The following is a 108546-nucleotide window of genomic DNA, read 5'->3' as shown; positions in this document are numbered from 1 at the left end:
ATACCTTCTGGAAATCGCCAGCCAGGTGGACCGTGAAAACGCGGTGTTCCTGTTCAACTCCAGCGGCGATCCGACGCTGATGCGCGAGGGCAATGATACCTCGGCGGTCTATGTCGTGATGCCGATGCGCGTGTAACACGCGGGCAAGCGGGGGTTTCACACCCCCGCACCCCCGTGGGATATTTTTACCAGCAAGAAGGGGGCAGGGGTGGCCGGGCTTTACCTGACCGAGCTGCTGCTGTCGCATTTCCGTTCGCATCGCCGGGCGGCTTTGGTGCTGGACGGGCGGCCTGTCGCGCTCTGGGGGCCCAATGGGGCCGGCAAGACCAATGTGCTGGAGGCGGTGTCGCTGCTCTCGCCGGGCCGCGGGCTACGGAGGGCGGGGGCGGAGGAGCTGGCGCGGCGGCCCGAGGCGATTGGCTGGAAGGTCTCGGCTTTGTTGCAGGCCGGGGCGGCGATCCATGAGCTGGAGACCACCGCAGAAGGTGGGCAACCGCGCGCCGTGCGCATCGACGGCAAGGCCGCGCCGCAAGCGGCGCTGGCGCGCATCTGCCGCATCGTCTGGCTGGTGCCGAGCATGGACCGGCTGTGGATCGAGGCGGCCGAGGGGCGGCGGCGGTTTCTGGACCGGCTGACGCTGAGTTTTGCCCCCCATCATGCCGAAGCCGTGCTGGCCTATGAAAAGGCGATGCGGGAACGCAACCGCCTGCTGAAGGACATGGTGCGCGATACCGGCTGGTATGCGGCGCTGGAGGCACAGATGGCCGAGCAGGGCGCGCAGATCCAGATCAACCGCGCCGCCGCGCTGGCCCGGATCGCCGCCGCACAGGCCGCCAGCGATACCGCCTTTCCCGTTGCCGATCTGGCGCTGACCGGCCCCGAGGATGCGGGCGACCCCCAGGGCGCCGAGGCGCTGGCCGAGGCCTTTGCCCGGGGCCGCAGCCGCGACATGGCGGCCGGTCGCACGCTGATCGGCCCGCACCGCGCCGACCTCGCCGCTACCTATGCCGCCAAGGGCGTGCCCGCCGCGCAATGTTCGACCGGTGAGCAGAAGGCGCTGCTGATCTCGCTGATCCTCGCCAATGCCCGCGCGCTTGCCGAGGATGTCGGGGCGCCGCCGATCCTGCTGCTGGACGAGGTGGCGGCGCATCTTGACGCCGCCCGCCGCGCCGCGCTCTATGACGAAATCTGCGCGCTTGGGGCGCAGGCCTTCCTGACCGGCACCGGGGCTGAGCTGTTCGATACGCTCGGCCCCCGCGCGCAGGGCTTCGAGGTGACGGAAACCGGCGGCCTGTCCGCCTTGAGCGAGAGGCCGCTGCCATGACCCCCCAGCGTGTGACCCTGATCACCCTCGGCGTCGCCGATCTGGACCGCGCCGCCGCCTTCTACGCCGCGCTTGGCTGGCAGCCGGCGGAAGTGGCCGAGGGCGCGCGCTTCTACCAGATGCATGGCGCGGCACTGGCCCTGTTCGGGCTCGCGGACCTCGCCGCGGATCAGGGCCGCCCCGGCGCCGCGCTTGGGACCGGGGCCGCGACGCTGGCGCAGAACTTCGAGACGCAGGCGCAGGTCGATGCCGCCTATGCCGAGGCGCTGGCCGCCGGGGCGGTGCCGCTGAAGGCGCCGGAGGAGGTGTTCTGGGGTGGCTACTCCGGGTACTACGCTGATCCGGATGGGCATGTCTGGGAGGTGGCGATGAACCCGTTCTGGCCGTTGGCGGCTGATGGCTCGCTGACCTTGCCGAAGCCGGCCGAGTAGGACGATGCGGACAATCGTATGTATGGTTTCTGCATGCCTTCCATATCCTTTCCACATCGCCTCGCGGCCCGCTGAATGACCCTCAGCGGCGACGGTCTGCTGCTCTACGCCGGCGCACTGGCAATCCTCTGGGTAACCCCCGGCCCGGTCTTCGTGGCTCTCTCTGCCCGCGCGCTGACCGGCGGGTTCCGCTCTGCCTGGCCGCTGGCGGTGGGGGTGACGGTCGGCGATGTCGTCTGGCCGCTGTTCGCCATCTTCGGCCTTTCCTGGATTGCCGACCAGCAGGCGGCGCTAATGGATGCGCTCCGCTGGGTCGCCGCCGCGATCTTCGCGGCGATGGGGATCGGCCTCATCGCTCATGCCGCCCGACCGCTGACCACCGATGGCCGGATGACCCGCCCCGGCCTCTGGGCGGGCTTCTCGGCGGGCGTCGCAGCGATCCTCGGCAACCCCAAGGCGATCCTCTTCTACATGGGCGTTTTGCCCGGATTCTTCGACCTCACCCGCGTCGGTCCTGCCGATATTGCCGTGATTCTGGCCATTTCGGCCGCGATCCCGCTGACCGGCAACCTCTTCACCGCCTTCGCCGTCTCGCGCGCCCGGCAGCTGCTGTCGAGCCCCGGCGCGCTGGTCTGGACCAACCGGATTGCCGGCGCCCTGCTGATCGTGGTCGGCCTCGCCATCGCCCTGCTCTGACCGCTAAATCTTGTGTCATCGGCGTGACATTCCCGCCCGTTGCCCGTATAAATCGGCAACCAAGAAGCAGGACGCTCAGAATGACCGACGACATCCGCGTGCCAGAAGAATATGGCGCCGATTCCATCAAGGTTCTCAAGGGCTTGGACGCTGTTCGCAAACGTCCTGGCATGTATATCGGCGATACCGATGACGGGTCCGGCCTGCACCATATGGTCTATGAAGTCGTGGACAATGGCATTGACGAGGCGCTGGCCGGCCATGCCGATCATGTGCATGTCAAGATCCATGCCGATTCCAGCGTTTCCGTGCGTGACAACGGCCGCGGCATCCCGGTCGACATCCACACCGAAGAGGGCGTTTCGGCGGCCGAGGTCATCATGACCCAGCTGCATGCGGGCGGCAAATTCGACCAGAACAGCTACAAGGTCTCGGGCGGGCTGCACGGCGTCGGCGTGTCCGTGGTGAACGCGCTCAGCGACTGGCTGGAGCTGCGGGTCTGGCGCAACGGCAAGGAACACTATGCGCGGTTCGAGCGCGGCGACACGGTCGAGCACCTGCGCGTGGTGGGCGATGCCCTGCCGGGCGAGAAGGGCACCGAGGTGCGCTTCCTCGCCTCCACCACGACCTTCTCGAACCTCGATTACGTGTTCAAGACGCTGGAGAACCGCTTGCGGGAACTGGCATTTCTGAACTCCGGCGTCCGCATCATCATCGAGGATGAACGCCCCGCCGAGCCGCTGCGCACCGAGTTCATGTATGAGGGCGGGGTTCGGGAATATGTCCGCTACCTCGACCGATCCAAGACCCCGGCGATGCCCGACCCGATCCATATCATCGGCGAGCGGGCGGGGATCACCGTCGAAGTGGCGATGTGGTGGAATGACAGCTACCACGAGACTGTTCTGCCCTTCACCAACAACATCCCGCAGCGCGACGGCGGCACCCATATGGCCGGTTTTCGCGGCGCGCTGACCCGCACCATTAACGCCTATGCGCAATCCTCGGGCATCGCCAAGCGCGAGAAGGTGGATTTCACCGGCGATGACGCGCGCGAGGGGCTGACTTGCGTGCTGTCCGTCAAGGTGCCGGACCCGAAATTCTCCAGCCAGACCAAGGACAAGCTGGTTTCCTCCGAGGTGCGCCCCGCCGTCGAGAACCTCGTGGGCGAGAAGCTGAGCGAATGGTTTGAGGAGAACCCCGCGCAGGCCAAGATCATCGTCGGCAAGATCATCGAGGCGGCACTGGCCCGCGAAGCTGCCCGCAAGGCGCGCGAGCTGACGCGCCGCAAGACCGCCATGGACGTCGCCAGCCTGCCCGGCAAACTGGCCGATTGCCAAGAGAAGGATCCGGCGCTGAGCGAGCTGTTCCTGGTGGAAGGGGACTCCGCCGGCGGATCGGCCAAGCAGGGGCGCGAGCGCAAGAACCAGGCCGTGCTGCCGCTGCGCGGCAAGATCCTGAACGTGGAGAGGGCGCGGTTCGACCGGATGCTGGGATCGGACCAGATCGGCACGCTGATCACCGCGCTTGGCACCGGCATTGGCCGCGACGAGTTCAACCTCGGCAAGCTGCGCTACCACAAGATCGTCATCATGACCGATGCCGACGTTGACGGCGCCCATATCCGCACCCTGCTGCTGACCTTCTTCTTCCGGCAGATGCCCTCGCTGATCGAGGCGGGGCACCTCTATATCGCGCAGCCGCCGCTGTACAAGGTGGCGCGCGGCAAGTCCGAGGTTTACCTCAAGGATCAGGTCGCCTTCGATGAATTCCTGATCCAGCAAGGGGTTGAGGGCGCGATGCTGCGCCTTGGCACCGGCGAGGAGATCACGGGGCAGGACCTTGGCCGCGTGGTCGAGGAAGCGCGCGTCGTGCGCCGGATCCTGCAGGCCTTCCCGACGCATTACCCGCAGCGGATCATCGAGCAGGCGGCGATTGCCGGCGCACTGATGCCCGGGCTGGTGGATGCCGATGCGCAGGGCATGGCCGATGCGGTCTCGCGGCGGCTCGATATCGTGGCGCTGGAATATGAACGTGGCTGGCAGGGCCGCCCGACGCAGGACCACGGGCTGCGCTTCACCCGCAGCCTGCGCGGCGTGGAAGAGGTTCGCACGCTCGACGGAGCCGTCCTGCGCTCGGGCGAGGCGCGGCGGCTGTCGGCCCATACCCAGGCGCTGCAGGATGTCTATACCGTCCCGGCCAAGCTGGTCCGCAAGGACCGCGAGCAGCTGATCCACGGCCCGATCGAGCTGCTGGCGGCGATCCTGGCCGAGGGCGAAAAGGGCCTCAGCCTGCAGCGCTACAAGGGTCTGGGCGAGATGAACCCCGAACAGCTGTGGGAAACCACGCTGGACCCGTCGGCGCGCACGCTGCTGCAGGTGAAGGTCGACGATCTGGCCGAGGCCGATGACATCTTCACCAAGCTGATGGGCGATGTGGTCGAACCGCGGCGCGAGTTCATTCAGCAAAACGCGCTGAACGTGGAAAACCTGGACTTCTGATCCGGCGGGGCAGGGGGCTTGGCCCTCTGCCCTACCAGCGGGTCAGCGCATCCTCGTCGCTGTCCTTGGCCGCGACCCAGGCCGCCCCGTCTGCCCCGAACTCCTTCTTCCAGAATGGCGCGCGGGATTTGAGATAATCCATCAGGAACTCTGCCGCGGCAAAGGCTTCGGCCCGGTGCCGCGCGGCGGTGGCGACCATCATGATGGCCTCGCCGGGAAGCAGCGCGCCGTGGCGGTGGATCACCAGCGCGTCCAGCAGGCGCCAGCGGGCCGTGGCCTCGGCAGCGATGGTGGCAAGGGCGCGCTCGGTCATGCCCGGATAATGCTCGATCTCCATCCGCGCGAGGGTGCCGCTGTCGTCGCGCACCACGCCGAGGAAGGTGACGACCGCGCCGGCACTGGTCGCTTCGCTGGCAAAGGCCGCCGCCTCGGCGCCAAAGTCGAAGGGCTCTGGCTGCACGCGGACCGCCATCTCAGCCCCCGGTCATCGGCGGGAAGAAGGCCACTTCACGCACACCCGCGAGCGGTGCCGAAAACTCCGCCAGCTCCTGATCCAGCGCCACCCGCAGGGCGGTGATGTCGGCAAAGGCGGCGGCATAGCGCTCCTCGCGCAGCATCAGTTCGGCGACCAGATCGGCGACGGTTACGGCCTCGGTCTCCACCTGTTCCTTCGGCAGCCCGATCCGCTCACGCACCCAGGCGAAATAGAGCACGTCCAGCCTCATTTTGGCGGATCCTTGAGATAGGGCAGCGCCTTACGGAAATAGTCCCAGCCGGTGACCAGCGTCAGTGCCGCCGCGACCCAGATGAGCACCAGCCCGCCCACCGTGGCCCATCCCGCTGCGCCCTCGGCCCACCGGATCGCGCCGCCCGCCTCTGGCCCGCGGCCATGGGCGACATAAGTCAGGCCGGTGCCAAGGAACATCACGCCGATGGCGACCATCTGTGCCGTGGTTTTCCACTTGGCCAGCTTGGTCACCTGCAGCAAGCCTGCCTGTGCCCCCAGAAATTCGCGCAACCCGGCCACGAAGACCTCGCGGAACAGGATCACGGTGGCGGGCAGGATCAGCCAGGGGTTCATCCCGGAATAGCCGGTGATGACCACCAGCGCGATGATGACCATCGCCTTGTCGGCAATCGGGTCCAGCATCGCGCCAAAGCGGGTCTGCTGGTTCCACAGCCGCGCGAGGTAGCCATCCGCCCAGTCGGTAATGGATGCGCCCAGGAACAACGCCAGCGCCGCCCAGTCGGCCCAGGGGCGGGTGAAATACAGGAACATGATCGGCACGCCGGGGGCGGCCAGCAGGCGAAGCACCGTCAGGGTGTTGGGAATATTCCATCTCATGTGCCTAGTCCTACCCGTTCAGCCCTTGGCATGGAAGAAGTCATGGATCGCCTGCGCCATCGCCTCGGAAATACCCGGCGCGGCCTTGAGGTCATGCAAGCCAGCGCGCGCCACGGCCTTGGCGCTGCCGAAATGTTGCAGAAGTGCTCTTTTCCGCGTCGCACCCACGCCCGGTATCTCGTCCAGCGGCGTTGCCCCCACCGCCTTTGACCGCTTGGCCCGGTGCGCGCCAATGGCCCAACGGTGCGCCTCATCCCGCAGGCGCTGCACGAAATACAGCACGGGGTCGTTGTGCTGCAGCGCGAAGGGGCGCTGGCCGGTGCGGTGGAACTCTTCCTTGCCGGCATCGCGGTCCACGCCTTTTGCCACGCCGATCATGGGGATATCCTCCACCCCCATCTCGCGCATGATCTGCGCCACGGCGGAAACCTGCCCCGCGCCGCCGTCGATCAGCAAGAGGTCGGGCCAGGCCTCGGACTCGCGGCCCGGGTCTTCCTTGATCAGTCGGGTGAAGCGGCGGGTCAGCACCTCCTTCATCATGCCGAAGTCATCCCCCGGCGTCAGGTCTTCGCCGCGGATGTTGAATTTTCGATACTGGCTTTTCAGGAAGCCCTCGGCCCCGGCAACGATCATCCCGCCCACGGCATCGGTGCCCTGGTTGTGCGAGTTGTCATAGACCTCGATGCGCTTGGGCGGCCCCTCAAGCCCGAAGGCCTCGGCCAGCCCGTCCAGAAGCCTTGTCTGGGTCGCGCTCTCGCTCATCCGCCGGGCGAGGCTTTCGCGGGCGTTGCGGGCGGCGTTCTCGACAAGTTCGGCCTTTTCTCCGCGCCTTGGCACGCCAAGCGTCACCTTGCGACCGGCCCTGTCAGACAGCAGCTGCGTCATCAGGTCGGGATCGTCGATGGCGTGGGACAGCAAGATCAGCCGCGGCGGTTCCTTGTCATCGTAAAACTGCGCGAGGAAGGCCTGCAGCACCTCCGGCTCCTCGGCGCCCGAGGGTGTGCGCGGGTAGAAGTCGCGGTTGCCCCAGTTTTGGTGGCCACGGATGAAGAACACCTGCACGCAGGCCTGCCCACCCTCCATATGCAGCGCCACCACATCCGCCTCGGCCACACCGCGCGGGTTGACGCCCTGCGCCTGCTGCACATTGGTCAGGGCGCGGATCCGGTCGCGCAGCGCCCCCGCCCGCTCGAACTCCATCGCCTCCGACGCCTCTGCCATCGCCTTGGCCAGCGTCGCTTGCACATTGGTAGAGCGGCCCTGCAAGAAGCGCTCGGCATCGTTCACCAGCCCGGCGTAATACTCCTCGGTCACATAGCCCACACACGGCGCGGCGCAGCGCTTGATCTGGTAGAGCAGGCAGGGCCGGGTGCGGCTCTCGAACATCGCGTCTGAGCAGTTGCGCAGCAGGAACACCTTCTGCAGCTGGTTCAGCGTGCGGTTCACCGCCCCCGCGCTGGCGAAGGGCCCGTAATAGGCGCCCGCTTCGCTGCGCTTGCCGCGGTGCTTCTTGATCTGTGCGAAGCGGTGGGTCTTGCTGACCAGAATGTTCGGAAAGGACTTGTCGTCGCGCAGAAGCACATTGTAGCGCGGCTTCAGCTGCTTGATCAGGTTCTGTTCCAGCAGCAGCGCCTCGGTCTCGGTGCGCGTGGTCAGGAACATCATCTGCGCCGTCTCGCGGATCATCCGCGTGATGCGCCCCGAATGGCCCGAGGGGCGGGCATAGTTCGACACCCGCGCCTTCAGGTTGCGCGCCTTGCCGACATAGAGCACCTGCGCCTGCGCATCGAGCATCCGGTAGACGCCGGGCGAGTTGTCGAGCGAGCGCAGCTGCGCTGCGATCAGGGCATGGCCGGTCAATGCCGGGACCGCGGCAGCACCCTTCGCGGGGGCCTCAGCCTCCGCGGGAAGGGGCTGATCTACCCCCTGATCGGTCATATCATTCGGGTCTGGCTGGTCCATGTCCTGCGGGCTCTGATTCCCCCCTTGGCTGCCTCTATCCGGGGGCGGGGGCAAGGAAAAACATCTCCACCGTTTCTGTGGATAACTCTGGGGAACAGTTTTCCGGGACTGCGAATTTCCGTTGTTTTTGGCCGGTCTGAAGGCTTTGCTTGTTTTTTAGGCAAATTGCCAAGCCATTGATGTAGCTAGTTTTTATTTTCCGTAACGGCCAAACGCCTGATAAGGTTAAAGGATTCATAACGGATTTGTGACCGTTGTCGCCGGGGTGCACAACTAGCCGGTGCGCGGTAACGAAGGTTAACACAAGGGGCCGATCCGGCCACTGTGGCAGAGCCCCGGAACCCCTCAATATCTAGGGGGCAGCGGATCATTCGACCCCCAGAACATCCGGGGTCTGCCATCCCAGATGCTGCCCGCCATCGGTACAGATCAACTGCCCCGTCACCGATGGCGCATCAAGAAAATAGCCAAGCGCGGCGGCTACATCCTCCGGCCCCGCGCCGCGCCTCAGAATCGTCGCGGCGCGCTGGCGACCGAAGTGATCCTCGGTCTGCCGCGTGCCCTGCATCGTCGGCCCCGGCCCGATGGCGTTGACGCGGATGTCCGGCGCCAGCGCCTGCGCGGCGGTGCGGGTCAGCGACCAGAGGCCGGCCTTGGCCAGCGAATAGGTCATGAACTCCGGCGTCGGTTTCAGCACCCGCTGGTCGCACATATTCACCACCAGCGCCTGCGCCAACGGCTCGCCATCCTTCGTCCCGGCCCTCGGCGCCTGCGCAGCAAAGGCCTGGATCAGCACGAAGGGCGCGCGCAGGTTCGATCCGATATGCCGGTCCCAGCTTTCGCGGGTGGCGCTGCGGATCGTGTCGTACTCGAAGATCGAGGCGTTGTTGACCAGCAACGTCAGCGGCCCGCCAAGCGCCTGCGCCGCAGCGGGCACGAGGGACGCAGTCGCCTCCTCGTTCAGCAGATCGGCCGCCAGCGTCACCGCCCGCACGCCAAGGGCGCGGGCCTCATCGGCCGTCGCCTCCGCCTCATCGGCCGAGCCGCGATAGTGGATCGCCACATCATGCCCGCGCCCGGCCAGATACAGCACCATCGCCCGCCCCAGCCGCCGCGCGCCACCGGTGACCAGCGCCTTGCCCTGCCAGCGTTCGGTCATGGCTATCTCCGCCCCTTGCCGCAGCCGCAGGGCCCTGGCCCGATGCGAGAGCGCCCGCAGGCCGGGCAGCGGCGCACCCCGCGCTTCAGGCGGAAGGCGCCGAACATGGCCAGCACGACCATGACGATCAGGAACAGCGTGACGATCTTGACCATCATCTTACAGCCCGAACCGGGCCCAATGGCCCCGATCCTCGACCGCCGTCATCGCCTGCGCGGCCGCCTCGGCCCCCATCCGGCGCAGGAACGACCGCTTCTGCTCATGCAGGACCATCTGCACCTTGTCGCCGTAAAGCTCTTTAATCTTTGGCACGACATGGCCGATGCCATCCGCCAGCCCCACAGCCACCGCCTGCCGGCCCACGAATACCTCGCCGGTGAAAAGGTCCGCCCCCTCTGCCAGCCGGGCGCCGCGCCGCGCCTTGACCTGCGCGATGAAGGCCTGATGGATCGGCTCCTGCAGTGCGATCAGGCGGGCCACATCCTCGGGTTTTTCGGGGCGGAAGGGGTCGAGGAAGCTCTTCGACCCTCCGGCGGTATGCACCCGCCGTTCGATCCCGTGGCGGCTGAGGAACTCGGGGAAGCCGAAGCCTGCCGAGATCACCCCGATGGAGCCGAGGATCGAGCTGTCATCGGTCCAGATGTCATCGGCGGCGCAAGCCAGCCAGTAGCCGCCCGAGGCCGCTACATCCTCGACAAAGGCGTGGACCGGCAGTTTGCACTCGTCCGCCAGCCGCCGCACCCGGGCCGCGATCAGCGAGGACTGCACCGGCGAGCCGCCGGGCGAGTTGACGATCAGCGCCACCGCCAGCGGCTTGCCACGGCGGAAGGCGCGTTCGATCAGCGCGGCGGTGCTTGCATCGGACAGGCCGCTGCCGACACGGCCCGCGCCGCCGATGACGCCGGTCAGCCGGATCACCGACACGCGCGGCGGTTTGGTCACGAAGGGGATGTGGATTTTCATGCATCCGATCTAGTCCGCCGGGTGCCCTCAAACAAGGCTGCGATGGGACCTCGTTTTCTTCTGCCGCCCCGCGCGCGGATCGCATAGGCTGCGGCCATGATCGACAAGCTGGAAATGTTCATCGCCCTCGCCAAGGAACGCCACTTCGGCCGCGCCGCCGAGGCGGTGGGGGTGACGCAGCCCACGCTCTCGTCGGCGATCCGCCAGCTGGAGGATACGCTCGGTGTGCAGCTGGTATTCCGCGGCTCGCGCTTTCAGGGCCTGACGCCGGAAGGCGAGCGGGTGCTGGACCGGGCGCAGCGGCTGGTCGCCGATGCCCGCGCGCTGCGCGAGGAGATGCGGGCGGTGCGGCATGGCCTCGTCGGCACGCTGCGGCTGGGGGTGATCCCGACCGCGCTGCCGCGGGTGGCAGAGCTGACGGTGCCCTTCCTGGCGCGCAACCCCGATGTGCGGGTCACGATCCTGTCGCGCACTTCTTCGGCCATTCTCGCGGGGATCGGCAGCCTCGATCTGGATGCGGGCATCACCTATCTGGACAACGAACCCCTTGGCCGGGTCACGCAGGTGCCGCTGTTCCGCGAAAGCTATCGCCTGCTGGTCGCGGCGGGGGCACCGTTGGCCGCCCGCGCCAGTGTCAGCTGGGCCGAGGTCGCGGCAGAGCCGCTCTGCCTGCTGACCGGCGACATGCAGAACCGGCGGATCGTGAATGAGCTGCTGACGGCCGCTGGCGTGGTGGCCGCCCCGCAGGTGGAAAGCAACTCCACCATCGCGCTGGCCGCCCATGTGGCGACCGGGCGGTGGGCCTCGGTGGTGCCAGAGGCGCTGGCGGCGATGTTTTCGCGTGGGGCGGATCTGGCCTCGGTGCCGATCTCGGCGCCCGCCGTCAGCCATTCTGTCGGCCTCGTCGCGCCGCTGCGCGAGCCCTATCCGCCGATGCTGGCTGCGTTGCTGGATGAGGCGCAGCGGCTGGCGTCTTGATAGGTTTTTCCTATCGTATGACGGGTCATCCATATTGATTTTCCCATCAAGCCCTGCTTTGCCAGAAGAAGACGCAACCGGGAGGGAGGCCACCTTGGCGCCACAGGCAGCACAGCAGAGCCGCATCGCCGAACTCATCGCGGAACACTCCGCGCTGGAGGGGCCGATGCTGCCGATCTTGCACGCGGTTCAGGCCGAATTCGGCCATGTCCCGGCCGAGGCGCTGCCGCAGATCGCGGACGCGCTGAACATCAGCAGGGCCGAGGCGCAGGGGGTGATGTCCTTCTACCACGACTTCCGCGACCACCCTGCCGGGCGCCATGTGCTGAAGATCTGCCGGGCCGAGGCCTGTCAGGCGATGGGATCGGAGGCGCTGGCCGCCGCCGCCAAGGTGCGGTTCGGTATCGACTGGCACGGCACCACCGCCAATGGCGCGCTGACGCTGGAGCCGGTGTTCTGCCTTGGCCTTTGTGCCTGCGCCCCCGCCGCGATGCTGGACGGGCAGGTGATCGGCCGCGTGGATGCCGCCCGGCTGGACCAGATTGCCACGGAGGCGGGCGCATGAGGATCTATGTCCCCCGCGACGCCGCCGCCAAGGCCCTGGGCGCCGAGGCCGTCGCCGCCGCCGTCAGCGCCGAGGCCGCCGCCCGCGGCCTGCCGGTGGAACTGGTGCGCAATGGCAGCCGCGGCATGGTCTGGCTGGAGCCGCTGCTGGAGGTGGAAACCCCCGAGGGGCGCATCGCCTTTGGCCCGGTGACCGCCGCCGATGTGGCGGCGCTCTTCGACACCGGCTTTGGCGCGCACCCGAAGGCGCTTGGCCTGACCGCCGAGATCCCGTTCCTGAAAAAGCAGACCCGCCTGACCTTCGCCCGCGTCGGCGTGATCGACCCGCTGAGCCTGAGCGAATACGAAGCCCATGGCGGCCTCGCTGGCCTGCGCAAGGCGCTGACCCTTGCGCCCGAGGCAATCGTGGCCGAGGTCACCGACAGCGGCCTGCGTGGTCGCGGCGGCGCGGGCTTTCCCACCGGCATCAAGTGGAAGACGGTGCTGGGGGCTCAGGCGCCGCAGAAATACGTCGTCTGCAACGCCGATGAGGGCGACAGCGGCACCTTTGCCGACCGGATGCTTATGGAGGGCGACCCCTTCACGCTGATCGAGGGCATGGTGATCGCCGGGCTCGCGGTGGGGGCGACGCGGGGCTACATCTACTCGCGCTCGGAATATCCCGATGCGAATGACGTGATGGGGCAGGCCATCGCCATCGGCCGCGCCGCCGGGATGCTCGGCCCGGATGTACTGGGGTCGGGCCGCGCGTTCGAGCTGGAGCTGCGGGTGGGCGCGGGGGCCTATGTCTGCGGCGAGGAAACGGCGCTGCTGAACAGCCTGGAAGGCAAGCGCGGCATCGTGCGGGCCAAACCGCCGATCCCGGCGCTGCAGGGGCTGTTCGGGCAGCCCACCGTGGTGAACAACGTGCTGTCGCTGGCCGCGGTGCCGGCGATCCTGGCCGAGGGTGGCGCGGCCTATGCGGCGCATGGCATCGGGCGCTCGCGCGGCACGATCCCGCTGCAAATCGCCGGCAACGTGCGCTTCGGCGGGTTGTTCGAAACCGGCTTCGGGATCACGCTGGGAGAGATCGTCAACGACATCGCCGGCGGCACGGCCAGCGGTCGCCCGGTCAAGGCGGTGCAGGTCGGCGGGCCGCTGGGAGCCTATCACCCGGTGTCGGATTTCGACCTGCCCTTCGCCTATGAGGAGTTCGCCGGGCGCGGCGGCCTCGTCGGCCATGCCGGGCTGGTGGTGCATGATGACAGCGTCGACATGCTGAAGATGGCCCGCTTCGCGCTGGAGTTCTGCGCCATCGAGAGCTGCGGCAAATGCACCCCCTGCCGCATCGGCGCGGTGCGCGGGGTCGAGGTGGTGGACCGCATCGCCGGCGGCGACGCCGCGGCAATCCCGTTGCTGACCGACCTGTGCCAAACCATGAAGCTGGGATCCCTTTGTGCCCTTGGCGGGTTTACCCCCTATCCGGTGCTGTCCGCGCTGACCCATTTCCCCGACGACTTCGCCACCCTTCAGGAGGCCGCCGAATGAAAGACTTCATCCTCCCCGACCGCGATTTCGGTACCCCCGCCGCCAAGGCCAAGACGCTTGTCACCCTGACGGTGGACGGCTTCGCCGTGACGGTCCCTGAAGGCACCAGCATCATGCGCGCCGCCGCCGAGGCCGGGATCCCGGTCCCGAAGTTGTGTGCGACCGACAGCCTTGATGCCTTCGGCTCCTGCCGCCTGTGCCTCGTGGAAATCGAGGGCCGCAACGGCACCCCCGCCAGCTGCACCACGCCGGTGGCGCCCGGGATGGTCGTGCATACCCAGACCGAGACGGTGAAGAAGCTGCGCAAGGGGGTGATGGAGCTTTATATCTCCGACCACCCGCTCGATTGCCTCACCTGCGCCGCCAATGGCGATTGTGAGCTGCAGGACATGGCCGGCGCGGTCGGCCTGCGCGATGTGCGCTATGATGCGAAGGACACGCACTTCCGGGCGAAGGACAGCAGCGGGGCGGCCAATCCGCAATGGCTGCCGAAGGATGACAGCAACCCCTATTTCACCTATGACCCCGCCAAATGCATCGTCTGCTCGCGCTGCGTGCGGGCCTGCGAAGAGGTGCAGGGCACCTTCGCGCTGACCATTGCCGGGCGTGGCTTCGACAGCCGGGTGGCCGCAGGGGCCGCGGGCGACAGCTTCCTGACCTCGGATTGCGTCTCCTGCGGCGCCTGCGTGCAGGCCTGCCCGACCGCGACGCTGACCGAGAAATCGGTGATCGACATCGGCACGCCCGACCGCAGCATCGTCACCACCTGCGCCTATTGCGGCGTCGGCTGCAGCTTTGAAGCGCAGATGCGCGGGGATGAGCTGGTGCGGATGGTGCCGTGGAAGCATGGCAAGGCCAATCGCGGCCACAGCTGCGTCAAGGGCCGCTTCGCCTATGGCTATGCCGCGCATAGCGACCGCATCCTGAAGCCGATGATCCGGGACAGCATCAATGACCCCTGGCAGGAAGTCAGCTGGGAAGAGGCGCTTGGCTTCGCCGCCAGCCGCTTCCGCGACATTCAGGCCAAGCATGGCCGCGACAGCATCGGCGGCATCACCTCCAGCCGCTGCACCAATGAAGAAACCTATCTGGTGCAAAAGCTGATCCGCAGCGTCTTCGGCACCAACAATGTCGATACCTGCGCCCGGGTCTGCCACTCGCCCACCGGCTATGGCCTCGGCCAGGCCTTCGGCACCAGCGCCGGCACGCAGGACTTCGACTCTGTCGAGCAGACCGATGTGGTGATCGTCATCGGCGCCAACCCGACCGATGGCCACCCGGTCTTCGCCAGCCGCCTGAAGAAGCGCCTGCGGCAGGGCGCGCAGCTGATCGTCATCGACCCGCGCCGCATCGACCTGGTGAAATCCCCCCATATCCGCGCCGCGCATCACCTGCCGTTGAAGCCCGGCACCAATGTCGCCGTGGTCTCTGCGCTGGCGCATGTGATCGTGACCGAGGGGCTGTTCGACGAGGGCTTCATCCGCAGCCGCTGCGACTGGGACGAGTTTCAGGACTACGCCGCCTTCATCAGCGACCCCCGCCACGCCCCCGAGGCGACCGCGCTGCTGACCGGCGTTCCGGCGGCGGAATTGCGCGCCGCGGCCCGCCTCTTCGCCACCGGCGGCAACGGCGCGATCTACTACGGGCTTGGCGTGACGGAGCACAGCCAGGGCTCCACCACCGTCATGGCCATCGCCAACCTTGCGATGCTCACCGGCAATATCGGCCGTCCCGGCGTGGGGGTGAACCCGCTGCGCGGCCAGAACAACGTGCAGGGCGCCTGTGACATGGGGTCCTTCCCGCACGAACTCCCCGGCTATCGCCATGTCGCGGGGGCCGAGGTGCGCGAGGTGTTCGAGCAGCTCTGGGGCACCCCGATCAGCCCCGAGCCGGGCCTGCGCATCCCCAACATGCTGGACGCCGCCGTCGATGGCAGCTTCCGCGGCATCTACATCCAGGGCGAGGATATCCTGCAATCCGACCCCGACACCCACCACGTCTCTGCTGGCCTTGCGGCGATGGAATGTGTCGTCGTCCATGACCTGTTCCTGAACGAGACGGCGAATTACGCCCATGTGTTCCTGCCCGGCTCCACCTTCCTCGAAAAGGACGGCACCTTCACCAATGCCGAGCGGCGCATCAACCGGGTGCGCAAGGTGATGGCCCCGCGCAACGGCCTTGCCGACTGGGAAGTGACCATGGCGCTGGCCAATGTCATGGGCGCTGGCTGGACCTATACCCACCCCGCGCAGATCATGGACGAAGTGGCGATCACCACCCCAAGCTTTGCCGGCGTCAGCTATGAACGGCTGGAGGAACTGGGGTCCGTGCAATGGCCCTGCAATGCGGCGCACCCGGAAGGCACGCCCGTGATGCATGTCGATGGCTTCGTGCGCGGCAAGGGGCGGTTCATCGTCACCGAGTATGTGGCGACGGATGAGCGGACCGGTCCGCGCTTCCCGCTGCTGCTGACCACCGGGCGGATCCTGTCGCAATACAATGTCGGCGCGCAGACTCGCCGCACCGCCAACGTCGTCTGGCACGATCAGGACGTGCTGGAGATCCATCCCCATGACGCCGAAACCCGCGGCGTGAAGGAGGGCGACTGGGTCCGCCTTGCCTCGCGCGCCGGCGAGACGACGCTGCGCGCCAGCCTGACCGATCGCGTCTCGCCCGGCGTCGTCTACACCACCTTCCACCACCCCGGCACGCAGGCCAATGTCATCACCACCGACCATTCCGACTGGGCGACCAATTGCCCGGAATACAAGGTGACGGCGGTTCAGGTTGCGCCGTCGAACGGCCCCTCCGACTGGCAGGCGGATTATGCCGCGCTGAGCGAGCGGGCGCGGCGCATCCTTCCGGCGGCCGAGTGATGGACGGCAAGGAGGCCCGCGGCCGCGCCTATCGCGCCGGGCAGTGGCTAGTGGCCGACCGCCCTCTGGCCGAAGAGGTGCCGGTGGCGATCACCGTCAATGGCACCACGCAGGCGGTGATGATGGCGACCCCGGCCGACCTTGCCGACTTCGCCCGCGGCTTCGCGCTGACCGAGGGGCTGGCGCAGACGCTGGCCGAGATCGAGGAGGTCGAGCTGCTGGCCGAGCCGCAGGGCATCGAGGCGCGGCTCTGGCTGACCGAAGCCGCCGCGGGCCGCATCGAGGCGCGGCGTCGGCACAGCGTCGGCCCCGTTGGCTGCGGCCTCTGCGGCATCGAGAGCCTGGCCGAGGCGCTGCGCCCCTTGCCGCGCCTGACCGGCGGGCTGACCCTGACCCCCGACGATGTGGCCGCGGCGATGGCGGCCCTGGCGGGCGCGCAAAGCCTGCATGACCTGACCCGCGCCGTGCATGGCGCCGGCTTCTGGCGCCCCGGTCTGCCGCTGATCGCGCGCGAGGATGTCGGCCGCCACAACGCGCTCGACAAGTTGGCGGGGGCGCTGGCGCTGGCGGGGATCGACCCGGCCAGTGGCGCCGTGGTGCTGACGAGTCGGCTGTCGGTGGACATGGTGCAGAAGGCGGCCATGATCGGCGCGCCGCTGGTCATCGCCGCTTCGGCGCCCACAACGCTCGCCGTCGATCAAGCCGCCGCCGCCGGCATCACCCTGATCGCCCGCACCCGCGGCGGCGAGTTCGAGGTGCATTCCCATCCCGGCCGCGTTGCGGCTGAACTTATAGATACGGGCCGCGTGGCCGAACCATCTGAGGACAGCGATGCAGCCTGACCGACTGATCCGCATGGCGAACCAGATCGCCACCTTCTTCGCCACCCAGCCCGGCAACGCCGGGGCAGAGGGGGTCGCGGGCCATCTCAACGCCTACTGGGATCCGCGGATGCGCCGCGCCTTCCTAGACCATGTGGCAGCGGGCGGCACCGGCCTCGACCCGCTGGTTCTGGCCGCTGCGCCTTTGGTGCGCCGCCCGGCCGAGGCCGCCTGACTACTCGCCGTAAGGCACCCAGATCGTCTTGACCTGCGTCGCGCGCTGCAGGAAGGTGCGCCCCTGACCCTGCGGCCCGGTCCAGTCGAGGTTCGCCGTCGCCCAGACCGGCTTGAGGTTGCCGGTGCTCTCGGCCTCGACCATGGCCCGCCCCTCGGCCCCGCCCGCATACCATAGCGCCGCCACCTCATCATGCCGGGCCAGCACCGCCGCCAGTTCTTCCTTCGGGCCGGTGACGATGTTCACCACCCCGTCTGGCACGTCGGAGCAATCCAGCACCTGGCTCAGGTCCGTCGCCGAGAACGGGCGCGAGGCGGCGGGCACCGCCACCACCCGGTTGCCCATCGCAATCGCCGGCAGCACGAGACTCACGAACCCCAGCAGTGGCGCGGCATCGGGGCAGACGATACCCATGATCCCGAACGGCTCCGGCATCTGCAGCGTCACATGCGCGGTCCTGGTCGCCGTCACCGCGCCGTCGAACTTGTCAGCCTGCGCTGCGTAATAGAAGGCGCGGCGGATCGACAGGTCCACCTCCAGCGCGGCGGCATCGGGGAAATGCCCGCCCTCCACCAGCCGCGCCGCGAACTCGGCAGCGCGGGCCGACAGGTTTTCGCCCAGATAATACAGCACCTGCGCCCGGTTATGTGCGGTCGCCCGGCCCCAGCCGCCCGCCTTCGCCGCCGCCTCCACCGCGTTGCGAATGTCCTTGCGACTGCCGAGCCCGGCAAGCCCCAGCACCCGGCCCCCCTGCGTCACCGCATAGGACTGGCCGCTATCCGGCCGCGCCTGCTTTCCGCCGACATACATCTTTGCCGTGCGGTCGATGCCGCTGGCCTGGCCCACAGCTTCCGCCATTGGAGAGGTGTCGAACGCCGCCGTGGCCTCCGGCACCTCCTCCGGCTCCGGCGAGCGCAGATAATCCCGCAGCCCCGCCCGCCCGCCCTCGCGGCCAAAGCCGCTTTCGCGCATCCCGCCGAACGCCGCTCCGGCGTCGAAGATATTGGCGGAGTTCACCCAGACCACGCCCGCCTTCACCTTCGCCGCCAGATCCATCGCCAGATTGACGTTCTCTGTCCAGACCGAGGCCGCGAGCCCATAGCGCGTGGCATTCGCCAGTTCCACCGCCTCATCGGGCGTGCGGAAGCTGGTCACCGTGGCGACCGGCCCGAAAATCTCGGCATCGGCCACCGGGTTCGCGGGGTTCACGCCGGTCAGGAAACCCGGAGCGTAGAAGCAGCCCTTGCCGGGCAGCGCGCATTCGGCCTGCACCAGCCGCGCCCCCGCCGCCGTGCCTGCCGCCACCATCTCCTGCACGCGGGCGAGTTGCACCGGATGCACCAGCGCGCCCATGTCCACCGACTTGTCCAAGGGGTCGCCGACGCGAAGCTTGGCCAGCCGGTCGGTCAGGTGGCGGGTGAAGGACGCTTCCACCGCCTCGGCCACCAGAATCCGGCTGCCCGCGCAGCAGACCTGACCCTGGTTGAACCAGATCGAATCCACCACGCCCTCGACCGCGGCATCCAGATCGGCATCGGCGCAGACGATGAAGGGCGACTTGCCGCCAAGCTCCAGCGTCAGCGACTTGCCCGTTCCCGCCGTCGCCTTGCGGATCGCCCGGCCCACCTCGGTGGAGCCGGTGAAGGCGATCTTGTCGACATCCGCCGCGACCAGCGCCGCCCCGGTCTCGCCATCCCCGGTGACGATGTTCACCACGCCCGCCGGCAGCCCGATCTCGGCGCAGATCTCGGCAAAGGCCAGCGCGGTGAGGGGGGTGTATTCGGCCGGCTTCAGCACCACGGTATTGCCCGCCGCCAGCGCCGGCGCGATCTTCCAGGCCAGCATCAGCAGCGGGAAGTTCCAGGGGATGATCTGGCCGCAGACGCCCAAGGGCGCCGCGCCCGGAAACTCCTCGGCCAGCAACTCCGCCCATCCGGCATGGTGGTAGAAGTGCCGGGCGACCAGCGGAATGTCGATGTCGCGCGTCTCGCGGATCGGCTTGCCGTTGTCGAGCACCTCCAGCACTGCCAGGAACCGCTCGCGCTTCTGCACATGGCGGGCAATCGCATAGAGCCACTTCGCCCGCTCATGCCCCGGCAGCGCCGCCCATCCGGGCTGCGCCTTGCGTGCGGCGGCCACGGCGGCGGCAATGTCGGCCTCGGTGCCCTGCGTCACCAGCGCCAGATCCTCGCCCGTCGCCGGGTTGGTGGTGGCAAAGGTCTCGCCCGGCGCGGTGAAGGCGCCGCCGATGAAATGCCCGAACGCCCCCCGCGCGGCCAGCCACTTGCCCACCTCCGCCGCCGATTCCGGCGCGGGCCCATAGTCCATGCTCATCAGGATATCCTTCACACTCGGCATATCAGCCCCCTCAGGCCAGCGCGTGGCGGTGCGAGGCGGCATAGCGCCCGGTGACATGGTGATCGAGCTGCCGCTCGATATCGCCCAGCATCGACGAGGCGCCAAGCCGGAACAGCTCCGGCTGCAGCCAGTCGTTGCCCATCTCTTCCTTCATCAGGATCTGCCAGGCGATGGCGTCCTTGGCGGTGCGCATCCCGCCCGCCGGCTTGAAGCCCACCCGAGCCCCCGTCCGCGCGCCATAATCGCGCAGCGCCCGCACCATCACCAGGCTGACCGGCAGCGTCGCGTTCACCGGCTCTTTCCCGGTCGAAGTCTTGATGAAATCCACCCCCGCCTGCATCGCCACCATGCTGGCCTTGTAGACGTTGCGCAGGGTCTTCAGCTCGCCCGTCGCCAGGATCGCTTTCACGTGGGCGTCGCCGCAGACCTCTCGCATCGCCGCGATCTCGTCATGAAGGGCCTGCCAGTCGCCCGACAGCACATGCGCGCGGGTGATGACGATGTCGATCTCTGCCGCGCCCTGATCCACCGCATAGCGGATCTCGGCCAGTCGCAGCGGCAGTGGCATCAGCCCCGCCGGAAAGCCGGTGGCGACCGAGGCGACGGGGATGCCCGACCCCTCCAGCGCCTTCACCGCCGGGGCAACCATCGTCGGATAAACGCAGACCGCGCCGGTGCTGAGCGCCTCCAGCCCCAGCCCCTCCAGGATATGCGGTGCCAGCGGCTGGCGGGCCTTGGCGCAGAGCCGTTGGACGCGGGCAGGGGTGTCATCCCCCGACAGCGTGGTCAGGTCGATGCAGCGGATGGCATTGACCAGCCAGGCCGCCTGCCACTCCTTCTTGACCGTGCGCCGCGCCGTCAAGCTGGCCGCCCGCCGCTCTGCCGCGGGTGTGTTCACGGCGATGGTGTCGAACCAGTCGGTTGCCAAGGCCATGCCGGGGTTGCGACCGGTGTCAGTCATCGCACATCTCCAGCGCATGAAGGGCCGTCGCCTCATCGGTGATCAGCACGTTGACATACTGCGCCCGAAGCGCCGCCAGCGCGACGGCATGTTTCGCCGCGCCCGCGACGACGCCGATGCTGCGGTCACGCCCGGGCAGAGAGCCGAGGCCGAGCCCGAGCGTCCGGTCATCCAGATCCGGGTCGGCGATGCGGCCCTCTGCGTTGATGAAGCGCCCCATCAGGTCGCCCACCGCGCCCTTCGCTTGCAGCGCGGTCATCTCGTCGGCGCCCAGATAGCCCGAGGTGACATGCACCGAATCCGCCCCCGCCGCCCCCAGCGAGAAGACCAGCACCGGCGCGCTTTGGGCCAGTCCTAGCACATCGGCCACCACCCGGTCCTGCTGCAGCACCGCGCGGCTGGTGGCGCTGCCGAGGATCGCGGGCGCGGGCAGCATCGTCGCCGTGCCGGGGGCGGCGCGGGCAAAGGCCTCGGCCACCGCATGGGTGCCGGGCATCCCCAGCCGCAGCGAGACCGCGCCGTTGACCTGTACCACATGCGCGCCGGGTGCCCATCCCTGCGGCAGATGCCGCGCCACCGCAGCCATGGTCCGGCCCCAACTGATGCCGATCAGGCCCGGTTTGGGCTGCAGCCCCGCCAGATACTCCGCCGCCGCCCGCGCCACGGAATCGGTCCCTTGCGCCTCTGTCTCGGCCGATTGCACCACGATGGCGTCGCGCAGGCCAAAGGCCGATTGCAGCCGCGCCTCGAGGTCCGGCAGGCGCTGCCGCCGCGGGCTGATCTCGATCCGCACGATGCCTAAGGTGCGCGCCTCGGTCAGCAGCCGACTGACCTGCCAGCGGGTCAGGCCGAGCTCGGCGGCAATCTCGGTCTGGCTGCGGTCCAGCCGGAAGAACAGCTTCGCCGCCTGCACCATCAGCGCCTCGCGCTGCGCATCGGTGGGCAGGCGGGGGCCGCGGTCGTCTGCAGATGTGATGGCTTGTCCCATATGTGAGATTAGGCTTGTGGGGGAGGCGGCGTCAAGTCTTGGGCTGAGGGCGGCCCGCGCTTCCCGATTTCTTTGGCGAAGGCCATCGCCTTCGCCATGCGGTGCCTTTGCCCTCTGCACCGGACGGGCCCCCAAAGGGCCCGGCCAGCGCCCGCCCCGCCCCCGGCGGGCGCTTCTCGCCCGCCAGGTCGGGCGCTGGCCTCCCCCGGTCTTGTGTTGCCGATGGCTCCGGGTGCATCCGTCTCGCACGGGCGGGGCGAGGCAGTGCCTCGCCTGTTCCCGCCCGAACCGAGCGATCCAAGGGCCGCAATGGAACTCCATGCAAACCGACGCCCGACCCACACCCGCTAATTCTTGACAAAAAAACTCGGAGCCTTTACCCGGACCGAAATGCCCCGCACCTGAAAGGCCGCGCCATGGATGAAACGGCACTCATCGAGACGCCGACCAACGCCCTCCAGCGCATGATCGCCTTCATCGACATGGGCGGCGCGGCGATGTGGGTGATCGCCATCCTGTCGATGCTCACGGTCGCGCTGATCCTCTGGAAGGTGTTGCGCCTCCTGTCCCACGGCGCATGGTCGGGGGGCCGCCGGTCCGAGCGCGCCATCGCGCTCTGGTCCGAGGGCCGCATCGACGCCGCGCAGGCCGAGATCGCCGGGCGCAACTCGCTGCGCGCCCGCCTCGTGCGTGCCGCCATGCAGGCCGCCTCGGATCCGACGCTGGACGAGACCGCCGCCAAGGCCGAAACCGCCCGCGTCGCCCGCCACCTGCTGCTGCAGGCCCGCAGCGGGCTGCGCGCGCTGGAACTGGCCTCGACCATCGGCCCGCTGCTTGGCCTCCTCGGCACCGTCACCGGCATGATCGCGGCGTTTCAGGCCCTGCAAGAGGCCGGTGCCCGCGCCGACCCCGCCACGCTTGCGGGGGGTATCTGGGAGGCACTGCTGACCACCGCCGCGGGCATGGCGGTGGCGATCCCGGCGCAGATCGCGCTGACATGGTTCGAAAGCGTCGTCGACCGCCTGCGCCATGACATGGAGGACGCCGCGACGCGGATCTTCCAGCGCGCCCCCCGCGCCGCGCCGCGCCGTCCCGTCCCGCTTTCCGCAGCGGCCGAGTGATGTTCAGCTTCGGCGCAGACCGCCCGCGCCGGCGGCCGAACCTGACGCCGATGATCGACGTGGTGTTCCTGCTGCTGGTGTTCTTCATGCTCGCCTCGCGCTTTGGCACCGACATGACCCTGCCGCTGACGGTGGCGGGGCAGGGGACCGGCTATTCCGGCCCGCCGCGGCTGGTGGACATCTCGCCCGAAACCCTGTCGCTGAACGGCTCCCCGATTGCGCCCGAAGCTCTGGCCGAAGCACTGGCCGCGCTGACCGAAGACCCGGCCGATGCCATCGTGCTGCGCGCCCGGGACGAAGCCACCCTGCAGCAGGTGATCGCGGTGATGGATGTGCTGAAGGCCGCCGGCTTCACCCGGCTGGTGCTGGTGGAGTAGCCGATGGATTTCTCCGACCCGCCGCGCAAGGCCCCGGCTGAAAACCTGCTGCCGATGATCAATGTGGTCTTCCTGCTGCTGGTGTTCTTCCTGATCTCGGCGCAGCTGACCCCGCCCGAGCCCTTCCCTGTGACCCCGCCCGAAGCCGAGACCGAGGCCGAGGCGGAGGGCGATTTCACCCTGCATCTCGATGCGGCGGGCGAGGTCGGCTACCGCGATGCCATCGGCGAGGATCTGGCGCTGGCTGCGCTGACTGCCGCGCGCGATGAGTATTGCGCGGCCAGCGATTGCGACGCCGCGCCCCCCGCGCTGCTGCTCCGCGCCGATGGCGCCGTGCCCGCGGCGCGGCTGGCGGCGCTGATGCCCGCGCTCGGCCAGCTTGGCTTCGCCCGCGTCGATCTCGTCACGGCCCTGCCATGACCAAGCTCCACGCCCTCGTCGCGCTCATCCTCGCCGTCGCCCTGCACCTCGCCGCCTTCGCCTGGCGTCCGACCGAAGCCGGTGCTGCCGCCTCCGGCGCGGGCGGCGATGAGTTGGTCTCGCTCGAGGCCTCCAGCGGTTCCATCGCCGAGATGGTCGAGGAATGGGAGCGCCCGCCCGAGCCGGTGGCAGAGCCGGTGCCGCAATCGGCGCCCGAGATGGCACAGCCCGAGACGCCGCCGCAGCTGACCACGCCCGATGTGCCCGAGACGCCGCTGCCGGTGCCCGCCCCGCTGATGGCACTGCCCGAGGCACCGGACCTGCCAAGCATGGACATTGCGGAGCTGCCCCCGCCGCCGCCGGAGGCGGAACCCGAGCCAGAGCCGGAACCGCTGCCCGACATCCGTCCCGAACCGCGCCCCGACCCGCAGCCCGACCCCGAACCCGAACCGAAGCCGCGGGCCGAGCCCCAACCCAAGCGCCAGCCCGCGCCGCCCGCGGACAGCGTCGCCGCGCAGCGCGCCGCGGGCAGTGGCGGCGGGGCCAATGCCGGTGCCTCCAACACCCAAAGCTCCGCCGCCTCGGCGGCCCGCGCCGAGGATCTGCGGGCCAGCTGGCGCGCCGCGGTTCAGGCGAAGGTGGCCCGCAGCGTCAGCTATCCCCGTGAGGCAGGCCGCGTCGAATTCACCGTCAACGTCACCTTCTCGGTGGCACTGAACGGCCGCGTCTCCGGGGTGGCGCTGACACGCTCTTCCGGCAATGCCGCGCTGGATGCCGCCGCGCTGCGCATGGCGCGCTCGGTCCGCCGCCTCCCCGCGGCCCCGGCCGGGCTCAGCGACGGAACCTATCCCTTCGAGGTGAAGCTAATTTTCGAGCCGCCCCCCTGAGACTCTGCGCCGTGGCAGGCTCGGGCTCCGCTAACATGGAGCCCCCTCTTCCCATTCGTTTTGGTCCAAATATCCCGGGGGTCCGGGGGCAGGGCCCCCGGCATCGGCCACGGCGCAAGCCCCCGCAGGCCTTTGCACCCGTTCTCCCCCATGCTATGCCGCCCCCATGCGCGCGCCGCCGTTCCATCGCCTCCCGGGCCTCATGCTTACCCTCCTGCTGCTGGTCGCCTCGGCCACGGGCGGGCTGGCGCATCGCGCGCCGCTGACACCGGACGATGTGGCGCTCCAGGCCCATGCGCAGGTCTGGGGCCTGGCCGATCCCGCGCTCTGCGCCGATGCCGGGGACAGCGAGCTTGCCGGGCCCACCCGCTGCGACGCCTGCCGCCTCGTCGCTGCCGCCCTGCTGCCGGACCCGGCGCTGCCCCTGCTGCTGCGCGGCCAGGCGCTGCCGTTGGCTTGGGCTGCACCGGAACCTCTGCGTACCTCCTTCGCCGCCCGCCCGGCGCATCCGGCCCGCGCCCCGCCGAGGGGCTGACCCTTCCCGCAGTCCCGGCCTGCCCCGATGGCGGGCCCTATCCGCTGGTCCACCGGACCGGCCCCGAACAATTTCAGGATACTCCAATGAAACGCGCGCTTTCCCTCCTCGCCGCCGCCCTTCTGGCCGGCACTTCCGCATTCGCCCATGGCGTCACAGCCGGTGACCTCGAGATCATCCACCCCGCCATCCCGGCCCCCAGCCAAGCCGCGAAATCCGCCGCCGGCTACCTGGCGATCAGCAATGGCGGCAGCGAGCCCGACCGCCTTCTGGCCGTCGAGGGCGAGTTTGCCGACAAGATCATGCTGCACACCACCGAGTTTTCGGCCGATGGCGTCGCCCGGATGATGCATCTGGAGGCCATCGACATCCCCGCGGGCGACACCGTTGTGCTGGAACCCGGCGGCATGCATGTGATGCTGATGGGCCTGACCGGCCCGCTGGCCGAGGGCGACCATCTCCCCGCCACGCTGGTGTTCGAGCGGGCCGGGCGGGTGGATGTTGAGTTTTCCGTCGATCCGGCCGCTGCAGGCGGGGCGGCCGAAGACCACTCCGGCCACTGACCTGTCAGGCCTGACCGGTCCCCACCCGGTCGGGCCTACTCGGCGGCCTCCAGCGGGAACAGCAGCCGCGACACGGTGCCCCCCGCGGCATCTGCCGCCATCGTCAGCTCTGCCCCGATCTGCTGGGCGAACTGGCGCGCAATCTGCAGGCCGAGGCTGCCCGTCGCCTCGATATCAAACCCCTCCGGCAACCCGACGCCATCGTCCCGCACCTCCAGCAGTGCCCGCTCTCCGACCACCGCCAGCCGCACCTCGACACGCCCGCTGCGATCGCCCGGAAACCCGTGCTCGACCGCGTTCGACAGGAACTCTGTCGCGATCAGCCCCAGCGGGATTGACTGGTCGGCGCCGATCACCACCGGGCAGGCGTCGACCCGATGCGCGATCCGCCCCTCGGCCCCGGTCGATTGCAGCACGTCATGGGTCATGTCGTGCAGGAACCGCGCGAAATCGATCTGCTGCGCGCCCGGGTCATGCAGCATCCGCTGCATCCGCGCCACCAGCGCGATCCGCCCCACCGCATCGTCCAGCGCCCGCTTTGCCGCCGGATCGCTGACCCGGCGCCGCTGCAGCTTCAGCAGCGAGGCGACGGCGGCAAGGTTGTTCGACACCCGGTGCTGCAATTCGTGGAACATCAGCTTGCGCGCCTCGGCGAGTTCCGCACTGCGCAGCCGCTCGGCCTGCAGCCCCGCCATCGCCCGGTTCATCAGATGCAGGATCACGATCTCGGTGCTGGTGATGAAGGCATAGAAGGCCAGCGCGACGCCCGAGGCTCCGTTCAGCGCGAAGGACTGTACCGGCGCGATGAAGTAGAACCATGCCAGCAGGCCGCAGACCACCGCCGCCGCCACCCCGGGCCAGAGCCCGGCGAAGAAGGTGGTCAGGATCACCGCGGGAAAGAAGGTCAGGTAGGGAAAGCCCGCGGGCAGCACGCTGTCGAGCCCGTAGCGCAGGCCAAAGGCCACAAGGCAGGCCATAGCCGCAAACGCCCATCGCCAGACTGCGCTGCGCGGCCTCAAGGACCAGTCACTGATGGCTTGCAGCATGATACTCGTCCTTGTGCCTTGGCATCTAGGCTGGCGGCGAAGGCCCTGTCCACAGCGATTGCAGCCAAGAACACGCCGGGAACATCGGTTTTGCAGTAACGTCGCGGCAGGGGCGCTGGAATGTCGGCGCGGGGCGGGTCAGGATGCCCGGGAAACATGCTGCGCGAGGGGTCATCATGCAGAACAGCGACAGGGTCTGGGATCTGGTCGAGGCGCATCGACCCGAGTTCGTGGCGCTGGCCGACCGGGTCTTCGACACGCCCGAGGTGGCCTATGACGAATATGCCTCGGTCGGGGCGCATCTGGAGGCGCTGCAGGCGGCGGGCGCGCGCATCACCCGCGATCTCGCCGGCATCCCGACCGCGCTGATGGGCGAATGGGGGCAGGGCGGGCCGGTCATCGCCATTCTTGGCGAGTATGACGCCCTCCCCGCCCTCGGGCAGGAGCCGGGGGTGGCAGAGCCGCGCCCGCTCGGGCTTGCCGGGCATGGCTGCGGCCACAACCTGCTGGGATCGGCGGCGCTGCTGGCGGCGGTGGCGCTGCGCGACTGGCTGGCGGAAACCGGCGCGCCCGGCCGCGTGCGCTATTACGGCTGCCCGGCGGAAGAGGGCGGGGCGGCGAAAACCTTCATGGTCCGCGCCGGGCTTTTCGTCGACGTGGATGCCGCGATCAGCTGGCACCCCGCCGACATGACCGGCGTGTTCGAGGCGGTGTCGCTGGCCAATACCCGCATCGACTTCACCTTCACCGGCCGCGCCGCCCATGCCGCCGCCTCGCCCGAGCTTGGCCGCTCGGCACTGGACGCGGTGGAACTGATGAACGTCGCGGTGAACTACCTGCGCGAGCACATGCCGGACGATGCCCGCGTCCATTACGCCTATCTCGACGCGGGGGGCGAGGCCCCGAACGTGGTGCAGGCACGCGCGACCGTCCGCCAACTGATCCGCACCCGCCGGTTGCGCGACCTGCGCGCGCTGGAGGGGCGCGTGCGCAAGATCGCCGAGGGGGCGGCGCTGATGACCGAGACGCAGGTGACGGCCAAGGTCGTCTCCGCCGTGTCGGACCTCCTCGGCAACTCGGTGCTGGACCGCGCGATGGAGGCCGAGATGCAGCGCCTCGGCGCGCCGGATTTCGACGCCGCCGACAAGCCCTTTGCCGAGGCCATCCGCGCCACACTGACGCCCGACCATATCGCCGACACCTTCCGCCGCGCGGGGCGCCCGATGGACCCGGACCTTGCGCTGTGCGATTTCGTGGTGCCGCTCGGGGCCGCGCCGGTTTCGGCGCAGGGCTCGACCGATGTCGGCGATGTCAGCTGGGCGGTGCCGACCGTGCAGGCCTGGGTCGCCACCTGCGCCATCGGCACGCCCTTCCACAGCTGGCAGCTGACCGCGCAGGGCAAGTCGCCTGCCGCCCATAAGGGCATGGTCCACGCCGCCAAGATCATGGCCGCCACCGGGCGGGCGCTGTTCACCGGGCCGGAGGTGCTGGCGGCGGCAAAGGCCGAGCACGCAAGGCATCTGTCCGCTGAGCCTTACATCTGCCCGATGCCGGAGGAGGTGCAGCCCCCGATCCGGCCGCGCCGCTAGCCTTCGGGAAAAGTCTCGGCGCCCCGCTCCCGCGCCAGCCGCATCTGCCGCTCGCGCTCGCGGAACCGGGCGCGGTCGGCATCCGTATGCTCGCCCGCGCAGCGGTGGCAGGCCACGCCCTGCTCATACTCCGGGCGCAGCTTGTCCTCGGCGGCCAGCGGCCGGCGGCAAGCGTGGCAGAGGCCGTAGTCCCCCGGAACCAGCCCATGCCCGACGCTGACCCGCCGGTCGAAGACGAAGCACTCGCCGTGCCAGAGGCTCTCCGCCTCCGGCACCTCCTCCAGATATTTCAGGATCCCGCCCTTCAGGTGGAACACCTCCGCCACGCCCTGCGCGAGCAGGTAATTCGTGGACTTCTCGCAACGGATGCCCCCCGTGCAGAACATCGCCACGCGCTTGTTGTGGAAGCGGTGCGCATTCGCCTCCCACCAGGCCGGGAACTCGCGGAAGCTGTGGGTGCCGGGATCGACTGCGCCGGCAAAGGTGCCGATGGCGACCTCATAGTCATTGCGGGTGTCGATCACCGCCACATCCGGGGCCTCGATCAATGCGTTCCACTCCGCCGGGTCCACATAGCGCCCGGTCGCGGCGGTCGGGTCCACATCGGGCTGGCCCATCGTCACGATCTCGCGCTTGAGCCGCACCTTCAGCCGGTCGAAGGGCATCTCGGGGGCGGGGCTCTCCTTCCACTCGAGGCCCGCACAGCCGGGCAGGGTGCGCAGATGCGCCAGCACCGCGTCGATCCCGGCGCGGGTGCCGGCGATGGTGCCGTTGATCCCCTCGGGCGCCAGCAAGAGCGTGCCCTTGACGCCCGCCGCCTCGCAGCATTCGAGCAGCGGCCCGCGCAGGCGCGCAGGATCGGGCAGGCGGGTGAACTGGTAGAGCGCGGCAACGGTGAGCATGGCGCGCTGATATGCGATGGGTGGGGGAGCGTGCAAGGGTGGGGGTCAATGCGGATGGCTGCCGCACGTCGCGCCCTCGCCATTGTCACCGGACGGGCCCCCAAAGGGCCCGGCCAGCGCCCGCCAGGTCGGGCGCTGTCCTCATTCAGTCTCGTGTTGCCAGCGGCTCTGGGGGCCTATGTCCCGCACGGGCGGGGCGAGGCAGTGCCTCGCCTTTTTCCGCCCGAACCGGGGGGAGCGACGTTCAAAACGCGCCCGCAGCAGATTTCGGGCTGACCACTCCCCCCACCCCCCGCCATTGACGCCGCCCAACCCCGCCCCTACCAAGGACAAAATCGCCGGAGGACGAGATGCCCGCATCCGATACAGCCCTGATCGTCATCGACGTCCAGACCGATTTCTGCCCAGGCGGCGCATTGGCGGTGGCCGAAGGCGACGCGATCATCCCCGCCATCAATGCGATGATGCCGGAGTTCGGCATGGTGGTGCTGACCCAGGACTGGCACCCCGCGAACCACAGCAGCTTCGCCGCCAACCACCCCGGCGCCGAAGCCTTTTCCCTGACCGACATGCCCTACGGCCCCCAGGTCCTCTGGCCGACCCATTGCGTGCAAGGCTCCCCGGGCGCCGAGTTTCACCCGGGCCTCACTACCGCCCCCGCCGATCTCATTATCCGCAAGGGCTTCCACCCCGAGATCGACAGCTACTCCGCCTTCTTCGAGAATGACCGCACCACCCCCACCGGGCTCGAGGGTTACCTCCGCAGCCGGGGCGCAAAAAGCCTTGTCCTCACCGGCCTCGCCACCGATTTCTGCGTCGCCTATTCCGCGCTCGATGCCGCCCGGCTCGGCTTCGACGTCACCGTCCGGCTCGACGCCTGCCGCGCCATCGACCTGAACGGCTCGCTCGCCGACGCCCTCACCCAGATGCGCGCCGCCGGCGTCACGCTGGAGGGTTGAGCCATGGACATCGCCTCCCGCGTCTACGCCCATAAGTGGAAGATCGACCCTATCGTCCGGTCCCTGATCGACACCGATTTCTATAAACTGCTGATGTGCCAGTCGATCTTCCGCAACAGCCCCGATGCCAATGTCACCTTCAGCCTGATCAACCGCAGCAAATCCATCCGCCTCGCCGATCTGGTGGATGAGGGAGAGCTGCGCGAACAGCTGGACCATATCCGCGGCCTCTCGCTCACCCGCGGCGAATCCACTTACCTGCGCGGCAACACCTTCTACGGCAAACGCCAGATGTTCCGCCCCGATTTCATGGAATGGTTCGAGGCGCTGCGCCTGCCGCCCTATCACCTCGAAAAGCGCGCCGGCCAGTATGAGCTGACCTTCGAGGGCAAATGGCCCGAGGTGATGCTGTGGGAAATCCCGGCCCTCGCGGTGCTGATGGAACTGCGCTCGCGCGCGGTGATGAAGGGGATGGGCAAGTTCGAGCTGCAGGTGCTCTACGCCCGCGCCATGACCAAGCTGTGGAGCAAGGTCGAACGCCTGCGCGCCATCCCTGACCTCAAGCTCGCCGATTTCGGCACCCGCCGCCGCCACAGCTTCCTGTGGCAGGACTGGTGCGTGCAGGCGATGATGGAGGGGCTGGGGCCCAAGTTCATCGGCACCTCCAACTGCCTGATCGCCATGCGCCGCGATATCGAGGCCATCGGCACCAATGCCCATGAACTCCCCATGGTGCAGGCGGCGCTGGCCGATACCGACGCAGACCTGTTGCAGGCCCCCTACCGGGTTCTGGCCGACTGGCATGAAGAGCATGAGGGCAACCTGCGCATCATCCTGCCCGACACCTATGGCACCGAGGGCTTCCTGCGCCGCGCGCCCGACTGGCTGGCGGGCTGGACCGGGATCCGCATCGACTCTGGCGATCCGGCGGGCGGTGCGGAAACCGCAATCGCCTGGTGGAAAGCGCGCGGCGAGGATCCCACGCGCAAGCTGGTCATCTTCTCCGACGGGCTCGATGTCGAGAAGATGGAAGAGCTTCAGGCGCAATTCGCCGGCCGCGTCCGCGTCAGCTTTGGCTGGGGCACGCTGATGACCAATGATTTCCGCGGCCTCGTGCCCGGCGACGCGCTGGCGCCGTTCAGCCTTGTGTGCAAGGCGGTCAGCGTCAACGGCCGGCCCACGGTCAAGCTGTCGGACAACCCCAACAAGGCGATGGGCCCGGCGGCGGAGGTCGCGCGCTACAAGCGGGTGTTCGGTGTCGGCGATCAGGCGGCCATGGACGTCGTGGTCTGAGGGCTACCCGGCAAGCGAGCTCAGCGATCACGTAGCCAGCCCCCGCAGCACCAGGAACACCGTCGCCGCCAGCGCCCCCGCGGCGGGCACCGTCACCACCCAGGCCGCTACCACCGTCACCACATGCGACCGGCGCACCAGCTTGCGGCGCCGGCGCTCCTCGGGCGGGATCGCTCCGCCTGTGGCCGGGCTGCGGTCTTGCCGCGCGTTGGCCCATTCGCGGTAGAACCCCACCCCGAACACCGCGCCCACGGCGGTATGGGTGGTGCTGACCGGCAGCCCCAGCCAGGAGGCCACGATCACCGTCACCGCCGCCGCCAGCGCCACGCAATAGGCGCGCACCTCGTTCAGCCGGGTGATTTCAGACCCGACAAGCCGGATCAGCTTCGGCCCGAACAGGATCAGCCCGACCGAGATGCCGATGGCGCCGATGCCCATCACCCAGACCGGGATCCGCACCGCGGTGGCCACATCGCCCGAACTCGCCGTCTTCACGATGGCGGCCAGCGGCCCCACCACATTCGCCACGTCATTGGCCCCATGCGCGAAGGACAGCAGCGCCGCCGACAGCACCAGCGGCAGCGCGAACAGGCGGCGCAGCGACCGGCGTCGGTTCGCCATCCCGGCGGCCTGCTGGCGCACCAGCGGCCCGGCGCCCGCCCATCCGGCCAGCCCCGCCAGCATGCCGAAAGCCGCCGCGGCGCGCGGATCGACCACCCAGACATGGCTCAGCGCCTGCATCGCCAGATAGGTGCCGAAGGTGCCCGCCATCACCCCGATCAGCACCGGCACCCACCGCCGCGCGGCGGCAAGAACGTCCGGGGCATCCATGATCCGCGCCTTGATGAATGCGAGGATCAGCGCCGCAAGCAGCCCGGCCAGCAGCGGCGAGATCATCCAGCTGGCGGCAATCGCCCCCAGCTGCGGCCAGTTCACCGCCGCAAACCCCGCCGCAGCGACGCCCGCCCCGGCGACACCCCCCACCACCGAATGCGTGGTCGACACCGGCGCCCCCAGCAGCGTGGCCAGGTTGATCCACACCGCCGCCGCGACCAGCGCCGCCATCATCAGCCAGACGAACACCTGCGGATCGGCCACCGCGCCTGGCGCCACGATCCCGGCCGAGATCGTTGCCACCACCTCGCCGCCCGCCAGCACGGCGCCCAAAGTCTCGAACACAGCGGCGATGGCCAGCGCCCATCCCATGCTCAGCGCCTTCGACCCCACTGCCGGGCCCATATTGTTGGCCACGTCATTGGCGCCGATGTTCAGCGCCATATAGGCGCCCACCGCCGCCGCCGCGACGACCACCAGCCCGGAATGCGACACCCCCGTCACCAGCGCCGCCACCACCATCGCCAGCACGATGAACACGAGCGCCAGCCCCGGTGCCACCAGCGGGCGCGCGATGAACAGCGCAGCTTCCTCCAGCGCACCGATGCGGTCCAGATCCTTGTCGAGGGTTTTCCAGTCCGTCATGGAGGGGTCGCGGGGGTAAGGGGAGCGTTCAATCGGTCATCCGTCGCAAATACAATCCCGGCGGTTATGTCGCCCCGCCTTCAGACACAACCGCCAGGCGCCCCGGAAGTTCAGCCAGCAGCGCCGAAAGTTCGGGCTCCTTCACCATCCCCGCCGCCTTGGCCGGCGTCACCCAGGCCAGTTTGCGCTGCCCTTCCTCGGGATAGCCCTTCTCCATCCGCCGCACCCGCACCGGGTACACCGCCACCTTCACCCGCCGCGCCAGCCCGGTGCGGCCCCGCTTGCGGTAGCCGTAATGCCCCACCGGGTCATGCGCGACGGCGCCGTTCACCCCCGCCTCTTCCCAGGCCTCGCGCAGCGCCGCGCCGCCGAGGCTGCGCCCGCGCATCGGCCAGCCCTTGGGCAGCACCCATCGCCCGGTGTCGAGGCTGGTGATCAGCAGCATCTCCTGCGCGCCGCGCTTCTCGCGCAGGCACAGCGCCGCCACCTGCAGCCGCGGCGGCCGCCGGCCCATCAGGGCGGCGACGCCCGCCAGCAGGGTAAGAGCCAGCCCGCGCTTCACAGCCCCGGCTCCCAGGGCGCCGTCCCGTCCAGCACATGCAGCGCCATCCTGACGGCACGCCCGGCATAGAACCGTTGCCGCGCATCCTGCGGCCCCGCACGGCTGGCGATCCACCCGGCCGAGGCGCAGCAGCGCAGCATCACGAACAGCGCCAGCCGCCCCGGAGCCAGCGGCCGCCGGGCGCTGTAGCCCGCGACCAGAGCCGCCGCCAGATCCGGCAGCGCCGGTTCCTCAAGGCTCTGCACCAGCGCGGTCGCAAGGTCGTAATGCCGGAAGCCAAAGCCGGAATCGTCGAAGTCGATCAGCGCCAGCGCGCCCTCATGGCACAGCACATTCTCGCGCAGCACATCGGCATGGATCAGCCCGAAGTCGGCGCCCTCGGCCCGAAGCGCGCCAAGCGCCCCGCGAGCCGCGTCCCGCGCCTCCAGCATCAGCGCCCGCTCCTCCGGCGCGAAAGCCGGGCTCTCCCAGAACCGCCCCCAGAGCGGCGCCTCGCCCAGAAACCCGTCCTCATCCCAGCTCGGCCGTGCGAACCCCACCGGCAGCTCCAGCGCATCCGTCGCGCTGTGCATCCGCGCGATCAGCCCGCCCAGATCGCGCATCCGCCCTGCCTGCTCGGCCGCGCTTCCGGCCAGCGGCAACTCGGCGGAACCAAGCGGCGCACCCTCCAACCAGCCCACGCAAGACACGCAGCGCCCGTCCAGCGCCCCCACCAGCGCGCCCGACAGGGCCGGCACCGGCGCGGGCACGCGCAGCCCCGCCGCCGCCAGCCCCTGCATCCACAGCAGTTCGCTCTCGATCCCCGCCACGGTCTGATAGCCCGGCCGGTGCAGCCGCAACGCCGCGCGGCGGCCCTGCGCCAGCCGAACCTCAAACACGATGTTCTCACGGTTCTTCACCAGCCGCGGGGCCTCCCCGCCGCCCCACAGCGCCAGCGCCCGGCCCGCCAGTTCCTGCGCCTCGGCATCGGTCATGCGATACTGTCCATCCCGGCCAGAACCTCGGCCAGCGTGCCGATCGCCAGATCGGCATTCTCGCGGCTGAACGGCATCGGCGGGCGCAGCTTCAGGATATGCTGCTGCCGCCCGACCCGGCCCAGCAACACGCCCCGCTCGCGCATCCGTTCCACCACCTGCCCGCAGAATTCGGGCGCCGGACGGCCGCCCTTGGCAAACTCCACCGCGAAGAAGAGGCCAAGGCCCCGCACGTCATGGATCAGCGGATGCCGCAGCCCCTGCATCAGCCCCAGCGTATAGGCCCCCACGTCGCGCGCGTTCTGCACCAGCCCCTCGTCCTCGATCACCTCCAGCACCGCCAGCGCCGCCGCACAGCTGACAGGATTGCCGCCGAAGGTGTTGAAATAGCCAAAGGCGTTGCGGAAGGCCGCCATCACATCAGGCCGGGTGACGACCGCGGCGACGGGATGGCCATTGCCCATCGGCTTGCCCATCGTCACCACATCGGGCGCAAATCCCAGCCACTCATGCCCCCAGAAATGGCTGCCGGTGCGGCCAAAGCCGGGCTGCACCTCGTCGCACAGGATCAGCCCGCCCGCGCGGCGCACCACCTCCACCGTCGGGCCAAGGAAACCCGGCCCCACATCCGGCATCCCCTCATTGGCAAAGACCGGGCAGAGCATCAGCCCGGCAAAGCCATGCCCCGCCGCCTGCAACTCTTCGATGGCGCGGGCGACGTTGGCGGCAAAGGACGCAGGCTGCGCCTCGGCGCTCCCCCCCAGCGGCAACAGCCCGTCCGGCGCGGGCACCCGCCGCACATGGCTGGGGTAGCCGCCAATCGGCGGGCGGCGGGTGGACAGGTGGCTGACCGCGGCGGTGTTGCCGTGATAGGTGTTGTCGGTGGCGATGACACCCGTGTGCCCCGTTACCGCCTGCGCCATGCGCAGCGCGATGTCATTCGCCTCGGACCCGGTGCAGACCATGATGATCTGCTGCAGGTCATGGCCCAGCTTGGTCACCAGCCGTTCGCCATACTCAAGGATGCCCTCATGCAGATAGCGGGTATGGGTGTTCAGCACTGCCGCCTGCCGGGCAATCGCCTCCACCACCTTGGGATGGCAATGGCCCACATGCGGCACGTTGTTGTAGCAATCGAGATAGCGCCGGCCCTGCGCATCCCACAGCCAGACGCCTTCGCCGCGGACCACATGCACGGGGTCGTCATAGAAGGTCGGCACATTCGGCCCCAGCAGGCGCGCACGCCTCGTCATCAGGTCAGTCCGTGTCATCGATCTTCCCCCTCAGCGACTTCACCTCGCCGCGCACCGCCTTGGCAGTCAGCCGCCGGCGCTGGCTTCCCAGCGTGGGCTTGGTCGCAATCCGGCGCTTGGGCGCGACCAGCGCCTGCCGGATCAACTCAACCAGCCGCTCGCGCGCCAGTTCCCGGTTGCGGGCCTGACTGCGCGTCTCCTCGGCGCGGATCACGATGGCACCGTCCGTGGTCCAGCGCCGCCCTGCCAGCCGCTTCAGCCGCGTCTTGACCGGGCCGGGCAGATGCGGGCTGCGTTCCGCCTCGAAGCGCAGCTCCACTGCCGTCTCGACTTTGTTCACATTCTGCCCCCCCGGCCCCTGCGAGCGAGTGAAGGACTCGGACAGCTCCCAGTCGGCCAGGGCAATGGTGTCGGTGATGCGCAGCATGGCCGCAAGCTAACGGGTTTTGTGCGGAAGGGAAGGCGTGAAGCTGCGGTGAAGCGGCCCCGGAACATTCCGCCCTACTGGCGGTTTCCCCCGGCAGCCCCTTCCCCCGGAGTTGCCGCCATGCCCCAGCCCCTGCCTCCGACCTACCGTCCGCGCCGCCCCGCCGCCGAGGGCCCCGACCCGCTGCGGATCATCCTCTGCCCGCTGGTGATGCTCTGCGCGGGGGGCGCCTATGCCGCGGCGGCAATGTCGCTGGGGCATTACGGCCTCGGCCCCTTCGCGCTGGCCGCCATCGTGGCGATCACCGCGCTGGACCTCGTGCCCGGAATTGCCGCCAAGATGAACCCGGCCCCGGCGCGCCGCTGACCGCAGATCGTATGTATGGCGTATGTATAGGAACCATATGGTTTCCATATGGCCCGCCCGCCCTCCAAGTCGCCCGCGGAACCCCGGCGCCAGCCTGCGCGTTTCCCTCCATCGCGCGAACACCTTTCCGCAACCCCTTATCTGCAAGGAGAATGCCCATGCTTCCCCCTCTGCGAACCTTCCTCGTCACCCTCTGGGTCGCCTGCGTCGGCGGCGTCGTCGTCATCGCCGGCCTCAGCCTCGGCTGGGTCGGCTGGAGCCCCTTCGTCCTCGGTGCCGCCCTCGGCGTGATCATCGGCGTTCCTGCTGGAATCTGGAACGCGCGCTATATCAAGCGCAAGGACCCGGACTGGCCGCCGCGCCGTGCGTGACGGGCGTGAACAGCAAAACGGGCGGTCCTTGCGGGCCGCCCGTTTTACATTGAATGCCAAGGGGTTGTGAGGAGCCCGAAGCTTACATCTGCGCCTGGGTCTGCCGCGCTTCCGACGCGATGGCTTCGCCAGTATTCTCGATATCTTGGCCGGCACCCTGGATGGTTTCGCAGGCGGCAAGGCTGGCAAGCGCCAGGAAGGCAAAAGCAAAGCGGGTCATTCCGGTCTCCTGTAAATCATGATCTGCCGCCCAACGCCCCCGGGGCCGCGCCGGTTCCCGGCAAATGCCGCATTTGCAAAAGAAAGTTGAACAGGGTCCGGGATGCGGCGCGTGTTAAGAAGACTTTAACCTCGTTGCGGCACGCTCGGCCCATGCGCCCGATTGTCCTCCTCTGTGTCCTCCTTGCCGCCTGCGCCTCTCCCGCGCCGCAGTTCTTTGGCGCGGAGCGGCATGACATCACCCTCTCGGGCATCGATTTCGTGGTGTTCCACAAGGAGGACCGGGCCGAGGTGATCCGGCTGGGATATCTTTCACGGCGCGCCCGGGCGCCGGTTCCGGCGCTGATGATAGAGGCTGCAGAGCGGACGACCGGCTGCCGCGTGATCCCAGGCAGCGCGGTCACCGGCCTGCCGGGCGATACCGGCGAGGTGCGGCTGGAGCTGGATTGCTGAGGCGGTGCCCTTGGCTGGCGGGGTCGGGGGGCTGTCTGCCCCCCGCGGCCTGCGGCCTCCCCCCGAGGATATTTTTCCAGCAAGAAGGGTGTGGGGCTTTGGCCGATACGGGTGTTCTGGCGCGAGGGCGCCGGGTCTATCAGGGCGGGCAGTCCTTGGCAGGACTTGAAGGGTCATGGCGCGGGCCGTGAGATCTTCAAGAAATTGATTTAAATTAGAAAAAAGGCGGCCCGGGCGGGGCCGCCTCTCTACCGTTTGTCGAAGCTTCGGATCAGAAGCGGTAGTTCAGACCCGCGCGCACGGCGTGGATTTCGTGGTCCACATCGGCGCTCGGGCCAGCGCCGTCGGCTTTGAAGCGGCCTTCGAGGTTGGTGTAGAGGTATTCGCCCTTGGCCGACCATTTGTCGTTGATCGCATATTCGGCGCCGACGCCGGCCGAGTAGCCGGTCATGGTGTTGTCGTCGTCATAGAGCGTGGCACCGGCCGACTCAAAGGCATAATCCGCTTTCGCCGCGGCGATACCGGCGGTGGCATAGGGCATCCAGCGGCCCATGTCATAACCGACGCGGCCGCGCAGGGTGGCCATCGAGCTGACATCGACATCGTATTCATCGGTCGAGGCGTCGAAGGTGCCCTTGTCGCTCAGGTCGGTCGCGGCGATGTCGGCCTCGACACCGTAGACCCAGTTGCCCGACTGGAAGTTGTAACCGCCGGTGAGGCCGGCAAGGCCGCCCTTCGGGTTCGGCTGGTCATCGGGCGAGACGCCGAGATCGTCGGTGATGTCGACGGTATCGTCGGCGTAGCCAAGGACCACACCAGTATAGCCGCCGGCCCAGTTGGGCGTGGCGACGATTGGCGCGGGGGCGTAGACGGGCGCGGCTTCATAGACCGGCTCGGTCAGGCCACCGGCCAGGGCGGGAAGGGCCAGGGTGGTGCCGATGGCGGCGAGAAGGGGAAGCGAATACTTGGAAAGGGTCATGACTGTCTCCGGTTCGTTTTTTTCTGCGCCGGGGCCGCAATGTTCGCGCAGTCGCCGACGTCGGGGCACTAACGTCCGGTTGCAGGCGGGGTTCCAGCGCATTCGGCCCGCGCGAGGCGGCCGCAGGGCGCCATGCGCGGCATCTTGCAGTCTGCGCTCACGCGCGCCGACAGGAGTGAAACAAACTGGTCAGTTCACTTTTAGTTGGCTTGACGGGTTTGGGCCCCGACTCAGCCGATTGCGTAGTCCACGAGCGTCGCGTGCCACCCCTCGGCCCGCTTCTGCCAGAACAGGTTCTTGAGCGCGGTGGAGATCGGTCCCGGCGCGTCATTGCTCATGCGCCGGCCGTCGATCCGGGCGGCGGGCATGATCCCGCCCGCAGTGGTGCAGCCGAAGATCTCGTCCGCCGCGCGGAACTCGTCCGCCGGGATATCGCGCACCTCCAGCGCCAGGCCAAGCTCGGCGCACAGCTCCATCACCGAGGCGCGGGTGATCCCGTCCAGCGCGCCGGTGGCGGGGGTGGCCACCCGCCCGCCGGTCACGCAGAAGACGTTGAAGCCCGGACCCTCGGTCACGTTGCCGGCACCGTCCAGCAGCACCGCGAAATCGGCCCCGGCATCCAGCGCCTCGAACTGGCCCTCGGTCAGGTCGCCCCAATGGAAGTTCTTCACCCGCGGATCGAAGCTTTCGGGGGGGATTCGGCGCACGCGTGGGATCATCAGGTGCATCCCGCGCTCGATCATCTCGGGGCTGGCGACCCAGACCCAAGGGACCGCGTAGCACATGATGTAGCTCGGGGCGTAGGCGGGGTGGCGCGGCGCGCCCGGGGGCGGGCTGGCGCGCAGGCAATCCATCGCCACATAGGCATCGCGCAGGCCCGACAGCGCCACCACACGGTGGAGGATGGCGCGGATCTCGTCATCGCTCTCGGGCGGCGCCATCCGCAGGCGGGTCATCGAGGCGCGGAACCGGCTGAGGTGATCCTCCAGCCGGAAGAAGGCGCCGTCCCGGACCCCGACCACGTCATAGGTCACGTCCGACCGGCGATAGCCCCAATGGGTCACCGGGATCTTCGCTTCCTCCAGCGGCAGGAAGTCGCCGTTGAGGTACGCCGCGCCTTTGGACATGTCGGTCATGCGGGCTCTCCGGTGATCGGTTCTCCGGTACGGGGCGCACCGCCCTCGAAATGGTTGGGGCGGCGATAGTCGCAGGGGGCTTCCTGCATCTCGAGGTGCAGGCGGGCGCCGTCATAGGGATGGGCGCGGGCGAGGTCTTCGTTGAACTCGATGCCGAGGCCGGGGCCGGTGGGGGCGGTGACATAGCCATCCTCCCACTGCAGGCGGTTGCCGGTCAGCGCCATGTGGAAGGCGCCGCCGGTCTCGATGGTCTCGACCATCAGAAGGTTGGGGATCGAGGCCCCCAGATGCAGGTTGGCGGCCCATTCGACCGGCCCGGCGTAAAGGTGCGGGGCCAGCTGCGCGGTGAAGACCTCGGCGATGGCGGCGATCTTCTTGCCCTCCCAGATGCCGCCCGCCCGGCCAAGCGCGGGCTGCAGGATGCGGGCGGCGCCAGCGCGCAGCACGGCGGCAAACTCGCCCTTGGTGGTCAGCCGCTCGCCGGTGGCAATCGGCACACGCACCGCGCGGGCGACCTCGGCCAGATCCAGCGTCGCATCCGGCGGGATCGGTTCTTCATACCAGAGCGGCTTGTAGGCTTCGATGGCTTGCCCCATGCGGATGGCGCCGGCCACGCTGAACTGGCCGTGGGTGCCGAACAGAAGGTCGGCGCGGTCGCCGACTGCCTGCCGGATCTTGGCGCAGAACTCGGCAGAGCGGGTGATGTCGGAAAACGCCGGCTCATGCCCGCCGCGGATCGTGTAGGGGCCGGCGGGGTCGAACTTCACGGCGGTGAAGCCCTGCGCGACGGCCCGCGCGGCGGCCTCGGCTGTGGCGTCGGCATCCACCCAGAAGCTGGTGGGGTCATCGTCCGGGCCGGGATAGAGGTAGGTATAGCTGCGCAGCCGCGGGTTCACGCAGCCGCCCAGAAGCGCCCAGACCGGGCGGTTTCGCGCCTTGCCGAGGATGTCCCAGCAGGCGATCTCCAGCCCCGAGAACGCCCCGATTACGGTGGGGTCGGGCCGCTGGGTGAAGCCCGAGGAATAGGCGCGGCGGAACATCAACTCGACATCCTCGGGGGAGGATCCCTGCATGTGCCGCGCGAACACATCCTCGATCACCGCGACCATCGCCTTAGGGCCAACGGTCGAGGCGTAGCACTCGCCATAACCGGTGATGCCGTCATCAGTGGTGATCTTCGGGAAGATCCAGTAGCGCCCGCCCCAGCCGGGGGCGGGGGGGGCCACGACGAAGATCTCGAGGTCCTTGAGCTTCATGGGCAGGCTCCTTGTGGCTGGCGGCCGGGGGCTTTGCGCCCCCGGACCCCCGCAGGATATTTGGACCAAAACGAAGGGAGGGCGGTCCTTCGGGAGGATTCTAGGCGTCAGGCGGGGACGGGGTCGCGCGGGCGGGCGACAAGCAGGATCACGCAAACGACCATCAGCACGGCTGACAGCAGGAAGGGCGCGCCGGGGGCGTAGATCTCGGCTTCGGGCCGGGTGAAGAGGCCGAAGGTGGCGGTCATGATCAGCGGCGAGGTGATCATCGCCACCGCACTGATACTGGCGAGCACGCCCTGCAGCTCGCCCTGCTGGTCGGCGGGGGCGGCGCGCGACATGGTCGCCTGCAGCGCCGGCATCACGATGCCGCCAAGCGCCGCCACCGGGGTGAATATCAGCGCCAGCAGGCCCGAGGTGACGAAGCCGTAGAAGGCGAAGGTGACCAGCTCTGCCACCATCCCCCAGATCACGGCGCCCCTGTCGCCAAACTTTCGGATCGCCGGGCCGACCAGCAGCGCCTGCACCAGCGCCATGCACAGGCCAAAGGCGGCGAGCGAGAGGCCGATCATCCAACTGTCCCAGCCGAAGCGGGCCTTGCCGAAGAAGGACCAGATCACCGGGTAGACATGGAAGGCGACCGAATAGACGAAGAGCACCAGCAGCATCCGCTGCAGCCCCGGCAGCTTGCCGATGGCACGGAAGGCGGCGAGCGGGTTGGCCCGCGCCCAGGAGAAGGGGCGGCGGATCGCGTCGGTCACGGTTTCGGGCAGCACGAACCAGCCGAGGGTGAGGTTCGCCGCCGCCATCGCTGCTGCCGCATAGAAGGGCGCGCGGATGTCGATGCTGGCCAGCAGCCCGCCGATCAGCGGCCCGGCGACGAAGCCCACGCCGAAGGCGGCGCCGATCAGGCCGAAGTTCTTGGCCCGCTCGTCCGGGGCCGAGATGTCCGCGATATAGGCCCCCGCCGCGGCATGGGTCGCCGCTGTGATCCCGGCGATGACGCGCCCCAGCAGCAGCAGCCAGACGGTGTGGGCGACCGACATCAGCAGGTAATCCGCCGTCATCACCGCCAGCGCCGACAGCAGCACCGGGCGGCGGCCATAGCGGTCGGACAGGTTGCCGACGATGGGGCCGAAGACGAACTGCATCGCCGCATAGGCGGTGGCCAGCACCCCGCCCCAGAGCGCGGCATTGGCGACGGTGCCGCCCGTCACCTCCTCCAGAAGGTCGGGCATCACCGGGAAGATCAGGCCGACGCCGATGGAATCGATGGCGACGGTCAGCAGGATGAAGGTCAGGGCGAGGCGCGATTTCATGGCAGGCATGGCAGGCATGGCAGGCTCCGGGGGCTCGGCGCCCTGGGGCGGGCCACGCGCGAGGTAGAGCCGGTTTGCGGGGCAAGGTCAAAGGGGATGCGGCAGGATGCCGGGGCGGCGCGGCAGATCGCCGGGGATCAGAGGATTGCGAGATCCGCCAGCAGCCGCGCCAGCCGGTCGGGGGCGCTGATCTGCGGGAAATGGCCGGTGGGGAGCGGCAGCACCGGATCGCAGGGGCTGGCGGCGATCATGTCCCGTTGCAGGGCGGGTGTGATGGTGCGGTCCTCCTCGCACAGGATATAGGCGCGGGGGAGGCGTCCGAAATTGCCGGGCGTCAGCTGGATGCGGTCGGTCTGCGGGCGGTTCGGCTGCGGGCCGATTGCCGCGGCGAGGGCCGCTTGCGCCGCGGGGTCTGCGTCCTGCGCCAGCAGTGGCAGGGCGGTGCCAGCGTCCAGCAGCGTGGTGCCGGGCTGCGGGCCGGGGCGGACGGCGGGGCGGATGGTGGGCGGCTGGCGCTTCATCAGGTCGAGGAGGCTCTCGCCATCCCGCGGCAGGAAGGCGCAGACATAGACCAGCCGCGCGACATGGTCTGGGGCAAGCTCGGCGGCGGCGGAGATGGCGATGCCGCCCATCGAATGGCCGACCAGGAGGGCGGGGGGGCCGGCGCGCAGGATGTCGGCGATCCGGGTGGCGTAGTCGGCCAGCGTCACGGTGGAGGGATCGGCGGGGTCGTCGCCATGGCCGGGCAGGTCGGGAGTGGTGACGGTGTGGCCAAGGGCGGCGAGGCGGGCGGGCAGCTCGCCCCAGGTGCTGGCGCGGCTCCAGGCGCCGTGGACGAGGATGATGCGGGCGGGCTCGGATGTGGTTTCAGGCATGGGCGATCTCCTCCAGGAACCGGGCCAGCAGCGCTGCCCATTCCGCCGGCTTGTCCACGGGCGGCACATGCCCTGCGCCGCGGATCAGCGCGAAGCGGGCGCCGCGGATCAGGCCTGCCGTCTCGCGCACAAGGTCGGGCGGGGTCGAGCCGTCCTCGGTCCCGGCGATCACCAGCGTCGGCAGGGTCAGGCCCGAGGTCGGGGTGATGAAATCGGTCCCGGCGATGGCGGCGCAGGCCCCGGCATAGCCCTCGATGGGCGTGGCGCGAAGGCGGCCTTGCCAGAGTAGCGCCTCGGGGCTGGTGCGGAAGCGGGGCGGGAACCAGCGGGCGACTTGGGCCTCTGCCAGCGCATCCAGACCATTGGCGCGAACCGCGGCGATCCGATCCTGCCAGATCGCTTGCGTGGCGATCTTGACCGCGGTGTTCGACAGCACCATCCCGCGCACCAGATCCAGCCGTTTGACCGCCAGCCCCTGCGCGACCAGCCCGCCGATCGACAGGCCGGCGAAGACCGCATCCTTCGCGCCGATGCTGTCCATCAGCCGCTCGGCATCGCGGATCAGCGCGCCCATCGCATAGGGGGCGGGCGGCACGCTGCTGGCGCCGTGGCCGCGCAGGTCGTAGCGGATCAGCCGCAGCGCGGGGGGTAGCAGCGGGATCACCGCATCCCAGAGCCGCAGATCGGTGCCAAGCGCATGGGCAAACACCACCGGCGCGCCAGCAGGGTCGCCATCCTCGCGCCAGTTGATCTGCACGTCGCCCAGATCGCAGATCGGCATGTGTGGCTCCCGGCTTCACACCGCGGATCGCGGCGGATGTTGCAAAATGTGGAAGTGACTGTGCTTCCTCAGCCCTCTTTCACCGCACGATGCCGGAAATTCAACACCGCTGCGCTCAGTCCCCCGTCCCGAACCGCGCCAGCGCCTCGCTGAACATCGCGCCATCCACGTTCCCGCCCGAGGCGATGCAGATCACCGCGTCGCCCTCGATCTGGTCCTTTCGGAACAGGGCGGCGGCGAGGGCCACCGCGCCGCCCGGTTCCAGCACGATCTTCAGCCGCGAGAAGGCCACCGCCATCGCCCGCAGCGCCTCGTCATCGCTGACCACCAGTCCGGGGCCGCAAAGCCGTTGCAGGATCGGGAAGGTCAACATCCCGGGCTCGGGGGTGACGATGGCGTCGCAAATCGAGCCCGACAGCGCCGCGTTACGGCGGATCGCCCCTGCGGCCAGCGAGCGGGCGGTGTCGTCAAAGCCCACCGGTTCCGCCGGCCGGGCGCGCAGCCCCGGCGCCCGCGCCTCCAGCGCCAGTGCAACCCCGGCGGTCAGCCCGCCGCCGCCGCAGCAGGTCAGCACATCGGCGTGGGTCACGCCCGCTTCGGCCGCCTGCTCGGCAATCTCCAGCCCGCAGGTGCCTTGCCCGGCGATCACTTCGGCATCGTCATAGGGGCGGATCAGCGTCAGCCCGCGTTCCGCCGCCAGAGCCGCGCCGATGGCGTCACGGTCCTCGGTCGCGCGGTCATAGAGCACCACCTCGGCCCCCAGCGTGCGGGTGTTGTCGATCTTCAGCCGCGGCGCATCGGCGGGCATCACGATTACCGCCGGCGCGCCGAAGGCCTGCGCCGCCGCCGCCACACCCTGCGCATGGTTGCCCGAGGAATAGGCGATCACGCCGCGCGCCCGCGCCTCGGGCGTCAGTGCCGACAGCGCCGACCAGCCGCCGCGGGCCTTGAAGGAGCCGGTGTGCTGCAGGCATTCGGCCTTGATCAGCACCCGCCGCCCGGCCAGCGCATCGACGAAGGGCGAGGAGAGCAGCGGCGTGCGGCGGATATGCCCCGCCATCCGCGCGGCGGCGGCCTCGATATGGGCAATGTCGGTCATGTGGGGGAGCTTTCGGGCAGGGGAGGGAGGGCGTCAAGAAAATCGCGGATCAGCGCCAGCGCATTGGGTTCGTCGAGGAAGGGCACATGGCCCCGATCTGCGATCTCGGCTACCATCATCACCGGATGGCGGCGGCGCATTTCAGCCAGCGTCTCGGCCGAGAGGATGTCGGAATTCGCGCCGCGGATCACCGCCAGCGGGAAACGCTTCAGCGCATCGAAGAACACCCACATGTCCTGCAGCGCGCCGGTCGCGGCCTGCGCCAGCAGCGCCTTGTGCAGGGCCGGGTCATAGCGCAGGGCGAGGCCGCCTTCCGGCCGCTCTTCGAACCAATGCGCCACTTGTCGGCGCCAGACCTCCTGCGACACGCCCGGAAATTCGTCAGCCGTGTGCTGCACCATCGCCTCGGCCATCGCATCGAGGTCCGGATAGGGCGGGGTCTTGCCGACATAATCCATGATCCGCGCCAGCCCACCATCGCCGACCACTGGCCCGATATCGTTGAGGATCACCCCCGTCAGCCGCTGCGGGAACCCCGCCGCCAGCCCCATCGCGATCAGCCCTCCGCGCGAGGTGCCCAGGATCGCCACCTTCGACAGCCCTAGATGGTCCAGCAGCTCCACAACGTCATGCGCCTCGCGCAGCAGGTTGTAATTGTTGAAGTCCGGGTCGTAATCCGAATGGCCGCGGCCGCGGTAGTCCATGCGGATCAGGCGGCAGCGCCCCGCCAGCGGCTCCAGCAGCGTCTCGAAGTCGTCCATGTTGCGGGTCAGGCCCGGCAGGCACAGCAAGGGCAGGCCGGTGCCGCGGTCGTCATAAGCAAGGCGCAGCCCGTCGGAGGTAGTGAAATGCGAAAGGGTCATGGCAGCTCCAGCAGGGTGGGCAGGCCGGTCAGGTCCGGTAGCATGTGGTCGGGACGGCTTGGCAGTCGGTCTTGCGGAAGTCCTGCACGGTTTACCCAGACCGTGGTGAAGCCAAAGCTACCAGCCCCAGCCACGTCCCAGCCGTTGGAGGAGATGAACAGCACATCGGCCGGGGTGCAACCGAAGCGGGCCGTCGCCAGCGCATAGACGCGGGGATCGGGCTTGAAGATTTGCGCCGCCTCGACCGACAGGCAGTCGTCCAGCAGTTCGCCGATCCCGGCATGGCCGACCGCCCCGGCCAGCATCGCGGGCGAGCCGTTCGACAGAATCGCGGTGGCGAGGCCGCGGGCCTTCAGCGCGGCCAGCATCTCCTTCACCTCGGGATAGGCGTCGAGCTGGTCATAGAGTGCCATCAGCCGGCCATGCAGATCGCGGGCCAGCCCCGCCGCCTCCAGCGCCCAGTCGAGCGCCTCGGCGGTCACGGTACGAAAATCGGCGTGGCGGCCCATCAGGCTGCGCAGCCAGGTGTATTCCAGCTGCTTGCGGCGCCAGTCCTCGGCGAGGCGTGGCCAATGCTGCGCGAGGGTCTCGCCCCCCGGTTCCTGCGCGGCCCGGCGGGCGGCGGCGGCCACGTCGAACAGCGTGCCATAGGCATCGAACACACAGGTCTTGATCGGCATCGGGGATCCTCCGGCCGGCAGACTGGCACAGGGCTGCGGCAGGGGAAAGGGGGCGGCGCTGCGGTATCGACGCTTGGCCCGGACCCTGGCGCGTGCTTAGCTTTCCTCGCAGGCCTACCCACGGGAGCGATCCGATGACCACCGAACTCGACCAGTTGCGCAGCCGCATTACCGAGCTGCGCGAGGCCCTGGAGGCGGGCATCGAAGAGCGCCGGGCGATCTGGCGCTACCGGATCGAACATGGCCGCGCGGTGTTCGAGGCCGGCGCGCGTGAGCGTCACCGGGAGATGCGCGAGGGGCTGGCGGGCTACCTCGCCCGGGCGCGGCTGTCCGTGGTGATCACCGCCCCGTTCATCTATGCGTTGATCGTTCCCTTCGCCCTGCTGGACCTGTTCGTGAGCGTCTATCAGGCGGTGTGCTTTCCGGTCTACGGCATCCAGAAGGTGCGCCGGGCTGATCACATCATCATCGACCGGCATATGCTGGGCTATCTCAATGGGCTGCAGAAGCTGAACTGCCTCTATTGCGGCTATGCCAACGGGCTGATCTCTTATGTGCGCGAGATCTCGGGGCGGACCGAGGCGCATTGGTGCCCGATCAAGCACGCCCGCCACGCCAGCGATCCGCACCCGCATTACGACAATTTCTGCGATTTCGGCGATGCTGAGGGGTTCAGGGCCGAGATGGATCGCCGCCGGGCGAAGGAGCGTGGGGCCAGTTAGGCCATCGCCTCGGGCAGGATCACCTCGGTCAGCAGCCGCTTCAGCGCGCCGGCATGGCCTTCGCTGCGGGCGGGTTGGGTTTCATCCGAGGTGACGGCGACGGTCAACTCGTGGTCCGGCATCACATAGATCATCTGGCCGCCATAGCCGCGCGCATAGGCGACGCGGGCGCCCGCCGCTTCGAACAGGAACCAGCCATAGCCATAGTCGTCACCCGAGAAGGCCGAGCGGGTGCGGGGCTGCCATGAGGCGGCGACCCAATCCTCGGGCACCAGCCGGCCTTCCGGGCCCACGCCACCCGTGCGGTACGCCTCGCCAAAGGCCAGCATCGCCCGCGGTGACAGCGCCATGTTGTTGCCGCCCATGTAGCGCCCCTGCGGATCGCGCGTCCAGGCGTCGATGCGCACCCCCAGCGGCTCTCCCAGATGCCGCCGCGCCAGCGTCAGCAGGCTGTCGCCCGTCACCTCGGAGAGCAGCGCGCCGAGGATATGATAGCTGCCGGTGGAATAGAGCATCCCCTCGCCCGGCCGCCCGACCATCGGCCGCGCCAGCGCGTCGGCCACCCAGTTGCGGCTGCTGACCCAGGCGCCGTAATTGCCGCCCGAGGTGCGCTCCAGCCCGGTCTGCATGGTCAGCAGGTCCGCCACCGTCAGGGCCGCCACACGCGGATCGGCACCGTTCGGGATCAGGCCGGGCGCCAGATCGCCGAGCCTCGCATCCGGGCCGGGGATCGCGCCGGTTCCGATCACGGAGCCGGTCAGCGAGGCGACGAGGGTTTTCGAGACGGATTTGACGTTGACGGCGCGGTCGGGGGAGGGGCCGCGGATCGCCTCGGCCAGCACGGTCTGCCCGCCTTGAGCGATGCAGAGGCTGTGGAGCTGGTCCAGTTCGCGCGCGGCGGCAAGGCTGCGGGCGAAGCGCGAGGCGGGCTGCGCGTGCAGGGCCGGAGCGGCCAGCAGCGCGGCGGCGGAGAACGCGAAGGCGCGGCGGGAGAGGAGGGATGTGTTCATGCGCCAGAGGTAAAGCGCGTGTCCTGCGCCGCCAGTCGGCTGACGGAAAGGTGAACCCCCGTCAGCCCTTACGCGCTACAGATGCTCCGACTGCGGCATCCCCAGCACATGGTAGCCGCTATCCACCAGAATGATCTCGCCAGTGGTGCACGCGCCATAGTCCGAGGCCAGATAGACCGCCGTGCCGCCGATCGCCTCCAGTGTCGCATTGCTGCGCAGGGGGGAGTTCGCCTCGGTATGGCGGAAGGTCTTGCGCGCGCCGCCGATGGCGGCTCCGGCCAGCGTCTTCATCGGGCCGGGGCTGATCGCGTTGACGCGGATCTTGTCGGGGCCGAGGTCGTTCGCGAGGTAGCGCACCGAGGATTCCAGCGCCGCCTTGGCCACGCCCATCACGTTGTAGAACGGCGTCACCCGGTTCGATCCCTGATAGGTCAGGGTGATCAGGCTGCCCCCGTTCGGCATGATCGCCGCCGCCCGCCGCGCCACGTCGATGAACGAGAAGCACGAGATGGTCAGCGAGGTCTTGAAGTTCTCGCGGCTGGTGTTGATGAACCGGCCCGTCAGCTCGTTCTTGTCGGAAAACGCGATGGCATGGACCAGAAAGTCAATGCTGCCCCATTCCGAGGCCAGCATGGCAAAGGCCGCATCGAGGCTGTCATCGTTCATCACATCGGCATCGATCAGCAGCTTCGATCCCAGCGAGGCCGCCAGCGGCTCCACTCGTTTTCCAAAGGCTTCGCCCTGATAGGTGAAGGCCAACTCTGCCCCCTCGGCGGCCAGTGCCTGCGCGATGCCCCAGGCGATGGAGCGTTCGTTCGCGACGCCCATCACCAGCCCGCGCTTGCCCGTCATCAGATCGGCCATGTCAGATCACCCCAGATATTTCGACAGCAGCATCGAGCCATTGGTGCCGCCAAAGCCGAAGCTGTTGGTCATCACCGTATCAAGGCCCGCATTGTCAACGCGGGCGGTGGCGATCTCGGCGGCGTCGATGGCCGGGTCGAGCGTGTCCACATTGATCGAGGGCGCGATGAAATCGTTCTGCAGCATCAGCAGGCAATAGATCGCCTCCTGCGCGCCGGTGGCACCCTGGCTGTGGCCGGTCATCGACTTGGTGGAGCTGATCACCGGGGTGGTGCCGCGGCCAAACACCCGGCGCACCGCTTCGACCTCGCCGACATCGCCGACCGGGGTCGAGGTGCCATGCGCGTTGATGTAGCCCACCTTGCGGTCGGGGCTCAGCGATTGCAGTGCCAGCCGCATCGCCCGCTCGCCGCCCTCGCCCGAGGGGGCGACCATGTCATGCCCGTCCGAGGTGGCGGCATAGCCGGTGACCTCGGCATAGATCTTCGCGCCGCGGGCCTTGGCGTGCTCGAGTTCCTCCAGCACCAGGATCCCGCCGCCGCCGGCGATCACGAACCCGTCGCGCGCCGCATCGAAGGCACGCGAGGCCTGCGCCGGGCGGTCGTTGTACTTGGAGGACATCGCGCCCATCGCGTCGAACAGGCAGGACAGCGTCCAGTCCAGCTCCTCCGCGCCGCCGGCGAACATCATGTCCTGCTTGCCCATCATGATCTGCTCGCTGGCGTTGCCGATGCAATGCAGCGAGGTCGAGCAGGCCGAGGTGATCGAGTAGTTGATGCCCTTGATCTTGAACGCGGTCGACAGGTTCGCCGAGATGGTCGAGGACATGCATTTGGGCACCGCGAAGGGCCCGATCCGTTTCGGCGCCCCCTGGGTCAGAACTGTCTGATGCGCGATGAGCATCGCCGAGGTCGAGGGCCCGCCCGATCCGGCCACAAGCCCGGTGCGCGGGTTCGACACATCGGCCTCGGTCAGGCCGGCATCGGCGATGGCCTGCGTCATCGCGATATGGGCATAGGCCGCACCCGGACCCATGAAGCGCAGCGTGCGCTTGTCCACATGCTCGGCAACGTCAAGATTGACGGCCCCCGCAACCTGGCTGCGAAAGCCGCGCTCTGCCATATCGGCATTGGCGGTGATGCCGGAGCGGCCGGCCTTCAGCGAGGCCAGAACCTCCCCCGCGTTATTGCCGATGGATGAAACGATACCGAGGCCTGTGACGACGACGCGGCGCATGGGCGGCTCTCCTAAGCTTGGGGGATCAGGCTGCGGCGGCAGCCAGACCGACCTTCATGTCCTTGACCTGATAGATGATCTCGCCGTCGGACTCGACGCGGCCATCGGCGACGCCCATCTTCAGCCGGCGGTCGATGACGCGGGTGAAATCGACGCGGTAGGTGATCATCGTGCGGGCGGGCGTGACCATGCCGCTCAGCTTGACCTCGCCGACGCCAAGCGCAAAGCCCTGACCCTGCCAACCGCGCCAGCCCAGGTTGAAGCCGGTCAGCTGCCACAGGCCATCAAGGCCAAGGCAGCCGGGCATCACCGGGTTGCCGGGGAAGTGGCAGGCGAAGAACCACAGGTCGGGGCGGATGTCGAATTCGGCAACGACATGGCCCTTGCCATGCGCGCCGCCATCGGCGGAAATATCGGTGATCCGGTCCATCATCAGCATCGGCGGTTCAGGCAACTGCGCGTTGCCGGGGCCAAAAAGCTCACCCCGCGCACATTTCAGCAGCGCGTCCTTGTCGAAACTCGTCGGATAATCCGCCATTCCGGCCCGTCCCCCCGTGCAGAACACTCTTTTGATACCGGCTTTCCTCTACCATCCGCATCGGAGCGGGCGCAATAGCCCCGCGGGGCGGGACAAGCGGCCTCGTCAGGGCCGTTTTGCGAAAGGATTTGAAATCTGGGGCACTCCACCCTTATATGAATGGCTAGTGTAGGAAAGAGCGCAATCCCATGAAGGCCAAAGCCGACGCAACCGGAACCACATGGCTCGCACGGGCAGGTCTACGCCCGACGCGGCAACGCGTGGCGCTGGCATCCTTGCTGGTGGGCGATGGTGAGGACCGGCATGTCACGGCCGAGAGCCTTTATGCTGCGGCCCGCGCCGCAGGTGAGGGCGTGTCGCTGGCGACGGTCTACAACACTCTGCGCGCTTTTTGTCAGGCGGGCCTGATGCAAGAGATCACGGTCGATGGGGCGCGGTCGTATTTCGACACGCGGATGGACGACCACCCGCATTTCTTCTGGGAAGACAATTCGGAGCTGACCGATGCGCCCGCGGAAGAGCTTCAGATCACGCGCCTGCCGACCGCGCCTGCGGGCGCCGAGATTGCCCGCGTCGATGTGGTGATCCGCCTGCGCCGGACGTAAGATTCAGAACCACTGCCCCGGTTCCATCAAACCCAGCTCCATCAACTGCTGCGAATGCCAGTCGAAGCGCACCGAGTTGTGCCACTTGAAGCTGTTGATGTCATAGGTTGACCCGGGGTTGGTCTTCAGCGCCTTGGCGGTGCGGAAGGACATTACCGAGGCGGTCATGTTGTGGTGCCAGGGGCAGGCATAGGTGTTGTATTCCTGAATGCTGAAGGTGTGATCGGCGCGCAGGCGCAGTCCCGGCTGCGCGCGGAACAGTGCGATGCGGTCGATGCGGCGGCGGTCTTTCGGAATATGCTCCTCGAACCGCCAGCGGATGCCGCCGTAGAAGTCCAGCTGCCGTTCGCGCACATGGCCCGCCTCGTCCTTGCGGGCGAGGGCGTAATAGCCGGTGCGGTCCATCTGCGCATTCTCAAGGTCCACCGCGTCGGGATTCGCCCAGAGGTCGCCCGCATAAAGATCGACGACATAGCACAGCATCGCATCGCGCCGTTCCTCGGCATGGAAGGCGATCAACTCGCGCACGCTGCGGGTCTCGCAGAATGGGTGGAACAGGTATTCGGCGTTGTAGCAGTAATAGAGCCAGGTGGTCGGCGGCGCGGCTTCGACGATCGGGTTCACCGCCCGCATCAGCGCGCCTTCGGACTTCACCTGGAACGCGATCCGATGCACCTGCGCCGCGAGATCCGCCGGAAGCACCAGTTCAGGCGGCGCGAACAGCAGAACTGCGCGAAACCCGGCCTTGAGGTGGTGGCGCAGGGTGCCGTCCACCTCGACCAGATCCTCGGCAAGGATCAGCGCCACTGGCCCCTTGGCCAGCGCCGCGCGGCCCCGCACAAGGAAGTCGTCGAGAGAGGTGTAATCCATGGGGAGGTCCGTTCGCTGCCGCAGCTGCAAACTCGGGCAGGGCGGGGCGCAATGCAAGCCCTGCTGCACCGCGTCGGGGCGGGCATTGCGGCAAGGGCGGCATTTCGGTAGACAACGCCGGTCCGGCGCGCATCTGCGCGCGCCCGGGCGCGGGAAAGGGCACGGCATGGATGGCGATGCGAAAGTCGATGCAAAAGCTGGGGTGAAGAAGCTCTTCATCAAGACCTATGGCTGCCAGATGAACGTCTATGACAGCGAGCGCATGGCCGAGGCGATGGGCGCCGATGGCTATGTGCTGACTGAAACGGCCGACGATGCCGACATGGTGCTGCTGAACACCTGCCACATTCGCGAGAAGGCCTCCGAGAAGCTCTATTCCGACCTTGGCCGCCTGCGGCCGCTGAAGGCCGCGAACCCGGCCCTGAAGATCGGCGTCGCCGGCTGTGTCGCGCAGGCCGAGGGCGCCGAGATCCTGCGGCGGATGCCGCTGGTCGATCTGGTCGTCGGCCCGCAAAGCTATCACCGGCTGCCGGCAATGGCCCGCGCCGCCGAGGCGGGCGGCAAGTCGGTCGATACCGAGTTTCCGGCCGAGGACAAGTTCGACCATTTGCCCGCTCGGATGCAGGGCGCGACCCGCGGCCCGACCGCCTTCCTGACGGTGCAGGAGGGCTGCGACAAGTTCTGCGCCTTCTGCGTGGTGCCCTATACCCGCGGCTCCGAGGTCAGCCGCCCGGTGGCGCGTATCCTGACCGAGGCGCGGGGGCTGGTGGAGAAGGGCGTGCGCGAGATCACGCTTCTGGGCCAGAACGTCAACGCCTATCACGGCGACGGCCCGGCCGACCTTGGCGGCGGCACCTGGGGCCTTGCTCAACTGGTGCGGGCGCTGGCGCGGATCGACGGGTTGGAGCGGATCCGCTACACCACCTCGCACCCCAATGACATGGGCGATGACCTGATCGCCGCGCATGGCGAAGAGGCCAAGCTGATGCCCTATCTGCACCTTCCCGTGCAGTCGGGCAGCGACCGCATCCTGAAGGCGATGGCCCGCAAGCACACCGCCGAGCACTATCTGCGGCTGGTGGAGCGCATCCGCGCCGCCCGGCCCGACATGCTGCTGTCGGGCGATTTCATCGTGGGCTTCCCCGGTGAGACCGAGGCGGATTTTCAGGCGACGATGGATCTGGTGGCGGCGGTGGATTACGGCATGGCCTATTCCTTCCGCTACTCCGCCCGCCCCGGCACCCCCGCCGCTGAAAAGCCGCCCGTTCCAACGGGGGAAGCCGACGAGCGCCTCCAACGGCTGCAGGCTTTGCTGACGCAGCAACAGCGCGCCGCGCAGCAGGGAATGGTCGGGCGCGAGGTGCAGGTGCTGTTCGAAAAAACCGGGCGCGAGCCGGGGCAGATGGTCGGCAAGTCCGACTATCTGCACGCGGTGCATGTCACTGGCGGCGAGGCGAAGCGCGGGGCCATCGCCAAGGTGAGAATCACCGACAGCGGCCCGAACTCGCTTGGCGGCGTCGTCACCAGCGCAATGTGGTAGGCGCCGGGCATTTTCGCAGCGATCTATGGTCTAGTTTCACCTCTGCTGGGGCAATGTTTCCGGTTCGCGCACAATCTGTGGGGAAAGCACCTTCACAAGAGTTAAGGACATGCTACGCTCGCGGGGATTTGAACAGTCTCCTCGGGGCGTGCGTGCTGCGCCGCAGTGGGTGAACAAGACGGAGGCGAAACAGTGGTAAAAGGGATCCTGAGGGCGGTGGCGGTCGCGGTGACCGGTCTTGCACTGGCGACGGGGCCATTGCTGGCGCAACAGGTCGTGCAGGGCGAGCGCTATGCGCCGACGATCTGGGTTGACCCGGATGGCTGCGAGCACTGGGTGATGGATGACGGCTGGGAAGGCTATATGGACGCGCGCATCGACCGCCGCGGCCTGCCGGTCTGCAACCGCGGCGAGGCTTGCGGCGTGATGGCCTCGGACCAGCTCTTTGCCACCGACAGCGCCACGATCTCTCCCGGCGGCCGCCAGCAGCTCGAATCGTTCTTCGCTTCGAACAAGGCGGCTGGCTACGTGATCGCCGGCCACACCGACAGCCGCGCCAGTGACGGCTACAACATGAACCTGTCGCAGCGCCGGGCCCAGTCTGTCGCCGCCGTCGCCGGCAGTGTCGGGGCGCGGGTCGTGGACATCACCTGGTTCGGCGAGCGCCAGCCCAAGGCGTCCAACGCCACCGCGGCCGGGATGCAGCAGAACCGCCGCGTCGAAATCTTCTGCATCCGCTGAGGAGCGTGACATGACCGTGCTGAAATATATCGCCATCCTCGCGGCCGCCGGCACCCTTGCCGCCTGCGATGCCCCCAAGCAGAACAAGACGGTGGACCGCGCCGTCGACGCCAAGCACCTGAGCCAGCTGAAGGCCGGGATCTGGGTCGATCCCGAGGGCTGCGATCACTGGATGATCGACGATGGCGCCGAAGGCTACATGAGCGCGCGGCGCTATCCCGATGGCCGCCCGGTCTGCACCGGCAAGCCCGGCACCTCGGGCTATGCGACCGGCCCCTACCAATCGCGCGTAGATCCGATCTGAGCCTTAGCGCCCAACCGATCACGATATGGTGGCCGCAGGAACAGTCCTGCGGCCTATTTTGTTTCCCCAGCGTGAATCTTCATCTGGGCGCTTGCCACGGGGCCCCGCGCTTGGCACCATTGGGCTACCGAAGCCGACCCCCTGCCAAAGCCAACCCTCTGCCGAAGGGAGACGTTATTGGGCATCAGCGCGCTGACCCCCCCGCCCCGTCCTGAAGACGTTCACGAGACGCTTCTGGAATTCCCCGACAACCGCCTCCTGCGCGATCTGTGCGGGCAGTTCGACCGGAACCTCGCCCAGATCGAACACAAGGTGGGGGTCCACATCCTCCGGCGCGGCAATCAGCTCGCAGTGGTGGGCACACCAGCGCTCCGCGATCAGGCGGCCTCACTGCTGCATCACCTGTATGCGCGGCTGGAAACCGGCCGCCCGGTCGAAGCTGGCGATATCGACGCCATGATCCGCATGGGCGATTTCGGCGGCGCACCGCAGGCCGACCCCGAGGATCAGCTGGAGATGTTCAGCGGCCGCATGGAAATCCGCACCCGCAAGAAGTCTGTCGAGCCGCGCACCGAGGCGCAGAAGGCCTATGTGCGCAACCTCTTCCAGCATGAACTGGCCTTCGGGATCGGCCCCGCCGGCACCGGCAAGACCTATCTTGCGGTGGCGGTCGGCGTGACGATGCTGATCGGGGGCCATGTCGACAAGATCATCCTCTCCCGTCCGGCGGTGGAGGCGGGCGAGCGGCTCGGCTTCCTGCCCGGCGACATGAAGGAGAAGGTCGATCCCTACATGCAGCCGCTCTATGACGCGCTGAACGACTTCCTGCCGCCCAAGCAGATGGAAAAGCTGATGCTGGAGAAGCGGATCGAGATCGCTCCGCTGGCCTTCATGCGCGGGCGCACCCTGTCCAACGCCTTCGTGGTGCTGGACGAGGCGCAGAACGCCACCTCCATGCAGATGAAGATGTTCCTGACCCGTCTGGGCGAGGGCAGCCGCATGGTGGTGACGGGCGACCGCAGCCAGATCGACCTTCCGCGCGGCGTGCCCTCGGGCCTGAAGGATGCCGAGCGGATCATCGCAGGGGTGAAGGGCGTCAGCTTCAACTACTTCACCGCCAAGGACGTGGTGCGCCATCCCCTTGTCGCACGCATCATCGAGGCCTATGACCGCGACGATGGAATCTCTGGTTGACACGATAGCCGAAGACGAGCGGTGGCAGTCCTTCGGGCTCGCACCGCTCGCCGAACGGGCCGCCGCCGCGACGCTGGCGCATCTGGGGCTGGAGCCCTCGGAATTCGAGATCAGCCTGATGGGCTGCGACGATGCCCGCATTGCCGTACTGAACGCTGATTTCCGCGGCAAGCCCGCGGCAACCAACGTGCTGTCCTGGCCCTCGGAAGAGCGCGGAGCCGAGCCGGAGGGTGCGGCACCGGAGCTGCCTGAGGGCGATGCCGACATGCCCGAGGAACTGGGCGACATCGCTATCGCTTGGGAGACCTGCGAGCGCGAGGCCGCCGAGGCCGGCAAGCCGATGGCGGAACATGTGACGCACCTCGTGGTTCACGCAGTACTGCATCTTCTGGGCTACGATCATGAGCGTGACGCCGACGCATCGCTCATGGAAGGCACCGAAATTGCGATCCTGGCAGAGCTTGGACTTGCAAATCCCTACGACTGACAGCAAGTGACGCTTGGGCAGCGCCGCGGCGTGACAGAGCCCGGCAAGATGGAAAGGAACGATGGGCGAAAGTTCAGACGGGTCTACGGTAGCGCAGGACGCGCCGGACCAGGGGGACAGTCCCGAGAGCAATGGTTCTCGCGGCTTTTTCGGACGAATCCTGAACGCCTTCAACGGCGCGGATCAGGAGAATGAGGGCGAAGACGGCGCCCCCGGCGAGGGACAGACCACGCATCACGCGGGCCTTGGTGCCTTGCGGCGGCTGCGGGTCGGTGACATCGCCATACCCAAGCCCGAAATCGTGGCAGTGCCGGTGACCATTTCCAAAGAGGATCTGGTCGAGGTGTTCCGCGAACATGGCTTCTCGCGGATGCCGGTGTTCAAGGGCACCCTCGATTCGCCGCTGGGGCTTGTCCATCTCAAGGACCTTGCGCTGCAATATGGCTTCGATGCTCAGGCCCCCCGCTTTGGCCTGCGCAAGATGCTGCGCCCGCTGCTGTTTGCCCCGCCCTCCATGCCCATCGGCGTTCTGCTGCAGAAGATGCAGACGGAACGCATCCACATGGCCCTCGTCATCGACGAATATGGCGGCGTGGACGGGCTGGTGACGATCGAGGACCTGATCGAGCAGGTCATTGGCGACATCGACGACGAGCATGACGAACAGGAAGGCGGTTTCTGGACTCAAGAGAAGCCCGGCCAATGGCTGGTGCAGGCCCGTGCCCCGCTGGAAGAGTTCGAACTGGCCGTCGGCCGCCGCCTTGCCGATGAGGAAGAGGGCGAGGAGGTCGACACGATGGGCGGCCTCGTCTTCATGCTGCTTGGCCGGGTGCCGGCGCGCGGCGAGGTGGTGAAGGCCGATAGCGGGGTCGAGTTCGAGGTCGTCGATGCTGACCCGCGCCGGATCAAGCGGTTGCGGGTGCGCCTGCCGGGCTCCGGGATCTGATCTTGGAATGGGCGGATCTGCGGGCAGGGGGCGGCGCGCCCGGCCTCTGGTCGCGGCTTCGCCCTTCTTGGCGCGACCGCGGCGCGCTTGCCCTGCTTGGCGCGCTGATCGCCGCGGGGCAGGCGCCGCTAGGGGCTTGGTGGCTCGCCCTGCCGGCGCTGGCGCTGCTGATCCGCTGGCTGGCGCGCCAGCCGCATCCCGGCCGCGCCGCTATGATGGCCCTCTTTGCAGGCGCCGGCTATTTTGCCGCGGCACTGTTCTGGATCGTGGAGCCGTTCCTGGTGGACGTCGCCCGCCACGGTTGGATGGCCCCCTTCGCGCTGATCCTCATCTCCTTCGGCATGGCCCTGTTCTGGGCGGGGGCTGCCGCGCTGGCCGCATGGCTGGGGCAGACCCCCACCCGGCGCGCGCTGGCGCTGGCCGTCGCGCTGGCGGGCGCGGACGCGCTGCGCAGCTACGTCCTCACCGGCTTCCCTTGGGCGCTGCTTGGTCATGTCTGGATCGGTACGCCAGTCGCGCAGGCGGCGGCGCTGATCGGCCCGCTCGGCCTTGGCCTGCTGACCACGCTTGCTGCGGCTCTGGCAGCGATGGTCCCCCGCCGCGGCACCCCCGCCGCCATTGCCCTTCTGGCGGCGGTCTGGGCCGGCGGCAACTGGCGGCTCGCGCAGCCGGACCCCGCGCCAGCCATGACGGGGAACCGCCCGTTCCAGATCCGCCTGGCGCAGCCCAATGCCGCGCAGGACCTGAAATGGCAGCCCGGGATGCAGGAGATGTTCTTCGAACGCATGCTCGCCCAGACCGCCGCCGCCCCGGCGCCCGGCACCCCATCCCCCGACCTGATCCTCTGGCCCGAAACCGCGGTGCCCTGGCTCCTGAACGACCCCGGCGTGGTGCTGGAACTGATCTCGCAGGCGGCAGGCGGCACCCCCGTCGTGCTTGGCATCCAGCGGAGCGAGGGGCTGCGCTTCTACAACAGCCTCGCAGTGATCGGCCCCGGCGGCACCGTGGGCGGGGTCTATGACAAGCACCACCTCGTGCCCTTTGGCGAATACATGCCCGCGGGCGATCTGCTGGGCAGCCTCGGCATCACCGCCTTCGCCGCGCGGCAGGGCAATGGCTATTCCGCCGGGCCCGGCCCCGCGCTGCTGGACATTGGCCCACTTGGCCGCGTGCTGCCGCTGATCTGCTACGAGGCGGTGTTCCCGCAAGGCCTGAACGCCGCCCCCGGCCGCGCCGACTGGATCTTGCAGGCCACCAACGATGCCTGGTTCGGCGCGCTTTCGGGCCCCTACCAGCATCTCGCGCAGGCCCGGCTGCGCGCCATCGAGCAGGGCCTGCCCTTGGTGCGTGTTGCCAATACCGGCGTCTCGGCGGTGGTCGACGCGAAGGGGAGGGTGCTCGCCTCGCTGCCGCTGAACACCGATGGCTTTCTCGATGCCCCCCTGCCCGCGGCATATCCGCCCACGCCCTATGCCCGCAGCGGCGATTGGCCAATGCTGGTGCTTTTGTCGCTTTTGTTGCTCGGGCTGGTTACAATTCGCCGCAGATAGGCGATTGACGCAAACGGGGCAGGGGGTTACGCACGTCCATTCAACCGTCACAACGGCTTCCTGGCGTGACGGGAATTAACCAATGGAGCGCTTCCCATGTCCCGGCAGAACTATATCTTCACCTCCGAGAGCGTCTCGGAGGGGCACCCCGACAAGGTGTGCGACCGTATCTCTGATGCGGTGCTCGACGCCTTCCTCGCCGAGGAGCCCAACGCCCGCGTTGCCTGCGAAACCTTTGCCACCACCAATCAGGTCGTGGTTGGCGGTGAGGTCGGGCTTTCCGACAAGACCAAGCTTGCCGAGTATATGGAGCGCGTCGATTCCATCGTGCGCGGCTGCGTGCGCGACATCGGCTATGAGCAGGATGAGTTCCACTGGAACACGCTCAAGGTCTCGAACCTCCTGCACGCGCAATCGGCGCATATCAGCCAGGGCGTGGACCGGGATGGCGCTGGCGATCAGGGCATCATGTTCGGCTATGCGACGGATGAGACGCCCGAGCTGATGCCGGCCCCGATCCAGTATTCCCACGCGATCCTGCGCCGGCTGGCCGAGGCGCGCAAATCGGGCGCCGAGCCCACCTTGCGCCCCGATGCCAAGTCGCAGCTGTCGCTGCGTTACGAAAACGGCAAGCCGGTGGAGGTGACGCAGCTGGTGCTGTCCACCCAGCACGCGCTGGAAAGCCAGACCTCGGACGATATCCGCGCGCTGGTGGAGCCCTATATCCGCGAAGTGATCCCGGCTGGCTGGCTGACCGAGGCCACCGAGTGGCACGTCAACCCGACTGGCACCTTCGTGATCGGGGGCCCCGATGGCGATGCTGGCCTGACCGGGCGCAAGATCATCGTCGACACCTATGGCGGGGCGGCCCCGCATGGCGGCGGCGCCTTCTCGGGCAAGGATCCGACCAAGGTCGACCGCTCGGCGGCCTATGCCGCGCGCTACCTCGCCAAGAACGTGGTGGCGGCGGGCCTTGCCACCCGCTGCGTGATCCAGGTCGCCTATGCCATCGGGGTCGCGCGCCCGCTGGCGATCTATGCCGACACCTATGGCACCGGCAAGGTGCCCGAGGCCGAGATCGAGCGCGCCGTGGCCGAGGTCATGGACCTGACGCCCCGCGGCATCCGCGAGCATCTGCAACTGAACCGCCCGATCTACCAGCGCACCGCCGCCTATGGCCATTTCGGCCGCGAGCCCGATGCCGATGGCGGCTTCAGCTGGGAAAAGCTGGATCTGGTCGAGGCGCTGAAGAAGGCGGTTTAAGCGTGGCTTCGGGTGCCGGAAACAACGGGGCGGTCCGCGAGGGCCGCCCTTTTTGCTGGTGCCTTCGTGCCCTGTGCGGGGCGCCAGCAAGGGGGCCGGCGGCGCGCAGCTCCATTGCGGCAATGACCCGCGCGGTCTAGGCTACGGGTTCTGGCGCATCTTCCGGGAGAGAGCCCTTGGCTGTCACAGATCATATCCGCACGCTGCGCCCGCTGTCCGAACTCGACTACCATGACAGCAGGTCGATCCTGCTGCCCGGCCCGATCACGGCGCTCGACGCATGGAACTTCATCACGCAAGAGACGGGACCGCTCATGCGTCTGGCCTTTAAGACGAGGGATGCCGTCTCTGCGCTGTTCGGTGTAAAGCGGATCGGCGGGTTCTCGGGCAAGCGCTTGGAGAGTGTGCAGGCGGGTGATCGGCTGGATTTCTTCGTGGTTGAGTCGAGCGCTCCGGACAGGCTGATCCTGACCAACAGGGACCGGCACCTTGATGTCATGATCTGCCTGTCGATCATGGATCGCCTGCTGACGGTCACCGCCTCGGTCGTCACGCATAACGCCTTCGGTCGCCTCTACATGCTGCCGGTCGGGCTGGTCCACAAGCTGATCTTGCGCGGCGACCTCCGACGCCTACAGCGAAGGTTGGCGCGGACCGGGCAGGCCTCCTTGCCCGCGCCGGGAACCGGCGCCTGAAAGGCGGCGCCTCGTCCCCCGCCGCGCGGGCAGTTCGGCGATTGCCCCCGCCCGCTGCGCTTGCCATGCTGGGCGCGCACCCAAAGGAGAGCCCCCCGATGCCCGACACCCTGCGCTACGCGACGATCATGCTTGCCGCCGGCATCGGCATCCCGATCCTCGCGGCGCTGAACGCGCAGCTTGGCGCGCGGATCGGCTCGCCCCCCGTTGCCGCCGTGGTCCTGTTCTGCGTGGCGCTGTCGGGCGCGGTGCTGGTCATGCTGCTGACCCAGGGCCCCTCGGCCATTGCGAGGCTCCCGGAACAGCCCAAGCATCTCTTCCTCGCCGGGCTCTTCGTCGCCTTCTACGTCCTCTCCATCACCTTCGTCGCCCCGCATTTCGGGGTGGGCAATGCGGTGTTCTTCGTACTGCTCGGCCAGATGATCTCGGCCGCGCTGATCGACCAGTTCGGTCTTTTCGGCGCTGCCCTGCGCCCCGTCACCCTGATGCGCGGCGCGGGCATAGGCTTCATGGGGATCGGTCTGTTCCTGATCCAGCGCGGCTGAGGGCTTGACCCGGCCGCCTTCGGGCGGCATGACCCCGGCCCATGACCGACCAGATCCCCCAGCCCGATCCCGACGCGCCCGAATGGCGCAACTTCTATGGCCGCCGGGCTGGCAAGACCATGCGCCCGTCGCAGAAGTCCTACCTGTCGGAGGATCTGGAAACCCTGCGCCCCTTCGGTGTGACGGTGGAGGAGAACCCGGACCGCGCGCCTCTGGACCTGAGCGCCGTTTTCGGCGACGCCCGCCCGGTCTGGTTGGAAATCGGCTTTGGAGGTGGCGAGCATATGGTGCACATGGCCGCGACCTACCCGGAGGTGGGGATCATCGGCTGCGAGCCCTTCATCAATGGCGTGGCGATGCTTCTGGGCAAGATCCGCGCCGCCGGGGTCAGCAACCTCGCCGTGCATCCCGGTGATGTGCGTGAGCTGTTCGACGTGCTGCCCGAAGGCTCCATCGCCAGGGCCTTCCTCAACTACCCCGACCCCTGGCCCAAGCGCCGCCACCACCGCCGCCGCTTCGTGACGCAAGACCACCTGCTGCCGCTGCACCGCGCGCTGGCACCGGGGGCAGAGTTTCGCGTGGCGACCGACATTCCCGACTATATGCGCCAGGCCCTGGACGAGGTGCCGAAGGCCGGGTTCGTACTTGAAGAACACTCCGGAACCGCTTGGAAAGACTGGATTTCCACGCGCTACGAGAAGAAGGCGCTGCGCGAAGGACGCCTCCCCGACTACGCCACCTTCCGGCGAGTCTGACTCCCCGCGGCTTCTTGGTGGCAGAAATATCCCGGGGGAGTCGCGGCCCCGCCGCGACGGGGGCAGCGCCCCCTTCTTCAGGCCCGCCCCGTCCTCAGGCGTTGAACAGGAAGTGCAGGACGTCGCCGTCCTTCACCTCATAGGTCTTGCCTTCCACCCGGAACTTGCCGGCCTCGCGCGCGCCGGCCTCGCCATTGGCGGCGACGTAATCGTCATAGGCGATGGTTTCCGACCGGATGAAGCCGCGCTCGAAATCGCCGTGGATCACGCCGGCCGCCTGCGGGGCTAGGGTGCCCTTCGGGATCGTCCAGGCACGGGCCTCTTTCGGGCCGACGGTGAAATAGGTCTGCAGGTCCAGAAGCTCATACCCGGCGCGGATCAGCCGGTCGAGCCCGGCCTCTTCCAGCCCCATCTCATCGAGGAACATCTGCGCTTCCTCGGCGTCGAGCTGGCTGATCTCTTCCTCGATCTTGGCAGAAATCACCACCGAACCCGCGCCCTGTTCCGCCGCCATCTTCGCCACGCGTTCCGACTGGCTGTTGCCACTCGCGGCCGAGGATTCCTCGACGTTGCACACGTAGAGCACGGGCTTGGAGGTCAGCAGCTGCAGCATCTCCCAGGCGCGCAGATCCTCGGGCGCGACCTTGACGGTCCGGGCGGGGCGGCCGGCCTCCAGCGCCACCATCGCGGCGCGCAGCAGGCGGTCCTGATCGACGGCTTCCTTGTCGCCGCCCTTGATCTTGCGGGCGAGGTTGGCGAGCCGCCGCTCGACACTTTCGATATCGGCGATCATCAGCTCGGTCTCGATGGTCTCGGCATCGGCGACGGGATCGACGCGGCCCTCGACATGGGTCACGTCGCCATCTTCAAAGCAACGCAGCACATGGGCGATGGCATCGGTCTCGCGGATATTGGCCAGGAACTGGTTGCCCAGACCCTCGCCCTTGCTGGCGCCCTTCACGAGGCCGGCGATGTCCACGAAGGTCATCCGCGTTGGGATGATCTGCTTGGACCCGGCGATGGCGGCGAGCTTTTCCAGCCGCTTGTCGGGCACCGCGACTTCCCCCACATTGGGCTCGATCGTGCAGAACGGGAAGTTGGCGGCCTGCGCGGCGGCGGTCCGCGTCAGCGCGTTGAAGAGCGTCGACTTGCCGACATTCGGCATTCCGACGATACCCATCTTGAAGCCCATGCCAATCCCCTGTCCCAGCGGTTTCGCGCCGCTTCTAGGCAGAGCGCCGCGCAGACGCAAGCTTGGCCTTTGTCCGCAGGCTGTGGCATGGCACATTGGGACGTGGCGGGGGCCTGAAGAGAGACTGTCCGATGGGATTCGAGCCCTACCTTCACTTTCAGGGGACCTGCGCCGAGGCGATGGCCTTCTATGCCAAGCTGTTTGGCGCGAGTGACCTCTTCATCCAGCGCTACTGTGAAATGCCCGGGGTGCCGCCCGAGTTTGCCGCTTCCGATCTGGTTATGCATTCGGCGCTGGTCGCGGGCGGCATGGTGCTGATGGGTTCCGACTTTCCGCCGGGGGTGGAGGGCGAGGCGCAAAAGGCGGTGTCGATCAGCCGCTCTGTCCCCGACCTCGCCACCGCGCATCGGCTGTTCGACGCGCTGGCGACAGGCGGGGCGGTGATCATGCCGATCCAGCCGACCTTCTGGTCCACCGGTTATGGCATGGTGCGCGACCGGTTCGGCACCCATTGGATGCTCTCGGGCCCCGCGGTCGAGGTGGAAGGGCCGCGGCTGTAGCCGAGCGCCCCTTGAGGCATTGATTTCCACCGCGGATTTCTGCACACCGGGCGCGACCTGCAAAGAAGGACGCCCGATGACCCGGATCGACCAGAAGTTCGCCCAACTGCTCGCCGAGGGGCGCAAGGGCTTTGTCGCCTATGTCATGGCGGGCGATCCCGACTATGCGACCTCGCTGGAGATCGTGAAGGGCCTTCCGGGCGCGGGCGTGGATTTCATCGAGCTGGGGATGCCCTTCACCGACCCGATGGCGGATGGCCCGACGATCCAGCTGGCTGGCCAGCGCGCGCTGGAAGGCGGGCAGACCCTGCAAAAGACGCTGGATATGGTGACGGAGTTCCGCAAGGGCGACGACACCACCCCCATCGTGATGATGGGATATTACAACCCGATCTACAGCCGCGGGGTGGACCGCTTCCTGGCCGATGCCGTGGCGGCCGGCATCGACGGGCTGATCGTGGTGGACCTGCCGCCCGAGGAAGACTCTGAGCTGTGCATCCCCGCGCAGGCAGCGGGGCTGAACTTCATCCGGCTGGCGACGCCGACCACCGACGATGCGCGCCTGCCAGTGGTGCTGCAGAACACCTCGGGCTTTGTCTATTATGTCTCGATCACCGGCATCACCGGCGCGGCGGCCCCGCAGGCCGTGGACGTGGCCCCCGATGTGGCACGGATCAAGGCCGCGACCGACCTGCCGGTGATGGTGGGCTTCGGCATCTCCACCCCCGAGGCGGCAGAGGCGATCTGCTCCATTGCCGATGGTTGCATCGTCGGATCCGCCATCGTCAAGCTGATCGGTGAGGGTAAATCGCCCGCCGAGGTGCTGGCGGTTGTCGCAGGGCTGGCTGCGGGCGCGCACCGGGCCTGAGGCTAGCCGAGCACCACGTCCAGGAACATCATCAGCACCAGCCCGATGATCAGCCCCGCCGTCGCCGCGTTCTGGTGGCCATGGCGGTGCGTCTCGGGGATGATCTCGTGGCTGATGACATAGAGCATCGCGCCCGCCGCAAAGGTCAGCCCCCAGGGCAGCAGCGGCGCGGCCATCGACACGGCAGCGACGCCGACCAGCCCGCCAAAGGGTTCCACCAGCCCGGTCAGCAGCGCGATCGCCACTGCGCGGACGCGGCCATAGCCAAGCCCCCGCAGCGCCACCGCGACCGCCAGCCCCTCTGGCGCGTTCTGGAGGCCAATGCCGATGGCGAGGGACATCCCGAGGGGCACATCGCCGCCGCCAAAGCCGATGCCGACGGCCATGCCTTCGGGCACGTTGTGGATGGTGATGGCGATGATGAACAGCCAGATCCGGGCCATCGCGCCGGCATCAGCCCCCTCGCGCCCCTCGACGAAATGCTCATGCGGCAGCGATTCGTTCAGCAGCGCGATGGCCCCGGCGCCGAGCAGGATGCCCCCCACCGCGATCAGCGCCGCGATGACCTCGCTGCCGGTGCGCGCCGTCGCCGCCTCGATACCCGGAAGGATCAGCGAGAAGAACGAGGCCGACAGCATCACCCCCGCTGCAAACCCCAGCAGCACGTCGTTCCAGTAGCGGGTGATGTTGCGGCCGAACAGCACCGGCAGCGCGCCGACCCCGGTCATCAGCCCGGCGGCGAGGCTGCCCAGAAATCCCATCAGCAGGATCGACATGCGCTGTGTCCTTTGGTTGGCTTACGGCACAATTTGCCTCGGCGGGGGGGAAGGCAAGGGGCTGCGGCGTCACGGCGATTGCATGGAGGCGCGCCGATTGGTAATGGCATCTTACCAATTTGGAGGAGAGGCCCCGTGCCCGTGATCACCAGCATCGAGGATCTGAAGCGCATCCACCGCCGCCGCACCCCGCGGATGTTCTACGATTACGCGGAATCGGGCAGCTACACGGAACAGACCTTCCGCGAGAACACCTCGGACTTTGCGCAGATCCGGCTGCGGCAGAAGGTGGCGGTGGACATGACCAACCGCAATCTTGCGGGCACCATGATCGGGGAGAAGGTGACGATGCCGGTGGCGCTGGCTCCGGTGGGGTTTACGGGGATGCAGTCGGCGGATGGCGAGATCAAGGCGGCGCGGGCGGCAGAGGCGTTTGGGGTGCCCTTCACCCTGTCCACCATGTCGATCTGCTCCATCGAGGATGTGGCAGAGCACACGACCAAGCCGTTCTGGTTCCAGCTCTACGCGATGCGCGATCAGGATTTCCTGCGCCGGATCATCGACCGGGCCAAGGCGGCGGGCTGTTCGGCGCTGGTGGTGACGCTGGACCTGCAGATCCTCGGCCAGCGGCACAAGGACCTGAAGAATGGGCTGTCGGCGCCGCCGAAGCTGACGCCCTCGACCATTTTGAACCTTGCTACCAAATGGGGCTGGGGGCTGGAGATGCTGCGGACCAAGCGGCGTTTCTTCGGCAATATCGTCGGCCATGCCAATGGCGTCGGCGATGCCTCGTCGCTGATGAGCTGGACGGCAGAGCAGTTCGACCCGCAGCTCGACTGGGGCAAGATCGCGGCGATCCGCGACATGTGGGGCGGCAAGCTGATCCTGAAGGGCATCCTCGATGCCGATGACGCGCGGCTGGCGGCAGAGTTCGGGGCCGATGCCATCGTGGTGTCGAACCATGGCGGGCGGCAGCTCGATGGCGCGCTGTCCTCGATCCGGATGCTGCCGCAGATCGTCGAGGCGGTGGACGGGCGCTGCGAGGTCTGGCTCGACAGCGGCATCCGGTCGGGGCAGGACGTGCTGAAGGCGCTGGCACTGGGGGCCAGCGGCACCATGATCGGCCGGGCCTGGGTCTATGGCCTCGGCGCGATGGGGCAGGCGGGGGTCACCAAGGCGCTGGAGGTGATCCGCAAGGAGCTGGACATCTCGATGGCGCTGTGTGGTGAGCGTGACGTGGCCCGGCTGCGGCGTGAGAACCTGCTGGTGCCGAAGGGCTTTTTCGACGCCTACGACTGACGGCGCTCAGTCCAGCAGCGCGCTGCAGGCGGCGCGGACCTGCGCGGCCGTCGGCGGCGCGCCATGGCCGGTGGCATAGGGCAGCATCAACCCGTCCAGCAGCGCCGCGCAGGCCATCGCCCGCACCGGATCGGCGCTATGGCCCGCCAGCAGGTCTACGTAGAACAGCATCGGCCGCATGGCAGCCTGCGCCAGCCGCTCGCTCGCGCCGCTGAGCGCCGGATCGCGCGAGGCGGCGAGCATGATTTCCAGCCGGGCGATCAGCAGATCCCGATCCTCGTGGGCGCAGACCACGAGTTCATCGGCCACGAAGGCAAAGGCCGCGTCGCGCCCTTGGTCGGCCAGGATGGTGGTGAACGCCGTTTTCAGCACCTCCGACTCCGCCTGCAATCGCTCTGCTAGACGGTCGATCAGCGCCTGCAACAGGTCAGCCTTGCGCCGGAAATAGTAGGAGGTAGAGCCCGGCGGCAAGCCCGCGGCGGCGTCCGTCCCGCGATGGGTCAGCGCGCCAAGCCCCTCGCGGGCAACGAGCGACAGGGCGGCGTCCAGAATTATCTCGCGGCGGGTGGTTCCCAAGACGCCTCTAACCCTCTACATCCGTATAGACTCTACATGTGTAGAGGTTTCCGAACAAGGATGCATCACCATGACCCCGAAGACCCAGAAACTGAACCCCCCAACTCTGCCCGACGTGGGCCCGCTTGGCTATTCGCAGGTGGTCATCGCGCCGCCGGGCAGGATGGTGTTCATCTCTGGCCAGGTTGCCAATTCGACCGACGGCACCCCAGTTCCACCCGGGCTCGAGGATCAGGCGGCGGTCGTGCTGCGCAACCTCGCCCACGCGCTGGAGGCAGCAGGGGCGACGCCGGACAACGTCGTCTCGCTTCGCGTCTATGTCGTTGGTCTCGACCCCGAACGGGTAGGTTCCCTCATGGTCCCCATTGCGGCGATGTTCGGCGGGCAGGCCCCGGCCCTGACGGGGATCGGCGTGAACGCTCTCGCCGCGCCGGAGTTCAAGCTGGAGATCGAGGCCGTGGCGGTGATCTGAGCCGGACCGGCCCTTCGCCGCGACCAAGCTGTCGCTGGTCATGGGGCCGGGGTCGACAATTTCAACCGGGGCAGGCTCCCCCGGCGGAAATGTCTTTCCTTCATGCCCGGTCCCGTCTATAGGGGCCACCTTGCGGGCATGCACCCTTGGAGGATGTCCGCCTTTTAACCTATGGAGAGACCAATGGCACGTGAGATCCCGGATCTTGTGGCCGAGGTACGGACGGGGACAGGCAAGGGGGCCGCTCGTCAAGCTCGTCGTGAGGGCTACGTACCCGGTGTTGTTTATGGCGACGGCAAAGAGCCGCTGTCCCTGAACATCAAGTACTATACGCTTCTGAAGAAGCTCAAGGCAGGCCGCTTCCTGTCGACGCTGTTCAACCTCAAGGTCGAAGGCCAGGACGATGTCCGCGTCATCTGCCGCGGGGTCCAGCGCGATGTCGTGCGCGACCTTCCGACCCATGTGGACCTGATGCGCCTGCACCGCAATTCGCGCATCAACCTGTTCATCCACGTGAACTTTGAAAACCACGACGCAGCCCCGGGCATCAAGCGCGGCGGCACGCTGACCGTGGTGCGTTCGGAAGTCGAGCTGGAAGTGACCGCGGGCGATATCCCCGATCACATCACGGTTGACCTGACCGGCAAGCAGATCGGCGATGTGATCCACATCGAAGATATCCCGCTGCCGGCTGGCGCGACCCCGACGATCAAGCGGAACTTCGTCGTTGCCAACCTGGCCGCGCCGTCGGGCCTGCTGTCGTCCGAAGCCGCCGAGGCTGCCGAGGCCGAGTGATCGGTTTCGCCCGCTAGCTGCGGACTGCAAGATACGGACGGGGGCCCCTTGGGGCCCCCGTTTGCATTTGCGGCTCAGGCGGTGATGCTCTGCACCGTCTCGAACACTTCCAGCTCGGGCGGGCCGGCATAGATCTCGCGGTTGCCACCGGCGCCGGCATGGGCGGCGCGGAACGCCTCGGACCTGGTCCAGGCCTCGAAGGCCGCCGCACTTTCCCAGGCGGTGTGCGAGGCGTAGAGGCGATAGCCGTCCTTTTCCGGCCCCTTCATCAGGTGGAAGGCGATGAACCCGGGCACCTGCGGCAGGTGGCTGTCGCGGCTTTTCCAGATGGTTTCGAAGGTTTCCTCATGTCCGGGCTTGATGCGGAAACGGTTCATGGTCAGATACATGGCCAAGGGCCCCTTGCTGATGTGGTGAGGATGGCGGGCGGTCCAAGCGCAGGCGCGGACGGGCTGGCGATGGCCAGAAGCACAGGGCAAAGCGCGGCGGCCGTCAAGCCCCGCGCCGCAGCAAAAGGCGGGCAGGGGATGCGGCTTTTCGTCGGGCTCGGGAATCCGGGCGGCAAATACGCCCAGAACCGGCACAATATCGGCTTCATGGCGGTGGACCGGATCGCCGAGGATCACGGCTTCACCCCTTGGCGCTCGCGCTTTCAGGGGCAGGCTTCCGAAGGGATGCTTGGCGGCGAAAAGGTCGTGCTGCTGAAACCCTCCACCTTCATGAACCTGTCGGGCCAGTCGGTCGGCGAGGCGATGCGCTTCTACAAGCTGACGCCCGCGGACGTGACGGTGCTGCATGACGAGCTGGACCTTGCCCCCGGCAAGAGCCGCTGCAAGACCGGCGGCGGCCATGCCGGGCATAACGGGCTGCGGTCGATCCATGCGCATATCGGCGAGGCCTATCACCGGGTCCGACTCGGCATTGGTCATCCGGGGCACAAGGACCGGGTCGCGGGCTATGTGCTGGCCGACTTCGCCAAGGCCGATCAGAACTGGCTGGACGACTTGCTGCGCGGCATCTCCGACGGCGCGCCGATGCTGGCCGCCGGGGATAGCGCGCGCTTCCTGAACGCCGTGGCGCTGCGCACCGCGCCGCCACGGTCGGGGACCGGGTCGGAGGGGGCGAAGCCGGGGAAGGCCGCCGCTCCGGCGCCAGAAGCGGCAGACAAGCTTGCACCGGAGCCCAAGCCGGCACCAGAGCCGGAGCCACAAGCGCGCACCGCCCTCCAGCGCCTCGCGGACCGCTTCCGGTGAGCTGGCGCGCGGCCTTTGCCGCGCAGGCCCGCGCCTGTGCCGGTCTGGGCTCGCCCTTCACCGCCCGGCTGCTGCAGGGCTTCGCCGATCATGGACTGCCCGAGGGCGCGGTCGCGCAGCGGATTGGCAGTTGGCCCGGCGACATCTCCGGCTCAGGAGCCTCGGTGCCGCTGCGGCTGGCCGGGGCGCTGCACGGGCTGGTGCTGGAGGGGCGCGATGCGGCGCTGGCGGCGGTCTATCCCCCGACCGAAGCCGATGAGCTTGCGCTGCGCCGCGCCGCCTCGGCAGCGATTCTCGCGCAGGAGGAGTGGGTTCTGCGCAGGCTCGACACCGCCCCGCAGACCAATGAGGTCGCCCGCTCCGCCGCGCTGATCGTGGCGGCGCGTTGGCTGTCGGGCCAGACTGGGCTGCCGACCGTGCTGTCGGAACTTGGCGCCAGCGCCGGGCTGAACCTGATCTTCGACCGCTATGCGCTGCAAACACCGGACGGGCGACTTGGCCCTGCGGATGCCAGGGTGCTGCTGGCCCCCGACTGGCGCGGCGCACCTGCGACCGGCGCCGAGCCCCGCATCGCCGCCCGCGCCGGGGTGGACCTCGCCCCGCGCGACCCCGCGGCGGACAGGCTGCGGCTGCTGTCCTATGTCTGGCCCGATCAGCCCGAGCGGCTGGCCCGGATCGCCGCCGCGCTGGATGAGGCGGCGGCGCTGCGCCCCGAGCTGGCGCAGGGCGATGCGGTGGACTGGCTGCAGCAGCGTCTGGCGCAGCCGCGGCCGGGGTATCTGCATCTCGTGTTCCACACCGTCGCGTGGCAGTATTTCCCGAAGGGCCTGCAGGCCCGCGGCGAGGCGCTACTGGCCGAGGCTGGCACCCGCGCCACGCCAGATGCACCGCTGGCGCGTTTCGGGATGGAGGCGGATGGCGCGCGCCCGGGCGCGGCGCTGACGCTGACGCTCTGGCCCGGCGGCACAGCGCAGCCGGTGGGCCGTTTCGATTTTCACGGCCGCTGGATCGACTGGCGCCCCCCGGGGCCGTGAGCGCGCCTATGGCACCCTTCCCGCAATCAACCAACGTGCGGATCAGAGCCAAGCGGCCCCCATCAGACGCAGCGTCGCATTTGCCTGGCGCCTCCCGCATACTTGATTTTCCGTGAAGGCCATACCGGCCATTTGAGCCATCGACAGCCCTGACGATCCGGTGACGAAATATGCCCCGGCGCTGACGGGCGGGGTCTAAGACGGGCCAGCATCCGCAATGTGCTCAACATGGCTTCGGGTGTGACCTTCAACGAGAAATATTTCGATTTCTTTATAGATATCATCAAGATGAGCCGAGTTCTCGCGCTTGGCGGATCCATGGGCCGCTTTGCCGCCAAGAGGGAAGAGACCTTCATCGCCCCCGGCGCACAGTGGCAATATGTGTCCATCGACACCCATGTTCTGTCGATGGTGCTGCGCGGCGCGACGGGGCGGCCTATTGCAGAGCTGCTGTCTGAGAAGATCATTGCGCCGATGGGGCTGGAGGCCGAGCCCTATTATGTCACCGATGGCTACGGGGTGGAGTTCGTTCTGGGCGGGCTGAACCTGAGGACGCGGGACTATGCCCGCATGGACAGATCTTCCTTCAGAACGGCGCCTGGAACGGGGAGCAGATCGCGCCCGCGGACTGGGTCGAGGCCTCGACGGCGCGTCCGCTCCCACAGAGCCGGGGGCGGCGATGCGCTATGGCTATCAGTGGTGGATCCCGGGGGATGCGGAGCCGGGCGAATTTCTTGCCCGCGGCGTCTATGGGCAATATGTCTATGTGAACCGCCCGGCGGGTGTGGTGATCGCGTCCAACGGCGCCGATCGCCAGTTCCGCGAGGACGGCTCCTTCCCCGATGTGCTGGACATGTTCCGCCGCATCGTGGCCCTTGCTGAACAGGAGAGATGAGATCGAGAAAGATCCCGCAACCAACGTTCTGGGCCAGGCGCTGGAGGTTTGTGGCACGGACCCGGTCACTGGCTTCTTCCGCGACGGCCATTGCAACACCTGCGCCGAGGATGCCGGCAGCCACACCGTCTGCGTGACGATGACGGCAGAGTTTCTGGCCTGGTCGAAATATGTCGGCAACGACCTGTCGACCCCGCGCCCCGAATATCGCTTTGCCGGGCTGAAACCCGGGGATAGCTGGTGCCTCTGCGCCGGCCGGTTCTTGCAGGCGCATGACGAGGGCTGCGCGCCGCAGGTGCGGCTTGCGGCGACCCATGCCCGCGCGCTGGACATCGTGCCGCTGGCGGTGCTGCAAGAGCACGCGGCGGTCTAGGATGCAGCGGGCGGCGAGGGCTCTGCCGACAGCGCTGCTGCGGGCGAGGCAGGCGCTGTCGGCACGTTGGCGACGGTGGGTGGCGGCAGCGCCTCGGTGCGGGGGGGCAACTCGCCGTCGATCAGATCCTCGATGAACAGCGACAGCAGTTGCGGGCGGCCTGTGACGCCCGCCTTGCGATAGATCGCGTTGGTCTGCGCCTTGACCGTTCCTTCGGAGGTCTGGCGCAGCACGGCAATCTCGGCGGTCGACATGCCCTTGACCGCAAACAGCGCCACGTCCCTCTCTGCCGGGGTCAGCCCCCAGCCGGTGAAACGCTCCTCCAGCAGTTCCATGAAGGCGCCTGAGGCGCGGCGCAGCTTCTCTTCCGCCCGCGCCCGCCCCCGGATGCTGCGCGCCAGCGTCAGCGCCCCCAGCACCAGCCCCAGCAGCAGCCCGACCGCTGCCCCGATCTCCAGCAGTTCGCGGTTTTGCCAGCTGATCGGCGCGACATAGATCCCCAGCACCGACAGCAGGATGTCGGACACGAAGAACACGGCGCAGGCCGTCTGCACCATCAGAATGACACATACTGCGACAAGGCTTTTCATAGCGCGCGGCCCACGGAACCGGTCGGTGACATCATCGCGCCGCCTCAGTCGTCATCATCGCCGGCATCATCATCGCGGTCACGGCCGCGATCATCCCCTCGGTCGTCGTCATCGTCGTCGTCACGGTCATCATCATCGTCGTCATCGTCCTCCTCCGACGATCCCCCCGAAGAGCCGCTGCCCGAAGACCCGCTGCCCGATGATCGATCCCGGCTGCCGTCACCGCCGCTGGCGGTGAACGGGTTGGTGGGTGCCCCATCGGGCGAGATCCACAGGTCGCGCAGGATTTCGCCGGTGCGCGGGTCAAGGATAATCTCGCGGGTGCCGGCTGGGCCTTTTGCATAGATCCGGGCTCGGCCCAGCAGGGTCCGCGCGGTCGACACCTCGGAGAAGCCTTCCGCGCGCAGCTCACCTGCGATCCGGTCGGCCATCGACTGCGACAGTGCCGCGGTCGGGCACAGGGCCAGAGCCAGGAGGGTGGTGAGGAGGAAGCGGCGTTTCACGGTGGGGTCCAACTGATCAGCGTGCGGGGGCGGTTCATCGAGTATTCCCAGAATGGAGGCAGGGCAGCAAGCCCGGCGGCTCAAGAGTCGCTCCGCGCAAATCCTTGCGCGGAGCATCACTCCCATCGGTGGGGATAGCGGGTGCGAAGCGACCCTGCTGTCAGTCGTCGTGGTCATCCCCGCCGCGGTCATCGTCGTCGCCGCCACGGTCGTCATCGCGGTCGTCATCGCGGTCGTCGTCCCGGTCGTCATCACGATCATCGTCACGGTCATCGTCGTCGTCGCGGCCGTCCGAGTCGTCATACCCGTCGAACGAATCATCGCTGGAGCGGTTGCGGGACTGGCTGTCGTCGCGGCCCCGGCCGTCACGGTCCAGATAGACGCCCGGCGTGGTGTTCTCGCCGGGGCGCACGGTTTCCGTCTCGGACTTGACCACCTTGCCGCTGCGGCTCACCACGTCCAGCTCCAGCTTTTCGGTGCCGCGGATGGCCTCGATCTCGGTAATGCCCCGGCCGGGGTTGATCTCGATACGGGTGTAGCCCTGTTCCTTGAGGTCGGCGACGATTTCGGACACGGGCGATGCCGGGGCGGTCTGGGCCTGCGCGGCGCCAGCCATCAGCAACAGCGCCGAGGCAGCTGCAATAAGTCGGGTCATGAAATGCTCCTGTGCTTCGGGGTCGACCGGAAGTGGTCTTCCCCCAGACAGGGCCATTCAAACGTCCCCAACAATTGACCCGAGGTTTAGGCCCGAGGCCCTATATCCCCGGACCCAGCCCGATATGCCTTGGGTTTATGCCGATTTCCGTTCGCGAAGCGTCGGCGGGCCCCGTCAGATCTTCATATCAAAGCCAAGGTGCTTGGCCACGGTGAAGATGTCCTTGTCGCCGCGCCCACACATGTTCATCACGATGATATGGTCTGCGGGCAGCGTCGGCGCGATCTTGATGACATGGGCCAGCGCATGGCTCGGCTCCAGCGCCGGGATGATTCCCTCCAGCCGGCAGCAAGTCTGGAAGGCCGCCAGCGCCTCGGCATCGGTGATGCTGACATATTCGGCGCGGCCGATCTCATGCAGCCAGGCGTGCTCGGGCCCGATGCCCGGATAGTCGAGCCCGGCCGAAATCGAATAGCCCTCAAGGATCTGGCCATCCTCATCCTGCAGCAGATAGGTGCGGTTGCCATGCAGCACGCCGGGGCGCCCGCCGGTCAGGCTGGCGCAATGCTCCATCCGGTCATCGACGCCCTTGCCGCCGGCCTCGACCCCAATGATGCGGACCGAGGCGTCATCGAGGAACGGGAAGAACAGCCCCATCGCGTTCGATCCGCCGCCGATGGCCGCGATGATGGTGTCGGGCAGGCGGCCCTTGCCCTCATGCTCTTCCAGCTGCCAGCGGGTTTCCTTGCCGATGATCGACTGGAAATCGCGCACCATCGCCGGATAGGGATGCGGGCCGGCCACGGTGCCGATGCAGTAGAAGGTGTCGCGGACATTGGTGACCCAGTCGCGCAGCGCGTCGTTCATTGCGTCCTTCAGCGTGCCGCGGCCCGAGGTGACGGGGATCACCTCCGCCCCCAGAAGGCGCATCCTGAACACGTTGGGCGCCTGCCGTTCGACATCATGCGCGCCCATGTAGACCACGCATTTCAGCCCGAAGCGCGCGCAGACCGTCGCAGTTGCCACGCCGTGCTGGCCCGCGCCGGTTTCGGCGATGATCCGGCTTTTGCCCATCCGCATCGCCAGCAGGATCTGCCCCAGCACGTTGTTGATCTTGTGCGCGCCGGTATGGTTCAGCTCGTCGCGCTTCATGTAGATCTTGGCGCCGCCAAGCTCCTCGGTCAGCCGTTCCGCGAAATACAAGGGCGAGGGGCGGCCCACATAGTTCTTCCACAGATCGTCCATCTGCGCCCAGAAGCTCGCATCTGTCTTGGCCCGCTCATACTCCGCCTCCAGCTGCAGGATCAGCGGCATCAGCGTTTCCGACACGAAGCGCCCGCCGAAGATGCCGAAGCGGCCGTTTTCATCGGGGCCGTTCATGAAGCTGTTGATCAGGTCGTCGGGCATCTGGGGTCCTCCGTTGCGCACCTGCTGACTTAGCGCCAAGGCCCCTTGGGGTAAAGCGGCACGATGCCTCGCTGATCACGGCCTCGTTATCCGTGGGGGCGCAACTTCCCCGCAACTCCTTCCGTACCTCCAGCATCGACCGACCGGCCTTGCGGATTTCCGCAGCGCCATCGATTTGAGAAATGGAGAGACACATGACCCGCCTTATCGCAGCCCTGCTGCTGACCACCGCCCCGGCCTTTGCGGATACCGCTGTTGGCCTGACCGGAGACAAGACGCTTCTGATGATCGACACCTCCACCGCGGCCGTCACCGGCGAGATCGAAGTTCAGGGCGTGGAGAGCCTTCTCGGCATCGACCTGCGCCCGTCGAACAACACCCTTGTCGGTGTGACCGCCGACCACGTGATCGTCGTGATCGACCCGGCCACGGGCACGACCACCGAGCTGTCCACCATGACTACCATGCTGCCGTCCACCGATGGCCCGGTCGTGGTTGACTTCAACCCGATGGCCGACCGTCTACGCTTCATGACCGGCACCACCAACCACCGCGTGAACGTCGATACCGGCGAAGTCACCGTCGATGGCTCGCTGGCCTTTGAGGCGGGCGACATGCATGCGGGGGAGGCGCCGAACATCGTGGCCGCCGCATACATCAACAGCTACGGCAAGCCGGAAGCGACCGGCATGTATGACATCGACGCCACCCTTTCCGCGCTGATCAAGCAGACCGCGCCGAACGATGGCACGCTGGCCGCTGTCGGCAAGCTGGGCCCGGTGCTGGACGGTCCCGTCGGCTTCGACATCGCCACCACCGCCGAAGGCGAGAACACCGCCTGGCTGGCCGCGATGGGCGGGATCCACACCGTCGATCTGGACACCGGCGCCGTCACCCAGTCCTGGGATGTGACAGGGGCTTCGGGCGAGATCCGCGACATTGCCATTCTTCCGGCGATGTAAGCGGTAGGGTGTAACGAGTGCGGGCGCGAGGGGGAATCCTCGCGCCCTTTTTCTATCCGGCAGCGGTGATGAAAGCCGCAATCGCGGCGGGGTCTTTGACGCCGGGCGCCGATTCCACGCCCGAGGACACATCGACCTGCCGCGCTCCGGTCAGTCGGATCGCCTCGGCGACATTCGCGGGGGTCAGCCCGCCCGCCAGCATCCAGGGCCGGTCCCACTCGCGCCCCGCAATCAGCCGCCAGTCGAAGGCAAGGCCGTTGCCACCGGGCAGGGCGGCGCCCTTGGGGGGCTTGGCGTCGATCAGGATCTGGTCGGCGACCTGCGCATATTCGGCAATCGCCGCAAGGTCGACCTCTTCCGCAATCCCCACCGCCTTCATCACCGGCAAGCCAAAACGCGCGCGGATCTCGGCCACGCGGGCCGGACTCTCATGGCCATGAAGCTGAAGCATGTCCAGCGGCACCGCCTGCACGATGGCATCGAGCGCCGCGTCATCCGCATCCACCACCAGCGCCACCTTGGCGATGCCCATCGGCACCTGCAGCGCCAGCGCGGCGGCTTGCGGCAGCGACAGGTTCCGGGGGGAGCGGGAGAAGAACACGAAGCCCATATAGGTCGCGCCCGCCTGTGCGACGGCATCGACATGGGCGGCCTCGGTCAGGCCGCAGATTTTCACACGCGTATGCATGCGCCGTGTCTAGCGGCTACGCGCGCCGCCCTCAAGCAGCGCCAGCACCTCATCCTTCTGCTGGCCGTTGCCGCCTTGCAGCCGGTTCACCTCGGATTTCAGCTGCGCCGCCTCGCGCCGGTTGCGGCTGGCAGCGCTGCGATGCTTGGCCTCGCGCGCCCATTCCCAGACGAAGCCAACCAGCAGCCCTGCCAGAATGCCGGCAAAGATCACCAGGAACAGCGGCAGCTGGATCACCCAGTCGAGGCCGAGGAACATTCCCGCATCTTCGGGCAGCAGCCGTAGTGTCACAGGCGCGCGGTTGGCCAGCGCCACCGTCAGCAGCACAAGGGCCAGCAGCCCCAGCAGGGCCAGTCGCAGCACACGTATCATCGCAGGGTCATCCTTCGCCGTTCAGCCGGTCTCGCAGCAGCTTGCCGGTCTTGAAGAACGGCACATGCTTTTCCTCTACTGAAACCGCTTCGCCTGTGCGCGGGTTCCGTCCGGTGCGCGCATCGCGCCCCTTTACCGAGAATGCGCCAAAGCCGCGCAGCTCGACCCGGTCGCCCCGCGCCATCGCTTCGGTGATCTCTTCAAAGATCGTGTTCACGATCCGCTCCACATCCCGCTGAAACAGGTGCGGGTTCTCTTCGGCAATCATCTGGATCAGTTCGGACCGGATCATGTGAATCCTCTCGCAGGTCTCGGCAGCCCCCGCCGTATTGAGGGACTATAGGCGCATTCCTGGCGGGCTCAAACAGGAAAGCCATTGGAAAAGCGCGGGTTTCCCTGTGATCCGCGGGGAGTTGCCCATGGCGGCCCGCCGGCCCCGAGATGCTGCGGCGCGGCACCCGCGCCCGGTTCGGGCCGCAACCGGGCCGATTCGCAGCCCCTGCAACGCAAAACGGCCCCACCCGGATAGGGTGGGGCCGTTTGTTCGCTTGCGCAGAGGCGCCGGGCTTACTTGTCGCCGCCGCCCTTGAGGGCCGCACCGAGGATATCCCCCAGCGAGGCGCCCGAGTCCGACGAGCCATACTGCTCGACAGCTTCTTTCTCTTCCGCGATCTCACGTGCCTTGATCGACAGGCCCAGACGGCGGGTCTTCGAATCGACGTTGGTCACGCGCGCATCGACATGGTCGCCGATCTGGAAGCGTTCCGGGCGCTGTTCAGCCCGATCGCGCGACAGATCCGAGCGGCGGATGAACGACTTCATCTGGTTGTACTCAACCTCGATGCCGCCTTCCTCGATCGCCGTCACGGTGACGGTGATGATCGAGCCGCGCTTCACGCCGTCAACCGCGTCCGAGAACGTGTCGGCGTCCAGCGCCTTGACCGAGAGCGAGATGCGCTCCTTGTCCACGTCCACTTCGGTCACGGCGGCCTTCACCATGTCGCCCTTGCGATAGTTCGCAATGGCATCTTCGCCGCGCTGGTCCCAGCTGAGGTCCGAAAGGTGGACCATGCCGTCGATGTCGTTGTCGAGGCCGACGAACAGACCGAATTCGGTGATGTTCTTGACTTCGCCTTCGATGACGGTGCCGATCGGGTGGGTTTCGGCAAACACTTCCCACGGGTTGCGCATGGTCTGCTTGAGACCCAGCGAAACGCGGCGCTTGGCGGTATCGATTTCCAGCACCATGACGTCCACTTCTTGCGAGGTGGAGACGATCTTGCCGGGATGGACGTTCTTCTTGGTCCAGGACATTTCCGAAACGTGGACCAGACCTTCGACACCGGCCTCCAGCTCGACGAACGCGCCGTAGTCGGTGATGTTGGTCACGCGGCCCTTGTGGACCGAAGTGATCGGGTAGGCCTTCTCGACGGCATCCCACGGATCGGCCTGCAGCTGCTTCATGCCAAGGCTGATGCGGTGGGTTTCCTTGTTGATCTTGATCACCTGGACCTTGACGGTCTCGCCGATGTTCAGGATCTCGTTCGGGTGGTTGACGCGGCGCCAGGCCATGTCGGTCACGTGCAGCAGGCCATCGACGCCGCCGAGATCCACGAACGCACCGTATTCGGTGATGTTCTTGACCACGCCGTCAACGACTTCGCCTTCGGCCAGCTTGCCGATGACTTCGGCGCGCTGCTCGGCCCGCGATTCTTCAAGGATCGCACGGCGCGAGACAACGATGTTGCCACGACGACGGTCCATTTTCAGGATCTGGAACGGCTGCTTCAGGCCCATCAGCGGGCCGGCATCGCGCACGGGGCGCACGTCGACTTGGCTACCGGGCAGGAACGCAACAGCGCCGCCCAGGTCGACCGTGAAGCCGCCCTTGACGCGGCCGAAGATGGCGCCCTCGACGCGCTCTTCCTTCTCGTAGGCTTTCTCCAGCCGGTCCCAGGCCTCTTCGCGGCGGGCTTTCTCACGGCTGATGACTGCCTCGCCGCGTGCGTTCTCGACCCGGTCCAGATAGACCTCGACAACGTCACCCACGGCGATGTCCGGGTTTTCACCCGGGTTCGCGAATTCTTTCAGATCGATGCGGCCTTCCATCTTGTAGCCGACGTCGATGATGGCCTGGCCCGCCTCGATGGCGATGACCTTGCCTTTGACGACCGATCCCTCGTCGGGGGTATCGATCTCGAAGCTTTCCTGAAGAAGGGCTTCAAATTCTTCCATAGTCGCTTTGGCGCACATGCGTGTCAGTTTCCTTTGTAAGCGTTTTTCTGGCCTTGCGGTTGGCTCCGCCGGTCTTTGGTTGCGGTCTTTGGGGCGCTATGCCTTCATGGGCCGCAAGGGCCTCGGATCGCTCCGGGCCCTTCATGCGGTCCAGTTCGGGGCAAGGCCACCTTTCGGACTGGCCGCGATATAGTCGCTGATGCCGCCGCGGGCAAGGAAATAAGCACTTTCTTTGGCCCGGGCGCCAAGGGGCCGGAGGTCAGTCGCAGGGGCGAGAGACCACATCATATTCGGGGACCGGAAACCGTTCGTCCCCGCGCAGGAGCACTGCGGCGCGGGCGTCCGATTCGGTGGGTTGGGCCCGGCCCCAAGGCTGGCCGAGGCTGTCCGGGTTCAGCCGGAGCGTCTGGCAGATGCCTTGGCTGGTGATCTGCGCCTCCCCGGCCTCCCGAAGGTCGATCCGGTAGCCGGCCTTGCGCCTGGCGCCGGTGATCTCGAAGGTCAGCGGGGAGGGCAATTCAACGGCGCCGGTTTGCTGTTCGGCGTCCTCGTCCCAGACATCGCCGGGCGCGAGCCGGACCCGATAGCTCCCCGGCGGCACCAGCACCCGGAAGAACCGCCCGCCCTCGATGAACGCCGCAAGCGCCACCTCGCCCGTGGCAGCATCGGTCAGCAGCAGCGAGCGATCGTCGCCCGCCAAAGTCTGCACCTGCAATGGAAACACCGCCGGCAGGCCGGTGCGGTTCCACAGCAGCCCATGGTCGCTGCCCGCGGCGGCGGGCTGCGCGGCCAGAACAGCAGTGAGTGCAAGGATGGGGAAGCGTGTCATCATGCAGCAAACATGGGACCGAGCCTTCAAAAGTCCAAGCCTCAGCCGAGCCTGTCCTGCACCGCCGCCACCGCCCGGCCCACCGCCTCGGCAATGCTCAACTCCGAGGTGTCCAGAACCAGCGCATCGGCGGCGGGTTTCAGCGGCGCATCGGCGCGCCCCATGTCGCGGGCGTCCCGCTCGACCACCTCGGCCAGCACGGCTTGATAGGGCAGGGGCGCCGCCTCGCCGCCCAGTTCCTGCCAGCGCCGCCCGGCCCGCACCTCGGCACTGGCGGTGACATAGAGCTTCACCTCCGCCTCGGGGCAGATCACCGTGCCGATATCGCGCCCGTCCAGCACCGCGCCGCCCTCGCGCCGGGAAAAGCGCCGCTGAAAGTTCAGCAACGCCGCCCGCACCGCGGGAATCGCCGCAACCCGGCTGGCGGCCTGCCCGGCCTCGGCGCTGCGCAGATCGCCGCGGGCGAGGTCCTCGGGAGTTAACGCGCAGGCAGCGACAGGGTCAGCCCCCTCGGCCACCTTCGCCCCCACCGCCCGATACAGCAACCCGGTATCCAGATGCGCAAACCCGAACCGCTCCGCCACCGCGCGGCCGATGGTCCCCTTGCCCGCCGCAGCCGGCCCGTCGATCGCCACGGTAAAGATCATGCGGCCCCCGCGGTCTAGTTGCTGCGCTCGATGCGGGCGCCGAGGTCCGCCATCAGGGTCTCGAAGGCGGGGAACGAGGTGGCAATCGGGCTGGCATCATCCACGCGCACCGGCTTGCGGCTGGCGAGCCCCAGCACAAGGAAGCTCATCGCAATCCGGTGGTCGATATGCGTCGCGCAGGTCGCGCCGCCGGGCACGCCGCCGGGGCCCATGCCATGCACGATCAGCGTGTCCTCATCCTCCTCGATCCGCACGCCGCAGGCCTCCAGCCCCCGCGCCATCGCGTCGATGCGGTCGCTCTCCTTGACGCGCAACTCCTTGACTCCGCGCATGATTGTCGTGCCTTCCGCAAAGGCGGCAACCACCGACAGCACCGGAAACTCGTCGATCATGCTGGCCGCCCGCTCCGCTGGAACCTCGATCCCGGTCAGGGCCGAAAAGCGCACGCGCAGGTCCGCCACCGGCTCGCCGCCCTCTTCGCGCGGATTGCCGAACTCGATATCGGCGCCCATCTCCACCAATGTCGTATAAAGACCATTCCGGGTCAGGTTCTGGCTGACACCAGGCACCAGAATGTCGGAATTCTCCACAATCAGCGCCGCGCAAACCGGGAAGGCCGCCGAGGAGGGATCGCGCGGCACCGCAACGGTCTGGGCGCGCAGTTCCGGCTGGCCGACAAGGGTGATCACCCGACCCTCGGCCGTGTCCTCTACATGAAGATCGGCCCCGAAGCCCTTGAGCATCCTCTCAGAATGGTCGCGGGTGGGTTCCGCCTCGATCACCACCGTCTCGCCCGGCGCATTCAGCCCCGCCAGCAGCACCGCCGACTTCACCTGCGCCGAGGGGACCGGCACGCGGTAGCGCACCGGTACCGGATCGGCGGCGCCTACCACCGTCATCGGCAGGCGGCCACCTGAGCGTCCGTAAGCCTTTGTTCCGAAGAGTGAAAGAGGGTCCGTCACCCGCGCCATCGGCCGTTTGCGCAAGCTGGCGTCGCCGGTGAAGGTCACCGTCATCGGAGTTGTCGCCATGCAGCCCATGATCAGCCGAACGCCGGTGCCGGAGTTGCCGCAGTCAATGATATCAAGGGGTTCCGCGAAGCCGCCGACGCCGACGCCGTTGACGGTCCAGTGGCCCTCGCCATGCCGCACCACCTCGGCCCCGAAGGCGCGCATGGCACTGGCTGTGTCGAGCACGTCCTGGCCTTCCAGAAGGCCGGTCACCACCGTCTCGCCCACCGACAAAGCGCCCAGAATCAATGCCCTGTGGCTGATCGACTTGTCGCCGGGCACTTCGGCGGTGCCGGTCAGCGGGCCGGATCTGCGGGCGGTCATCGGGATCGGGGCGGCGTGGCCGGACATGGGCGGGCTCCTTGGCAGGTCTGCGCCCGGGGTGATACCGCAAGCGGCAAGCCCCGTCCATCGCGGCATATGGAAGCCATACAGAACCTATACATATATCATATGTATAGCGAAACTCTCAGGCACTCCGCCCCCCCCCCTTGCTTTTTTCCAAATATCCTCGGGGGTCCGGGGGCAGACGGCCCCCGGCGGCCGGCCAAGGGCGCTACGCTGCGGCGGCTGATGGCTCCGCCAGCGCCACAATATCCATCATGATCCGGTTCAGCTCGAAATCCTTCGGCGTGTAGACCCGGGCCACGCCCTGCGCGAGCAGGGCGGCCGCATCCTCATCCGGGATGATCCCGCCCACGACCAGCGGCACATGGCCAAGGCCCGCCGCCTGCATCCGCTCCAGCACTTCGGCGATCAGCGGCAGGTGGCTTCCGGACAGGATCGACAGGCCCACCACATGCGCCTGCCGTTCCACCGCCGCTTCCACGATCTGCGCAGGGGTCAGGCGGATGCCGTCATAGCTGATCTCCATCCCGCAATCGCGGGCGCGGAAGGCGATCTGTTCGGCGCCGTTGGAATGGCCATCAAGGCCCGGCTTGCCGACCAGGAAGGTCAGCCGGCGGCCGAGCTTCGAGGAGACTGCATCGACGGCCTCGCGGATCGGCTCCAGCCCTTCGGTGCGGTTCGACGGGCTGCGCGACACGCCGGTCGGGCCGCGATACTCGCCATGCACCTGCCGCATCACGCCGGCCCATTCGCCGGTGGTGGCGCCGGCCTTGGCGGCGGCGACCGAGGCCGGCATGATGTTCTGCCCGGCGCTGGCCGCTGCGCGCAGGTCGGCCAGTGCTGCCGCCACCGCCGCGCCGTCGCGGGCCGCGCGCCACTCTGCCAGCCGATTGACCTGATCCTGCTCCACCGCCGGGTCCACCGTCATGATCCCGCCTTCGCTGTCGACCAGCGGCGAGGGCTCGCCCTGCTGCCAGCGGTTGACGCCGACCACGACGGTCTCGCCCGTCTCCACCCGGCCGATGCGGGAGGCGTTCGATTCGACCAGCCGCGCCTTCATGTAGTCGATGGCGGCAATGGCGCCGCCCATGGCATCGAGCGTCGCGAGTTCGGCGCGGGCGCCGTCCTTCAGCGCCTCGACCCGTGCCGCGATCACCGGGTTGCCGTCGAAGAGGTCCCCATATTCCAGAAGGTCGGTTTCATAGGCCAGGATCTGTTGCATCCTGAGCGACCATTGCTGGTCCCAGGGGCGGGGCAGGCCAAGCGCCTCGTTCCAGGCGGGCAACTGCACGGCGCGGGCGCGGGCGTTCTTTGACAGCGTCACCGCCAGCATCTCGATCAGGATCCGGTAGACGTTGTTTTCGGGTTGCTGCTCGGTCAGGCCGAGGCTGTTGACCTGCACGCCATAGCGGAAGCGGCGGAATTTCTCATCCTCGATGCCATAGCGGGTCAGGCAGATCTCATCCCAGAGCTCGGTGAAGGCGCGCATCTTGCACAGTTCGGTGACGAAGCGGATGCCGGCATTCACGAAAAAGCTGATGCGGCCGACCATGGCCGGAAACTCCGCCTCGGGCACCTTGCCCTTCAGATCGTCCAGCACCGCCACGCCGGTTGCGAGGGCAAAGGCCAGCTCCTGCTCGGGCGTCGCGCCGGCCTCTTGCAGGTGGTAGGAACACACGTTCATCGGGTTCCATTTGGGCAGATGCACGGCGGTATAGGCGGCGACATCGGTGATCATCGCCAGGCTGGGCTTGGGCGGGCAGATATAGGTGCCGCGGCTGAGGTATTCCTTCACGAGGTCATTCTGCACGGTGCCCTGCAGGGCAGAGACATCGGCGTCTTGCTCCTCGGCTACCGCGATATAGAGCGACAGGAGCCAGGGCGCGGTGGCGTTGATGGTCATCGAGGTGTTCATCTTGTCGAGCGGGATATCGGCGAACAGCGCCCGCATGTCGCCCAGATGCGCCACCGGCACGCCGACCTTGCCGACCTCGCCCCGCGCCAGTTCGTGATCGCTGTCATAGCCGGTCTGGGTGGGCAGATCGAAGGCGACCGACAGGCCGGTCTGCCCCTTGGCAAGGTTGGCGCGGTAGAGCGCGTTGGACTTGGTGGCGGTGGAATGGCCGGCATAGGTGCGGAACAGCCAGGGCTTGTCGCGGGGAAGGGCGGTGTCGGTCATGCTGCTCTCCGAATCCGGGGCGGGGAATCCAAGCTGGGTGGCCTGGCAAGATAGTTGCGCTGAAAATGGTGATAGGCGAAAGAATGTGTCGCTGTCAATTCGCCGCGCTGCGGCAGGGCGGCGCCGCGCTGCGGCTGGGGATTTTGGTTGCAAAGCGCCAAAGGCCGATCACAGTCTGGTGATGCCGGCGGGATTTGGCGTCGGTCTTGTAACCAACAGGTTCTTTCATGCTTTCTCGGTCTTTGCTGTCCCTTACGATTGCCGGCGCGTTCTGCGCGGCCTCTGCCTTCCCTGCCGCCGCGCTCGATCGCCGCGTGCAGATCGTCAACAACACCGGCTACACGATCGTGGAGTTCTATGCCTCCAACACCGGCACCAGCGACTGGCAGGAGGACATCCTCGGGCCGGATGTGCTGCCCTCGGGATCGTCGGTGATGATCAACATCGATGATGGCACCGGCTATTGCAAATATGACCTTCTGGCGATTTTCGACGATGGTGACGAGCTGATGAAGGGCGATGTCAACGTCTGCGAGGTGGGGACGTTCACCTATAACTGAGGGGTTGCGGGGGCCACGGGCCGGGCGTGGGGCCCGGCCTGATGGTCATAAAATTACAAAAACGTAACGTTCCATATTGCATTGTTGCGCGGCCAAACGTATTTCCTGCTGCATGAGGCCGCGCGATTCTGCGCTGCGGCACACCTGTTTCGGCCAAGGAGTACTGTCATGGCTCTTGATACCCAGACCGAGATTGCGCCCTATGACGCGCCCGAGAAGGACCTTTACGAGATCGGCGAGATGCCTCCGCTGGGGCATGTGCCCAAGCAGATGTATGCCTGGGCGATCCGGCGCGAGCGGCATGGCGAGCCGGACAAATCGATGCTGGTCGAGGTGGTGGACACGCCCGAGATCGACAGCCACGAGGTGCTGGTTCTGGTGATGGCCGCGGGCGTCAATTACAACGGAATCTGGGCCGGTCTTGGCATTCCGATCAGCCCGTTCGACGGCCACAAGGCACCCTATCACATTGCCGGGTCCGATGCCTCGGGCATCGTGTGGAAGGTCGGCGACAAGGTGAAGCGCTGGAAGGTGGGGGATGAGGTCGTCATCCACTGCAACCAGGACGATGGCGACGATGAAGAGTGCAACGGGGGGGATCCGATGTTCTCGCCCAGCCAGCGGATCTGGGGCTATGAGACGCCGGACGGCAGCTTCGCGCAGTTCACCCGTGTGCAGGCGCAGCAACTGATGCACCGCCCGCGGCACCTGACCTGGGAGGAGAGCGCCTGCTATACGCTGACGCTGGCCACCGCCTACCGGATGCTGTTCGGGCACCGCCCGCATATCCTCAAGCCCGGCGACAATGTGCTGGTCTGGGGCGCGTCGGGGGGGCTTGGCTCCTATGCGATCCAGCTGATCAATGCGGCAGGGGCGAATGCGATCGGCGTGATTTCCGAGGAGGACAAGCGCGAGTTCGTCATGGGCCTTGGCGCCAAGGGCGTGATCAACCGCAAGGATTTCACCTGCTGGGGCCAGATGCCCAAGGTCGGCACGCCGGAATATGCGACCTGGTTCAAGGAGGCGCGCAAGTTCGGGGCGGCGATCTGGGAGATCACCGGCAAGGGCAACAATGTCGACATGGTGTTCGAGCATCCGGGCGAGGCGACCTTCCCGGTGTCGGTCTTCGTGGTGAAGCGCGGCGGCATGGTGGTGATCTGCGCCGGCACGACCGGGTTCAACCTGACCTTCGACGTGCGCTATCTGTGGATGCATCAGAAGCGGGTGCAGGGCAGCCACTTCGCCAACCTCAAGCAGGCGGCGGCGGCGAACAAGCTGATGCTGGAGCGGCGGCTGGATCCGTGCATGTCCGAAGTGTTCCCCTGGGACGAGATCCCGGGCGCGCATATGAAGATGCTGCGCAACCAGCACAAGCCGGGGAACATGGCGGTGCTGGTGCAGAGCCCGCGCGCCGGGCTGCGGACCTTCGAGGATGCGCTGGAGGCGGGGCGTCTGGCGTAAGGCAGCGGTAGGGAGTGTGGAGCGCCCGTCCCGGGGAGGGGCGGGCGTTTCTGTGTGACTCGATGCAAATTAATCTGTTGCGCTGATAGAGCTTTTCTTTCCTAGTAATCTGTCGCTTTATTATTTTGAGAGGGGCTGCGTATGGCGCAAGAAGAGATTAAGAAGAAGACACGGCGTCGCGGAAACACGCTCGAGAATTGGGAAGTCGCAATTGTGAAGGCCATGATTGCGCGTGGTGCTCCGTTCACCAACGATCAAGATATACTTGCATATTTTACTCGACCGACCCGATCAGTGAACCATCGCCTGATCGGGGAGATAAGGATAGAGGCAAAGCACAAAGCGATCAAGGCCGCCAGCGATGATGATCTCGATACCTTCCTATCGACGTGGCCAGACATCGATCATGACACTGGCCTGAGTGTTCGCGGAGATGAACTGCTTATCAAGGCGAGAGAAGCCATGATCGCAGCGGTACAAACCTTCAACTCAGCGGGCCTTACTTTCCGTGCGGAACTGTTCATTGTCACGGCAATCATTGCGTGGACCTATTTGCTGCACGCTTGGTTCAGGCGAGAAGGCGTCGACTATAGATACTCAGGCCAGAAAACGAAGGAGGGCGCTGATAAGTATTGGGAGCTGGGCCACTGCCTGAAGCAGGCGAAGTGTCCCTTGACTGAAGGTGCAAGGACGAACCTCGAGTTCCTGATCGAAATCCGTCATGAGATTGAGCATCGCTCTACGAGTCGGATCGATGACGCGCTCGGAGCAAAGCTCCAATCGTGCGCCTTGAATTTCAATGAGGCAATGAAAAAGGAGTTCGGCATTCAGTATGGCCTAGAGCGGCGTTTGCCCCTCGCGTTGCAGTTCGTGTCGTTCGGATCCGAACAGCGCTCTGCCCTGAAGAAGGCCTCGGGGTTACCAAAGCATGTCGAGGCGGTAATAGATGCCTTCGAGCATGGCCTCACTGAGGAGCAGCTAAAGGACCCTGCCTATCGCATGACCTACGGGTTCGTGCCAATGACTGCCAAGAAGGCAGGCGCCGCGGATGTGGCTGTTCAAATCGTCTCCTCTGGCAGTGCTGAAGCTGGCGAGATAGAGAAGATCATCCTCAAAGAGGTTAACAAAAATCGGTATCCCCCAGCCAAGGTGGTGCAGAAAGTGCAGGAGGCTGGCTTTCCCAAGTTCTCGCTCCATCACCACACTCAGCTATGGAAAACACTGGATGCTCGTAAGGAGGGTAAGGGGTATGGCTGTGTAGGGGACTACGGCAACTGGGTATGGTTTGATCGATGGGTGGACCAAGTCCTCGATTACTGTCAGGCCGAAGAAAATAAGTATCGATAGTCTTTCGGAGCGTCAGCGGCTTGGTTTGTCCGGGCAAGAGGGGGGCGCTGCCCCCCGGCGGCCTTTGGCCGCTCCCCCCGGGATATTTGGACAAAGAAGAGGGGGGAAGGGCGCGGGTCTGGCTGGGGGCGCGCCGCCTCTGGCGCCCCCCCCCGCCCTTCGCTAGGGTCGCCGCCGATGACCGTGCCCGCCCTTACCTTCTCCTCCGATCAGGCCGAAGCCTGGGACCGTCTGGCCGAAGCGCTGGAGGGGGCGGGGGTCGATATCGTGGGTGGCTCCACCGACCGGGTGGAAGAGGGCGCGCCGCGCACCATCATGGCGGTGGTGGGCAAGGCCGGGTCGGGCAAGACCATGCTGCTGGCGGAGCTGACCAAGGCGCTGGATGAGGCGGGCGTCGACATCATCTCGGGCGATTACGAGGGCAAGCGCCGCAAGGACCGGCGCACGCTGGCGATTCTGGCGCCGACCAACAAGGCGGCGAGCGTGTTGCGCAACCGCGGCGTGCCGGCGACGACGATTCACCGCATCCTCTATACCCCGGTCTATGACCCGGAATATGAGCGCATCGCCGAATGGCTGGCGAATGGCGGCGAGCGGCCCGTGGTCGAGGGGCTGAGCGATACCGCGTTGGACCGGGCGAAGGCCTTCTATGAGCAGGTGAAATCGGTGCCGGGGGCGCTGGCGAGTGCGGGCCTGCGCGGATCGGACTTCATCCTGGGCTGGAAGCGGCGCGAGGATCCCCTGGACATTGGGCTCATCGACGAATGCTCGATGCTCGATGACCGGCAGTTCGATGACCTGAAAGAGATTTTCCCGACTCTGGTGATGTTCGGCGATCCGGCGCAGCTGGCCCCGGTGAACCAGTCGGGCGCGATGGCCTTCGACCGACTGCCCGAGGGCCAGCGGCTGGAGCTGCACCGCATCCACCGGCAGGAGGGCGACAACCCGATCCTGGACCTTGCCCATGCGCTGGCCGACGAGAGCCTGACCTTCGAGCGGTTCGAGCGGATGGTGGAGGAGGCGGCGAAGCGCGACCCCCGCGTGGTCTGGGCCGAGCGGGTAGAGAGCGATCTTATGGCCCGCTCGCCGGTGCTGGTCTGGCGTAACCAGACGCGGATCCGGCTGATCCAGGCGTTTCGCGGGGCCTTTGGCGCGCCGATGGATGCGCTGCTGCCGGGGGAGCCGCTGATCTGCGACGGGATCGAATTGCCGCTGAAGCACCGCAAGAAGCGCATCGACCTCGAGGCGCGGGGCCTCATAAAGGGCGCGCAGGTAATCTATCTGGGGCCGGGCAAGAAGCCGGGCTTCAGCCGCATCCATGTGATCGGGGCGGAGGAGCCGCAGGTTTCCGCCGCGTCGATCATCAAGATCGAGCTGCCGGATGAGGAGGAGCCGTTCATTCCCTATGCCGCGCGGATGGGGGCGGCCTTCCTGCATGGCGCGGCGGTGACGATCCACAAGGCGCAGGGCTCGCAATGGGAGAACGTGCAGGTGTTTGCGCCGGACCTCTATGCGGCCTATCGGGCCGGACGGTCGGAGGCGGGGATCCCGCTGTGGAAGCGGCTGGCCTATGTGGCGATCACCCGGGCCGAGAAGCGGCTGCTGTGGGTGGTGCGCAACCGGCTGTCGCGGCCCGTGGCCGGGCTGACGGTGGAGGACCTGCCGCAGAACCCGGCGCCGCTGGCGTTGCTGCGGGAGGAGGAGTAGGGCCTAGCCGCGCGGCCCCCAGAGGATCAGCGCGGCGCCGGCAAGGCAAAGCGCGGTGCCGGCCAGATCCCACAGGTCCGGCCTCTGCCGTTCCACCAGCGCCAGCCACGCGACCGAGGCCGCGACATAGACCCCGCCATAGGCCGCATAGGCGCGCCCGGCATGATCGGCCGGGCTGAAGGCCAGCGCGGCGGCAAAGGCCAGCAGTGCCGCGGTTCCGGGCAGCAGCCACAGCGGCGAGCGGTCCAGCCGCAGTACCGACCACAGCGCGAAGCAGCCGGCAATCTCGGCCAACGCGGCAAACAGATAGAGGGGGATCGCGGTCATGGGCGCAGACTGTCGGCGCGGCGCAGTCTTGTCCAGACGCCCCCTTCCCGTTGCGCGCTCCTGCCCCTAGTCTGGGCCCAAAATGGAGGCCTCCCATGCGCTGTGTTTTCGTTCAGTTCCGCTGCCAGTCCGGCAAGACCTATGAGGTGGCCGACGCGATCTATGCCCGCGAGGTGGTGAGCGAGCTGTATTCCACCTCGGGCGAATATGACCTGATCGCCAAGGTCTATATCCCGGATGAGGCGGATGTGGGCCATTGGCTGAACGAGGCGCTGTTCGACATTCCGGGGATCAGCCGGACGCTGACGACGATGACATTCAAAGCGTTTTGAGGAAGAACCATGGGCCGAAGCGAGCCGGGAATGGTCATGTGCTGCTTTTCCGGCGACTGGATCCCGCAGGAGTCCGCAGTGACGATCGTCGCGTTCATCCCGAATGCGAAAGAGAGCCAGACGCTCTACGCCAGGCCGGGCGAAATCGCCAAGCGAGTCAGGCCAGACGTTCCCCTGCACCCCGATCTCTAGAACCTCGCCCTATAATTGTCGTAATCGGCCCCAAACCCCGCTTCTGCCGCCCCTGTGGCCGAGTTGCACTAGCGCACTTGTGACTTGGCCGCTACAAAAGGTGTAATGGCGGAAAACCGTCAACAGGCAGTGAACATATGAGGTCGGGATGAGCAGATCCCCCAAGGCGCTTTGCGGCGCTTTCACGCGCGCGGCGCTTTTCGGTGCGCTTCTGGTGGCGGGTGCGCCGCTGGCAGCGCAGGAGCGGATGACGCTCGGCATCGGCCGGATGTTCACCAACGACTATCTGGGCGATGGCGAGGATCGCTGGCGCACCGGGGGCTATCAGATGAGCATCCTGCGCGGCCCGATGTGGGATGGCATGCTGCCGACCCGGCCGGGCAGTCTGCTGGAATTCCGCCTGCGGTCAGAGATCATCGCGCCTTCGGAGCTGTCCACCCCGCCCGAATGGGACCGCCGCTATGCGGGTGTCCTGTCCTTCGGCCTTCACACCCATTTCGCGCTTGGCACGGCCGAGGCGACGGCCGGGCTCGATCTGGTGGCGATGGGGCCGCAGACGGGCGTCGGCAGCGTGCATGACTGGCTGCATGAGCAGGTGTCGGCGCCCGCCGTCAGCGTGGTCGATGACCAGATCGGCAACCGCATCGTGCCGACGCTGTCGGGCGAGCTTGGCCGGACCTATCCCCTTGGCGACCATGCCGAGCTGCGCCCCTTCGCCGAGGCGCGGGTCGGGGATGAGACGCTGGTGCGCGTCGGCGCCGACCTCAACTTCGGCCAGATCGAGCGCGGGGCGCTGTGGTCGCGCGATACCGTGACCGGGCAGCGCTATGTCTCGATCTCGGGCCATTCCGAGCCGGGGGCCAGCTTCGTGTTGGGAGGCGACGCGGCCTATGTCGCGGACAGCGTCTATCTGAACGGCGGCGGCAACGATCCCGAACCCGAGGAGAACCGCTTCCGGGTGCGCGCCGGGATGCAGGTTCGCGGCGAGCGGATGGGCCTGTTCTACGGCGCGACCTGGCTGTCGGAGGAGTTCGAGGACCAGCCCGAGGGGCAGGTCGTGGGATCGATGCGGTTGCGGATGAACTTTTGACGTTGCGGAAGGCACGGGCGCTTTCCAACATGAAGAACGCGTGCTAACATTCTGATATAACGGCCCTAAGGCCGAAAACAAAAAACGACGACGGCAGGTAATACGAGTCATGAGAACGGGCACATCGGGCACGTTTGTCATCTCTTGGTCGCAGACGGAACTGGACGGCATTCGCGCCGCGCCGCTTCCCTCGTTGATTGTCGGCGCGCAGTGGCGCTGGTGGGGCGAGGCGGTGCGGGTGGACGGACCGGCCGGGCTTTTGGTCCTGCACAGTGCCGAGGGGGAGGCAGACCTTCGCAGACGGGCCGCGCGCGCGGTGCGGCGGCTGATCGGTGCGGCGGGCTTTGGTGCCGCCCCTGAGAGCGACCCTGATACGCAAGTCGAAACCAGTCCCTATGGCGATGCCGGCGTGCCGGAGCAGGGGTTCGTCGTCACCGACGGGCTGATGGCCTGGCAGGTGACGGTGATCGCGGTGGAGGGCAGCGCGGCGCGCCTGCTGATGGTCACCGGAGAGATGCCGCCCCCGGGGCGCGAGCTGTGGGTGGTGAACCGCACGCTGGACGGGGCCGAGGCGCTGACCCGCGGGCCGCGCTCCGAAGCGGGGGTGATCTGCTTCACCACCGGCACGCTGGTCGATACCCCGCAAGGCCCCCGCCCGGTGGAGCAGATCCGCGCTGGAGACCGGCTCTGGACCCGCGATGACGGCGCGCAGCAGGTGATCTGGACCGGCAGCCGGCGGATGACCGGCGCGCGGCTTTACGCGATGCCCGAGCTGCGGCCGATCCGCATCCGGCGGGGAGCGATGGGGGAAGATAGGCCGGACGGTGACCTGATCGTCTCGCCCCGCCACCGGATGCTGCTGCGCGGCCCGGCGGCACTGGCCCTGTTCAATACGCCCGAGGTGCTGGTGGCGGCAGGCGACATGATCGACGATTGCCGGGTGCATGTGGATCATAGCCTGCGCGAGGTGACCTATGTGCACCTGCTGCTGGAGCGCCACCAGATCATCCGCGCCAACGGGCTGGAGACGGAGAGCTTCCATCCCGCCAATGCCGCGCTGGACATGCTGGACCCGGTGCAACGCCGCGGCCTCGCCGCGCTGCTGCCGCAGGTGGAGGCCGACCCCCGCAGCTATGGCGACTACGCCCGCCGTAACCTGAGCGCGCCGGAGGCGGCGATCTTGCGGCATGAGGCGGCCTAGACGATTGCCCTAGGCGAAGCGGCTTGTAGGTTAGGCGCCCCGGCGCGATCAGGCGGCTTGCCAGTGGCAAGCCGCCCGCGACGGTTGCCCGAAGGCGCGAGCCGCAGGGCAAGGGGGGTGAAGCTTGGTCCGAACGGCTCCAAATTCTGATGGGTCCGCCCGGGTGGGCACGAATGTGCCCGCCCCCCGCAGGGCGGGCACAGCAGAATTTCGTCGACGGCCGATATTCTGCGCAGCGCGGTTTGCCGAGCCGAGCGCCCTGTGGGGGGAGTATAGGTTGAGACGCGTCGCCCCTCCCTGTTGACTCCCGCCCCCGCCCCTGTATAAGCTCGCCGTCCCGGACCCGTTTGTCCGGGGCTTTTTCATTGGTGTTGGTGGCCCTCGCAAGGGGATGCCTGTCGGCCAAGGGCTTATGCCCGCGGCAAAGGACAACGCCCTTCGATTCAAAAAATCGCCGCCGGCTTGCCGGGGGCATCAAGAACAACAACGAAGGAGATCAGCGGTGACCAAACGCACCTCTGCCAAGTACAAACTCGACCGCCGCATGGGCGAGAACATCTGGGGCCGTGCCAAATCCCCGGTGAACAAGCGTGAATACGGCCCGGGCCAGCATGGCCAGCGCCGCAAGAACAAGCTGTCGGACTTCGGCACCCAGCTGCGCGCCAAGCAGAAGCTGAAAGGCTACTACGGCGACCTGACCGAAAAGCAGTTCCGCAAGATCTTTGGCGAGGCCGAGCGCGTCAAGGGCGACACCGGTGAGAACCTGGTGGGTCTGCTGGAGCGGCGTCTGGATGCGGTGATCTACCGCGCCAAGTTCGTTCCGACCATCTTCGCCGCCCGTCAGTTCGTGAACCACGGCCACATCACCGTGAACGGCCAGCGCGTCAACATCGCGTCGTTCCGGGTGAAAGAGGGCGACGTGATCGCCGTCCGTGACCGCTCGCGCCAGCTGGCGATCGTGCTGGAATCGGTGGGCCTGACCGAGCGCGACGTGCCGGACTACCTGGAAGCCGACCACTCGAAGATGACCGCCACCTTCGTCCGTACCCCCGCACTGGCCGATGTGCCCTATGCGGTGGTGATGGAACCGAACCTCGTGGTCGAATATTACGCCAAGAACTGATCCCGGCGGCGGCGCTTCAGCGCCGCGCGGTCAGTGTCATACGAAAGGGCCGCGGCGCAAGCCGGCGGCCCTTTTGCCATGCCGGGCGCCGCAGTTGCGGATGCAGCAACATGCTGCTGGCATTGGGGTGACCGGGCGGCTAGAAAGCCGGGAGTTTCGGAGTGTTCACCATGTCAGACCAGATCCGCCCGCAGCCCGGCATTCTTGATATCGCGCTCTACCAAGGCGGGTCGGGCCATGTGGCGGGCCTGTCCGACGCGATCAAGCTGTCCTCGAACGAGAACCCGTTCGGCGCCTCGGAAAAGGCCAAGGACGCGTTCCTTCGCTCGGTCCACAAGCTGCACCGCTATCCCAATACCGACCATGCCAGCCTGCGCCAGGCGATTGGCGATGTGCACGGGCTCGATGCCTCGCGGATCATCTGCGGGGTCGGCAGCGACGAGATCATCCACTTCCTCTGCCAGGCCTATGCTGGGCCGGGGGATGAGGTGGTGTTCACCGAACATGGCTTCCTGATGTACCGCATCTCGACCATGGCCGCCGGTGCCACCCCGGTCGAGGTGCGCGAGCGCGAGCGGGTGACGGATGTCGACGCGATCCTGGCGGCCTGCGGGCCGGCCACCAAGCTGGTGTTCATCGCCAACCCCAACAACCCCACCGGCACGATGATCGGCCTGTCCGAGATCGAGCGGCTGGCCGACGGGCTGCCGCCGCAGGCCATTCTGGTGCTGGACGGGGCCTATGCCGAATATGTGGCGGGCTATGATGGCGGCGCCTGGCTGGCGACGACGCGGCCTAATGTGGTGATGACGCGGACCTTCTCGAAGATCTACGGGCTTGGCGGGCTGCGGATCGGTTGGGGCTATGGCCCGAAATCCATCATCGATGTGCTGAACCGCATCCGCGGACCCTTCAACCTGTCCACCACGCAGCTGGAGGCGGCCGAGGCGGCGGTGCGCGATCAGGACTGGGTGGATCGCTGCCGGGCCGACAATACGCGGCTGCGCGCCTGGATGGCCGAGGCGCTGGCGGAAAAGGGCGTGCCGTCAGACACTTCCACGGCGAACTTCATCCTTGCCCGCTTTGCCGACGAAGCCGAGGCCGCCGCCTGCGACACCTGGCTGCAAAGCCAGGGGCTGATCGTGCGGCGGGTGACCGGCTACAAGCTGCCGAACTGCCTGCGCATTACCGTGGGGGATGAGGCCAGCTGCCGGCGGATCGCCCATGCCATCGGCCAGTTCAAGGCGCTGGCGAAGCCGCGGCCGGAACCGGAAAGCGGTGTGCCGGAAGGCGGGGCTGCATGATCTATGACCGGGTGGCGCTGATCGGGCTGGGGCTGATCGCCTCGTCCATGGCGCATGCGATGCGGGCCGGCGGGCTGGCGGGGCGGATCGTGGGCCATGCACCGAGCGCGGAAAGCCGGGCCGCGGCGCTGGCGATCGGGTTCTGCGACGAGGTGTTTGCCACGGCTGCCGAGGCGGTGCAGGGCGCGGATCTTGTGGTGCTCTGCGTGCCTGTGGGCGCGATGGGGTCGGTCGCGGCCGAGATCGGGCCGCATCTGAAGCCGGGCGCGACGGTCACCGATGTGGGATCGGTCAAGCAGGCGGTGATTGCCGCCGTCGCCCCGCATCTGCCCGATGGCGTGCATTTCGTGCCGGGCCACCCGATTGCCGGGACCGAGCATTCGGGGCCGTACTCGGGCTTCGCAGGCCTCTTCCGCAACCGCTGGTGGCTGCTGACGCCGCTGCCGGGCGGCGATGCGGCGGCGACCGCGCGGATGCGGGCGCTGTGCGAGGCGATGGGGGCCAATGTCGACGAGATGGAGGCGGAGCATCATGACCTGGTGCTGGCCGTCACCAGCCACACACCGCACCTGATCGCCTACACGATGGTGGGGGTGGCCGACGATCTGGCCCGCGTCACCGACAGCGAGGTGGTGCAATATTCTGCCGCCGGTTTCCGCGACTTCACCCGCATCGCCGCCAGCGACCCGACGATGTGGCGCGATGTGTTCCTGACCAACAAGGACGCGACGCTGGAGATCCTCGGCCGCTTCACCGAAGAGCTGTTCGCGCTGCAACGCGCGATCCGCACCGGCGATGGCGAGATGCTGTTCGACTATTTCACCCGCACCCGCGCCATCCGCCGCGGCATCATCGAGGCGGGGCAGGATACCGCTGCGCCGGATTTCGGCCGCAGCAAGGCCGGCAGATGAGCAGGGCGGCGCGGGCTTGGCTCGCGGCGCTGCTGATGCTGGGTGCGGGGGGCGCCTTGGCACAGGATGCGCGTCAGGTGCAGCGACCCGAGGTTGCGGCGCCTGTGGCAAGCGCGGTGCCAACGATACGGCCCAAGCCGAGGCCCGGTTCGACTGCCGTCGCGGTGGCTGCGCCTTCCGGGGCCGCTCTGCCGGGGCTGCGGCCACGCCCGCGCCCGGTGGCGGCGCTGCGCACCGAGGTGGTGCAGGTCTCCTCTGCCACCATCGCCTATGCGCCGATGACGGCCCGGCCCGAACCGCGGCCCGAGAACCTGCAGCGGCGATCTTCCGTGGCGGCGGCGGGCTTCCGCACCCAGCCGGTGCCCGAGGCGACCACGGGGCGCAAGGGGTCGGTCTGCGGCAACCCCGATATCCGCGGCACCACCATTCCGCCGATCCGGGCACAGGTGCAGGGCTGTGGGCTGAAGGACGGGGTGCTGGTTACCTCTGTTTCTGGCGTGAAGCTGTCGACACCGGCGAGCATCGACTGCGATACGGCCCGCGCGTTGAATCGCTGGGTGGAGCGGGGGGTGAAGCCCGCCGTCGGGCGGCTGGGGGGCGGCGCGGTGCAGTTGCAGGTCGCGGCGCATTACAGCTGCCGGCCGCGCAACAACCAGCGCGGCGCCAAGATTTCCGAGCATGGGCGCGGCAAGGCCATCGACATCTCTGCTGTGACGCTGGCCAATGGCGTGTCGATCACCGTGCTGAAGGGCTGGAATGAGCGCCAGCATGGCAAGATCCTGAAGGCGATGCACAAGGCGGCCTGCGGGCCATTCGGCACGGTGCTGGGGCCGAACTCCGACGTGTATCACCGCGACCACCTGCATCTGGATACTGCGGCGGGTCGGCGGTCTGCCTATTGCCGCTAGATAGGCCGTCAGATTCTGGGCGCGATGCCGATGGGTAGCGGGCCAAGCGTGATCCATCCGCCTGACAGAACCAGCGGCACTTGCAGGCGATCCGGGTCGTTGCCCGACACTGCCGCCAACTGCTCCAGCGCCGCGGCATAGGTCGGGGCGAGCTCCTTGCGGACAAGGCCGGTGGCGACGGCAAGCGCCAGAATCTCGCGCCAGTGATCGGCGTCGATGTCGATGCGGCCCTGCAACCGGCCATCGGCACCGCGATCCAGCTGGCCGCTGGCGGTCAGGCTGAGATCGCCCCAGCGCAGCGACAGGTCGCGCAGGTCGAGCGCCACGGGGCGCGGCGGCGCGCTGGCGGCGTGACGGTCCAGCGGCCGGTCGAGGGTAAGGGCGGCGTTGAGGCGCAGCGAGTCCATCACCTCGGGCAGCGTGCCGGCGGGATCGGCGGCGTTGCGCAGGCCGGGGGAGAGCTGGAGCCCCAACAGCTCGGCGCCAAGGTCATGCACAAGGCGGCCGGCGTCGGTGGCGCGAGTGGCCATTCGCGCCTCTGTCAGGCTGACGCCAAGGTCCGCCCCGGCGTTGATCGCCAGATCCTCGGCGATGAACACGGTGCGGTCCAGCGGCAGGTCACCGCTGACCCCGACCACGGCAGAGGCGCGCATGTCGGTGCTGGTGATGGCGAGCGGCAGGCCCGCCAGCGTCAATGTCTGCTCATGCGGCCAGACTGCGATCAGATGGGTGGGGCGATAGGCGAGCATGAACAGCTGCACGAAGGGCGCCGACCATTCGACGGCGCCGCTGCGCAGGGCCACAGGCTCCACCGTCAGGTCGAAGCGGCTGGGAAAGCCGCGCAGGGTGATCTCGGCCGGGCCGGCGATGCCCTGCGTCTGAAGATCGGCCAGCGCCGCCTCGGCCCCGCGCCGCATGGCGATGGAGCCGGCCACCCAGTAACCGCCGTAAAGCACGGCCGCCGCCGTGGTGATCCAGAGAAGCGCGCGCATACGCCGAGGCCTTTCCTGTGCCGTTGCGCTGGTGTTTACAGGGGCCGTGGCGCAGGGGCCAGAGCGGAGGGCATCACATGTGGGTATTCGGCTATGGCTCGCTGATCTGGCAGCCGGACTTTCCCGTCGCCGAGGCGGTGCCGGCGCGGCTGGAAGGGTGGCATCGCAGCTTCTGCATGCGGTCTATCCATCACAGGGGCAGCGAGGCGGCACCGGGGTTGGTGTTGGCGCTGGATGCGGCAGCGGGCGCGGCCTGCCTTGGCGTGGCGTTCCGGGTGGCGCCGGGGGCGGAGGCGGAGACGCTGGCAATGCTGCGGGAGCGGGAGCTGGTGAGTTCGGCATACCTTGAGCGGATGCTGGAGGTGGCGCTGACCGACGGGCGAACCGTGGAGGCGCTGGCCTATGTCATCGACCCCGCGCATGTGCAGTATTGCGGCGGGCTGCTGCTGGAGGAACAGGCGCAGATCATCGCGGAGGCGGTCGGAGGGCGTGGGCCGAACCGCGAGTACCTGTGGAATACCGCTGCGCATCTGGATCAGCTTGGCCTCGGCGATCCTGACCTTGACTGGCTGGCGGCGCGGGTGCGGGCACTGGTGCAACGGTGATCGCCGCGGAAATGCTGCAGTGCCGATAACGGTTGGCACTGGCCGCCGCGGACCCTATTGTCGCGCCAAGGCAGACAGGTGTCGGGCCAAGGCAGGTTGTTGTCGAAGGAAGATTGGCGGGAGACCTCATGCAGCAGCCCCATATTGACCGGGCCCCGCAGGGCAGGGGCCTGAAGGACCGGATCCTGAAACAGCCCGAACCCTCGTTCTCGCAACCAGTGCGGCAGGCCGTGCTGATGCTGATCGTGACCGGGTTGGTCTGCGCCGGGGCCTTTCTGGCCTATACCTCCATCGCCTCGATCTTCGCCTCGAATCCCTGGCTGAACGGGCTGATCATCGGGGTGTTCGTGCTGGGGATCCTTACCTGTTTCTGGCAGGTCGTGGTGCTGGCGCAATCGGTCAGCTGGATCGAGGGCTTTGCCGCCGGAAATCCGGGCCATGACTTTGCCGCGCCGCCGCGGCTGCTGGCGCCCTTGGCCGCACTGCTGCGGTCCCGCGGCGCGCGCGGGCAGATTTCCAACTCCTCAGCGCGCTCGATGCTGGAATCGGTGGAGGCGCGGATCGAGGAAGGGCGTGACATCACGCGCTACCTTGGCAACCTGCTGATCTTCCTTGGCCTTCTGGGCACCTTCTACGGGCTCGCGATCACGGTTCCGGCGGTGGTGGAGACGATCCGCTCCCTCGCGCCGCAGGCCGGCGAAGGCAGCATGGCGGTGTTCGACAAGCTGATGCGCGGGCTGGAATCGCAGCTTGGCGGCATGGGAACGGCGTTCTCCTCATCCCTGCTGGGGCTGGCCGGATCGCTGGTGATCGGGCTGCTGGAGCTGTTCGCCGGCCACGGCCAGAACCGGTTCTACCGCGAGCTGGAAGAATGGCTGTCCTCGATCACCAAGCTGAGCTTTGCCAGCGGTGAAGGCGAGGGCGGGGCGGACCATGCCGCGATTGCCGCGATGATGGACCATATGGCCGAGCAGATGGAAGTGCTGCAGGCGCTGGTCGCGCAGGCGGATGGCGGGCGGTCCGCGGTGGATGAGCGGCTGGCGATGCTGGCCGGATCGGTGGAGCGGCTGGCGCGCCGGATGGAAGGCGAGACCGGCACCGCCGCGTTGCTGGACCGCATCGCCGAGGGGCAGGAGCGGATGATCGCGGCGCTGGAGGCGAAGGCGGGGGCCGACACGCTTGGCCCGGACGCCGAAAGCCGGATGCGGCTGCGGTCCATCGACGTGCAGATGCTGCGGCTGCTGGAAGAGGTGGCCGCCGGGCGCCAGGAATCCATCGGCGAGCTGCGCGGGGATCTGGCGGCGCTGACGCGCGCGGTGCGCGGGCTGGCCGATCCCCACGTCGCCGGGCGGAGAACCTGAGATGGCGCTGTCGCGGCGCAGCGGGCGGGGGCCGTCGAATATCTGGCCCGGATTCGTCGATGCGGTGACGACGCTGCTGATGGTGCTGATGTTCATCCTGACCATCTTCACCGTCGTGCAATCGGTGCTGCGCGAGCAGATCAGCAGCCAGAGCACGGAACTTGACGAGCTGTCGGCGCAGGTCGCTGGCCTTGCCGATGCGCTGGGGCTGGAGCGGGCGCAGGTGGCGCAACTGCAGGCCGGGCTGGCGGCGGCCGGGGATGCGGCGGCGGCGCAGGAGACGCTGATCGCCTCGCTTCGGGGCCAGATCGAGGACCGCACCGCCGAGCTTGGCGCGGCCGAGAGCCGGATCACCAGCTTCGAGGCGCAGGTGGCGGCGCTGATCGCGGACCGGGACCGGGCCTTGGGGCAGGTGGCGGAGCTGGACGCGGCGCAGGCGGAACTGCTGACCGAGCAGGAGGCGCTGAACCTCGCGCTGGCCGCGGCGCGGGATGAGACGGATGCGCAGGCCGAGGCGGCACGGCTGGCCGCCGCCCGGCGCGAGGCGCTGGAGGCGTTGATTGCCGATCTGCGCAATCGCACGGCGACGGCGGAGGCGGCCGCGTCCGCGGCGCAGGTGCAGATCTCCGAGGCCGAGGCCGCGCAACTGGCCGATGCCGCCGCCGCCGAGGCGCTGCGCGAGCGGCTGCAGAACGCCGACGCAGAGCTGACGGCGATGACGCTGGCACTGGAGGAGCAGCGGCAGCAAGCCGAGGATACGCTGACCCTGCTGGCCGCGGCCGAGGCGGCGAAGCGCGATCTGGACCTGCAGCTGGCGGAGGTGGCGGGCAGCACGACTGAGGCGGAGCGGCAGGCGGCGCTGCTGGCCGTGGCGCAGGCCGAACTGGCCGAGGCGCGCGACGTGTCGGCCGATGGCCAGCGGCAGATCGCGGTGCTGAACGAACAGCTGGCGGCGATGCGCGGCCAGCTGGGGGCGCTGCAGGACCTGCTCGATGCCTCGGCCGCGCGCGACAGCGATGCCTCGGTGCAGATCGAGACGCTTGGCGGGCAACTCAACTCCGCCCTGGCGCAGGTGGCTGCCGAACAGCGCCGCCGCGCCGAGCTGGAGGAGGCAGAGCGCAAGCGGCTGGAGGCGCAGGCGCAGGATCTGGAGCGCTACCGGTCGGAATTCTTCGGGCGGCTGTCGCAGCTGCTGGAGGGCCGCGAGGGGGTACGGGTGGTCGGCGACCGCTTCGTGTTCTCATCCGAGGTGCTGTTCCGCACCGGCTCGGCCGATCTGGCGGTCGAGGGCCGGGCGCAGATCGCCGGCGTGGTGGCGATCCTGAACGAGGTCGCGGGGGAGATCCCGGCAGAGCTGGACTGGATCATCCGGGTGGACGGGCATACCGACAATGTGCCGCTGTCGGGGCAGGGCGCGTTCAGCGACAACTGGGAATTGAGCCAGGCAAGGGCGCTGTCGGTGGTGCGCTACATGATCGACGGGCTTGGCTTCCCGCCCTCGCGGCTGGCGGCGACGGGGTTCGGGGAGTGGCGGCCTGTGGTGGAGGGCGATACGCCGGAGGCCCGGGCGGCGAACCGGCGGATCGAGTTGAAGCTGACGGAGCGGTGAGGGGTGATTTCGCCTCACATTCACGAGTTGCGGGGGCAATGTGAACGCGCGAGACATAGAGCTTAACAAGTTATGCACATCTAGCGGCCAATTTTGGCCAGAGGCGGTGGACAAGTTTATCTGCCCTGGCTGCCTCAGCGTTTTTTCATCTCATAGCTCTGAAATTTCAATCGAACACATCATTCCTGACGCTGCGAATGGAAAGCTTAAGACATTCTTGTGCAAGACGAACTGCAATAGCAAATTTGGAGTGAAGACAGCTAAGTGGCTAGGTTCGTACCTGATACATACTCTGGACGAACTGCAGGATAAAAGAGTACACGATCAAGCCTCATACCAGAGGTTTGTCATCAACGGCGCTGAACTGGGCGGCAAGATATGGCAAGATGCCGGCGGCCTCAATGTAATGCTCATACGTGACCGTCCCGAATCCAAGAGCAAGAAAAAAGCGAACAACCCCGACGCACTGAGGAAGCTGGACGAGAGCAACCGTCGGTCCGTAAGCCTCTCATTTGAAGATTTCACACAGAAGTTCGTGGACAACGAGAGGTACGTGAAGATCGGCATGCTCGGTGCCGCATACTTTCTATGGTTTAAGGCCTTTGGATACTCTTGGGCGCTCCAAAGCCATCTATCTGTAATACGCAAGATGTTGAATGATCCAGACGCATATATGCCGCCTGATGGATGGTTCTATGATTGGAATGAGAAAATAGCAGCCATAGGTTTTGCCCTTATTGGTAGCGCTGTTTACCCTGCGGCAAATATCATGGGAAAGGTCGTTTTGCTGCCATCTCGAATGGCAGGAATGCCGCCTGACAAAATGAGGGGGCTAAACATGTCTTGGCTTGGCGGAGCGGCACTGAATGAGCCCTACACACAGGGCGCCTTGGCTCCTCACATTCTCATGGTTGATCATCACCCTATTTATATTCCAGACATGTTGGATCGGGCTATTATGGAGCAATTCTTCGCGATCAACTATGATACTGTCACCGGCGAGTGCATGCGGCTGGAGCAGGATCGCGCCTAGCGGACGGGACTCTTGCATTCTAAAGAGTGCAGCAAACTAAAACGCGCGAGAGGGGCCTTATTTCTTTGATTTCCACAGAACGCAAAAGGCCCGCAATCTAGTTGCGGGCCTCTGTCTCAAGAATCGTGTCTTGTCACTCCGCCGTCAGCAGCGGCGGCTTTTGCCCGGTGAGCCGCGGCTTCACCGGCTCGGAGATGTCGAGCACGATGGCGCCGTCCTTCACTCCGACGCGCACCACGCCGCCCTTGGTCAGCTTGCCGAACAGCAGCTCTTCCGCCAGCGGTTTCTTGATGTACTCTTGGATCACCCGGCCGAGGGGACGGGCGCCCATCTTGTCGTCATAGCCCTTTTCGGCCAGCCAGGCGGCGGCTTCGGGGGCCAGTTCGATATGCACATGCCGGTCGATCAGCTGGGCTTCCAGCTGCAGCACGAACTTGTCGACCACCTGCATGATCACCTCGCGCGGCAGCGGGGCGAAGCTGATGACGGCATCAAGGCGGTTGCGGAACTCGGGCGTGAAGGTGCGCTCGATGGCGGCGGTGTCCTCGCCGGTGCGACGCTCGCGCCCGAAGCCGATGGCGGATTTGGACATTTCCGACGCGCCGGCATTCGAGGTCATGATCAGGATCACGTTGCGGAAATCCACCGTCCGGCCGTTATGGTCGGTCAGCTTGCCGTGGTCCATCACCTGCAGAAGGATGTTGTAGACATCCGGGTGGGCCTTTTCCATCTCGTCCAGCAGCAGCACGCAATGCGGATGCTGGTCGACGCCGTCGGTCAGCATCCCGCCCTGGTCGAAGCCGACATAGCCCGGAGGGGCGCCGATCAGGCGGGAGACCGCGTGTTTTTCCATGTATTCCGACATGTCGAAGCGCAGCAGTTCAACCCCGAGGCTGTCGGCCAGTTGCTTGGCCACCTCGGTCTTGCCGACGCCGGTGGGGCCGGCAAACAGGTAGTTGCCGATCGGCTTTTCGGGCTCGCGCAGTCCGGCGCGGGCCAGCTTGATCGCCGAGGCCAGCGCCTCGATGGCCTTGTCCTGACCGAAGACCACCCGTTTCAGGGTCTTCTCCAGATCGCGCAGCACTTCGGCATCGTCCTTGGACACGTTCTTCGGCGGGATGCGGGCGATCTTGGCGACGACTGCCTCGATCTCCTTGGAGCCGATGGTCTTGCGGCGCTTGCTGTCGGCCAGCAGATGCTGGGCCGCGCCCGCCTCGTCGATCACGTCGATGGCCTTGTCGGGCAGCTTGCGGTCATGGATGTAGCGCGCCGCCAGTTCCACCGCCGACTTGATCGCGTCATGGGTGTAGCGGATGTCGTGATGCTCTTCGAAATAGGGCTTGAGGCCCATCAGGATCTTGACGGTGTCATCGACCGAGGGTTCGTTGACGTCGATCTTCTGGAACCGGCGCGACAGGGCGCGGTCTTTCTCGAAGTGCTGGCGGAACTCCTTGTAGGTTGTGGAGCCCATGCAGCGCAGCTTGCCGCCCTGCAGCGCGGGTTTGAGCAGGTTGGAGGCATCCATCGCACCGCCCGAGGTGGCACCGGCGCCGATCACGGTGTGGATCTCGTCGATGAACAGGATCGCATCGGGGTGATCCTCGAGCTCTTTCACGACTGCCTTCAGCCGCTCCTCGAAGTCGCCGCGATAGCGGGTGCCGGCCAAGAGCGCGCCCATGTCGAGCGAGTAGATGGTGGCGCCCGACAGGATGTCGGGGGTCTGGCCGCGGGTGATCTTCAGCGCGAGCCCCTCGGCGATGGCGGTCTTGCCAACGCCGGGATCGCCGACCAGCAGCGGGTTGTTCTTGCGGCGGCGGCAGAGCACCTGGATGCAGCGCTCCACCTCGGACTCGCGGCCGATCAGCGGGTCGACCTCGCCCTTGCGGGATTTGGCGTTGAGATCGACGCAATATTTGGCCAGCGCCGATTCCTTGGCATCGCTGCCGCCCGAGGGCGCGGAACTGCCGGTGCTGCTGCTTTGCTCGGCCTCATCCTCGGTCGCGCCGGTGATCGGGCGGCTTTCGCCGAAGGACGGGTTCTTGGCGACGCCATGAGCGATGAAGTTCACCGCATCATAGCGCGTCATGTCCTGCTCTTGCAGGAAATAGGCGGCGTTGGATTCGCGTTCGGCAAAGATCGCGACCAGCACATTGGCGCCGGTCACTTCGGTGCGGCCCGAGGATTGCACATGGATCGCCGCGCGCTGGATCACGCGCTGGAAGGCGGCGGTCGGCACGGCTTCGGAGCCCTCGACATCGGTGACGAGGGTGGAGAGGTCATCGTCGATGAACTCCACCAGCGTGCGGCGCAGATCATCGAGATCGACGTTGCAGGCCCGCATCACCTTGGCGGCGTCGGGTTCGTCGATCAGCGACAGGAGCAGATGTTCAAGCGTCGCAAGCTCGTGCCGGCGTGCATTGGCAAGCGCCAGGGCGGCATGGATGGCCTGTTCGAGTGTGTTCGAAAACGACGGCACGTGCGTGCTCCTTTCCTCAGGGTCGGAAGGGGGCGGAGCCCCGAGGGACATGTCCCTGCCGACCGTGGCCTCATGGTCTTAAAGTTCGGTGGAAATCGCCGGGCTTCAAGTCTTATTTCGCCGATTTGGTCTGTGGCCTTCGCACAGACGCAAAATGTGAACAGATTGCGACGATCCGTTCGTGCCCGCATCGCCAACCCGGCGACAAAAGCGTCAGAAGCGGTCCTTGGCGGTGCGGATCGCGCCGAAAACCGCGGCATCTTCTGCACCGACCATATGAAGCGCGGCTTTCACGCTGGCATGATCGGCGCGCAGGAACGGGTTGGTTTCAAGTTCCTCGCCCAGCATCGAGGGCACGGTGGGCCGCCCCTCGGCCCTTGCAGCCTCGATGGCTGCGATCCGGGATATAAGCGCGGGATTGCCGGGTTCAATGGTGCGGGCGAAGCGGGCGTTGCTGGCGGTGTATTCATGGCCCGAGCAGACGGTGGTTTCGGGGGGCAGCGCGGCGAGGCGCGAGAGGCTGGCCCACATCATCGGGGCGGTGCCTTCGAACAGCCGCCCGCAGCCAAGCGCCATCAGGCTGTCGCCGGTGAAGACCATCGCGGCCTCGGGCAGGTGATAGGCGACATGGCCGACGGTGTGGCCGGAGACGTCGATGACATCGGTGCGGGTGCCGCAAAGGGTGACCTGCTCACCCGGCGCCACGGCCCGGTCCAGCGGCGGCAGCCGGTGGGCGTCGGTGGCAGCCCCGGTGACACGGGCGCCGGTGGCGGCGACCAGTTCTGGCACGCCCTGAATGTGGTCATCATGGTGATGCGTCAGCACGATATCCGTCAGGGTCCAGCGGCGGTCCGCCAGTGCGGCGAGGATCGGCGCGGCCTCGGGCACGTCGAAGCACGCCGTTTCCCGCGTTTCGGCATTGTGGACGAGGAAGGCGTAGTTATCGGACAGGCAGGGGATGGTGACAAGCTGCAGCATGGCGTTCCTCTGGGATCCGGGTATGGTGAAGGCCGACTTTGCCCAACGGAGCCGGCCGGCGCAATGCATCTCGACGTTCTGGACCTGCGCAATTTCTATTACCGCACGCCCTTGGGGCGGGTGGCGCAGAAGGCGATCCGCGACCAGATGATCGCCTTCTGGCCCGAGGCGCAGGGGCAGACGGTGGCGGGCTTCGGCTTTGCGGTGCCGCTGCTGCGCCCGTACCTGTCCACCGCGCGGCGGGTGATCGGGCTGATGCCGGCGCCGCAAGGCGTGATGGCCTGGCCGGCAGGTTTGGCGAATGTCTCGGTGCTGTGCGAAGAGGTGCAATGGCCGCTGGAGACGGGGATGGTCGACAAGCTGGTGCTGATGCATGGGCTGGAAACCTCGGAGCATCCGACGGCGGTGCTGGAGGAATGCCGGCGCGTGCTGGGGCCGGGGGGGCGGGCGATCTTCATCGTGCCGAACCGCGCCGGGCTCTGGGCGCGGCGGGACGTAACGCCCTTTGGTTTTGGCCGGCCTTATACGCTGGGGCAGCTCGACGCGCAGCTGCGCCGGGCAGGATTCGTGCCCGAGCGGCATCTGGCGGCGCTTTATATCCCGCCCACGAGCCGGCGATTCTGGCTGCGCTCTGCCCCGATGTGGGAGCGGATGGGGACCAGGATCAGCTCTGCCCTTGCTGGCGGGGTGCTGATGATCGAGGTTTCCAAACAGGTCTATGCGCCGACGCGGCCGGGGCTGGCGGCGGCGGTGCGGCGGCCCTTGCGGGTGCTGGAGGGGGTGGCGCAGCCGGTGCCGAGCGGCACGGTGGGGGCAGCGACCAGCGGCTGAGCGAGCCGTTCTGCGGGCCGGTCTCGGCTTTCTTGCGCTGCGACTGCGAGGTGAATCGCCGCACCGCGGCGAGCTCGCCGCCGAGGGGCCGTCGACGGAATTTCGACCCCTGCACGTATGTTAGCGCCCAAAGCCTGCCCTTTATTTTCCATCTTTTTGCTGACCCCGGGCCAAGTCTCAGACAAATCGACATTTTTGGGCGATGCCGGGACGCTCTTGGCGGTTGCGACACGGGCTTTGCTCTGCTAAACCCGCGCCGAATTTGGGTGTGTAGCGGAACTCCGCGCACGCCACGGGTCGCCCTCTACCTGCAGGGAGCAGGTCCGGGGCAAAGACATCGGAAGGGTGGACGTGTCCGAACCAGCTTCGATCTCCGCAAACATCGCCGGGCGCTATGCGACGGCCGTTTTCGACCTTGCGAAGGAAGGCGGCAGCCTTGCGACGCTGGAAGCCGACGTTTCGGCACTTGGGGCAGCGCTGAAGGAGAGCGCAGAGTTCCGCGACCTGATCGTCTCGCCGGTCTACAGCCGCGATGAACAGGCCCGCAGCATCGCCGCCATCGTGGCGAAGATGGGCCTGTCGCAACTGATGGCCAACACGCTGGCGCTGATGTCGGCCAAGCGCCGGCTGTTCGTGCTGCCGCAGCTGGTCACCGCGCTGAAAGACCGCATCGCCGCCGAGAAGGGCGAAGTGACCGCGGATGTGACCGCGGCCTCGCCGCTGTCGGCCGCGCAGTCCGAGCGCCTTGCAGCCGCACTTTCCAAAACGGTCGGCAAGACCGTCATCCTGAACACGGCCGTCGATGAAAGCCTCATCGGCGGTCTTATCGTCAAGGTTGGCTCGAAGATGATCGACACGTCGGTCGCCTCGAAGCTCGCCTCTCTCCAGCATGCCATGAAAGAGGTCGGATAATGGGAATCCAAGCAGCCGAGATCTCTGCGATCCTCAAGGAGCAGATCAAGAACTTCGGCCAGGACGCCGAAGTTGCCGAAGTGGGCCGCGTGCTCAGCGTCGGTGACGGGATCGCGCGGGTCCACGGGCTCGACAATGTCCAGGCCGGCGAGATGGTCGAATTCCCCGGCGGTATCCGCGGGATGGCGCTGAACCTCGAGGTCGACAACGTCGGTATCGTGATCTTCGGCTCGGACCGCGACATCAAGGAAGGCGATGTCGTCAAGCGGACCCAGTCCATCGTGGACGTTCCGGTGGGCAACGGCCTCTTGGGCCGCGTCGTCGACGCGCTTGGCAACCCGATCGACGGCAAGGGCCCGATCGTCTCGACCGAGCGCCGCGTGGCCGACGTCAAGGCCCCGGGCATCATCCCGCGCAAATCGGTGCATGA

Annotated in this window: 117 protein-coding genes, 1 pseudogene and 1 riboswitch (2 of these 119 running past the window's edge); of the genes and pseudogenes, 66 read left to right on the top strand and 52 right to left on the bottom strand. The window is 67.4% G+C overall.

Annotation, left to right across the window (positions count from 1 at the left end):
* The 5 genes from dnaN to gyrB all read left to right on the top strand — a co-directional run.
* Positions 1–136 carry the 3' end of a DNA polymerase III subunit beta gene (dnaN, locus tag Q8S30_RS13305; protein WP_305666492.1) on the top strand. The gene continues 983 nt to the left of window position 1, outside the view, so only the last 136 of its 1119 coding nucleotides appear in the window; its start codon lies off the left edge, out of view; the stop codon is at positions 134–136.
* Positions 137–208: 72 nt separating this feature from the next.
* Positions 209–1324, top strand: a complete 1116-nt coding sequence (gene recF / locus Q8S30_RS13300) for a DNA replication/repair protein RecF (protein WP_305666491.1) — start codon at positions 209–211, stop codon at positions 1322–1324.
* The gene (locus tag Q8S30_RS13295) at positions 1321–1755 is read left to right on the top strand and encodes a VOC family protein (RefSeq protein WP_305666490.1); all 435 of its coding nucleotides are present in this window, start codon (positions 1321–1323) and stop codon (positions 1753–1755) included. The genes recF and Q8S30_RS13295 overlap by 4 nt, the downstream gene beginning before the upstream one ends.
* 75 nt (positions 1756–1830) lie before the next feature.
* Complete coding sequence (locus Q8S30_RS13290) at positions 1831–2451, top strand: LysE family translocator (protein WP_305666489.1); 621 nt, start codon at positions 1831–1833, stop codon at positions 2449–2451.
* Positions 2452–2531: 80 nt separating this feature from the next.
* A complete protein-coding gene (gyrB, locus tag Q8S30_RS13285; RefSeq protein ID WP_305666488.1) occupies positions 2532–4952 on the top strand; it encodes a DNA topoisomerase (ATP-hydrolyzing) subunit B in 2421 nt (806 codons plus the stop codon).
* 31 nt (positions 4953–4983) lie between these two features.
* On the opposite strand, the gene Q8S30_RS13280 is transcribed toward gyrB, so the two are convergent.
* From Q8S30_RS13280 to Q8S30_RS13250, 7 genes are all read right to left on the bottom strand, one after another.
* Positions 4984–5424, bottom strand: a complete 441-nt coding sequence (locus Q8S30_RS13280) for a molybdenum cofactor biosynthesis protein MoaE (RefSeq protein ID WP_305666487.1) — start codon at positions 5422–5424, stop codon at positions 4984–4986.
* Between the two features lies 1 nt (position 5425).
* On the bottom strand, positions 5426–5671 hold the full coding sequence (moaD, locus tag Q8S30_RS13275) for a molybdopterin converting factor subunit 1 (RefSeq protein WP_305666631.1): 246 nt from the start codon (positions 5669–5671) through the stop codon (positions 5426–5428).
* A gap of 2 nt (positions 5672–5673) precedes the next feature.
* Entirely contained in the window at positions 5674–6297 is a 624-nt protein-coding gene (pgsA, locus tag Q8S30_RS13270; RefSeq protein ID WP_305666486.1) for a CDP-diacylglycerol--glycerol-3-phosphate 3-phosphatidyltransferase, read from the bottom strand.
* Between the two features lie 18 nt (positions 6298–6315).
* A complete protein-coding gene (gene uvrC / locus Q8S30_RS13265; RefSeq protein ID WP_305666485.1) occupies positions 6316–8259 on the bottom strand; it encodes an excinuclease ABC subunit UvrC in 1944 nt (647 codons plus the stop codon).
* 367 nt (positions 8260–8626) lie between these two features.
* Positions 8627–9418 (bottom strand): SDR family oxidoreductase, encoded by a 792-nt coding sequence (locus Q8S30_RS13260; RefSeq protein ID WP_305666484.1) that lies wholly within the window; start codon positions 9416–9418, stop codon positions 8627–8629.
* A gap of 2 nt (positions 9419–9420) precedes the next feature.
* Positions 9421–9576, bottom strand: coding sequence for a hypothetical protein (locus Q8S30_RS13255; protein ID WP_305666483.1), 156 nt, complete (start codon positions 9574–9576; stop codon positions 9421–9423).
* A gap of 1 nt (position 9577) precedes the next feature.
* On the bottom strand, positions 9578–10381 hold the full coding sequence (locus Q8S30_RS13250) for a S49 family peptidase (protein ID WP_305666482.1): 804 nt from the start codon (positions 10379–10381) through the stop codon (positions 9578–9580).
* Positions 10382–10477: 96 nt separating this feature from the next.
* On the opposite strand from Q8S30_RS13250, the gene Q8S30_RS13245 reads away from it, so the two are divergent.
* The 6 genes from Q8S30_RS13245 (at position 10478) to Q8S30_RS13220 (ending at position 17382) form a co-directional block, all read left to right on the top strand.
* Positions 10478–11359: a LysR family transcriptional regulator gene (locus Q8S30_RS13245; protein WP_305666481.1), complete on the top strand. Its 882-nt coding sequence runs from the start codon at positions 10478–10480 to the stop codon at positions 11357–11359.
* A gap of 94 nt (positions 11360–11453) precedes the next feature.
* A complete protein-coding gene (locus Q8S30_RS13240) occupies positions 11454–11924 on the top strand; it encodes a formate dehydrogenase subunit gamma (RefSeq protein ID WP_305666480.1) in 471 nt (156 codons plus the stop codon).
* Positions 11921–13450 carry an NADH-quinone oxidoreductase subunit NuoF gene (locus Q8S30_RS13235; protein ID WP_305666479.1) on the top strand — a complete coding sequence of 510 codons (1530 nt, stop codon included), beginning with the start codon at positions 11921–11923 and terminating at the stop codon, positions 13448–13450. The genes Q8S30_RS13240 and Q8S30_RS13235 overlap by 4 nt, the downstream gene beginning before the upstream one ends.
* Entirely contained in the window at positions 13447–16326 is a 2880-nt protein-coding gene (gene fdhF, locus Q8S30_RS13230) for a formate dehydrogenase subunit alpha (protein ID WP_305666478.1), read from the top strand. The genes Q8S30_RS13235 and fdhF overlap by 4 nt, the downstream gene beginning before the upstream one ends.
* Positions 16326–17168: a formate dehydrogenase accessory sulfurtransferase FdhD gene (gene fdhD, locus Q8S30_RS13225; RefSeq protein WP_305666477.1), complete on the top strand. Its 843-nt coding sequence runs from the start codon at positions 16326–16328 to the stop codon at positions 17166–17168. The genes fdhF and fdhD overlap by 1 nt, the downstream gene beginning before the upstream one ends.
* A complete protein-coding gene (locus tag Q8S30_RS13220) occupies positions 17158–17382 on the top strand; it encodes a formate dehydrogenase subunit delta (protein WP_305666476.1) in 225 nt (74 codons plus the stop codon). Before fdhD ends, Q8S30_RS13220 begins: the two co-directional genes overlap by 11 nt.
* On the opposite strand, the gene Q8S30_RS13215 is transcribed toward Q8S30_RS13220, so the two are convergent.
* From Q8S30_RS13215 to Q8S30_RS13205, 3 genes are read right to left on the bottom strand one after another with little or no spacing between them, the layout of a single operon-like run.
* Entirely contained in the window at positions 17383–19740 is a 2358-nt protein-coding gene (locus Q8S30_RS13215) for an aldehyde dehydrogenase family protein (protein WP_305666475.1), read from the bottom strand.
* A 10-nt stretch (positions 19741–19750) separates the two neighbouring features.
* The gene (gene deoC, locus Q8S30_RS13210) at positions 19751–20701 is read right to left on the bottom strand and encodes a deoxyribose-phosphate aldolase (RefSeq protein WP_305666474.1); all 951 of its coding nucleotides are present in this window, start codon (positions 20699–20701) and stop codon (positions 19751–19753) included.
* On the bottom strand, positions 20694–21689 hold the full coding sequence (locus Q8S30_RS13205) for a sugar-binding transcriptional regulator (RefSeq protein ID WP_305666473.1): 996 nt from the start codon (positions 21687–21689) through the stop codon (positions 20694–20696). Before Q8S30_RS13205 ends, deoC begins: the two co-directional genes overlap by 8 nt.
* A gap of 416 nt (positions 21690–22105) precedes the next feature.
* On the opposite strand from Q8S30_RS13205, the gene Q8S30_RS13200 reads away from it, so the two are divergent.
* The 6 genes from Q8S30_RS13200 (at position 22106) to Q8S30_RS13175 (ending at position 25592) form a co-directional block, all read left to right on the top strand.
* On the top strand, positions 22106–22810 hold the full coding sequence (locus tag Q8S30_RS13200) for a MotA/TolQ/ExbB proton channel family protein (protein WP_305666472.1): 705 nt from the start codon (positions 22106–22108) through the stop codon (positions 22808–22810).
* Positions 22810–23187, top strand: coding sequence for a biopolymer transporter ExbD (locus Q8S30_RS13195; RefSeq protein WP_305666471.1), 378 nt, complete (start codon positions 22810–22812; stop codon positions 23185–23187). Before Q8S30_RS13200 ends, Q8S30_RS13195 begins: the two co-directional genes overlap by 1 nt.
* Positions 23188–23190: 3 nt before the next feature.
* The gene (locus Q8S30_RS13190; RefSeq protein ID WP_305666470.1) at positions 23191–23607 is read left to right on the top strand and encodes a biopolymer transporter ExbD; all 417 of its coding nucleotides are present in this window, start codon (positions 23191–23193) and stop codon (positions 23605–23607) included.
* Positions 23604–24494, top strand: a complete 891-nt coding sequence (locus Q8S30_RS13185; RefSeq protein ID WP_305666469.1) for an energy transducer TonB — start codon at positions 23604–23606, stop codon at positions 24492–24494. The genes Q8S30_RS13190 and Q8S30_RS13185 overlap by 4 nt, the downstream gene beginning before the upstream one ends.
* A gap of 202 nt (positions 24495–24696) precedes the next feature.
* A complete protein-coding gene (locus Q8S30_RS13180; RefSeq protein ID WP_305666468.1) occupies positions 24697–25029 on the top strand; it encodes a polyketide synthase in 333 nt (110 codons plus the stop codon).
* A gap of 86 nt (positions 25030–25115) precedes the next feature.
* Positions 25116–25592 carry a copper chaperone PCu(A)C gene (locus Q8S30_RS13175; RefSeq protein WP_305666467.1) on the top strand — a complete coding sequence of 159 codons (477 nt, stop codon included), beginning with the start codon at positions 25116–25118 and terminating at the stop codon, positions 25590–25592.
* A gap of 35 nt (positions 25593–25627) precedes the next feature.
* Here Q8S30_RS13175 and Q8S30_RS13170 read toward each other — a convergent pair whose 3' ends face one another.
* Complete coding sequence (locus Q8S30_RS13170) at positions 25628–26638, bottom strand: sensor histidine kinase (RefSeq protein ID WP_305666466.1); 1011 nt, start codon at positions 26636–26638, stop codon at positions 25628–25630.
* A gap of 176 nt (positions 26639–26814) precedes the next feature.
* Here Q8S30_RS13170 and Q8S30_RS13165 point away from each other — a divergent pair, with 176 nt between their 5' ends.
* On the top strand, positions 26815–28227 hold the full coding sequence (locus Q8S30_RS13165; RefSeq protein ID WP_305666465.1) for an amidohydrolase: 1413 nt from the start codon (positions 26815–26817) through the stop codon (positions 28225–28227).
* Here the strand turns inward: Q8S30_RS13165 and Q8S30_RS13160 are convergent.
* Positions 28224–29129, bottom strand: a complete 906-nt coding sequence (locus tag Q8S30_RS13160; protein WP_305666464.1) for a rhodanese-related sulfurtransferase — start codon at positions 29127–29129, stop codon at positions 28224–28226. The genes Q8S30_RS13165 and Q8S30_RS13160 overlap by 4 nt on opposite strands.
* 350 nt (positions 29130–29479) lie before the next feature.
* On the opposite strand from Q8S30_RS13160, the gene pncA reads away from it, so the two are divergent.
* Both pncA and pncB read left to right on the top strand, forming a co-directional pair.
* Positions 29480–30088, top strand: a complete 609-nt coding sequence (gene pncA, locus Q8S30_RS13155; RefSeq protein ID WP_305666463.1) for a bifunctional nicotinamidase/pyrazinamidase — start codon at positions 29480–29482, stop codon at positions 30086–30088.
* 3 nt (positions 30089–30091) lie between these two features.
* A complete protein-coding gene (pncB, locus tag Q8S30_RS13150) occupies positions 30092–31381 on the top strand; it encodes a nicotinate phosphoribosyltransferase (protein ID WP_305666462.1) in 1290 nt (429 codons plus the stop codon).
* Positions 31382–31408: 27 nt separating this feature from the next.
* Here the strand turns inward: pncB and Q8S30_RS13145 are convergent, their stop codons facing one another.
* The 5 genes from Q8S30_RS13145 to arfB all read right to left on the bottom strand — a co-directional run bounded on the left by Q8S30_RS13145 (position 31409) and on the right by arfB (position 36076).
* Entirely contained in the window at positions 31409–32860 is a 1452-nt protein-coding gene (locus tag Q8S30_RS13145) for an inorganic phosphate transporter (protein WP_305666461.1), read from the bottom strand.
* 64 nt (positions 32861–32924) lie between these two features.
* The gene (locus tag Q8S30_RS13140) at positions 32925–33422 is read right to left on the bottom strand and encodes an NUDIX hydrolase (protein WP_305666460.1); all 498 of its coding nucleotides are present in this window, start codon (positions 33420–33422) and stop codon (positions 32925–32927) included.
* Positions 33419–34396, bottom strand: coding sequence for a phosphotransferase enzyme family protein (locus Q8S30_RS13135; RefSeq protein WP_305666459.1), 978 nt, complete (start codon positions 34394–34396; stop codon positions 33419–33421). The genes Q8S30_RS13140 and Q8S30_RS13135 overlap by 4 nt, the downstream gene beginning before the upstream one ends.
* Positions 34393–35667 carry an aspartate aminotransferase family protein gene (locus tag Q8S30_RS13130; RefSeq protein ID WP_305666458.1) on the bottom strand — a complete coding sequence of 425 codons (1275 nt, stop codon included), beginning with the start codon at positions 35665–35667 and terminating at the stop codon, positions 34393–34395. The genes Q8S30_RS13135 and Q8S30_RS13130 overlap by 4 nt, the downstream gene beginning before the upstream one ends.
* Entirely contained in the window at positions 35654–36076 is a 423-nt protein-coding gene (gene arfB, locus Q8S30_RS13125) for an alternative ribosome rescue aminoacyl-tRNA hydrolase ArfB (protein ID WP_305666457.1), read from the bottom strand. Before arfB ends, Q8S30_RS13130 begins: the two co-directional genes overlap by 14 nt.
* Positions 36077–36196: 120 nt before the next feature.
* On the opposite strand from arfB, the gene Q8S30_RS13120 reads away from it, so the two are divergent.
* On the top strand, positions 36197–36442 hold the full coding sequence (locus Q8S30_RS13120) for a hypothetical protein (RefSeq protein WP_305666456.1): 246 nt from the start codon (positions 36197–36199) through the stop codon (positions 36440–36442).
* A 158-nt stretch (positions 36443–36600) separates the two neighbouring features.
* Complete coding sequence (locus Q8S30_RS13115) at positions 36601–36813, top strand: hypothetical protein (protein ID WP_305666455.1); 213 nt, start codon at positions 36601–36603, stop codon at positions 36811–36813.
* Positions 36814–36895: 82 nt separating this feature from the next.
* Here the strand turns inward: Q8S30_RS13115 and Q8S30_RS13110 are convergent, their stop codons facing one another.
* Complete coding sequence (locus tag Q8S30_RS13110; protein ID WP_305666454.1) at positions 36896–37033, bottom strand: entericidin A/B family lipoprotein; 138 nt, start codon at positions 37031–37033, stop codon at positions 36896–36898.
* A gap of 152 nt (positions 37034–37185) precedes the next feature.
* Here Q8S30_RS13110 and Q8S30_RS13105 point away from each other — a divergent pair, with 152 nt between their 5' ends.
* A complete protein-coding gene (locus Q8S30_RS13105) occupies positions 37186–37485 on the top strand; it encodes a hypothetical protein (RefSeq protein ID WP_305666453.1) in 300 nt (99 codons plus the stop codon).
* Between the two features lie 271 nt (positions 37486–37756).
* Here Q8S30_RS13105 and Q8S30_RS13100 read toward each other — a convergent pair whose 3' ends face one another.
* From Q8S30_RS13100 to Q8S30_RS13060, 9 genes are all read right to left on the bottom strand, one after another.
* Positions 37757–38464, bottom strand: coding sequence for an outer membrane protein (locus tag Q8S30_RS13100; protein WP_305666452.1), 708 nt, complete (start codon positions 38462–38464; stop codon positions 37757–37759).
* A 230-nt stretch (positions 38465–38694) separates the two neighbouring features.
* Positions 38695–39600, bottom strand: a complete 906-nt coding sequence (locus Q8S30_RS13095) for an aminotransferase class IV (protein WP_305666451.1) — start codon at positions 39598–39600, stop codon at positions 38695–38697.
* Positions 39597–40856, bottom strand: a complete 1260-nt coding sequence (locus Q8S30_RS13090) for a mandelate racemase/muconate lactonizing enzyme family protein (protein ID WP_305666450.1) — start codon at positions 40854–40856, stop codon at positions 39597–39599. The genes Q8S30_RS13095 and Q8S30_RS13090 overlap by 4 nt, the downstream gene beginning before the upstream one ends.
* A gap of 107 nt (positions 40857–40963) precedes the next feature.
* Positions 40964–42184 carry a TCR/Tet family MFS transporter gene (locus Q8S30_RS13085; protein WP_305666630.1) on the bottom strand — a complete coding sequence of 407 codons (1221 nt, stop codon included), beginning with the start codon at positions 42182–42184 and terminating at the stop codon, positions 40964–40966.
* A 128-nt stretch (positions 42185–42312) separates the two neighbouring features.
* Positions 42313–43050 (bottom strand): alpha/beta fold hydrolase, encoded by a 738-nt coding sequence (locus tag Q8S30_RS13080; protein ID WP_305666449.1) that lies wholly within the window; start codon positions 43048–43050, stop codon positions 42313–42315.
* Positions 43043–43831, bottom strand: coding sequence for a 3-oxoadipate enol-lactonase (pcaD, locus tag Q8S30_RS13075; RefSeq protein WP_305666448.1), 789 nt, complete (start codon positions 43829–43831; stop codon positions 43043–43045). The genes Q8S30_RS13080 and pcaD overlap by 8 nt, the downstream gene beginning before the upstream one ends.
* 115 nt (positions 43832–43946) lie before the next feature.
* Positions 43947–44930, bottom strand: coding sequence for a threonine/serine dehydratase (locus Q8S30_RS13070; RefSeq protein ID WP_305666447.1), 984 nt, complete (start codon positions 44928–44930; stop codon positions 43947–43949).
* Positions 44927–45793: an alpha/beta fold hydrolase gene (locus tag Q8S30_RS13065; protein ID WP_305666446.1), complete on the bottom strand. Its 867-nt coding sequence runs from the start codon at positions 45791–45793 to the stop codon at positions 44927–44929. Before Q8S30_RS13065 ends, Q8S30_RS13070 begins: the two co-directional genes overlap by 4 nt.
* On the bottom strand, positions 45790–46473 hold the full coding sequence (locus tag Q8S30_RS13060) for a haloacid dehalogenase type II (RefSeq protein ID WP_305666445.1): 684 nt from the start codon (positions 46471–46473) through the stop codon (positions 45790–45792). Before Q8S30_RS13060 ends, Q8S30_RS13065 begins: the two co-directional genes overlap by 4 nt.
* A 134-nt stretch (positions 46474–46607) precedes the next feature.
* On the opposite strand from Q8S30_RS13060, the gene Q8S30_RS13055 reads away from it, so the two are divergent.
* Positions 46608–47195, top strand: coding sequence for a hypothetical protein (locus Q8S30_RS13055; protein ID WP_305666444.1), 588 nt, complete (start codon positions 46608–46610; stop codon positions 47193–47195).
* Here the strand turns inward: Q8S30_RS13055 and Q8S30_RS13050 are convergent.
* The 4 genes from Q8S30_RS13050 to fabA form a co-directional block, all read right to left on the bottom strand.
* A complete protein-coding gene (locus tag Q8S30_RS13050; RefSeq protein WP_305666443.1) occupies positions 47192–48205 on the bottom strand; it encodes a serine hydrolase in 1014 nt (337 codons plus the stop codon). The genes Q8S30_RS13055 and Q8S30_RS13050 overlap by 4 nt on opposite strands.
* A 75-nt stretch (positions 48206–48280) precedes the next feature.
* Positions 48281–49069, bottom strand: a complete 789-nt coding sequence (locus Q8S30_RS13045; RefSeq protein ID WP_305666442.1) for an enoyl-ACP reductase — start codon at positions 49067–49069, stop codon at positions 48281–48283.
* Between the two features lie 6 nt (positions 49070–49075).
* Positions 49076–50305 (bottom strand): beta-ketoacyl-ACP synthase I, encoded by a 1230-nt coding sequence (gene fabB, locus Q8S30_RS13040; RefSeq protein ID WP_305666441.1) that lies wholly within the window; start codon positions 50303–50305, stop codon positions 49076–49078.
* A 25-nt stretch (positions 50306–50330) separates the two neighbouring features.
* Complete coding sequence (gene fabA / locus Q8S30_RS13035; protein WP_305666440.1) at positions 50331–50843, bottom strand: bifunctional 3-hydroxydecanoyl-ACP dehydratase/trans-2-decenoyl-ACP isomerase; 513 nt, start codon at positions 50841–50843, stop codon at positions 50331–50333.
* Between the two features lie 188 nt (positions 50844–51031).
* Here fabA and irrA point away from each other — a divergent pair, with 188 nt between their 5' ends.
* The gene (gene irrA / locus Q8S30_RS13030) at positions 51032–51448 is read left to right on the top strand and encodes an iron response transcriptional regulator IrrA (protein WP_305666439.1); all 417 of its coding nucleotides are present in this window, start codon (positions 51032–51034) and stop codon (positions 51446–51448) included.
* Between the two features lie 3 nt (positions 51449–51451).
* Here irrA and Q8S30_RS13025 read toward each other — a convergent pair whose 3' ends face one another.
* A complete protein-coding gene (locus Q8S30_RS13025) occupies positions 51452–52318 on the bottom strand; it encodes a hypothetical protein (RefSeq protein WP_305666438.1) in 867 nt (288 codons plus the stop codon).
* A gap of 166 nt (positions 52319–52484) precedes the next feature.
* Between Q8S30_RS13025 and miaB the strand changes: the two genes are divergently transcribed.
* The 11 genes from miaB to Q8S30_RS12970 all read left to right on the top strand — a co-directional run bounded on the left by miaB (position 52485) and on the right by Q8S30_RS12970 (position 62338).
* Positions 52485–53858 carry a tRNA (N6-isopentenyl adenosine(37)-C2)-methylthiotransferase MiaB gene (miaB, locus tag Q8S30_RS13020; RefSeq protein WP_305666437.1) on the top strand — a complete coding sequence of 458 codons (1374 nt, stop codon included), beginning with the start codon at positions 52485–52487 and terminating at the stop codon, positions 53856–53858.
* 192 nt (positions 53859–54050) lie between these two features.
* A complete protein-coding gene (locus tag Q8S30_RS13015; protein ID WP_305666436.1) occupies positions 54051–54599 on the top strand; it encodes an OmpA family protein in 549 nt (182 codons plus the stop codon).
* A 10-nt stretch (positions 54600–54609) separates the two neighbouring features.
* Positions 54610–54903, top strand: a complete 294-nt coding sequence (locus tag Q8S30_RS13010) for a hypothetical protein (RefSeq protein ID WP_305666435.1) — start codon at positions 54610–54612, stop codon at positions 54901–54903.
* A gap of 177 nt (positions 54904–55080) precedes the next feature.
* Complete coding sequence (locus tag Q8S30_RS13005) at positions 55081–56097, top strand: PhoH family protein (protein WP_305666434.1); 1017 nt, start codon at positions 55081–55083, stop codon at positions 56095–56097.
* Positions 56081–56584, top strand: coding sequence for an rRNA maturation RNase YbeY (gene ybeY, locus Q8S30_RS13000; protein ID WP_305666433.1), 504 nt, complete (start codon positions 56081–56083; stop codon positions 56582–56584). Before Q8S30_RS13005 ends, ybeY begins: the two co-directional genes overlap by 17 nt.
* A 61-nt stretch (positions 56585–56645) precedes the next feature.
* The gene (locus Q8S30_RS12995) at positions 56646–57530 is read left to right on the top strand and encodes a hemolysin family protein (protein ID WP_305666432.1); all 885 of its coding nucleotides are present in this window, start codon (positions 56646–56648) and stop codon (positions 57528–57530) included.
* A gap of 92 nt (positions 57531–57622) precedes the next feature.
* Positions 57623–59080 (top strand): apolipoprotein N-acyltransferase, encoded by a 1458-nt coding sequence (gene lnt, locus Q8S30_RS12990; protein WP_305666629.1) that lies wholly within the window; start codon positions 57623–57625, stop codon positions 59078–59080.
* A 41-nt stretch (positions 59081–59121) separates the two neighbouring features.
* A riboswitch (SAM-SAH riboswitch) is annotated at positions 59122–59170 on the top strand.
* Between the two features lie 6 nt (positions 59171–59176).
* Positions 59177–60343, top strand: coding sequence for a methionine adenosyltransferase (metK, locus tag Q8S30_RS12985; RefSeq protein ID WP_305666431.1), 1167 nt, complete (start codon positions 59177–59179; stop codon positions 60341–60343).
* 176 nt (positions 60344–60519) lie between these two features.
* Positions 60520–61038, top strand: a complete 519-nt coding sequence (locus tag Q8S30_RS12980) for a DUF2867 domain-containing protein (protein ID WP_305666430.1) — start codon at positions 60520–60522, stop codon at positions 61036–61038.
* 98 nt (positions 61039–61136) lie between these two features.
* A complete protein-coding gene (locus Q8S30_RS12975; RefSeq protein WP_305666429.1) occupies positions 61137–61583 on the top strand; it encodes a DMT family transporter in 447 nt (148 codons plus the stop codon).
* A gap of 41 nt (positions 61584–61624) precedes the next feature.
* A complete protein-coding gene (locus Q8S30_RS12970; protein WP_305666428.1) occupies positions 61625–62338 on the top strand; it encodes a tRNA (guanosine(46)-N(7))-methyltransferase TrmB in 714 nt (237 codons plus the stop codon).
* A 94-nt stretch (positions 62339–62432) separates the two neighbouring features.
* On the opposite strand, the gene ychF is transcribed toward Q8S30_RS12970, so the two are convergent.
* Entirely contained in the window at positions 62433–63530 is a 1098-nt protein-coding gene (gene ychF, locus Q8S30_RS12965; RefSeq protein WP_305666427.1) for a redox-regulated ATPase YchF, read from the bottom strand.
* A gap of 131 nt (positions 63531–63661) precedes the next feature.
* On the opposite strand from ychF, the gene Q8S30_RS12960 reads away from it, so the two are divergent.
* Both Q8S30_RS12960 and trpA read left to right on the top strand, forming a co-directional pair.
* Positions 63662–64090 carry a VOC family protein gene (locus Q8S30_RS12960; RefSeq protein ID WP_305666426.1) on the top strand — a complete coding sequence of 143 codons (429 nt, stop codon included), beginning with the start codon at positions 63662–63664 and terminating at the stop codon, positions 64088–64090.
* A gap of 76 nt (positions 64091–64166) precedes the next feature.
* Entirely contained in the window at positions 64167–64958 is a 792-nt protein-coding gene (gene trpA, locus Q8S30_RS12955; RefSeq protein WP_305666425.1) for a tryptophan synthase subunit alpha, read from the top strand.
* 2 nt (positions 64959–64960) lie between these two features.
* Here trpA and Q8S30_RS12950 read toward each other — a convergent pair whose 3' ends face one another.
* On the bottom strand, positions 64961–65734 hold the full coding sequence (locus Q8S30_RS12950) for a ZIP family metal transporter (RefSeq protein WP_305666424.1): 774 nt from the start codon (positions 65732–65734) through the stop codon (positions 64961–64963).
* A 135-nt stretch (positions 65735–65869) separates the two neighbouring features.
* Between Q8S30_RS12950 and Q8S30_RS12945 the strand changes: the two genes are divergently transcribed.
* Positions 65870–67033 (top strand): alpha-hydroxy acid oxidase, encoded by a 1164-nt coding sequence (locus Q8S30_RS12945; protein ID WP_305666423.1) that lies wholly within the window; start codon positions 65870–65872, stop codon positions 67031–67033.
* Between the two features lie 6 nt (positions 67034–67039).
* Here the strand turns inward: Q8S30_RS12945 and Q8S30_RS12940 are convergent, their stop codons facing one another.
* Positions 67040–67609, bottom strand: a complete 570-nt coding sequence (locus Q8S30_RS12940; RefSeq protein ID WP_305666422.1) for a TetR/AcrR family transcriptional regulator — start codon at positions 67607–67609, stop codon at positions 67040–67042.
* A 70-nt stretch (positions 67610–67679) separates the two neighbouring features.
* Between Q8S30_RS12940 and Q8S30_RS12935 the strand changes: the two genes are divergently transcribed.
* Together Q8S30_RS12935 and Q8S30_RS12930 are read left to right on the top strand one after the other, a co-directional pair.
* Entirely contained in the window at positions 67680–68081 is a 402-nt protein-coding gene (locus Q8S30_RS12935; RefSeq protein ID WP_305666421.1) for a RidA family protein, read from the top strand.
* A 183-nt stretch (positions 68082–68264) separates the two neighbouring features.
* On the top strand, positions 68265–68876 hold the full coding sequence (locus Q8S30_RS12930) for a 50S ribosomal protein L25/general stress protein Ctc (RefSeq protein WP_305666420.1): 612 nt from the start codon (positions 68265–68267) through the stop codon (positions 68874–68876).
* Between the two features lie 74 nt (positions 68877–68950).
* Here Q8S30_RS12930 and Q8S30_RS12925 read toward each other — a convergent pair whose 3' ends face one another.
* Complete coding sequence (locus Q8S30_RS12925) at positions 68951–69265, bottom strand: antibiotic biosynthesis monooxygenase (RefSeq protein ID WP_305666419.1); 315 nt, start codon at positions 69263–69265, stop codon at positions 68951–68953.
* A 138-nt stretch (positions 69266–69403) separates the two neighbouring features.
* Here Q8S30_RS12925 and pth point away from each other — a divergent pair, with 138 nt between their 5' ends.
* The 5 genes and pseudogenes from pth to Q8S30_RS12905 all read left to right on the top strand — a co-directional run bounded on the left by pth (position 69404) and on the right by Q8S30_RS12905 (position 72431).
* Positions 69404–70129 carry an aminoacyl-tRNA hydrolase gene (gene pth, locus Q8S30_RS12920; RefSeq protein WP_305666418.1) on the top strand — a complete coding sequence of 242 codons (726 nt, stop codon included), beginning with the start codon at positions 69404–69406 and terminating at the stop codon, positions 70127–70129.
* The gene (locus Q8S30_RS12915; RefSeq protein WP_305666417.1) at positions 70126–71163 is read left to right on the top strand and encodes a DUF2332 domain-containing protein; all 1038 of its coding nucleotides are present in this window, start codon (positions 70126–70128) and stop codon (positions 71161–71163) included. The genes pth and Q8S30_RS12915 overlap by 4 nt, the downstream gene beginning before the upstream one ends.
* 228 nt (positions 71164–71391) lie before the next feature.
* A pseudogene (locus Q8S30_RS21125) lies at positions 71392–71589 on the top strand (6-aminohexanoate hydrolase); the annotation flags it as partial.
* 253 nt (positions 71590–71842) lie between these two features.
* A complete protein-coding gene (locus Q8S30_RS21120; protein ID WP_371135522.1) occupies positions 71843–72058 on the top strand; it encodes a hypothetical protein in 216 nt (71 codons plus the stop codon).
* 1 nt (position 72059) lies between these two features.
* Positions 72060–72431 carry a DUF2237 family protein gene (locus Q8S30_RS12905; RefSeq protein WP_305666628.1) on the top strand — a complete coding sequence of 124 codons (372 nt, stop codon included), beginning with the start codon at positions 72060–72062 and terminating at the stop codon, positions 72429–72431.
* Here the strand turns inward: Q8S30_RS12905 and Q8S30_RS12900 are convergent.
* The 4 genes from Q8S30_RS12900 to trpB all read right to left on the bottom strand — a co-directional run bounded on the left by Q8S30_RS12900 (position 72428) and on the right by trpB (position 75586).
* A complete protein-coding gene (locus tag Q8S30_RS12900) occupies positions 72428–73021 on the bottom strand; it encodes a helix-turn-helix transcriptional regulator (protein WP_305666416.1) in 594 nt (197 codons plus the stop codon). The two genes, Q8S30_RS12905 and Q8S30_RS12900, sit on opposite strands and share 4 nt — an antisense overlap.
* Positions 73022–73065: 44 nt before the next feature.
* Positions 73066–73524 carry a hypothetical protein gene (locus tag Q8S30_RS12895; protein ID WP_305666415.1) on the bottom strand — a complete coding sequence of 153 codons (459 nt, stop codon included), beginning with the start codon at positions 73522–73524 and terminating at the stop codon, positions 73066–73068.
* A 160-nt stretch (positions 73525–73684) separates the two neighbouring features.
* Positions 73685–74179 carry a PepSY domain-containing protein gene (locus Q8S30_RS12890; protein WP_305666414.1) on the bottom strand — a complete coding sequence of 165 codons (495 nt, stop codon included), beginning with the start codon at positions 74177–74179 and terminating at the stop codon, positions 73685–73687.
* A gap of 174 nt (positions 74180–74353) precedes the next feature.
* Entirely contained in the window at positions 74354–75586 is a 1233-nt protein-coding gene (gene trpB / locus Q8S30_RS12885) for a tryptophan synthase subunit beta (RefSeq protein ID WP_305666413.1), read from the bottom strand.
* Between the two features lie 194 nt (positions 75587–75780).
* Between trpB and Q8S30_RS12880 the strand changes: the two genes are divergently transcribed.
* Positions 75781–76548 (top strand): DUF4394 domain-containing protein, encoded by a 768-nt coding sequence (locus Q8S30_RS12880; protein ID WP_305666412.1) that lies wholly within the window; start codon positions 75781–75783, stop codon positions 76546–76548.
* Positions 76549–76600: 52 nt separating this feature from the next.
* On the opposite strand, the gene Q8S30_RS12875 is transcribed toward Q8S30_RS12880, so the two are convergent.
* From Q8S30_RS12875 to Q8S30_RS12840, 8 genes are all read right to left on the bottom strand, one after another.
* Complete coding sequence (locus tag Q8S30_RS12875) at positions 76601–77236, bottom strand: phosphoribosylanthranilate isomerase (RefSeq protein ID WP_305666411.1); 636 nt, start codon at positions 77234–77236, stop codon at positions 76601–76603.
* 9 nt (positions 77237–77245) lie between these two features.
* Positions 77246–77608, bottom strand: a complete 363-nt coding sequence (locus Q8S30_RS12870) for a LapA family protein (RefSeq protein WP_371135514.1) — start codon at positions 77606–77608, stop codon at positions 77246–77248.
* 7 nt (positions 77609–77615) lie between these two features.
* The gene (ihfB, locus tag Q8S30_RS12865) at positions 77616–77900 is read right to left on the bottom strand and encodes an integration host factor subunit beta (protein ID WP_066810059.1); all 285 of its coding nucleotides are present in this window, start codon (positions 77898–77900) and stop codon (positions 77616–77618) included.
* A gap of 275 nt (positions 77901–78175) precedes the next feature.
* Positions 78176–79861 carry a 30S ribosomal protein S1 gene (rpsA, locus tag Q8S30_RS12860; protein WP_305666410.1) on the bottom strand — a complete coding sequence of 562 codons (1686 nt, stop codon included), beginning with the start codon at positions 79859–79861 and terminating at the stop codon, positions 78176–78178.
* A 241-nt stretch (positions 79862–80102) separates the two neighbouring features.
* Positions 80103–80672, bottom strand: a complete 570-nt coding sequence (locus Q8S30_RS12855; RefSeq protein WP_305666409.1) for a hypothetical protein — start codon at positions 80670–80672, stop codon at positions 80103–80105.
* Between the two features lie 41 nt (positions 80673–80713).
* Positions 80714–81319: a d(CMP) kinase gene (locus tag Q8S30_RS12850; RefSeq protein WP_305666408.1), complete on the bottom strand. Its 606-nt coding sequence runs from the start codon at positions 81317–81319 to the stop codon at positions 80714–80716.
* Between the two features lie 14 nt (positions 81320–81333).
* A complete protein-coding gene (gene aroA / locus Q8S30_RS12845) occupies positions 81334–82680 on the bottom strand; it encodes a 3-phosphoshikimate 1-carboxyvinyltransferase (protein ID WP_305666407.1) in 1347 nt (448 codons plus the stop codon).
* 205 nt (positions 82681–82885) lie between these two features.
* The gene (locus Q8S30_RS12840) at positions 82886–84856 is read right to left on the bottom strand and encodes a protein meaA (protein ID WP_305666406.1); all 1971 of its coding nucleotides are present in this window, start codon (positions 84854–84856) and stop codon (positions 82886–82888) included.
* A 242-nt stretch (positions 84857–85098) separates the two neighbouring features.
* On the opposite strand from Q8S30_RS12840, the gene Q8S30_RS12835 reads away from it, so the two are divergent.
* The 4 genes from Q8S30_RS12835 to Q8S30_RS12820 all read left to right on the top strand — a co-directional run bounded on the left by Q8S30_RS12835 (position 85099) and on the right by Q8S30_RS12820 (position 89931).
* Positions 85099–85416, top strand: coding sequence for a hypothetical protein (locus tag Q8S30_RS12835; RefSeq protein ID WP_305666405.1), 318 nt, complete (start codon positions 85099–85101; stop codon positions 85414–85416).
* 168 nt (positions 85417–85584) lie between these two features.
* Positions 85585–86877: a crotonyl-CoA carboxylase/reductase gene (ccrA, locus tag Q8S30_RS12830; RefSeq protein WP_305666404.1), complete on the top strand. Its 1293-nt coding sequence runs from the start codon at positions 85585–85587 to the stop codon at positions 86875–86877.
* Between the two features lie 141 nt (positions 86878–87018).
* On the top strand, positions 87019–88224 hold the full coding sequence (locus Q8S30_RS12825; protein WP_305666403.1) for a DUF3644 domain-containing protein: 1206 nt from the start codon (positions 87019–87021) through the stop codon (positions 88222–88224).
* A 177-nt stretch (positions 88225–88401) separates the two neighbouring features.
* Entirely contained in the window at positions 88402–89931 is a 1530-nt protein-coding gene (locus tag Q8S30_RS12820; protein ID WP_305666402.1) for an ATP-dependent RecD-like DNA helicase, read from the top strand.
* A 3-nt stretch (positions 89932–89934) separates the two neighbouring features.
* Here the strand turns inward: Q8S30_RS12820 and Q8S30_RS12815 are convergent, their stop codons facing one another.
* A complete protein-coding gene (locus Q8S30_RS12815) occupies positions 89935–90258 on the bottom strand; it encodes a YnfA family protein (RefSeq protein ID WP_305666401.1) in 324 nt (107 codons plus the stop codon).
* Between the two features lie 95 nt (positions 90259–90353).
* On the opposite strand from Q8S30_RS12815, the gene Q8S30_RS12810 reads away from it, so the two are divergent.
* The 8 genes from Q8S30_RS12810 (at position 90354) to Q8S30_RS12775 (ending at position 97319) form a co-directional block, all read left to right on the top strand.
* Complete coding sequence (locus Q8S30_RS12810; protein ID WP_305666400.1) at positions 90354–90590, top strand: Lrp/AsnC family transcriptional regulator; 237 nt, start codon at positions 90354–90356, stop codon at positions 90588–90590.
* 9 nt (positions 90591–90599) lie between these two features.
* On the top strand, positions 90600–90782 hold the full coding sequence (locus Q8S30_RS12805; protein ID WP_305666399.1) for a hypothetical protein: 183 nt from the start codon (positions 90600–90602) through the stop codon (positions 90780–90782).
* Positions 90783–90930: 148 nt separating this feature from the next.
* Positions 90931–91872 (top strand): lipid A-modifier LpxR family protein, encoded by a 942-nt coding sequence (locus Q8S30_RS12800; protein ID WP_305666398.1) that lies wholly within the window; start codon positions 90931–90933, stop codon positions 91870–91872.
* A 109-nt stretch (positions 91873–91981) separates the two neighbouring features.
* Positions 91982–93073 carry a Hint domain-containing protein gene (locus tag Q8S30_RS12795; RefSeq protein WP_305666397.1) on the top strand — a complete coding sequence of 364 codons (1092 nt, stop codon included), beginning with the start codon at positions 91982–91984 and terminating at the stop codon, positions 93071–93073.
* Between the two features lie 502 nt (positions 93074–93575).
* On the top strand, positions 93576–94196 hold the full coding sequence (rpsD, locus tag Q8S30_RS12790) for a 30S ribosomal protein S4 (RefSeq protein ID WP_305666396.1): 621 nt from the start codon (positions 93576–93578) through the stop codon (positions 94194–94196).
* A gap of 170 nt (positions 94197–94366) precedes the next feature.
* Positions 94367–95500: a histidinol-phosphate transaminase gene (hisC, locus tag Q8S30_RS12785; protein WP_305666395.1), complete on the top strand. Its 1134-nt coding sequence runs from the start codon at positions 94367–94369 to the stop codon at positions 95498–95500.
* Positions 95497–96411, top strand: coding sequence for a prephenate/arogenate dehydrogenase family protein (locus Q8S30_RS12780; RefSeq protein ID WP_305666394.1), 915 nt, complete (start codon positions 95497–95499; stop codon positions 96409–96411). Before hisC ends, Q8S30_RS12780 begins: the two co-directional genes overlap by 4 nt.
* A 164-nt stretch (positions 96412–96575) precedes the next feature.
* Positions 96576–97319, top strand: a complete 744-nt coding sequence (locus tag Q8S30_RS12775) for an extensin family protein (RefSeq protein ID WP_305666393.1) — start codon at positions 96576–96578, stop codon at positions 97317–97319.
* 8 nt (positions 97320–97327) lie between these two features.
* Here the strand turns inward: Q8S30_RS12775 and Q8S30_RS12770 are convergent, their stop codons facing one another.
* Positions 97328–98311, bottom strand: a complete 984-nt coding sequence (locus tag Q8S30_RS12770) for a DUF2125 domain-containing protein (protein WP_305666392.1) — start codon at positions 98309–98311, stop codon at positions 97328–97330.
* A gap of 77 nt (positions 98312–98388) precedes the next feature.
* On the opposite strand from Q8S30_RS12770, the gene Q8S30_RS12765 reads away from it, so the two are divergent.
* The 4 genes from Q8S30_RS12765 to Q8S30_RS12750 all read left to right on the top strand — a co-directional run bounded on the left by Q8S30_RS12765 (position 98389) and on the right by Q8S30_RS12750 (position 102919).
* Positions 98389–98916 (top strand): gamma-glutamylcyclotransferase, encoded by a 528-nt coding sequence (locus Q8S30_RS12765; protein WP_305666391.1) that lies wholly within the window; start codon positions 98389–98391, stop codon positions 98914–98916.
* Positions 98917–99044: 128 nt separating this feature from the next.
* Positions 99045–100277 (top strand): biopolymer transporter ExbB, encoded by a 1233-nt coding sequence (locus tag Q8S30_RS12760; RefSeq protein ID WP_371135513.1) that lies wholly within the window; start codon positions 99045–99047, stop codon positions 100275–100277.
* Between the two features lies 1 nt (position 100278).
* The gene (locus Q8S30_RS12755) at positions 100279–101886 is read left to right on the top strand and encodes a peptidoglycan -binding protein (protein ID WP_305666390.1); all 1608 of its coding nucleotides are present in this window, start codon (positions 100279–100281) and stop codon (positions 101884–101886) included.
* A 106-nt stretch (positions 101887–101992) separates the two neighbouring features.
* A complete protein-coding gene (locus tag Q8S30_RS12750; RefSeq protein ID WP_305666389.1) occupies positions 101993–102919 on the top strand; it encodes a hypothetical protein in 927 nt (308 codons plus the stop codon).
* A gap of 133 nt (positions 102920–103052) precedes the next feature.
* Here Q8S30_RS12750 and clpA read toward each other — a convergent pair whose 3' ends face one another.
* Both clpA and gloB read right to left on the bottom strand, forming a co-directional pair.
* On the bottom strand, positions 103053–105395 hold the full coding sequence (gene clpA, locus Q8S30_RS12745; RefSeq protein ID WP_305666388.1) for an ATP-dependent Clp protease ATP-binding subunit ClpA: 2343 nt from the start codon (positions 105393–105395) through the stop codon (positions 103053–103055).
* Positions 105396–105608: 213 nt separating this feature from the next.
* A complete protein-coding gene (gene gloB / locus Q8S30_RS12740; RefSeq protein ID WP_305666387.1) occupies positions 105609–106373 on the bottom strand; it encodes a hydroxyacylglutathione hydrolase in 765 nt (254 codons plus the stop codon).
* A 63-nt stretch (positions 106374–106436) separates the two neighbouring features.
* Here gloB and Q8S30_RS12735 point away from each other — a divergent pair, with 63 nt between their 5' ends.
* The 3 genes from Q8S30_RS12735 to atpA form a co-directional block, all read left to right on the top strand.
* On the top strand, positions 106437–107204 hold the full coding sequence (locus tag Q8S30_RS12735; protein ID WP_305666386.1) for a class I SAM-dependent methyltransferase: 768 nt from the start codon (positions 106437–106439) through the stop codon (positions 107202–107204).
* A 351-nt stretch (positions 107205–107555) separates the two neighbouring features.
* A complete protein-coding gene (locus tag Q8S30_RS12730) occupies positions 107556–108116 on the top strand; it encodes a F0F1 ATP synthase subunit delta (RefSeq protein WP_305666385.1) in 561 nt (186 codons plus the stop codon).
* A protein-coding gene (gene atpA / locus Q8S30_RS12725) for a F0F1 ATP synthase subunit alpha (protein ID WP_305666384.1) crosses the window boundary here: on the top strand, positions 108116–108546 show its beginning. 1108 nt of this gene lie beyond the right edge of the window; only the first 431 of its 1539 coding nucleotides appear in the window; it begins with the start codon at positions 108116–108118; the stop codon falls past the right edge of the window. The genes Q8S30_RS12730 and atpA overlap by 1 nt, the downstream gene beginning before the upstream one ends.

The sequence above is a fragment of the Frigidibacter sp. genome (assembly GCF_030695035.1).
Classification (GTDB): Bacteria; Pseudomonadota; Alphaproteobacteria; order Rhodobacterales; family Rhodobacteraceae; genus Frigidibacter.
This window is presented reverse-complemented; position numbering and strand designations above follow the sequence as displayed.

What these genes read in the sequence shown, in the direction of transcription:
- Q8S30_RS13295 (WP_305666490.1), top strand. Translation starts at nt 1,321, where the DNA reads ATGACCCCCCAGCGTGTGACCCTGATCACCCTCGGCGTCGCCGATCTG.
- Q8S30_RS13290 (WP_305666489.1), top strand. Translation starts at nt 1,831, where the DNA reads ATGACCCTCAGCGGCGACGGTCTGCTGCTCTACGCCGGCGCACTGGCA.
- gyrB (WP_305666488.1), top strand. Translation starts at nt 2,532, where the DNA reads ATGACCGACGACATCCGCGTGCCAGAAGAATATGGCGCCGATTCCATC.
- Q8S30_RS13280 (WP_305666487.1), bottom strand. Translation starts at nt 5,424, where the DNA reads ATGGCGGTCCGCGTGCAGCCAGAGCCCTTCGACTTTGGCGCCGAGGCG.
- pgsA (WP_305666486.1), bottom strand. Translation starts at nt 6,297, where the DNA reads ATGAGATGGAATATTCCCAACACCCTGACGGTGCTTCGCCTGCTGGCC.
- uvrC (WP_305666485.1), bottom strand. Translation starts at nt 8,259, where the DNA reads ATGGACCAGCCAGACCCGAATGATATGACCGATCAGGGGGTAGATCAG.
- Q8S30_RS13260 (WP_305666484.1), bottom strand. Translation starts at nt 9,418, where the DNA reads ATGACCGAACGCTGGCAGGGCAAGGCGCTGGTCACCGGTGGCGCGCGG.
- Q8S30_RS13255 (WP_305666483.1), bottom strand. Translation starts at nt 9,576, where the DNA reads ATGATGGTCAAGATCGTCACGCTGTTCCTGATCGTCATGGTCGTGCTG.
- Q8S30_RS13250 (WP_305666482.1), bottom strand. Translation starts at nt 10,381, where the DNA reads ATGAAAATCCACATCCCCTTCGTGACCAAACCGCCGCGCGTGTCGGTG.
- Q8S30_RS13245 (WP_305666481.1), top strand. Translation starts at nt 10,478, where the DNA reads ATGATCGACAAGCTGGAAATGTTCATCGCCCTCGCCAAGGAACGCCAC.
- Q8S30_RS13235 (WP_305666479.1), top strand. Translation starts at nt 11,921, where the DNA reads ATGAGGATCTATGTCCCCCGCGACGCCGCCGCCAAGGCCCTGGGCGCC.
- fdhF (WP_305666478.1), top strand. Translation starts at nt 13,447, where the DNA reads ATGAAAGACTTCATCCTCCCCGACCGCGATTTCGGTACCCCCGCCGCC.
- fdhD (WP_305666477.1), top strand. Translation starts at nt 16,326, where the DNA reads ATGGACGGCAAGGAGGCCCGCGGCCGCGCCTATCGCGCCGGGCAGTGG.
- Q8S30_RS13220 (WP_305666476.1), top strand. Translation starts at nt 17,158, where the DNA reads ATGCAGCCTGACCGACTGATCCGCATGGCGAACCAGATCGCCACCTTC.
- Q8S30_RS13215 (WP_305666475.1), bottom strand. Translation starts at nt 19,740, where the DNA reads ATGCCGAGTGTGAAGGATATCCTGATGAGCATGGACTATGGGCCCGCG.
- deoC (WP_305666474.1), bottom strand. Translation starts at nt 20,701, where the DNA reads ATGACTGACACCGGTCGCAACCCCGGCATGGCCTTGGCAACCGACTGG.
- Q8S30_RS13205 (WP_305666473.1), bottom strand. Translation starts at nt 21,689, where the DNA reads ATGGGACAAGCCATCACATCTGCAGACGACCGCGGCCCCCGCCTGCCC.
- Q8S30_RS13200 (WP_305666472.1), top strand. Translation starts at nt 22,106, where the DNA reads ATGGATGAAACGGCACTCATCGAGACGCCGACCAACGCCCTCCAGCGC.
- Q8S30_RS13195 (WP_305666471.1), top strand. Translation starts at nt 22,810, where the DNA reads ATGTTCAGCTTCGGCGCAGACCGCCCGCGCCGGCGGCCGAACCTGACG.
- Q8S30_RS13190 (WP_305666470.1), top strand. Translation starts at nt 23,191, where the DNA reads ATGGATTTCTCCGACCCGCCGCGCAAGGCCCCGGCTGAAAACCTGCTG.
- Q8S30_RS13185 (WP_305666469.1), top strand. Translation starts at nt 23,604, where the DNA reads ATGACCAAGCTCCACGCCCTCGTCGCGCTCATCCTCGCCGTCGCCCTG.
- Q8S30_RS13180 (WP_305666468.1), top strand. Translation starts at nt 24,697, where the DNA reads ATGCTTACCCTCCTGCTGCTGGTCGCCTCGGCCACGGGCGGGCTGGCG.
- Q8S30_RS13175 (WP_305666467.1), top strand. Translation starts at nt 25,116, where the DNA reads ATGAAACGCGCGCTTTCCCTCCTCGCCGCCGCCCTTCTGGCCGGCACT.
- Q8S30_RS13170 (WP_305666466.1), bottom strand. Translation starts at nt 26,638, where the DNA reads ATGCTGCAAGCCATCAGTGACTGGTCCTTGAGGCCGCGCAGCGCAGTC.
- Q8S30_RS13165 (WP_305666465.1), top strand. Translation starts at nt 26,815, where the DNA reads ATGCAGAACAGCGACAGGGTCTGGGATCTGGTCGAGGCGCATCGACCC.
- Q8S30_RS13160 (WP_305666464.1), bottom strand. Translation starts at nt 29,129, where the DNA reads ATGCTCACCGTTGCCGCGCTCTACCAGTTCACCCGCCTGCCCGATCCT.
- pncA (WP_305666463.1), top strand. Translation starts at nt 29,480, where the DNA reads ATGCCCGCATCCGATACAGCCCTGATCGTCATCGACGTCCAGACCGAT.
- pncB (WP_305666462.1), top strand. Translation starts at nt 30,092, where the DNA reads ATGGACATCGCCTCCCGCGTCTACGCCCATAAGTGGAAGATCGACCCT.
- Q8S30_RS13145 (WP_305666461.1), bottom strand. Translation starts at nt 32,860, where the DNA reads ATGACGGACTGGAAAACCCTCGACAAGGATCTGGACCGCATCGGTGCG.
- Q8S30_RS13135 (WP_305666459.1), bottom strand. Translation starts at nt 34,396, where the DNA reads ATGACCGATGCCGAGGCGCAGGAACTGGCGGGCCGGGCGCTGGCGCTG.
- Q8S30_RS13130 (WP_305666458.1), bottom strand. Translation starts at nt 35,667, where the DNA reads ATGACACGGACTGACCTGATGACGAGGCGTGCGCGCCTGCTGGGGCCG.
- arfB (WP_305666457.1), bottom strand. Translation starts at nt 36,076, where the DNA reads ATGCTGCGCATCACCGACACCATTGCCCTGGCCGACTGGGAGCTGTCC.
- Q8S30_RS13120 (WP_305666456.1), top strand. Translation starts at nt 36,197, where the DNA reads ATGCCCCAGCCCCTGCCTCCGACCTACCGTCCGCGCCGCCCCGCCGCC.
- Q8S30_RS13115 (WP_305666455.1), top strand. Translation starts at nt 36,601, where the DNA reads ATGCTTCCCCCTCTGCGAACCTTCCTCGTCACCCTCTGGGTCGCCTGC.
- Q8S30_RS13110 (WP_305666454.1), bottom strand. Translation starts at nt 37,033, where the DNA reads ATGACCCGCTTTGCTTTTGCCTTCCTGGCGCTTGCCAGCCTTGCCGCC.
- Q8S30_RS13105 (WP_305666453.1), top strand. Translation starts at nt 37,186, where the DNA reads ATGCGCCCGATTGTCCTCCTCTGTGTCCTCCTTGCCGCCTGCGCCTCT.
- Q8S30_RS13100 (WP_305666452.1), bottom strand. Translation starts at nt 38,464, where the DNA reads ATGACCCTTTCCAAGTATTCGCTTCCCCTTCTCGCCGCCATCGGCACC.
- Q8S30_RS13095 (WP_305666451.1), bottom strand. Translation starts at nt 39,600, where the DNA reads ATGACCGACATGTCCAAAGGCGCGGCGTACCTCAACGGCGACTTCCTG.
- Q8S30_RS13090 (WP_305666450.1), bottom strand. Translation starts at nt 40,856, where the DNA reads ATGAAGCTCAAGGACCTCGAGATCTTCGTCGTGGCCCCCCCCGCCCCC.
- Q8S30_RS13085 (WP_305666630.1), bottom strand. Translation starts at nt 42,184, where the DNA reads ATGCCTGCCATGAAATCGCGCCTCGCCCTGACCTTCATCCTGCTGACC.
- Q8S30_RS13080 (WP_305666449.1), bottom strand. Translation starts at nt 43,050, where the DNA reads ATGCCTGAAACCACATCCGAGCCCGCCCGCATCATCCTCGTCCACGGC.
- pcaD (WP_305666448.1), bottom strand. Translation starts at nt 43,831, where the DNA reads ATGCCGATCTGCGATCTGGGCGACGTGCAGATCAACTGGCGCGAGGAT.
- Q8S30_RS13070 (WP_305666447.1), bottom strand. Translation starts at nt 44,930, where the DNA reads ATGACCGACATTGCCCATATCGAGGCCGCCGCCGCGCGGATGGCGGGG.
- Q8S30_RS13065 (WP_305666446.1), bottom strand. Translation starts at nt 45,793, where the DNA reads ATGACCCTTTCGCATTTCACTACCTCCGACGGGCTGCGCCTTGCTTAT.
- Q8S30_RS13060 (WP_305666445.1), bottom strand. Translation starts at nt 46,473, where the DNA reads ATGCCGATCAAGACCTGTGTGTTCGATGCCTATGGCACGCTGTTCGAC.
- Q8S30_RS13055 (WP_305666444.1), top strand. Translation starts at nt 46,608, where the DNA reads ATGACCACCGAACTCGACCAGTTGCGCAGCCGCATTACCGAGCTGCGC.
- Q8S30_RS13050 (WP_305666443.1), bottom strand. Translation starts at nt 48,205, where the DNA reads ATGAACACATCCCTCCTCTCCCGCCGCGCCTTCGCGTTCTCCGCCGCC.
- Q8S30_RS13045 (WP_305666442.1), bottom strand. Translation starts at nt 49,069, where the DNA reads ATGGCCGATCTGATGACGGGCAAGCGCGGGCTGGTGATGGGCGTCGCG.
- fabB (WP_305666441.1), bottom strand. Translation starts at nt 50,305, where the DNA reads ATGCGCCGCGTCGTCGTCACAGGCCTCGGTATCGTTTCATCCATCGGC.
- fabA (WP_305666440.1), bottom strand. Translation starts at nt 50,843, where the DNA reads ATGGCGGATTATCCGACGAGTTTCGACAAGGACGCGCTGCTGAAATGT.
- irrA (WP_305666439.1), top strand. Translation starts at nt 51,032, where the DNA reads ATGAAGGCCAAAGCCGACGCAACCGGAACCACATGGCTCGCACGGGCA.
- Q8S30_RS13025 (WP_305666438.1), bottom strand. Translation starts at nt 52,318, where the DNA reads ATGGATTACACCTCTCTCGACGACTTCCTTGTGCGGGGCCGCGCGGCG.
- miaB (WP_305666437.1), top strand. Translation starts at nt 52,485, where the DNA reads ATGGATGGCGATGCGAAAGTCGATGCAAAAGCTGGGGTGAAGAAGCTC.
- Q8S30_RS13010 (WP_305666435.1), top strand. Translation starts at nt 54,610, where the DNA reads ATGACCGTGCTGAAATATATCGCCATCCTCGCGGCCGCCGGCACCCTT.
- ybeY (WP_305666433.1), top strand. Translation starts at nt 56,081, where the DNA reads ATGGAATCTCTGGTTGACACGATAGCCGAAGACGAGCGGTGGCAGTCC.
- Q8S30_RS12995 (WP_305666432.1), top strand. Translation starts at nt 56,646, where the DNA reads ATGGGCGAAAGTTCAGACGGGTCTACGGTAGCGCAGGACGCGCCGGAC.
- metK (WP_305666431.1), top strand. Translation starts at nt 59,177, where the DNA reads ATGTCCCGGCAGAACTATATCTTCACCTCCGAGAGCGTCTCGGAGGGG.
- Q8S30_RS12975 (WP_305666429.1), top strand. Translation starts at nt 61,137, where the DNA reads ATGCCCGACACCCTGCGCTACGCGACGATCATGCTTGCCGCCGGCATC.
- Q8S30_RS12970 (WP_305666428.1), top strand. Translation starts at nt 61,625, where the DNA reads ATGACCGACCAGATCCCCCAGCCCGATCCCGACGCGCCCGAATGGCGC.
- ychF (WP_305666427.1), bottom strand. Translation starts at nt 63,530, where the DNA reads ATGGGCTTCAAGATGGGTATCGTCGGAATGCCGAATGTCGGCAAGTCG.
- Q8S30_RS12960 (WP_305666426.1), top strand. Translation starts at nt 63,662, where the DNA reads ATGGGATTCGAGCCCTACCTTCACTTTCAGGGGACCTGCGCCGAGGCG.
- trpA (WP_305666425.1), top strand. Translation starts at nt 64,167, where the DNA reads ATGACCCGGATCGACCAGAAGTTCGCCCAACTGCTCGCCGAGGGGCGC.
- Q8S30_RS12950 (WP_305666424.1), bottom strand. Translation starts at nt 65,734, where the DNA reads ATGTCGATCCTGCTGATGGGATTTCTGGGCAGCCTCGCCGCCGGGCTG.
- Q8S30_RS12935 (WP_305666421.1), top strand. Translation starts at nt 67,680, where the DNA reads ATGACCCCGAAGACCCAGAAACTGAACCCCCCAACTCTGCCCGACGTG.
- Q8S30_RS12930 (WP_305666420.1), top strand. Translation starts at nt 68,265, where the DNA reads ATGGCACGTGAGATCCCGGATCTTGTGGCCGAGGTACGGACGGGGACA.
- Q8S30_RS12925 (WP_305666419.1), bottom strand. Translation starts at nt 69,265, where the DNA reads ATGTATCTGACCATGAACCGTTTCCGCATCAAGCCCGGACATGAGGAA.
- pth (WP_305666418.1), top strand. Translation starts at nt 69,404, where the DNA reads ATGCGGCTTTTCGTCGGGCTCGGGAATCCGGGCGGCAAATACGCCCAG.
- Q8S30_RS21120 (WP_371135522.1), top strand. Translation starts at nt 71,843, where the DNA reads ATGCGCTATGGCTATCAGTGGTGGATCCCGGGGGATGCGGAGCCGGGC.
- Q8S30_RS12900 (WP_305666416.1), bottom strand. Translation starts at nt 73,021, where the DNA reads ATGAAAAGCCTTGTCGCAGTATGTGTCATTCTGATGGTGCAGACGGCC.
- Q8S30_RS12890 (WP_305666414.1), bottom strand. Translation starts at nt 74,179, where the DNA reads ATGACCCGACTTATTGCAGCTGCCTCGGCGCTGTTGCTGATGGCTGGC.
- trpB (WP_305666413.1), bottom strand. Translation starts at nt 75,586, where the DNA reads ATGCCCGACGACCTGATCAACAGCTTCATGAACGGCCCCGATGAAAAC.
- Q8S30_RS12880 (WP_305666412.1), top strand. Translation starts at nt 75,781, where the DNA reads ATGACCCGCCTTATCGCAGCCCTGCTGCTGACCACCGCCCCGGCCTTT.
- Q8S30_RS12875 (WP_305666411.1), bottom strand. Translation starts at nt 77,236, where the DNA reads ATGCATACGCGTGTGAAAATCTGCGGCCTGACCGAGGCCGCCCATGTC.
- Q8S30_RS12870 (WP_371135514.1), bottom strand. Translation starts at nt 77,608, where the DNA reads ATGATACGTGTGCTGCGACTGGCCCTGCTGGGGCTGCTGGCCCTTGTG.
- ihfB (WP_066810059.1), bottom strand. Translation starts at nt 77,900, where the DNA reads ATGATCCGGTCCGAACTGATCCAGATGATTGCCGAAGAGAACCCGCAC.
- rpsA (WP_305666410.1), bottom strand. Translation starts at nt 79,861, where the DNA reads ATGTGCGCCAAAGCGACTATGGAAGAATTTGAAGCCCTTCTTCAGGAA.
- Q8S30_RS12855 (WP_305666409.1), bottom strand. Translation starts at nt 80,672, where the DNA reads ATGACACGCTTCCCCATCCTTGCACTCACTGCTGTTCTGGCCGCGCAG.
- Q8S30_RS12850 (WP_305666408.1), bottom strand. Translation starts at nt 81,319, where the DNA reads ATGATCTTTACCGTGGCGATCGACGGGCCGGCTGCGGCGGGCAAGGGG.
- aroA (WP_305666407.1), bottom strand. Translation starts at nt 82,680, where the DNA reads ATGTCCGGCCACGCCGCCCCGATCCCGATGACCGCCCGCAGATCCGGC.
- Q8S30_RS12840 (WP_305666406.1), bottom strand. Translation starts at nt 84,856, where the DNA reads ATGACCGACACCGCCCTTCCCCGCGACAAGCCCTGGCTGTTCCGCACC.
- ccrA (WP_305666404.1), top strand. Translation starts at nt 85,585, where the DNA reads ATGGCTCTTGATACCCAGACCGAGATTGCGCCCTATGACGCGCCCGAG.
- Q8S30_RS12825 (WP_305666403.1), top strand. Translation starts at nt 87,019, where the DNA reads ATGGCGCAAGAAGAGATTAAGAAGAAGACACGGCGTCGCGGAAACACG.
- Q8S30_RS12820 (WP_305666402.1), top strand. Translation starts at nt 88,402, where the DNA reads ATGACCGTGCCCGCCCTTACCTTCTCCTCCGATCAGGCCGAAGCCTGG.
- Q8S30_RS12815 (WP_305666401.1), bottom strand. Translation starts at nt 90,258, where the DNA reads ATGACCGCGATCCCCCTCTATCTGTTTGCCGCGTTGGCCGAGATTGCC.
- Q8S30_RS12810 (WP_305666400.1), top strand. Translation starts at nt 90,354, where the DNA reads ATGCGCTGTGTTTTCGTTCAGTTCCGCTGCCAGTCCGGCAAGACCTAT.
- Q8S30_RS12805 (WP_305666399.1), top strand. Translation starts at nt 90,600, where the DNA reads ATGGGCCGAAGCGAGCCGGGAATGGTCATGTGCTGCTTTTCCGGCGAC.
- Q8S30_RS12800 (WP_305666398.1), top strand. Translation starts at nt 90,931, where the DNA reads ATGAGCAGATCCCCCAAGGCGCTTTGCGGCGCTTTCACGCGCGCGGCG.
- Q8S30_RS12795 (WP_305666397.1), top strand. Translation starts at nt 91,982, where the DNA reads ATGAGAACGGGCACATCGGGCACGTTTGTCATCTCTTGGTCGCAGACG.
- hisC (WP_305666395.1), top strand. Translation starts at nt 94,367, where the DNA reads ATGTCAGACCAGATCCGCCCGCAGCCCGGCATTCTTGATATCGCGCTC.
- Q8S30_RS12780 (WP_305666394.1), top strand. Translation starts at nt 95,497, where the DNA reads ATGATCTATGACCGGGTGGCGCTGATCGGGCTGGGGCTGATCGCCTCG.
- Q8S30_RS12770 (WP_305666392.1), bottom strand. Translation starts at nt 98,311, where the DNA reads ATGCGCGCGCTTCTCTGGATCACCACGGCGGCGGCCGTGCTTTACGGC.
- Q8S30_RS12765 (WP_305666391.1), top strand. Translation starts at nt 98,389, where the DNA reads ATGTGGGTATTCGGCTATGGCTCGCTGATCTGGCAGCCGGACTTTCCC.
- Q8S30_RS12760 (WP_371135513.1), top strand. Translation starts at nt 99,045, where the DNA reads ATGCAGCAGCCCCATATTGACCGGGCCCCGCAGGGCAGGGGCCTGAAG.
- Q8S30_RS12755 (WP_305666390.1), top strand. Translation starts at nt 100,279, where the DNA reads ATGGCGCTGTCGCGGCGCAGCGGGCGGGGGCCGTCGAATATCTGGCCC.
- gloB (WP_305666387.1), bottom strand. Translation starts at nt 106,373, where the DNA reads ATGCTGCAGCTTGTCACCATCCCCTGCCTGTCCGATAACTACGCCTTC.
- Q8S30_RS12735 (WP_305666386.1), top strand. Translation starts at nt 106,437, where the DNA reads ATGCATCTCGACGTTCTGGACCTGCGCAATTTCTATTACCGCACGCCC.